Below are 113,732 nucleotides of genomic sequence, written 5' to 3'. Positions count from 1 at the left end.
TGATGCGGCTCGCCGTCCTGCCGCCCCTCGCGGTCGCGCTCGGCGCCGGTGCCGCGGTGCTGTTCAGCGTCCGCTCCGCCGGACACACCGGCCCCCTGCTGTGGGCCATGGTCGCCGGGGCGGCGGGCGTGACCGTCGCCGGCATCCTGATCGCCGCCGTGGCCGCCGACCGCGCCGCCCGCACGATCGCCGACCGCGTCGACGCGCTCCGGCGCACCGCCGCGCGCGTCGAGGCCGACCTGCACGCCCTGGTCGACGCGCTCCGGCAGGGCGAGGCCCCGCCCCAGCGCGGCCGGCGCCGCGGGCCCCCCGCGGACGCCGACGACTTCGAACTGCTCGCCGCCGACCTGGCCCGCGCGTACGACGGCGCCGTCACCGCCGTCGTCCGGGCCGCCCAGCTCTCCAGTCAGACGGGCAGCGAACAGAAGCTGGAGGTATTCGTCAACCTCGCGCGCCGGCTTCAGTCCCTCGTGCACCGGGAGATCTCGATCCTCGACGACCTGGAGAACGACATCGAGGATCCCGGGCTGCTCAAGGGCCTCTTCCACGTCGATCACCTGGCCACCCGGATCCGGCGGCACGCCGAGAACCTCGCCGTGCTCGGCGGCGCCGTCTCGCGTCGCCAGTGGAGCAACCCGGTCAGCATGACCGAGGTGCTGCGCTCCGCCATCGCCGAGGTCGAGCAGTACTCCCGGGTCAGGCTGGTGCCGCCCGTCGACGGCGAGCTGCGCGGCCACGCCGTCGCCGATGTCATCCACCTGCTCGCCGAACTCATCGAGAACGCCACGGTGTTCTCCGCCCCGCACACCCAAGTGCTGCTCCGCGCCGGCCTCGTCACCTCCGGGCTCGCCGTGGAGGTCGAGGACCGCGGCCTGGGCATGCCCGTCACCGAGCAGAACCGGATGAACGCCCTGCTCGCCGACCCGGACCAGGTCAACGTCGCCAGCCTGCTGGCCGACGGCCGCATCGGCCTCTACGTCGTCTCCCAGCTCGCCCGCCGGCACGGCATCCAGGTGCGGCTCCAGAGCAACATCTACGGCGGCGTCCAGGCCGTCCTCGTCGTCCCCCAGGCGCTGCTGGGCCAGGCCGGGGTGGCGCCGGGGGCGGACACGGATGCCGGTGCGGGGCCGGACCAGCCGGGCCGCGGGGCGGTCTCGGGCGAGGGGGCGCAACCGGTGCCGGTGTCTGTGCCGGTGCCGGGATCGGCGTCGGATGAGCACACGGGCGCGGATATGGGCGTGGACGCGGATCCGGGCACGGACGGGCAGGGTGCCGGAAGCGGTTCGGGAAACGGTTCCGCGCCGGTCACCGGTACGGGGACCAACGGCGGAGGGACCGGAACCGGGCGCGCCGGGGCCGGCGGCACCGCGGCCGAGGGCGGGGCCGGTGCCGGTGCCGGACGGGCGCCGGGTGCCGGGCGGCGGCGGCACGCGCAGCGCGGCTCCGGGCGGCACGACGCCGAGAACGGTACGCGCGGACGCCAGGGAGCGGGCACTCCGCCCCCGCTGCCGGTCCGCGGCGCCCACGGGACACGGCCCAACCCCGCCGACGCCCTGCCCGGTGTCAGCGCCGAGGACCGGCCGGTGGTGGAGTCACACATGGGTGTGCTGCCCACCCCGCGCGTGCCCACCCCGCGCGTCGACATGGTGCGCGACACCCGCGACACCATGGACAAGCCCGAACTGCCCCGCAGGCGCGCCCAGGAGCACATCGCGCCCCAACTGCGCGGCGGCCCGGCACCCCGCCAGGACACCGGCACCGTCGCCGGCCACGACCCCGGCCTGATGGCGGCCTTCCAGCGCGGGTTCGGACTCGCCGAGGCCGCCCAGCAGGACCTGGGGCCCGGGTACGGGGAGCCGGGGCGGGAAGAGACGGAGTACGGGGGGACGACGGGGGAGGGGAGGACGTACAGGGCCCACGGCGAAGAGACGTACGCAAATACCGCCTACGGGCACATGGGTCCGCCCCACATGGGCGCCCCGCACATGGACGCCACCCACATGGGGCCTCCTCCCCACACAGCATCGGCCCACATGGCTCCCGAGCACACGCCCTCCGCCCACACGGGCTCCGAACACATGGCTCCCGAGCACATGGCCTCGCCCCACACACCCTCCGCCCCCACATCCTCCGCCCGCATGGGCTCAGAGCACATGGACCCGGACCACACCACCCCCGGGCAACCACCGGCTCCGGCCGCCATACCCCAGGCGCACACCCACACGCCCGTACCGGACGGCGCCCGCGGTACCGGCCGAGCCGACGGGAGTGCCCCGGCCGGATGACCGTACCCGCCGCACGTACCCCCGCCCCCGCACGTCGTACCCCCACCCCCAGCGCTCCCCCAGATCTTCGTACCCCAAGGAGTCGATCCACCATGGCGAGCGATGCGCCGACCATCCCCGCATCCGACCTCGACTGGCTGCTGAGCGGCCTCGTGCAGCGCGTACCGCACACCACCAGCGCGGTGCTCCTCTCCTCCGACGGGCTGGTGAAGTCCGTACACGGCCTGGACGCCGACAGCGCCGACCACATGGCGGCCCTGGCCTGCGGCCTGTACTCCCTCGGCCGCAGCGCGGGCGTCCGGTTCGGCGACGGCGGGGACGTGCGCCAGGTCGTGGTCGAACTCGACGCCACCCTGCTCTTCGTCACCACCGCCGGCTCCGGCACCTGTCTCGCCGTGCTGGCCGGCCGCGAGGCCGACGCCGCCGTGCTCGGCTACGAGATGGCGATGCTGGTCAAGAGCGTCCGCCCCTACCTGGTGACCGCCCCTCGGCAGCAGACCGCGGACCCCGCGGCGACGAGGCCTTGAGCGTGGCCGCAGCCGGCGACGGGCCCTGGCTGGACGAGGCGGCCGGGCGGCTGGTGCGGCCGTTCACGGTCAGCGACGGCCGCACCGAGCCCAGCATCGCCCTCGACCTGATGTCGCAGGTGATGGCCACCGGCGTCACCCCGCTCGGCTACCTCGGTCCCGAACACGCGCAGGCCCTCGACCTGTGCCGCGCGCCCGTCCCGGTCGCCGAGGTCGCCGCCCAGCTGAAGCTGCCCGCGGTGGTCACCAAGGTGCTGCTGTCGGACCTGGTCGACTGCGGCGCGCTGACCACCAAGCCGCCCGCCTACCACCACACTCCCACTGACCGGTCTCTGCTGGAGGCAGTGCTCGATGGACTACGACGACAGCTCTGACCCGTTCCCCACCGCGCTCAAGATCCTGGTCGCGGGCGGTTTCGGGGTCGGCAAGACGACCTTCGTGGGAGCGGTCAGCGAGATCGCGCCGCTCAGCACGGAGGAGCTGCTCACCACGGTCGGCGTCGGCACGGACAGTCTCGACGGCGTCGAGAACAAGATGGAGACCACCGTCGCCATGGACTTCGGCCGGATCACCCTCGATCCGGAACACGTGCTGTACCTGTTCGGCACGCCGGGGCAGGAGCGGTTCTGGTTCATGTGGGACGAGCTGTCCGAGGGCGCGCTCGGCGCGGTGATCCTCGCCGACACCCGGCGCCTCCAGGACTGCTTCGCCGCCGTCGACTTCTTCGAGGAGCGCGGCCTCGCCTTCATCGTCGCCGTCAACGAGTTCGACGGCGCCCACCGCTACGCACCCGACGAGGTGCGGGCCGCCATCGACCTCGGCCCGGAGATCCCGGTCGTGCGCTGCGACGCGCGGATCTCCAGCTCCGGCGTCCAGACCCTGCTCACCCTCGTACGCCATCTGCTGGCCCTCGCCCCGGCGGCCACGCCCAGCCAGGGCGCCCACAGGTGATCCCGACCCACCGTCCACGGAGTTCCCCCATGCGGTACACCCACAGCGCCGGAGTCCGGCGATGAGCTACGAGCCGCCCCGGCCGGTCCGGGGTCTGCTGCTCACCCCCGAGGACAAGGAGGCCCCCGCCCGCGTCCGGCGGCTGCGCCGGCTGGGTCTGGCGGACCGGCCCGACCCCGCGCTCGACGCCTTCGCCGGCCACCTCGCCCGGCTCACCGGCGCGAGCTACGCCATGGTCAACTTCATCGGCGAGGACCACCAGTTCTTTGCGGGTCTGAGCGCCCCCGCCGCCCCGGTCGTCCGCGAGGACGGCAGCAGGGCCGAGATGGGCCGGGTGCTGCCGCGCGACCATGGGTTCTGCCCCCATGTGGTGGTACGACACAAGGCGCTGGTCCTGGACGACGTCCGCGACTTTCCGCGGTTCGCGGGCAACCCGGTCGTCGACGAGTTCGGCGTCCGCTCCTATCTCGGCGCCCCGCTCATCGACGGCACCGGCATGGCGCTCGGCACTGTGTGTGCCGCCGACACATCCCCGCGCGCCTGGGGCAGGACGGGTCTGGACACCATCAAGGCGCTGGCCGCCGATCTCGTCGTACGCCTCGAACGGAGCGCGCGGGACGGCCTGCCCCTCTGAAGGCGCCGTCCCGCCGCGACCGGGCTCAAGTGCGGCTCCGCGCGAGGGAGATGAGGGTCACCCGCGGGGCCTGAAGGAAAGCTGAGGCGCCGGTTAAGAAAAGCTCGATGGACCCCGGCGCGCGCATACGGCAGATTGCGGGGTGATTCCACCCCTCTGACCCGGTGCGGGCTCCTTCGGCATGCCCGCGGGGCCGGGCCTCACCCACAGGAGCCGTAGCGTTGAAGGCGCTCGTCAAGGAGAAGGCGGAGCCGGGTCTCTGGCTGACGGACGTACCGGAGCCCGCCATCGGCCCCGGTGACGTCCTCATCAAGGTCATGCGGACCGGTATCTGCGGCACCGACCTGCACATCCGGGCCTGGGACGGCTGGGCCCGGCAGACCATCCGCACCCCGCTCGTGGTCGGCCACGAGTTCGTCGGTCAGGTCGTGGAGACCGGCCGGGACGTGACCGACGTCCGCGTCGGCGACCGGGTCAGCGGCGAGGGCCACCTGGTGTGCGGCAAGTGCCGCAACTGCCTGGCCGGCCGCCGCCACCTGTGCCGGGCCACTGTCGGCCTCGGTGTCGGCCGCGACGGCGCGTTCGCCGAGTACGTGGCCCTGCCCGCGTCCAACGTCTGGGTGCACCGGGTCCCCGTCGACCTCGACGTGGCCGCGATCTTCGACCCGTTCGGCAACGCGGTGCACACCGCGCTCTCCTTCCCGCTGGTCGGCGAGGACGTCCTGATCACCGGTGCCGGGCCGATCGGCCTGATGGCCGCCGCCGTGGCCCGGCACGCGGGCGCCCGCAACGTCGTCATCACCGACGTCAGCGAGGAGCGCCTCGACCTGGCCCGCAAGATCGGGGTGAGCCTCGCCCTGAACGTCGCCGGGACCACCATCGCCGACGGCCAGCGCACCCTGGGCCTGCGCGAGGGCTTCGACATCGGCCTGGAGATGTCCGGCCGCCCCGAGGCCATGCGCGACATGATCGCCAACATGACCCACGGCGGCCGGATCGCCATGCTCGGCCTGCCCGCCGAGGAGTTCCCCGTCGACTGGGCCCGGATCGTCACCTCGATGATCACCGTCAAGGGCATCTACGGCCGCGAGATGTTCGAGACCTGGTACGCGATGTCGGTGCTGCTGGAGGGCGGCCTCGACCTCGCCCCCGTGATCACCGGCCGGTACGGCTACCGCGACTTCGAGGCCGCCTTCGCCGACGCCGCCAGCGGCAAGGGCGGCAAGGTCATCCTCGACTGGACCGCCTGACCCCCCGCAACCGCGAGCACCTTCAGGAGCCCCCCATGTTCGACACCGTCCGCGACGACCTGCGCGCCACCCTCGACGAGATCCGCGCCGCCGGCCTGCACAAGCCCGAGCGGGTCATCGGCACCCCGCAGTCCGCGACCGTCAACGTCACCGCCGGCGGCCGCCCCGGCGAGGTCCTCAACTTCTGCGCCAACAACTACCTCGGCCTCGCCGACCACCCCGAGGTGATCGCCGCCGCCCACGAGGCCCTGGACCGCTGGGGCTACGGCATGGCCTCCGTCCGCTTCATCTGCGGCACCCAGGAGGTGCACAAGGAGCTGGAGGCCAGGCTGTCGGCGTTCCTCGGCCAGGAGGACACCATCCTGTACTCCTCCTGCTTCGACGCCAACGGCGGTGTCTTCGAGACCCTGCTCGGCGAAGAGGACGCGGTGATCTCCGACGCCCTCAACCACGCCTCCATCATCGACGGCATCCGGCTGTCCAAGGCCCGCCGGTTCCGCTACGCCAACCGCGACCTCGCGGACCTGGAGGCCAGGCTGAAGGAGGCGTCCGACGCCCGCCGCCGGCTGATCGTCACCGACGGCGTCTTCTCCATGGACGGCTACGTGGCACCCCTGCGCGAGATCTGCGACCTCGCCGACCGCTACGACGCGATGGTCATGGTCGACGACTCGCACGCCGTCGGCTTCGTCGGCCCGACCGGCCGGGGCACCCCCGAACTGCACGGCGTCATGGACCGCGTCGACATCATCACCGGCACCCTCGGCAAGGCCCTCGGCGGCGCGTCCGGCGGCTACGTCGCCGCCCGCGCCGAGATCGTCGCCCTGCTGCGCCAGCGCTCCCGCCCCTACCTGTTCTCCAACAGCCTCGCCCCGGTGATCGCCGCCGCCTCCCTGAAGGTCCTCGACCTGCTGGAGTCCGCCGACGACCTGCGCGTCCGGCTGGCCGAGAACACGGCGCTGTTCCGCCGCCGGATGACCGAGGAGGGCTTCGACATCCTCCCCGGGGACCACGCCATCGCCCCCGTCATGATCGGTGACGCGGCGGAGGCGGCCCGCATGGCCGAACTCCTGCTGGAGCGCGGGGTGTACGTGATCGGCTTCTCCTACCCGGTCGTCCCCCAGGGCCAGGCCCGCATCCGGGTCCAGCTGTCCGCCGCGCACTCCACGGAGGACGTCCACCGCGCGGTCGGCGCGTTCGTCGCGGCGCGCGCCGAACTGGCCGCCTGACCAGGCCGGACGAGCTGGGATAATCAGGGACATGATCGAGGCGCGGCGGCTCCACATCCTCCGTGCGGTGGCCGACCACCGCACGGTCACCGCGGCGGCCGCCGCGCTCTATCTCACCCCCTCCGCCGTCTCCCAGCAGCTGACGGCCCTGGAGCAGGAGACCGGTCACCGCCTGGTGGAGCGCGGTGCCAAGGGCGTACGGCTCACCCCGGCCGGCGAGATCCTGCTCGGCCACACCAACGCGGTCCTTGCCCAGCTGGAGCGGGCCGAGGCCGAGCTGGCCGCCTACGGCTCGGGCGAGGCGGGCACGGTCACCGTGGCGGCCTTCGCGACCGGTATCGCCCAGGTCGTGGCCCCGGCCGTGGCCCGCCTCGCCGCCAAGGCACCCGGCATCCGGATCCGGGTGCGGGACGCGGAGGGGGACGCCAGCCTGCCCATGGTCCTGGACCGGCAGGTGGACGTGGCGGTCGCCGTCGAGTACCGGGGCGCCCCGCCGGCCGACGACCCCCGTCTGACCCATGTCCCGCTCTACGCCGAGCCGTTCGACGCGGTCGTCCCCCTCGGGCACCGGCTGGCGGACACCCGCGAGGTGCCGCTCGCCGAACTGGCCAAGGACCCCTGGATCGGGCCCTACCCGGGCAACCCCTGCCACGACGTCGTCGTCCTCGCCTGCGAGAGTGCCGGCTTCCAGCCCCGCCTGGAACACTCCTCCGACGACTTCCGGGCCGTCGTCGCGCTCGCCGCCGCCGACGCGGGCGTCGCCCTCGTACCGCGCTCCGCGCTGTGCGGCATGGACCTCGCCGGCGTGGTCGTACGCCCCGTCGACGGCGTCGCCCCGACCCGCCGCGTCTTCGCCGCCGTCCGCCGGGGAGCCGAGGGGCATCCGCTGATCCGCCCGGTGCTGGAGGCGCTCGGCGAGGCGGCCCGGACGTGAGCCGTCCGTAACACGGTCGTCTCATATCAGGGATAGCGTCCCGGATATGAGAAGCGAAGATCCTGTCGATCTCCTCATCGGCAACCGGCTGGCCGAGCTGCGCGCCGAGCACGGCTGGTCCCTGGACGAGCTGGCGGAGCGCAGCGGAGTCAGCCGGTCCACCCTGTCCCGCGCCGAACGCGCCGAGACCAGCCCCACTGCCGCCGTCCTGAACCGGCTCTGCCATGTCTACGGCCGCACCATGTCCCAGCTGCTCGGCGAGGTCGAGGCGGCCCCGGCCCCGCTGGTCCGCGCCGCCGAGCAGCGGGTGTGGGAGGACCGTGCCGCCGGCTTCGTACGCCGGTCCGTCTCCCCGCCGCACACCGGACTGCGTGGCGAACTCGTCGAGGGCCGGCTCGCCCCGGGCGCGGACCTCGCCTACGACCGCCCGCCCGTGCCCGGCCTGGAACAGCACCTGTGGCTGCTCGCGGGGGCCCTGGAGGTCACCGTCGGCGAACGGGCCCACCGGCTCGACGCGGGGGACTGCCTGCGGATGCGGGTGACCGGCGCGACCCGGTTCCGCTGCCCCGGCCCGGACCCGGCGCGCTACGTCCTGGCGGTGGTACGGCCGTGAGGATCGAGCGCTGGGACGGCGACCGGATACGCGCGCGGGCCGACGGCCTGGCGGCGCTGCTCACCGACACCGTGGCCGCGGGCGCCTCCGTCGGCTTCCTCGCACCGCTCGGCCACACCGAGGCGGTCGCCTGGTGGCGGGAGCGGGCCGACGGCGTGGCGGCCGGCCGACTCGCCGTCTGGGCGGCCCTGGACGCCACGGACCGGGTGACCGGCACCGTCGGCCTGGACTTCCCGGGCAAGCCGAACAGCCGGCACCGGGCCGAGCTGGTCAAGCTGATGGTGCACCGGTGCGCGCGCGGGCAGGGGCTCGGCCGCCGGCTGCTGACCACCGCCGAGCGGGCCGCCGCGGCCGACGGGCGCACCCTGCTCCACCTCGACACCGAGACCGGCAGCCCCGCCGAGCGGCTGTACCGCGCGGCGGGCTGGACCGAGGCCGGCACCATCCCCGGCTACGCGGCGAGCCCGGCGGGAGAGCTGCGGCCGACGACCCTGTACTACAAGCGGCTCGATGGCGGCCCTGGGAGCTGATTGTCAGTGGCAGGGGCTACCTTGCGTGTCATGCCGGACGCAGAAGACGTACGCCGAATCGCCCTGTCCCTGCCGGACACCACGGAGAAGGTGGCCTGGAGCATGCCCACGTTCCGGGTGGCCGGGAAGATGTTCGCGACCCTGCCCGAGGACGAGACGTCCATCGCCGTGCGCTGCCCCAAGGAGGAGCGCGAGGAACTGGTGCTGGCCGAGCCGGACAAGTTCTGGGTCGCCGGCCACGAGGCCCAGTTCGCCTGGGTGAGAGCGAGACTGGCCGCCCTGGAGGACGAGGAGGAGCTGCGGGACATCCTGGCCGACTCCTGGCGCCAGGCCGCCCCGCCCCGACTCCTGGACGCCCACCCCGAGTTGGGGCTCCCGGCCGCGGGCTGAAAAACCCGGTGGGGGCGGTCGGCGGGGTGGCATCATCCCGCGACGGGGGCGGTACGGGGAGGCGCGGGCGTGCGGGTGACGGGAGCGGCGAGGACAGCGTGGCCGCCCGAGCCGCCGGACGCCCCGGTGACAGGGAGGGGAGCACTCGGATGACCGGAAGAACGGACGCGCGGCACGCCTTCGGCACGCGGCGGGCGGGGCGGGCGCGGGAGGCCGCGGCCGGGGCCCCGGCCGTGTGGTCACGGGACTTCGCGCTGTTCTTCGTGGCCCGGGCCGTCGCCCGGCTCGGTGACACCATGCTGCCCGTCGCCCTCGCCGCCGGCCTGCTGGAACACGGGTACGGCGCGGGCGCCGTCGGTCTCGCCATGGCCGCCACCGCCGCCGCGTTCGCGGGGCTGGTCGTCTTCGGCGGGGTCGTCGCCGACCGGTTCAGCACCCGCAGGCTGATGATCGGCGCGGACCTGGTCCGGCTGGTCACCCAGGCACTCGCCGCCGGCCTGTTCCTCGCCGGGCACGTGGTGCTGTGGCAGATCTGTGCCATCGGCATCGTCAACGGCGTGGCCGGCGCGGTCTTCCAGCCGGGCGTGGCCAGCACCGTGCCCCGCCTCGCCGCGGACGTCCAGGGCGCCAACGGCGCGATACGGATCGCGGAGTCCGCCGCCCAGCTCGCCGGCCCCGCCGTGGCCGGCGTCCTGGTCGGCCTCGCCTCGGCCGGAGGCGTCTTCGCCGCGCACGCCGCCACCTACGCGCTCAGCGCCCTGTGCCTGCTGCTGCTCCGGCTGCCCCCGCTCCCCGCGGGGCCCCGGACCGCCGCCGGCTCCGCTTTGCGCGCCTTCCGCGCCGATCTCGCCGACGGCTGGCGGGAGTTCCGCTCCCGCGCCTGGCTGTGGAGCGTGATCGCCGTCTGGTGCCTCTACATGATCGCCGTATGGGGCCCGACCGTGCCACTGGTGGCGACCGAGGTCGTCCAGCGGCACGGGCCGGGCGCCTACGGCCTGGTCAACTCGGCCCTCGGCGCGGGCACGGTGATCGGCGGCCTGCTCGCCCTGCGGCTGCGCCCGCGCCGCATGCTCCGCGCCGGGGCGCTGTCCCTCTTCGTCTTCTTCGGCTTCCCGGCGGCCGTCGGCGCGGGCCTCGGGGTGCCGGCCATGGCGGCGGGGGCCGCGCTCGCCGGTGCCGGCATGTCGTTCTGGGGCGTGATGTGGGCGACCACCGTGCAGACGCAGGTCCCGCCCGACGTCCTGAACCGCATCCACGCCTACGACGTGGCCGGCTCGCTCGCCATGCTGCCCGTCGGCCAGGCCCTGGCCGGACCGGCGGCCGGTGCGCTGGGCGCCGGCCGCGTCCTGCTGACCGCCGCCGCCGTGAGCCTGCTCGTGGCGGTGATCCTGCTGGCGACACCGGCGATACGCGACCTGGTCCGGGCCGAGGCCGCGCCCGCCCACGGTGGCCGGACCGCACCGGCCCGCTGAGGGCCCGGCGCCCCGCCTGCCCCGTCCGCCCGGTGGGGCCGGTGGCTCACCCGCCCACGGAGACCGGGCCGCGTCCGCCCGCCGGCACCCGTACGGCTCCGACGAAACCGCCGATCCGCTCCCGCAGGCTCGCCGCGTCCAGGCCGTGCGCGGCCACGTGCTCGTCGATCGTGCCGTAGCGGCGCAGCTCACGCCGGGCGACGCCGAGGCCGAGCACGCGGTGCGGCACGTCGGACAGCGCCTCGCTGACCGCGGCCGTGGAGGTCCCCGCCAGATACGGCTCGACCAGCACGACGTCCGTACCGGCGGCCTCCGTGGCCCGACGCAGCCCGGCCGCGTCGAACGGCCGTACCGTCGTCGCGTACAGCACGGTCACGTCCAGGCCCTCCGTGGCGGCCAGGACCGTGTCCAGCAGGGGGCCGACGGCGACCACGACACCCGAGCGGCCCTCGCGGACGGTGACGAAGCGCTGCCCGTCGACCGGCCGCCCCTGCCGGTTGGACTGCACGGACAGCCGTACGTACACCTTGTCGTCGCCCGCGGCGACCGCGTGCCGCAGCAGGGTCTCGGCCTCGTCCGGATGCCCGGGCACATGTACGGTCCAGCCGTCCAGCGTGTCCAGGAGGGCCACGTCGCCCGGAGCCATGTGGGTGAAGCCGCCGGCCGGCCAGTCGAAGGATGCGGCTGCGCTCACCAGCACCGCGCCCGTGTCCTGGTGCCCCAGGTCCAGCTTGACCTGCTCGAACGGCCGCTCCACGAGAAAGCTGGCGAAGGTGTGCACGACGGGCCGCAGCCCGGTGAGCGCCAGCCCCGCCGCCGCCCCGACCAGGAGCTGTTCGCGGATGCCGACGTTGATCACCCGGTCGGGGTGGCGGCGCATGGCGTCCTGGAAGCCGTCCAGGCCGATCTCGGCGAGGACGACGGCGACCCGGGGGTCCTCGTCCAGCAGCCGGGAGACGACGGGTGCGAAGCGGTCACGCATGGTGTCCATGGAGGTGTGCCCTTTCGGGAAGCGGGGGAGGGTCAGGCGTTCTTCGGCTCGACACGGGCGACGACGACATGCGGCCGGCCCGGGTGCGGCGCGGTGAACGCCGCGTACAGCGCCGCGTGGTCGCGGCCGTCCACGGTGACGGCGGACCAGCCGGCGGCCTCGAACCGGGCCGCGATCCCGCCGGGCAGCGCGTGGCTGGCGGAGGAGTTGTCGATCACGACGGTGTGCAGCCGGTCCAGTCCGGCGGGGCCGGCGAAGGCGATCGCCTCGTGGTTGCTGCCCTCGTCCAGTTCGGCGTCCCCGATCAGCACCCAGACCGCCGGGTCTGTCCGGCCCTGGGCACGCAGGCCCAGCGCGGTGCCCACGGCGATCGGCAGCCCGTGCCCGAGCGACCCGCTGCCGATCTCGGCGCCCGGCACCAGCACCCGGTCCGGGTGGTGCCCGAGCGGGGAGTCGTACGTGCCGAACCCCGGCAGCCACTCCGCGGGAAGGAAGCCCTTCGCGGCGAGCACGGCGTAGTAGGCCATGGGTCCGTGCCCCTTGCTGAGCAGGAAGCGGTCCCGGTCGGGGTCGGTGCGCCGTTCGGGGGTCACGCGGAGCACCCGGTCGTAGAGCACCCACAGGACGTCGAGGGTGGAGGTGGCGGCGGGGCCGTGCTTCTCGTCGCCGGTCATCAGCCCCATCAGCCGGGGCAGGTCGTCGTAGCCGTACGTACGGCCCTGGTCCGTTGCGGTCGTCATACGGTTGATCGTGCAACCTCAACCAAACTTGAGGTCAATGGTGAAAGGAGCGCGCGACCACCCACCCGAGTGCGGTATTGTTTCCCTGCGCGTTCACCCGGGGAAACCCCAGGTCAGACCGCGCACCGGGACGTGGCGCAGCTTGGTAGCGCACTTGACTGGGGGTCAAGGGGTCGCAGGTTCAAATCCTGTCGTCCCGACTGGAGACAGTCGCAGGTCAGGGCCGGTTTCGGAGCAATCCGAAACCGGCCCTCGGCCGTTTCTGGGGACCGGTTGGGGACCAGTGCTCCCTTGACCGGTGTCAGCGGGTCATGACGATCGGGCCCGGGAGCGAGCGGGGGGGGGCGCGGACCGCGCTGAGGTGGGGCGGAGAGTGCTGCGCCGGCGGCCGTGATCTTGTGGACGTCGGGGTGGTCTTGAGGGAGCCGTGCCCGGCGATGCGCCGCAGGACGTGGACCGGGACTCCCGCGTCGGCGAACCAGGTCAGGCTGGTGTGCCGGAGGTCGTGGCGGCGCAGGTGTTCGTAGCCGAGCCTGATGACCACGTTGTCCCAGTGGGTGGCGTCGCGCAGGACGGCGGTGGAGACGCGTCCTCCGCGCGGGCCGGTGAACAGGCGGGCGTCGGGGTCGGGGCCGGCGGACAGGATGCGCTGGGCGAAGACGAAGCCCCTCGTCGCTGCGTACACAAAGGGACATCGAGCGCGCACAGTACCTGTTCCGGGCCGGCCACGCGGCGGCGTGAGCGGCTTCTGTCCCTGGCCTTCTGCGGGAAATGGTGGTTTTCAGTGAGCCTGTCGACGCAGGGATGGAAGGGTGGCGGTGGACTAGGCATCCGGGTTCCGGCGCTCTCGTCGGAAACGAGGTGTTCGACGTGCCTGTAGTGCTGTTCAGGGCCGGAAGAGACCCGTGGGCAGCGGGAGCCCCCTAGGACCTTCAGGGGAGGGGTGCGGATCTTTGAGTCGGCGGAGGAAGGCCAATGTTCCGGCGGTGCCGTAGCCGTAGCTTGCTTCGCGGTCGGACAGTTCCGCCTCGCCGGTGGTGAGGCATCGGTCGGTGACGAGAGCCGCGACTCGGTGGGCGTGGTGGGTGAAGTCGGTGTTACCGGTCACTGTGGCGAGGTCGATGAGGAATTGTCCGAGGCCGGACAGTCCGCAACATTGACTGGTCACGGTGGTGCGGGGGGCGAGCAGGGCGGCGGTGTGTCCGGCCCGGGTGGCGAGGTCGACCCATTCGGGGCGGTGCAGGATGCCGCCTGCGTGAAGGAGGGTGGTGCCGATGCCGGGCAGGCCCTGGCACCACGACAGTGCCAGCGGGCGGCAGCCGGGGCTGCGTGTGGCGGCGAGGTACTCCTCGATGCGTTCGGCCAGAGTGGTGCACCAGCGGTGTGCGGTTTCCTCGGCCGCCGGGTGCCGTGGTCCGGTGGCCTGATGAGCGAGCAGAAAGGCCAGGAGGCCGGCGGTGCCGTGCGCGTGGCCGTGGCGGACGCTGTGGCCGGTGCCTGGTTCGTCAGGGTCTTTGATGTCCGCGGTGATGGTGCAGTTGCCGGCCAGGAGGCGGTCGAGACAGGCGTCGGCGACATCGCGATGGCGGTCGTCGCCCAGAAGGTCGGCAAGTTGGAGATGGGCGATGCCGATCCCGGCCAAGCCGTGAGTGCAGTCGTCGCGCACCTCCGCTGCCGGGGGCAGGAGGGCGGGGTCGGGCAGAGCCAGCCTGTACGCCGCTTGCGTCAGTTCGGCCTGCGTGATGGCCGCCCGCGTGGGGGGTGTGGTGCGTGCGGCGATGGCGAGCAGGACGGCTGTGCCGGTGGCCCCGAACAGCCAGCCCGCCGGGGCCTGGAGCTGTTCGCTGTGGCGGGCGGTGTGGGCTGCCAGGGCGTACGCGGCGTGGCGGGAGGTGTCATCGGGGTGGTTGAGCAGTTCCCAGGCCACCCCGGCCGTTCCGGTGAACAGGCTTGTCCCCGGTGGCGCTGTCCGCTCGGTGAGCTGTTCGGTGTAGCGGTGCAGGGTGTCCAGTAGCTGGTCGGTGACCTTGTCGACGCCGGACGTGACTGCCGACGTGCGGGGCATGCGGCGGGTGTTGGCTGGGCGGCTGCCGGTACGCAGGTGGTGGGCTGCCCTGGTGCGGCGCTCGGGCTCTTCGGCGAGCAGGTCCGGGATAAGGGCGAGGGTGGCTCGGGCGCTGCCGTCGGCGAGTGCGGGGTGGGCCTCGGCCAGCCAGGCCAGCGTGCGTTCAGCGTCCGGGGCGAGGCCGTTGTCGCGGACGGCCGGAGCGACGCCGGTGGCGGCGAAGCACAAAGTGGCGCCCAGCGCGTAGTAGTCGTCCTCGACGCAGGCGGGTGGGTTGCTGCGCTGACGGGGCGGCGCGTAGCCGGGAGTGTGGCCGGGGCGCTGGATGTCGTGAAGGGCGGCAATGCCCAGATCCACCAGGTACAGGCGCCCGCCGTCCTCGGACAGGACGATGTTCTTCGGCGCCAGGTCGCGGACGATCACCCCGTGCTGATGCACGGTGTCCAAAGCGGCCAGCAGCCGGCGCCCCAGGCCGGCCAGAGTTGCCCCGTCGGCACGGCCGACAGCAGGCGGGCGCCGATCGACCGGGTCCGTATACGCGCCGTTGGTGTGGACGTCCTCCCCCAGGGTCGTCTTGCCCACGTCTGCTGTGACCAGGTATTCGTCCGCGCCGTGGCGGAAGTGGTCCACCAGGCAGGGGGTGTTGCCTGCTCCGCGCAGGTGGGCGAGAACACGGCGTTCGTTGCGCAGCAGGATGCGTGCATCGAAGCCGTCGGCGGTCTCCCCGGCCCAGGCGAAGCCCTGTTTCACGATCACGTCGCGGCCGGTGGTGGTGTCTCTCGCCCGGTAGACGGCGCCGCGAACGGACTGCTGCACCCCCTCCTCCAACTGGTAACGGCCGCCCAGCAAGCTCCCTTCGGCCGGTACCCCCACCTCGTGGGCCGACGGGGACGGGGCGAACGGATCACGGGCCCATGGCGGGCAGCGGTAGACCGCCCCCGCCTGTCCGGGAAACTCCTCCCCGCCCGGACCCCGCATGATCAACACGGGGGCGCCGTCGCCGTCCGCGCGCCAGCACGGCGCGAACGGACCGTACCGGTAGTACACCGGCGCGCCGGGAGCAAGGCGGCGGTCGCTGCGGATCGTGGGCCCTTCCAAGCCCGACAGCGCGTCGGCCAGCCGGGCCGCCACTTCCACCAGGATGTCGGGCTGCTGGTCGGGATAGACGGTCAAAGCCTTGCCGACCAGCCCCCAGTTGCCGTGGTCACCGGAGTTCATCCGGGCCAAGTCGGCGGAGCCGGGGACCGCTTTGAAGTCGCACGGCACGGCCAGCAGCACGTCAAGCGCCCGCTGGAGAACCCGGCCGAGCGTACTGGGGCGGGCGGAGATGTGCAGCTTCCACCCATGCCCGTCCCGGACGGTCCCCGGCCGCTCGACATACAGCCACTGCCGTGTCACCCGCAGCACGCGCCCGGTCGCCCGCGCACCGGCACCCAGCCGTTCGCACAGCGCGTCACGCGACACGGACTCATCGGCTACAAAGGCGGCGGTCATCAACACCCCAAGCAAGCACGAGGAACATGCGGAAGGCGAGCACACAAGGCGCGGGCTCCGGCCCCCCTGCGGGTGGGCCGGAGTCAACGGACGCCACGTCAGAACGTGACGCCCTCACACACGATGGTCATCGGGCCGCTCATGCACGTGGACCCGCAGTTCGCCGCCGCGCTGTGGGCGTCAGCGCCGTCGAACGTACAGGAGGCCAGAACGTTGTGCAGGTCCTGCTCGCCCGCATCCCGGGGAGTGAATTCGTCCAAGGTCATGCTCATGAGGAAGTCCCTTTCTCTCGGCCCCTGACAAGAGGCACAACTGAGGCCGCCACAGTCCCGATGCATGCCGCGGCCCGCTCATGGATCTTTCTCCACCGATCCCCGCCTCGCGGCACCCAGCACGGCAGTACCGGCCATTCGAGTGAATTCGTGACCCGGCGTGTTTACTGGCATTCCGGCCGTGCCCGGGCTGTGGTGCGAAAGGAGCTTCGGGCGCTGGACGTTCCGGGAGCCCGCACCTGCCACAAGCGGCTTGATGACGGCAGTTCTGGCCGGCGTGCGGAGGCTCGTGAGGCTGCCGCGCCTCGCGGAGCGATGTCTCTCTCAGCCGGTCAACGTCGCAGCAGGGCTGGTGGCTGCTGCGGCGGCCTGGAGAGCAGAGCGGGAGTACAGCTGTGCGCCTTTTTCGCCTGGGGTGGACGGGACTGACGTATTCCGATTCCCTCGGCGAGTTCTCCGGTGAGGTGGGAGAGCAGGGTGGCGGTGGTGTATGTGGGGCGAGCCCGTCTCGCAGAAGTACACCACCGGCGCCGCGTGCGTCTTCAGCGTCCAGGTGCTGGAGGCGATGCGGAACCTCGGCATCACGGTGTCCAAGCAGGACGCGCACGGCTTCATGTGCGCCTGGCACTACGTCAACCACTACCTCGGCACCCCCGACAAGTGGCTGCTGCCCAAGGACGTCGACCTGGTCGACCGCCTGTGGCGCATCGAGCGGGAAAAGGAATGGCGCAGGAGCGAGGACTGCCTGTTCATGACCGATCAGGCGGTCAAGTTCTACCGCGGCCTGCTGCCCCCGGCCGTCAGCGACGCCTTCATCGCCGTCACCCGCGTCGGGCTCGGCGACCATTACGCCGACATGGCAGGAGTTCCGAGGAGTCCGATCGACTTCGCCGCCAAGGGCCTCTCCGCCGGCCACAAGCTCGCCAGCGGGCTCGGCTCTGGCCTCCTGGGCGGCGGCGCGAAGAAGGTCACCGGCGTCAACCCCTACGAAGAGGCCGTCGGCATCGCCGCCAAGGGCTACAACGAAGTCGTCCGGTTCGCCATCACCCACGACCAGGACGACCAGCCCCAGATGCACCAGGAACTCGGCGACAACCGCTGACACCGCACCCGGCGCCCGGCGGGGGTGCGACCTGGCAGAGGTTGCCCTCCCGCCCCGTCGGCAGGCGCACGCTTCGGCCTGCTGCCGCCCCGGGCAGCCCACCATCGCCGAGAGGACGACACGCCGGCGACCCCGGTCCGCAGATCAGCTCGGCGCATACGACAGGCCGGGGCGGCGTTGCGTCCCGGCCTTCCCGGGGGCTGTCTACCGGGGGCCGTCGTCCCGCGGGCGAAGGTAGACGGTTTTGCCGTAGCTGTTGTCCAGCCAGATCCGGTGCCTTTCGTTGACCGTGTGCAGACTCGGGTGCTCGTAGCTGCGTTCGCCGCGCTGCCCTTCGTTGACCGTCACCAAGACCCACTCCAGGCACCAGGCGGCGCCGCTCTGCGAGCTCTCGAAGCGCAGGTAGACCGGGAAGTACTGCAGATCGTCCGTGTCCAGCGGGGGTGTGCGCGGATCGTTGTACTGGGCATTCTCCACGTTGGCACCGTCACCGAAGACGTAGGTGTCGTCGGCGCCTTGCACGAAGTCGGTCTTGCCGACGAGATCGAGGACGAATTCACGACCACCGACGCCGAGATAGATCCATGCGCCCGTGGCTGCATGCTCGATGTCGGCGGTCATCACATGCGCCTTGATCTGCGTGATCTCACTCATCGATCAGCTCCTTTCCTTAGAGGGTGCTGCCTCTGCCTCAGCCGGTGTTGCTGGCAAGCAGCGGCACGAGAGGCTCCGTCGGCGTCCTGCCCGCCTGCACACTCAGGACAGTCACACGCGATAAGTCACCCATCCGTGCGACGGATTGGGGCGACAGTGAGGGACCCCGCAAACGTGTACGGGCCCGACTGACCCTCTTCAGTTCCACAGGGCCTGCGACCAGACACGATGGTGAACACGGCCGGTGAACTACGACGCTGCGGGATCGGCTCGTCCCTCCCCGGAACCGGCAAGGGTCTGCACCACCCGCGCCCGCGGCCTGCCGGCACGAGGCCCTGGAAGTCCTGGTCGCCACCGACACCCCGCTCCCTTCCGAGCGGGCCGCCCCCCGGCTCGGGAGGTGCAGGAGCGAGTTCGACTGGATGGTACGGCTCGGGACGGGTCCGCTCCCCGCAGGCGGTCGAGGTCCGCTTCACAACCAGCCGGGCCGGGACCGTCGACGTCACCCGCTACGGTCCGCCGACGTCGACGCGGTCGTCCCCGCCCACCCCGAGGTCGACTGGGAGCAACTGCCCGCCGGGAGAAGGGCCGGCGCTCCCCGCTGGCGTCGCTGCGCCCGGAACCGGCGGCGGCATCCGCGCATCGCCTGCCGGAACAAAGGCGGCCCTCGCACCCTGAACGCCGGGTACGAGGGCCGCCTCCTGTTCCCGTGGTCAGGGCGTGTCGCCGGAGTGGAAGAAGCGGCAGCTCACCCCGGGGCCGGCAGAGCGCCGTTCGCCGGGGCCCGGGTCGTACAGGGCGCGGCCACCGGGCCAGCGCACGAGCCCGGTGGACAGGGCAACGCCGCCGTCGACTTCCCCGGCGCGCCAGCCGGTGATGTCCAGCAGCAGGGGCGTCCAGCGGGCCGCGACCGGTTCGGCGTAGACCGGGTGCGGGAGCGGGCCGGGAGCGGGATCGTCGCGGTCGGCGCCGTAGACACGGCGGCGGAGCAGCTGTTCGCCTTCACGGTTCACCCCGTCAAGCCTGGCAGCCACCGCTGACAACCCGGGGTGCGGTCGTGTCACCAGCGGAAGCGGGAGAGCCAGCCGCCTTCCGCTTGGGCACGGCCTGGTCCTGCTCCTGGTGCCGGCACGTGCCCAGCCAGGGTTCACCGAAGTCGGACACACACAGGATATCTCTCGCCGGGCTCCGGCGGGGCACCCGGTCTCGGCTGCCCCGCCGATCGCTGGGGGTGACTCAGTCGATGCGGACGCTGTTCGTCCGGTCGGCGATGGTCTCCTGGCCGGGCTCGACGGTTTCCGCCACGTCGCCCTTGCAGTCGATGTCCTCGTACAGCTTGGCGGTCCGGTTCGTGTTGTTGGTGATACCGGCGTCCTGGTCGTTGTTGTAGCAGCCGTGGGGGTTGTGGATGGTCCTGTCGTCGATGACCAGCGTGCCGTTGGCCGCGTGCGCGGAGACCGGCACAGTCACGGCCAGCAGCGCGGCCGCGGCCAGGGAGCCCAGGAGAGTGGAGGGACGTCGCATCGGATTCTCCTTCGTCGTACGGGTGCCACCCGGCACGTTGACGATCGGCGGTAACGGGGACAGGGCCTCGCCCCTCGCGTTCTGGCTGCCGTCTCGATCCGCACCGTCCCGGGCTGTCCACCGTCGCACGCACCCGCCGGCCAGGTATCGGCATGATGGACCAAATGGGTGATACGCGTACGGCCAGCAGCGGCCGGGAGCCGCCCGGGCAGGAGCTTTCCTGGGTGTCGTCCGGTGGCGGTCAGTCCTGGCGGACTGGGAATTGGTGACCGTCCGGGTCGGTGGCCGTGATGAAGGTGCCCCAGGTCTGCTCGTCGATGTCGCTCACCGGGACATCCTCGCGTCCCGGAGCCCGGTCTGTGTCCACAGGGCCGGGCGCGCACCCGTAGGGCGATCGGCCGGGCGCACCAGGCACTCGGCCAGCGAACAGCAAGGAGCCGTCCTGGCGACGACGTCCCAAGGTGCCCCAGCTCGCCCCGGAGCAAATCCTGCGGGCCGCCGACTACGCGGAATTGGCCTGACAGGAGCAGGGCAGTAAGGAGGAGAATGCCGCGCTGGCACAGCTCCACGCCGACGGCCCGGTGCTGGCGCGGCTGATCGGTGAGTTCGGTGCGCTGTTGCCGGCCGACTACCTCACCGTCGTGCCCGATGGGTACGCCGACTGCGAGTCCGCGTACTTCCTCGTGCAGTCGGTGACGGTGGCGAGCCGGTACCTCAAGCGGTGGTGCCTGGCGGGCGGCGGCGTGGACACCGCGTGGATCGCGGCCGGGTTCCTGATCGAGTGCATGCGGGAGGTCGGCCGGGATCCGCCAGTTCCTCGTCGTCATCACTGCGGGGCAAGTGGCGTGCGGGTGCCGGCCGGCGCGCCGCACGGTGGTGACGTCCGGCAGCCAAGTCAGTCCCCACCCCCTTTTTTTTCCGGTTACCAGGTTGCGAGGAGGTGGTCGGGGCTGCGGACGGCCGTGTTGAGGGGCCAGTGGTCGGGGTGGGCCGCGTGGGCGTCGGTCAGGGTGAGGTCGGGGCAGGACCGGGCGAGTGCGGTCAGGCCCTGGTGTGCGAGGTGGCGGGCGTAGGGGGCCCCGGGGCAGTAGTGGATGCCGGCGCCGAAGGCGAGGAGGGGTGGGCTGTCGGTGCGGTCGGGGTTGAAGCTGTCGGGGTCGGTGGTGGGGTGCTGTTCGTCGCGTGCGGCGGAGGCGAGCAGGAGTAGCAGACGGGCTCCTGCGGGGATGCGTACGCCGGAGAGCTCGACGGCGCGGGTGGTGTTGCGCAGCCAGCCGGCCAAAGGCGGGTCGTGGCGCAGTGTCTCCTTGATCGCGGCCGGCAGCCTCTGTGCTGGGTGGTGGTCGTTCCAGGTGCCGGTGGTCAGCAGGCGGTGGAGGGTGTTGGCGAGGAGGCGGGGGGTGATCTCGGCGTTGGTGATGAGGACTTCCATCAGGGTGGAGGCGACCTCGCGGGTGGTGAAGGGCTGCCCGGTGGTGTCCTGGTGGGTGAGCCAGCCGGAGACGAGGTCGTCGCCCGGGGAGTGGGTGCGCTGTTCGGCGAGAGTGTGGCAGTAGGTGAACAGGTCGTTCAGTGCGTGGGCGGCGGCGATCTGTCCGGTGTCGTCCAGGCTTCCCCAGACGAGGTGGGTCAGGGCGGCCGCTTGGTCCTGGACGGCTTGCTGGTCGGCCGGTGGGATGCCGGTCATACGGCCGAGTGCGGCGGTGGCCAGGGGGCGGGCCCAGTGGTCGACGAGGTCGCCGGTGCGGCCGAGGCGGCCGGCGAAGCGCTGGGCCGCGTGGCGGGCTTCCTCCTGCAGAAGGCTCTGAAGGTGGTTGACGCGGCTGTCGGTGCTGGGGAAGACGGCGGTCATCTGGCGGCGGAAGCGGGTGTGGTGCGGTGGGTCGAGGGAGGACAGGACGGGGACGGCGGCGCTGCGGCCGAGTACGGCCTGCGCTTGGGGGCACAGCGGTCGCAGGGGCAGGTAGCCCAGGGCGGTGGAGAAGGTTCCGCCGGCGTCGCGCAGGACGGTGTCGATGTCGTTGTGCCGGGAGATGACCCAGACGTCCAGTTCGGGGTCGTGGAAGACGGGGTGGTAGCGGCGAAGGTGTGTGTACAGGGGGCCGGGTTCCCCGGCGCCGTGGGCGGTGATGGAGCCGGCCACGGCGGCCGGACAACCGGCGAGGGCCGGGCAGGCGCGGGTGGTCGCCTCGGTCGTAGCCATCACGTCGGTCCTTTCCTGTGGCCCGGGGTCAGTGGGTGGGGCGGGTGCGGGCGACGAGAAGGACGGCATCGTCGGTGAACCGGTCGGTACCGGTGGCGAAGTGGGCACGCAGTTCGGGAAGCAGTGCCTCGCGCAGGCCGGCGAGGTTGGGGTGGCCGGTGTTCCAGAAGGCGGCCAGCACGTCTGACGCGGCCTGGGCCTTGGCCTCGCAGCCGGACTCGGGAAAGAGCACGTCGACGCGGGCCCGGGTGAAGGCCAGGTCGGTGAAGCCACGGCGGGCCAGGACGCCGGCGGCCTGGCTGAGCAGGTAGCCCTGGTGGTCGGGCGCTTCGCCGGTCAAGGGGGCGCAGATACGGTTCCACAGGCCGATCAGCTCGTTGTCCGGTGCGCCCTGGACGAGGACGACCTTCGCTTCGGGGTGGGACATGTCGACCGCACGGGCCATTTCCGCCACCGCGGCTTCGGGGTCGTCGGTGTAGTGCAGGACCCAGGTGGCCACCGCCGCGTCGAACGCGCCGGTTTCTACGGGCAGTTGTTCGGCGCACCCGGACAGGATCCGCACGCCTCGGTCGGTGAGGTGGCGCATGCTCTCCTCGCGTGCGGCGTGCGGCTCCACCGTGGTGAGCGCATCCAGCCGGCCGGCGAGAGCGGATACGACGGCGCCGCTGCCGCCGCCGACATCCAGAACCCGGCTGTTGCGGGACAACGCGGCCAGGACGGGGTCGATGTCGTGGCGTTCGAAGCGGGCCTCCATGTCCAGCCAGCCCTGCTGGGCCAGTTCGTGGGGACCTCGGTAGGCGGCGGGGAGCGGGTAGGGGCCGGCCAGCGTGTGTGCCGGGAACACGGGGCCGCCGGGTTTGACGGCGTAGATGAACAGATGTTCTTCCGCTCCCATACCGGGGAAAGCGGGATGGAAGACGCTGATGCGCTCGTGGACGACCCGCAGACCTGCCCGGCGCAGCAGCCGGGGGAAGACCTCGGCCGGGTAGCTGGTCGCGCGGATGGTCTGGCCCATCCACTGGATCGGCTCGTCCTCGGCGTCGAAGGGCACGGTCGCGAAGACGAACAGTCCGCCAGGGGCGAGCCAGTCGGCGATCCGCGCGAGCGTGGCATCCAGGTCCGCCCTTGGCATCTGCAGCAGCGGGAAGAACGCGGTGATCGCATCCCACGCACCCGCAGCGGCGGGCAGGGCGCGTACATCGGCGCGTTCGAAGCGTGCCGCCGGCACCTGCGCGCGGGCCAGCTCCACCATCGTCTGTGAGACGTCGTAGCCCGTCACCACGTGCCCCGCGGCGGCGAGCCGTTCGGCGGTCGGCCGCCCGGTCCCCGAACCGATGTCCATCACGCGCGCCCGCTCGGGCAGCCGGGCCAACAGCCACTCAAGTGCCGCCAGTTGCTCCGGTAGCCGCGCGTACGTGTCCTCGTAGGTCTTGCCGAGCACGTCGAAGGGGCGAGCGGCCGCCTCGGCCGATCCGTGCGGTTCGGCAGGCGTGGGAGAGGTGTCAACGCTCATGCGGGTGGGGCTCCTTGACGGATTTGCCGAATCGATCCGACAGGACATTACACTCGGCGAAAGGTCAGTTGCTCCCTGTGTTCATATGATCGAATTACAGAGAGCGGTTCCCTCGTCTCTGGAGACCCTTCCTCATGCCTGCGCCCGACCACTCGGCGTACTTCGCCTTCCGTGACCAGCTTCTCGGTCCGCTCCGCACCACCATCCTCACCGGTGAACAGCTGTGCGAGGCCGGCCGTCTGATCTACGGCGACCCCAGCGGCCTGTCCCTGTACGGCATCCCCGCCCCCGACATGACCGCCAAGGGCATCACCCTGCTGGGACGCACCGCCATCGAGTGCTCCGTCGACGCCTACACCGCCCCGGTCGCCGACACCCTCGCCATGCTGCAGGCCGCCACCCCACCCCACGGCCCGGACACCGCCAAACCCCTGATCGTGGACCTGTTCTGCGGATCGGGAAACTTCGGCCACCACCTCGGCCAGCGGCTGTCTCGCCCGGTGCACGCCAGCGAACTCGACCCGGCCGTCTACACCACCACCCGAAAGAACCTCGACCGTGTCGGCTCCGCCATCGAGCTGCACCTGCTCGACTACCGCGACCTGCTCGGCAAACTCCCCGCCCGCAGCACCCACGACACCTACGTCGTCGAACCCCCCTGGGGCCCGGCCTTCACCGCGGCCGGCCTCGACCTCACCCGCACCGCGCCACCCGTCCCCGAAATCCTCAACGACATCCGCCGCAGCCGCGACGGCCTGCCCTGCCACATCGCCATCAAGACCAACGACCACATCGCCCACGACTCCCTGACCCGCTCCTTCACCGGCGCTCGCCACCTGGCCACCATCACCCCGCAACCCTCCCTCCCTCACGGCGCCAACATGGACTTCCACCTCTACGAACTCACCGACTGACACCAAACAGGCCGACAGGCGGCAAAAGCCCTGTCCAGAGCCCCGCCACGGAATCCCGGCGCAGTCACTTCACCACCCGCTGCCGTGCCCCCACGCCGGGGACCAGCCGGCTGATCGCCGCGTACAGCTCCAGGCTCTCGGCCAGCTGAGCAGCTGGCCCTCCATCGAAAGGCGATGGAGCGGCTCCTCGCGGACCGGCCCGAGCGCACCGACGGACGCAGAAGAGCGCCGTAAGCTCCAGCACCAGGTCGACGCCGCGGCCACCGTGATCGCGACATTGCTGACCGAGAACGCCGTCCTACGCGAGCGGATCGCCGCACGGTCCTCCGTCATCGACTCCATCCGGGAAGGGGCAACGCAGCGCTGAGACGGGCGCTGCCGGAGCCGATGCTGACACTCTCAGTAGCGTGCCGACGTGCCGACGGGGCGTGCGGCCGAACGGGACTCGCCCGTCCTGGCGTGCCGCCGCTCCAAGGCGCCCGCAGCGTTGCGCGAGGTTGAGCCCGTGTTGATCCCACCGATGAGCCGATGCTGGCCCAGGCCCAAATTCGGCACCGGAACTCGGTGCGGCGCCGGGTCTTCGCGTCGTCCCTGGGCGGCGCGTCATGAGGAGCCTGTCGTGTCGCGCAGGAGTTGCCGTGTGAGGCTGTCGAGTCGTGCCGCGGCGCCCTTGTCGAAGGCCGGGTGGAGGAGGCTGAGAGGGGTGCCCTCCGCGAAGGCGCTCAGCGGGTCCCGGGGCGGAGCGTCGATGATCTCCAGGATCGGCGGGACGGTGAACTCGACCGGCCGCGCGGCCCGTTTCATCCGGTCGATGTGCACCGCGGTGGCGGCGTCGAATTCGCCCGCGAAGCCGGTGCGGGTCCCACCCGGGAACAGCAGCACGTACCGGGCGCGACGGGTGGCTGCCCCCTCGGCGAACGAGACTCCGAGAAGGTCGTTGAGCCGGCCACCCTGGAACATGGCCGTCCAGCCGTCGTAGCCGCGTTCGAGGCCGAGGTCGTCCCACTGGATGCCCGGCGCCCCCACGCCGGGGCCGGCGATGTTCATCACGACCGGTGTTCCGGCCTTGTTCATCACGTCGGCCAGGCCGTATCCGAGCAGGTACCGACTGAGGTAGTACAGCGCGAGATTGTGCTCGATCCCTTCGGAGGTCACCAGCCGGTGGCTGCGGAAGTACCGGGCGCACAGCACGAGTACGTCCACCACCGGGAACCGGTCCACGATCTCCGCGATGACGCGCCGGTTCTCGCTGACGAGGCTGAGGTCGGCCTCGATGAAGACAGCGTGGTCGGCGGCGCCCATGTTGTGTGCGGTGTCGAGGAATTCCCTCCCCTTCAGCGGGTCCGGAGCGATGACGACCACTTGGTCGCCCCGGCCGAGACAGGCGTTGGCGAGCGCCTGCCCGATACCGGAAGTGCCTCCCGTGACAACGATGGTCTTCACCGTGATCCCCCCCTTCGGGTGACTTACCGCCACCAAAGTGGTTACAGTCAGGGTAAAAGGGCGGCGGAGGGCATCGCCTCCGCCGTCTGTTCAGCCGGTGACGCGCTGTGCCGCCTCGCGCTCACTGTCCCGCACCTGCCGGACGAGGCGGGCGATCGTCGTCCGCCCGAGCCGTTCCTTCATGGCCCGCTCCGCGTCCTGGAACTCCACCTCCAGCAGTTTCTGCATGTTCCGCCCCACCTCGCACGCGGCGCTCGGTGGATGCGGGTGCCGCGAGAGGACCGGCCCCGTCTCGACCGCGGCGTACGCGTCGTGGAGCGTGATCTCGCGGGCGGGGCGAGCGAGCGTCCAGCCGCCGTTGCGCCCCTCGGTGGACCGGACCAGGCCGGCGTCACGCAGACTGCCGAGGATCCGCCGCACCAGCACCGCGTTGCCGGCCAGGCTCTCCGCGATCTCCGCGGAGGTCAGCGAGCGGTCCCAGCGCCCCAGCATGGTGAGCGCGTGAATCGCGACCGCACTCCTGCTGCTGATGCTCACCGTGACTCCTTCTCGCCGGTCACCTCGACATAGAAACTGTATCCACGCTAGTAGCGGTTTTGTTCACGTGTCAATCCGGTACGCCGGCCGCGAAGTCCACCGCGGCGTGAGTCCGACGCATGCCGCACACAGCGCCCGCACACCGGTCTCCGGTCCCCGCGCGGGACCGTCGCCTGCGCCCGGCGTCGGCTTCGCGCGGGTCCGCTCCCGGTGGCGTCGCGCCGTCTCCCGAGGCGGGGTCGAGTGGTGCTCTAGACCGTCGCCACAGCCTTTCACAACGTAACTGCCGCTGTTTCAGAGGCGAAAGGACTTACAGCGATGTTGTCTACGAACGCGGGCCGGACATGACCCGGCGTGTCGTGATCACCGGTGTCGGTGTACGCGCTCCCGGCGGCAACGGAACGAAGGCGTTCTGGGACCTGTTGTCGGCGGGCCGCACCGCCACCCGGAGCATCTCCTTCTTCGACGCGTCGCCGTTCCGTTCGCGGATCGCCGGCGAGGTCGACTTCGACGCGGCGGCCGAGGGCTTCGGCCCGCGCGAGATCCGCCGCATGGACCGGGCCACGCAGTTCGCGGTGGCCTGCACCCGCGAGGCGGTCGCGGACAGCGGGCTGGACCTGTCCGCGCTCGACCCGCACCGCATCGGCGTCAGCCTGGGCAGCGCGGTCGCCTCGGCGACCAGCCTGGAGAACGAGTACCTCGTGATGTCGGACGCGGGCAAGCAGTGGGAGGTCGACCCGGCCTACCTGTCCCCGCACATGTTCGACTATCTCTCCCCGGGCGTCATGCCCGCCGAGGTGGCCTGGGAAGTGGGTGCGGAAGGCCCGGTGACCATGGTCTCCGACGGCTGCACCTCGGGGCTCGACTCGGTCGGTTACGCCGTCCAGCTGATCCGCGAGGGCACGGTCGACACCGTCGTCTCCGGCGCCGCGGACACCCCGATCTCACCGATCGTGGTCGCCTGCTTCGACGCCATCAAGGCGACGACGACCCGCAACGACGACCCGGCGCACGCCTCGCGGCCCTTCGACGGCACCCGCAACGGGTTCGTGCTCGCCGAGGGCGCCGCCATGTTCGTGCTGGAGGAGTACGAGGCGGCCAAGAAGCGCGGCGCGCACATCTACGCGGAGGTCGGCGGGTACGCCACCCGCTGCAACGCCCACCACATGACGGGCCTGCGCAAGGACGGCCGGGAGATGGCCGAGGCCATCCGTGTCTCGCTGGACGAGGCCCGCCTGGACGGCACCAAGATCGACTACATCAACGCGCACGGCTCGGGCACCAAGCAGAACGACCGCCACGAAACCGCCGCGTTCAAGCGCTCCCTGGGCCAGCACGCCTACGACGTGCCCGTCTCCTCCATCAAGTCGATGGTCGGCCACTCCCTGGGGGCCATCGGCTCCGTCGAGATCGCCGCGTCGCTGCTGGCGATCGAGCACAACGTCGTGCCGCCGACGGCGAACCTGCACACCCCCGACCCCGAGTGCGACCTCGACTACGTACCCCTGACCGCCCGCGAGCAGCGCGTCGACACGGTGCTCACGGTCGGCTCCGGCTTCGGCGGCTTCCAGAGCGCGATGATCCTGCACCGTCCGGAGGTGGCCGCGGCATGACCACCGTGATCACGGGCATCGGCGCGGCCACGCCCAACGGCCTGGGCACCGAGGCGTTCTGGAAGGCGACGCTGACGGGCACCAACGGTGTCCGGGAACTGACCGGCTTCGACACCTCCGCGTACCCCTCGCGGCTGGCCGGGCAGATCGCCGACTACGACGCCAAGGCCCATCTGCCCAGCAGGCTGCTGCCGCAGACCGACGTGTCGACCCGCTACGCGCTCACCGCCGCCGCCTGGGCCCTCGCGGACGCGGGGATCGACGAGAACACCCTGCCCGACTACGACATGGGCACGGTCACCTCCAACGCCCTCGGCGGATTCGCGTTCACCCACCAGGAGTTCAACAAACTCTGGTCCAAGGGCTCGGAGTTCGTCTCCGTCTACGAGTCGTTCGCCTGGTTCTACGCGGTCAACACCGGCCAGATCTCCATCCGGCACAAGCTGCGCGGGCCCAGCGCCGCCCTGGTCGGCGAGCAGGCCGGCGGCCTGGACGCCGTCGGGCACGCCCGGCGCACCGTCGAGCGCGGCACCAAGCTCGTGGTGTCCGGCGGCGTGGACTCCGCGTTCGACCCCTGGGGCTGGGCCTCCCAGCTGGCGGGCGGTCGGGTCACCACCGCCACCGACCCGGAGGCGGCCTACCTCCCGTTCGACGAGCGGGCGGCCGGCTATGTGCCCGGCGAGGGCGGCGCGATCCTCGTCGCCGAGGACGCCGCGAGCGCCCGGGAGCGCGGCGCGCCCCGGATCTACGGCGAGATCGCCGGCTACGCCTCCACGTTCGACCCCAAGCCGGGATCCGGCCGCGAGCCCGGGCTGCGCCGGGCCGCCGAACTGGCCCTGGCCGACGCCGGGTTGGCACCCGCCGACATCGACGTGGTGTTCGCCGACGCGGCCGGCCTGCCCGAACTCGACCGGATCGAGGCGGACGCGCTGCGCGCCGTCTTCGGCCCGCGGGGTGTGCCGGTGACCGCGCCCAAGGCGCTGACCGGCCGCATGTACGCGGGAGGCGGTCCCGCCGACCTGGCGAGCGCGCTGCTCTCCATCCGGGACGGCGTCATCCCGGCCAGCGGCTTCACCGCCCATGTCCCCGACGCCTACGGCATCGACCTGGTGACCGGCGAGCCCCGTACCCGGGAGGTGTCGGCGGCGCTCGTCCTCGCCCGCGGGCGCTGGGGCTTCAACTCGGCCGTCGTCGTCACCCGCCACACCGACCACTGAGCTGCCGCACACCGGCAGTTCCCCCCCTGACAGGAGAAGGACCATGGCTCAGCTCGCCATCGAAGATCTGCGACGCATCCTCATCGCCTGCGCCGGCGAGGACGACAGCCTCGACCTGACCGGCGACATCCTCGACAGCTCGTTCGAGGACCTCGGTTACGACTCGCTCGCCCTGATGGAGTCCGCCGCGCGCATCAAGCAGGAGTACGGCATCGACCTGTCGGACGACGACATCGCGGAGGTGGAGACACCCCGCGCGCTCCTCGCCCTGGTCAACACCGGCGCGGCGACGGCCGCCGTCTGACGTCCGGGCCCGACCGTACGCCTCCGGGGCCCGTATCCGCCGTCGCCGGGATACGGGCCCCGGCCCCTTCCGCGCCACCGTCCCCAGCCGAGGAGAACCCGCCATGGAACGAACCGTGATCCACCGCACCGAGCACACCCGCGTCGTGTCCGCTCCGGCCCAGGTCGTCTACGACCTGGTGGCCGATGTCACCCTGTGGCCCGCGGTGTTCGGGCCCAGCGTGTACGTGCGCCACCTGGAGCGCGACGAGCGCAGCGAGGTCTTCGAGATCTGGGCGCAGGTCAACGGCAAGGTCACCAGCTGGACGTCGCGGCGGGTCCTCGACCCCGCGCGCCGCTACGTGAGCTTCCGCCAGCAGCGCAGCTTCGCACCGGTCACCTCCATGGCCGGCAGCTGGCTGCTGCGCGAACTGCCCGACGGCAGCACCGAAGTGGTGCTCCGCCACCGCTTCAGCGTCGAGGACGACGCCCCCGCCGCCGTGGAGGCGCTGCTCACCGCGCTGGACCGCAACAGCGGCGAGGAACTGGCGGCACTGGCCCGGGTCGCCGAGCTGGGCCACCCGGTGGCCGACGTGGTGTTCTCCTTCACCGACGTCGTCCCGATCACCGGCGGCGCCGCGGCGGCGTACGACTTCGTCAACCGGGCCGACCTGTGGGCCGAGCGGCTGCCGCACGTCAGCCGGGTGCGGCTGACCGAGGAGGAGCCGGGCGTGCAGGACCTGGAGATGGACACCGTCACGGCGGACGGCTCGGCGCACACCACCCGCTCGGTGCGCGTCTGCCACGAGCCGTCGTGGATCGCCTACAAGCAGCACGTGCTGCCGAAGCTGCTCACCGGGCACAGCGGTCTGTGGACGTTCACGGACGGCCCGGACGGACCCGTGGCCACCGCCCGGCACACCGTCGCGCTGAACCCGGCGACGGTCCGCGAGGTGCTCGGCGAGCAGGCCACCCTCGCCGACGCCCGTGCCTTCGTGCGCGAGGCGCTCGGCCGCAACAGCCTGACGACGATGACGCACGCCGCCGCGCACACGGGCGAAGGCAGCCAGGTCTCCGCGGCCTGAACGCGGACACGTACACGGGCACTTACACACACGGCCGCCCCTCCCCGGGGAACGGGGAAGGGCGGCCGTGTCATGACCGTACCGGCGCGGCTCAGTAGTTGCCCAGACCGCCGCACACGTTGAGGGCCTGCGCGGTCACCGCCGCCGCGTCGTCGCTCACCAGGTACTCGACCATGGCGGCCACTTCGCGGGTCTCCACGTAACGGCCCAGCGGCACCCGCGTGGTGATGCGGTCGTGGGTCTCCTGCTCGCTCACGCCCCAGATGCCGGCGTAGTGCTCGCGCACCCGCTCCGCCATCGGCGTCTCGACGAAGCCGGGGCACACCGCGTTGACCGTGATGCCGGTACGGGCCAGCTCCAGACCGAGGGCCTTGGAGAAGCCGACCACGCCGTGCTTGGACGCCGAGTAGGGCGCGGCGTGCACGACGCCCTGCTTGCCGCCGGTGGAGGCGATCGAGATGATGCGGCCGGACTTCTTCGCCAGCATGCCACCGGTGTTGAGGACTTCCTTGGTCATCAGGAAGACACTGTTGAGGTTCGTGTTGATGACGTCGAACCACAGGTCGTCCGCGATCTCGTTGGTGGCTCCGCCGCCGCTGCGCCCGGCGTTGTTGACGAGGATGTCGACCGGCCCGAAGCGGTCCACGGCCGCGCGGACGAAGGCCCTGATCTGCTCGGGGTCGGACACGTCACACGTGGTGCCGTCCACCTCGTGTCCCGCGTCCGTCAACTCCTTGATGGTGTCGGCCAGTTGGTCCTCATGGCGCGCACACAGGTAGACGCGGGCCCCGAGCCCGGCGAGACGCCGGGCGATCTCGAGACCGATCCCGCTGGTGGCTCCCGTGACCAGGGCGACCGGCTTGACTGCCTGTGACATGTGTACTCCCGAATCGCTGTGTCGGCTGGTGCCCACCGAGCGTGCTGGGCGCGCCTCGTGCCCTGCTGGAAGGTCCCTTGAAGCGCACCGGCCGCGCTCATGCGCCGCCCCGACCGTGCTCCAGAGCGATTCGAGCGCCGGTGGCGATCCTGGCCCGGCCACCACCCGCCCGACGACCACGTGAGGAACGCTCATGCCCACGCCCGTCAGCAGTGATCTCTACACCCAGGTCCAGCACTTCTACGCCCGCCAGATGCAGGCCCTCGACGACGGCCGGCTGGAGGAGTACACGCAGACGTTCACGAAGGACGGCAGCTTCCAGCACTCGCCCGACATCGCGCCGGCCGTCGGCCGCGACGCGATCCTCGAAGAGCTGCGGTCGTTCCTGAAGAAGTACCAGGACAACCCCACTCAGCGCCGCCACTTCTTCAACCAGATGGTCCTGGAGCCGCAGCAGGACGGCAGCATCCGGTCCACCGTGTACGCGCTGATCGTGCGGGTCCGGCCGAACGAGCGGCCGGAGGTGTGGCCCAGCACGGTCGTGCACGACGTCATCGAGGTGACCGACGGCGAGATCCTGCTGCGCTCCCGCTCGGTGAGCTACGACCAGCTCGTCTGACGTCGTGCGGACCATCGCCGCCCCGCCCCCGGCCCAGCTCATGGTCCACGCCGACCTGGCGCTGCGCAGCGCCCTGGCGGCCGTGGCCGGCACCGAGCCCTCGCGGCTCGGGCGGGCCGCGGCCGGAGCCGCCTACCTGGACCTGTGGGCGGGCGACCGGCTGCTGCGCGCCGACGGCGGCAACCACTCGGCCGTGGCCAGGTTCCTGCTGCCGCGGCTGCTCATGGAGAGCGTCGACACCCTGTCCGTACTGCTGGGCGCGCAGGCGCAGCGCAGCACCGGGCCGGGCGCCGCCTACCGGGAGCACGCCCGGCGGCTGCGCCAGGCCATGTGGCACCCCGACCACCACGCGCGGCTCGACGCCGTGACGGCACGGCTGGCCGGGCCGCCCACCGGGGAGGACCGGCTGGCCCGGCCCCTCACCTCGGTACGCCCCGCCGCGCTGCCGCTGGACCTGCACGCCCTGCTCGACGAACTGGAGCGGGAACGCCGCGCCGTGGTCGGCGCCTGCGCCCTAGCGCCGGCCGACGCCTCGGCCGGCAGCTGGGCCCTGGCCGACCGCTACGCGCTGCTGACCGCGGCGGCCGCCTGCCTGGACGGCTGGCGGGGTACCGGCCGGGGACGGCGGATCACCACCGACCGGGACCGCCTGGTGGCCGCGCTCTCCCGGCTCGCGATCCGCCTGGACCTCGAACCGGTCGGCCGCGACACCGAGTTGAGCGCCGCCCTCTTCGACGAAGCCGTCGCACACTGCCGCCGGACCCCCGCACCGGCCCGCACGGCACCCGTCGGCGCGCGCCGGCTGGTGGGCGCGTGACCGTGCCCCCGGTGGCGCACCTGCGCGCCGACGGACCCGGCGGAGCCTGGACCCGGGCCGCCGGGGCGGCGCTGCACGCCGGAACCGCCGTGGTGCTGCACGCGTCGGCCGGCTCCTGGAGCGTCCCCGACGGGCCCGGACTGCGCGTCCTGCTCGGGCGGGAGTACGAGCGGTACCGGGCCGCCGGTCACCGGCCGGCGGCCCGCGCCCGCTTCGCCGCCTCGCGGCGGCTCGTCAAGCACGCCGCGGCAGCCGTCCTGGACGTGCCGGCGGACGAGTTGGACATCGCCCGGGGGCCGGCCGGGCGGCCGTATCTGCGTGGCTGCGACCGGCTCGGTCTCAGCCTGAGCCACACCGGCGACCTGCTGGTGCTGGCCCTGAGCCTGCACGGTGCGATCGGCGCGGACGCGGAGCCGCTCGGCCGGTCCGGATGCCGCGCACTGCTCGCCCAACGTGCCTGCACTAGGCAGGAGTTGGCCGACCTGCGCGCCCTTCCCGCGCACGAGCGGGGCGATGCCATGGTGCGCCTGTGGACACTGAAAGAGGCATACACCAAGGCCCTCGGCGTCGGCACGGCGCTGCCGTTCCGCACGTTCGGTTTCCGGGTGGAGGGCGCCGCCGCCGTGCTGCACGACGACAACGGCGAGCCGGTGCGACCCGGGGAGTGGACGTTCACCACCCACCGGCTCGGCACCGGCCACGTCGTCAGCACGGCCCGCGCACTACCGCCCGGCGCGTGAGCCGCGCCGCCCGGTTCAGGCGCTGAGCAACCGCTGGGCCGGGGTGAACCGGTCCAGCCGGTCGTCGTTGGCGAGCACCGCGCGGTGCAGCCGTTGCAGCCGGGGCGAGGGCTCCACACCGAGCTCGTCGACCAGGGACTGGCGCAGGGACTGGAAGACCTCGAGGGCCCGCCAGGGGTGACCGGCGCGGTACAGGGCGGTCATCAACTGGGCACACAGATTCTCGTGCAGGGGTTGCTGGGCGACCAGCATGCGGAGCTCGCCGATGAGTTCCGCGTGCCGGCCCAATTGCAGGTCCGCCTCGATCCGCAGTTCGAGGGCGCGGGTGCGCGCCTCCTGCATCCCGATGACCTCCATGCGCAGCACCTCGCCCAGCGGCACGTCGACCAGGGCGTTGCCGCGCCACAGGCCGAGCCCCTCGCGCAGTTTCTCGCTCGCGGTGCGCGGGGCGTTCTCGGCCATGGCACGGGTGCCGTGAGCCGTCAGCCGCTGGAACTCCACGAGGTCGCAGCGGATCGGCTCCACCGGGGCGAGCTGGTATCCCCCGTAGGACGTGGCGAGGATGTCCTTCGCCGTCAGTTCGCTGTCCACGGGCAGGGCATCGGTGATCTTTTTGCGCAGTTGCAGGATGTACGTCTGCAATGTGGGGGCGGCACTGCGCGGGACAGCGTCTCCCCACACCTCTTCGATCAGTGTCTCCACGGAGACGACGCGGCCCGCGCGAATGGCCAGCAGCGCCAGAATCTGCCGGGGTTTTCCGGCAGTAGGTACGATCGAAACGCCGTTTACTCGTGCTCCAAGTGGTCCCAGAACATCGATTTCCATGGCCATGAGCATCGCAGGATCGTTGTATGATGAACCAGTGTGCCCGGCATGAGCGGGCATGAATTATTCACACCCGCTCACCTGACACACTCATCCCACGGCCGTCAATCGATCCCCCGGACGATGTGCGGGTCCGGATCGTCCTCCTCCCCGGCGAGACGCAGCGCGGGCGCGTTCAGCGGGCCGTCGGCTTCTCCGGGGACGCCGGCGTCGGGTTCACCGTGCTCGTGGTTCATCGGTTCCTCCTGCTGGGGCAGAGGTCAGTCCTTGATCTCGCAGATGACGGCGCCGGAGGTCAGCGAGCTGCCGACCTCGGCCGACAGTCCCTTGACGGTGCCGGACCGGTGGGCATTGAGCGGCTGTTCCATCTTCATGGCCTCCAGGACGACGACCAGGTCGCCCTCCTTGACCTGCTGTCCCTCTTCGACGGCGATCTTGACCACGGTGCCTTGCATCGGGGAGGTGAGGGTGTCGCCGGAGGCGACGGGGCCGGACTTCTTGGCCGCGCGCCGCTTGGGCTTGGCCCCCGCCGCGAGGCCGGTGCGCGCGAGGGACATGCCCAGGGACGCCGGGAGTGAGACTTCCAGGCGTTTGCCGCCGACCTCGACCACGACCGTTTCGCGGGCCGTCTCGTCCTCCTCCGCGTCCGCGGGGGCGGTGAAGGGCTTGATGTCGTTGGTGAACTCGGTCTCGATCCACCGGGTGTGGACGGTGAACGGCTCGTTGGAGCCGGTGAGTTCGGGGGCGAAGGCGGGGTCGGTGACGACCTTGCGGTGGAAGGGGATGGCGGTGGCCATGCCCTCGACGCGGAACTCCTCCAGGGCGCGGGCGGCCCGCTGGAGGGCTTCCTTGCGGGTGCGGCCGGTGACGATGAGCTTGGCCAGCAGGGAGTCCCAGGCCGGTCCGATCACACTGCCGGCCTCCACGCCCGCGTCCAGGCGTACGCCGGGGCCGGTGGGGGCGTCGAAGACGGTGACGGTGCCGGGGGCGGGCAGGAAGTTGCGGCCCGGGTCCTCGCCGTTGATACGGAACTCGAAGGAGTGACCGCGCAGGACGGGGTCGTCGTAGCCCAGTTCCTCGCCGTCGGCGATGCGGAACATCTCGCGGACGAGGTCGATGCCGGCGACCTCCTCGGTGACCGGGTGCTCGACCTGGAGGCGGGTGTTGACCTCCAGGAAGGAGATCGTGCCGTCCTGCCCGACCAGGAACTCACACGTCCCCGCACCCTCGTAACCGGCCTCCTTCAGGATGGCCTTCGACGCCCGGTACAGCTCGGCCATCTGCTCCTCGGACAGGAACGGGGCGGGGGCTTCCTCGACCAGTTTCTGGTGGCGGCGCTGGAGCGAGCAGTCACGGGTGGAGACCACGACGACGTTGCCGTGCTTGTCGGCCAGGCACTGCGTCTCCACGTGCCGGGGCCGGTCCAGGTACCGCTCGACGAAGCACTCACCGCGTCCGAAGGCGGCGACGGCCTCGCGGACGGCCGAGTCGTACAGCTCGGGGACCTCTTCCAGGGTGCGGGCGACCTTCAGGCCGCGTCCGCCGCCGCCGAAGGCGGCCTTGATCGCGATGGGCAGGCCGTGCTCCTCGGCGAACGCCACGACCTCGTCCGCACCGCTCACCGGGTCCGGGGTGCCGGCGACCAGCGGGGCGCCGGCGCGCTGGGCGATGTGGCGGGCGGCGACCTTGTCGCCGAGGTCGCGGATGGCCTGCGGGGGCGGGCCGATCCAGATCAGCCCGGCGTCCAGGACGGCCTGGGCGAACTCGGCGTTCTCGGACAGGAAGCCGTAGCCGGGGTGGATCGCGTCCGCGCCGGACTGCTTGGCGGCCAGCAGCACCTTTTCGATGTCCAGGTAACTGGTGGCCGGGGTGTCACCCCCCAGGGCGAACGCCTCGTCGGCGACACGGACATGCAGGGCCGCCCGGTCGGGGTCGGCGTATACGGCGACACTCGCGATCCCGGCGTCCCGGCAGGCCCGGGCCACGCGGACAGCGATTTCGCCACGGTTGGCGATGAGCACCTTGCGCAGACTCACGTGTGTCCTCTCACGACGAAGACGTCCAGGCGGGCCGCGCAGCGGCCGCCCAGGCGACGGTGGATCCATGGGCGGGGTTGGCCCGGCACGAGGCGAGCGCGGGGCGCGGCGGCACCGACCTGCCCCCGGAGCCTCGGGAGACGGTCAGCAACACCGCCGTCAGCGCGGCCAGTTCATCGGCGCCGGGACTGCCGTGTGCCACCACGACGAGTGGCCGGCCGGCGCTCACTGGGGCTGGTTCCCGTGCTTGCGGGTGGGCAGCGGGGCGTGCTTGTGGCGCAGCATGGACAGCGCCTCGATCAGCCGGGACCGTGTCTCGGCCGGGTCGATCACGTCATCCACCAGGCCGCGCTCGGCGGCGTAGTAGGGGTGCATGAGCTGGGTGCGGTACTCCTCGATCCGCTCCCGGCGCGTCGTCTCGGGGTCGTCGGACGCCGCGATCTCCTTGCGGAAGACGACGCCCGCCGCACCCTCCGCCCCCATCACCGCGATCTCGTTGGTGGGCCAGGCCAGGGCGAGGTCGGTGCCGATGGAACGGGAGTCCATGACGATGTACGCCCCGCCGTACGCCTTGCGCAGGGTCAGCGAGATCCTCGGCACGGTCGCGTTGCAGTACGCGTACAGCAGCTTCGCGCCGTGCCGGATGATCCCGCCGTGCTCCTGGTCGACACCCGGCAGGAAGCCGGGCACGTCGACCAGGGTGACCAGCGGGATGTTGAACGCGTCGCAGGTCTGCACGAACCGGGCGGCCTTCTCCGACGCCTCGATGTCCAGGACCCCCGCGAGGGCGGCGGGCTGGTTGGCGACGATGCCGACGACTTCGCCGTCCAGGCGCGCGAACGCGCAGATGATGTTGGTGGCCCAGGTCTCGTGGACCTCGAAGTACTCGCCGTGGTCGACGATCTCGCCGATGACCCGCTTCATGTCGTACGCCCGGCCGGGCTCGGCGGGCACCAGGTCGTACAGCGCCTCGTTGGTGCGGTCGGCGGGGTCGTCGGCCGGTTCGGCGGGCGGGCGTTCCCGGTTGTTGGCGGGCAGCATCGCGAGCAGGTGCCGGACGTCCTCCAGGCAGGTCCGCTCGTCGTCGTACGCGAAGTGCGCGACGCCGGAGAGCGTGGAGTGCGCGTCTGCTCCGCCGAGCGCGTCCTGGGTGATCTGCTCGCCGGTGACGGCCTGGACGACGTCGGGTCCGGTGATGAACATCTGCGAGGTGCCGCGCACCATGAACACGAAGTCGGTGAGTGCCGGGGAGTACGCGGCGCCGCCCGCGCACGGCCCCAGGATCACCGAGATCTGTGGGATGACGCCGGAGTTGCGGACGTTGCGCTGGAAGATGCCGCCGTAGCCGGCCAGCGCGGTCACGCCCTCCTGGATGCGGGCACCCGCGCCGTCGCAGAGGCCGACGATGGGCGCACCGGCCTTCTCGGCCAGGTCCATGATCTTGTGGATCTTCTCGGCGTGGGCCTCACCGAGCGCGCCGCCGAAGATGCGGAAGTCGTGGGCGTAGGCGAAGACGGTGCGGCCGTGCACCGTGCCCCAGCCGGTGACGACGCCGTCGGTGTACGGCCGCTTCGCCTCCAGCCCGAACCCGGTGGCCCGGTGCCGGCGCATCCCCTCGACCTCGGTGTACACCCCCTCGTCGAAGAGGAGTGCCAGTCGCTCGCGCGCGGTCAGTTTGCCCTTGGCGTGCTGCGCCGCGGTGGCCGCCTCGCCCGGCCCGAAGCGCACGGCTTCGCGGACCTGGGCGAGTTCGGCCGTGCGGGCGCTCAGGGATGAGAGGTGAGCCGTCGTCAACGGCCGCTCTTCTATGGTGCTCATGTGCCGCCCCCTTCTGGAAGGTCGTACAAGCGGTCATGCCGGACGAGGCTGTGCCTGGTGGCTAGAGCCGTCCTGGAAACCGTCTGGAAGCCGGGGTCAGGCGTGGCAGGCGGGCAGGCCGCCGTTGAACTCCACCATCTCCGCGAACAGCGCCGGCATGTCCACCGGGCAGCCGCGCTCGGCCCCGCGCTCCTCGAGATAGGCGCGGTGCAGGTTGGGGACGATCCGCTCGGCGTCCAACAGCTTGCCGTAGGCGCCGAGTTCGGCCTCGCGGGCCACATCCAGGACGGTGGCCCCGCTCGCCACGCCCTCCTTCGCCAGGCGCTGAAGCAGCAGAAGATACCCCTCGGTGGTGTCCAGGAGCTCCTCGCCGGCCACCGGCCCGTGCCCGGCCACCACCACGCGGGGCCGCAGGTCGCGCAGCGCCCGCACGGCGTCGAGCGAGCCGGCCACCGAGCCCATCGGGCAGAACGGGGTCGCCCCGGACATCACGATGTCCCCGGTGAACAGGACGCGTTGGCCGGGCAGCCACACCACGACGTCGCTGGCGGTGTGGGCGGGGCCCAGGTGCAGCACCTGGGCTTCTGTGCCGCCGACGTGAACGGTGAGCCGGTCCTCGAACGTCACCTGGGGCGGGCGCAGTTCGAGATCGCCCCAGCACACGTCCGGCCACAGCGTCGTCAGATGCATGCCGATCTGGGTCACTTCGGTGCGGGTGCCGCGGTGCCCGACGACGGCGGCCTCGGGGAAGAGGTAGTTGCCGAAGGTGTGGTCGCCGTGCGAGTGGGTGTTGACCAGCAGCCGGGGCAGGGCGGGGCTGACGCTCTCGACGGCCTCGCGCAGCGCCCGGGCCCGGCGCTCGGTGGCCGCGGTGTCGATCAGCAGGGACTCTCCACGCGCCACGACCAGACCGGCGTTGTTCAGGCACCAGCCGCCGTCCGGCTGGACGTAGGCGTAGACGTCGTCGGCGATTTCCGTCAGGTACGGCGGCATGCTCTCTCCTCGATGGGTCGTTCCGCTCTCGCCACGACCTTGACGCCCCCGGCTCGAGGCCCACCGGCAGTCCCGCTCAAGCGCCTGCCCACCCCGGCCGTCCGCACCCCCTGCGCACAGCCGCCACGAGCGCGCCTCGAGCACGTCTCGGGCACCCGTCGAGCACCCCTGGAGCCGACGGCGGGTACCCGGCGCGCCGAGCGCCCCGAATCCTCACATACCGTCAGAAACCGTTTACTTGTCCGGAACAAGCGCTGTGTATGATCAAGTTACTCAGGGGCCGACTGCCCTGAGGTGGGGGGCGGAACGTGATACGCGTCATGTTGGCCGAGGACATGGAGATGATCCGTGGTGCCCTCGTGGCCCTGCTGGCAGGCGAGCGCGGCATCGAGGTCGTGGCCGAAGTGGGCCGGGGGGACGCCGTCGTGCCGACGGCGCTGGAGCACCGCCCCGATGTCCTCGTGGTGGACATCGACCTGCCGGGACTGGACGGACTGAGCGCCGCCGCGGCCCTGCACGAGCAGTTACCGCAGTGTCGCACACTGGTCCTGACGGCGCTGGGCCGGCCCGGGGCCCTGCAACGGGCGATGGCCGCTGGTGTGAGCGGTTACCTGCTCAAGGAAGCGCCCCCGAAAGAACTGGCCACGGCCATCCGACGGATCGCGGCCGGCGGCCGCGTCATCGATCCCGAACTCGCCCTGGCCTCCTGGGAGAGCGACGTCAGCCCGCTGACCCCGCGGGAGACGGAGGTGCTGCGTCAGGCGGCCACCGGCGCCGACCCCGCCGAGATAGCCCGCCGTATGCACCTGTCGACCGGGACCGTCCGCAACTACCTCGCGTCCTCGGTCACCAAACTGCACGCGCGCAACCGGCTGGACGCCGTGCGCATCGCCGAACAGGCGGGCTGGCTGTAGCCCACCGCGGCCGAACCGACTCGCCGCGGCGAGAACGCTGTAACCCGCCGCGACCCGTCCGGCTCACCACGCCAAGAACGTCGTAGCCCGCCACGGCCGAAGCCCTGCCGGGGCCCGGTGTTCCGGGCGCCTCGGCATGACTTCGGGTGACGCGCGGGCGCGGACGGCACCGCTCAGGTCGCCGCGTACGTTCCGTACGACGCGACGGACTGCGGGGCGGTGGCGGTCAGATGGAACCAGCCCCTCTCGTGCGTCCAGGTCAGCGTGCCGTCGAACGCGGTGAGCCGGGAGGAGAGGCTCGCCAGGCCGGTGCCCAGGGGCTCACCGCCCTCGATCTCGCCCATGTGGCCGTCGTTGGAGAGCCGTAGCACGACGGTGTCGTCATCGCTGCTCAGGGTGATCCGGCAGAGGCCGGCATGGCTGTGGCGCAGGATGTTGGTCGCGCCCTCGCGCAGCACGAGCGAGAGCGCCGCACCCAGCGCCGGGTCGTGCACCTCCGAGGCGTCGCCGTAGACCACGGTCTCCACGCCGGCCGCCGCCAGAACCCGGCGCACGGAGGCGAGTTCGACGCCGAGGGACAGCCGCCGCGCGGCCGAGGAGAAGGAGCGCATCTCGGCGAGCGTCCTGCGGGACAGGGCCAGCAGTTCGGCCACCTCGTCCCTGACCCGCGCGTCGTTCTCCACCAGGTACCGGTCGACGAGTTCCGCCTTGACCGTGATGGCCGACAGGCTGTAGCCGAGCACGTCGTGCACGTCGCGTCTCAGCTGACGGCTCTCGCGCAGGGTCCGTTTCCGTTCCTCGACCATTCTGCGCTGCTGGGCCCAGAGCATCCCCCGGATGCGGCGCCGGCAGTCGAGTGCCACCACCGATACGACCACGGCCAGGACGGGATAGCTCAGCGCGCCCGGCATGAGCACCAGGAACGGAGTCACCGCGAGCGCGGGCAGCAGAGCCAGGGAACCGCACAGGCGGCGGCGCGGTCTGCAGGACGAGGCATCCATGACCAACAGGCCGGGCAGGCCCGCGTACATCATTACGGTCAGCAGGGCGACCAGGCCCCGCAAGACTCCGTGGCCGCCCCACAGGGCGGCGTCGGCCACCATGGCCGCCCCCGTGGCCGGCACCGCGACGATCACCGCCGGGACCAGTTGTCTCGCACATTTCCTGCGCGCGATGTGAGAGATCACCTGGTCCTGCCTAATACGGCTCGGACGGGGTGGCCGATACACATCGCGGCGCTGGGGGACAGCCCCCGGCTACAGGTGGTCAAACCGTAGAGATCGTGCATAACCATCCGGACCTCCTGTATTTTTTGTAGAGGCAGGTCACGAAATTACAAACCGGTCTCACGGTTCGTCAACGGTCACCTGACCTCACCCCGCCGCCCACCACACCACCTTTCGAGGACGTCAGGGCGAACGTCGGCGCAATTGCCGGAGGAACAGGCCACCGGATCGCCGGTCGTGGGGACGGGAGGCGCGTCCCCTTACCAAACCGACTCGCCGGTATTGTCCGGTCCGGATGTGCTGTCTCCGTCCGGGCGTGGACACGAGGAACCGGGGCGGCGGCGAACCGCGGCGGTGAGCGGGGGATTCCCCACCGCCGCGGCAGGCCGCCGCCCCGGTGACCGCCGGTACGGCGACGACCGCCGCACCGGTCACGTCGTACCGGCGGTGCCCGGATCACGCCTTGGGCGCGGCCTCCCGGACGAAGTCCTCCAGCGAACGAGGCTTCACCTGCGGGTACTTGGCGTTGTCAAGGGTGTCGAACTTGCCCTTGCCCGTCACCATGCACCACTGGTACTGCAGACCCACGTACTCGAACGGGTTCTGGGTGGCGGCGGCCCGCCGGTTGATCTCGGCGCGCAGTTCGTCGGCGGTGCCGAGGTTCTTCAGGGTCAGGGTGCGGCCGGTGGCCTGCTCCAGGGTCTGGTGGAACTGGCGCATCGACAGCACCTCACCGGCGAACCGCTGGGTGCCCTTGGCCTCCGGGTCGAGGGCGACCGCGGCGGTGAAGGCGGCGGTGTCCGGGACCGAGGTCATGTCGAGCGGCTGGTCGGGGTCGCCGAAGTGGGAGACGGTACCCGCCTCCCAGTCGACCAGGCCCATGAAGCCGATCATGACCTCGTAGAACGCGCCGTTGAGGACGGAGATCACGTCGAGGCTGGTGTCGCCGTACGCGGCGGCGGCCTGCCGGCGCCAGCCGATCATGACGTTGTCCTCGTCGTCCAGCTTGGTGATGTCGATCGCGAAGTCGGACGGGATGAAGCGGCGGGCACCGGCCTGCTCGGCGGCGCGCACCAGGTTCACCTGCCCGTCGATGATCAGGTCCGGGCCGCCCTGGATCGCCGAGACCACGGTGGTGGCGTCGCCGATCGCGGCGGCCAGCTTCTCCACCGGGTCGGTGATGTCACCCTCGACGAGCTCCAGGCCGCGGGCCTGGAGCGCGGTGAGGGCGGCCTTCTTGTCACCGTCGGTGCCCGGCCGGACCAGCGCGCGCACGGAGGCACCCTTGTCCAGCAGGTTGCTGACGATCTGGCCGCCCAGCAGGCCGGTGGCGCCGGCCACGAAGATCTTGGATGCGGTGGTCATGGTGTTGTCGTTCTCCTCGGTAAGTCCCGGGCCTCGGCCGGCCCGGACGATTGTGCGCAAGGTGCGTGCTGCGGAAGGTGGTTCAGGGGATGAGCAGGGTCTTGCCGATGGTGCTGCGCGCCTCCACGGCGGCATGCGCCTCGGCCGCCCGCTCCAGCGGGTAGCTCTGGCCGATGACCGGCTTGATCTCGCCGGCGACCGCCAGGCCGAGCACGTCGGTGACCAGCTCGCGGGCGAACGCGGGCCGGTTCCAGATGAGACCCGCGCTGAAGCCGGTCAGGGTCAGGCCGCGGCCGAACAGCTCCATGGGCTTCACGTCGAGCGGCTGCCCGCTGGAGAAGCCGAACACGATCTGGCGGCCGGCGCCGGGGGCGAGCAACGAGAAGGACTCGCGCCCGAGTTCGCCGCCGACGTGGTCGTAGACGACCTCGACGGCGCCCCCGGCGGCCTGGCGCACCTGCTCGGTCCAGCCAGGCAGCGAGTAGTCGATGACGTGGTCGGCGCCCAGCTCCTTGACGAGGCCGAGCTTGGCGGCGCCGCGGGCCGTGCCGATCACCGTCGCGCCGGCCCGCTTGAGCAGCTGGACGAGGATCGTACCGACGGCGCCGGCGGCGGCCTGCACCAGGACCCGGTCGCCCGAGCCGACGCGTGCGGCGTCGATCAGGCCGCGGGCGGTGGCACCGTAGCGGTAGAGCGCGACGGCGTCGCGGAAGTCCAGCCCGTCGGGCACCGGGACGAGCTCGTCGGCGGGCGCGGTGGCGAGTTCGGCGTAGCCGCCGACGCCGCCGGTCGTGGCGAGCACCCGGCTGCCGACGAGCGCCGGGTCGACCCCCGCCCCGGCCTCGATGACCTCGCCCGCGATCTCCTTGCCGAGGATCACGGGCAGGGGCGCGCCGCCCAGGGCCCCGCGCATCATGCCGGAGCGGACCTGGGTCTCCAGGAACTGGATGCCGACGGCGGCCACCCGGATCGTCACCTCGCCCCGGGCGGGGCGCGGGTCGGGCACCTCGGCCACGGTCAGCCGGTCCGGAGGACCGAAATCTTTCAGCAGGACGGCACGCACCTGTCCTCACTCCTTCTTGGTGGATCGTGTACGGATTACTCGTCCGCGACGACGGGGACGAGCAGATGGCTGTCGAACCGGCCGCCGGTGCGGATGACGTGGTCGCCGGCGTTGCGGGTGACGCGGTGCCCGGGCAGTACGCCGGTGACCACATCGCCCGCCTGGACGACGACCTCGAGGCTTTCGCCCGGTTCGAAGAGCGTCGACGAGGGCCAGATCTCGATGTCGAGGGCGACCGGGACGCCCGGTTCGAGGAGTTCCTCGCGGTCGTGCCGGTGCCAGGGCTGCCACGGCGTGGAGCGCTGTTCGTCCAGGGCCCGGTGGCTGGCCCGCAGCCAGCCGAGGGCGACGGGGCCGTTGTCGTACAGCGCGAAGAACGGGAACGGCACCTCCTGGCCCGTGGCGTCCTTCTTGCGCAGCGCGACGAAGACGTCGGCGTCGTCGGAGCCCCTCGCCTCCAGCCACAGCCGCAGCTTGGCGTGGCCGGTGAGCCTGGTCCGCTCGGTGAACCGGTAGCTGAAGCGGGTCCCGCCGACCCCGTCGCCGTCCTGGACCGGGTAGCTCACCTCGGCCTCGGCCAGCGGCGGCTTGTCGGCCAGGGTGCCCGTGGCCGCGTCCAGGTGCAGCGGCACGTACTCGGTGCGGGCGATGGGCCACTCCCGCTCCCGCGCCACGTAGCCGGCGTTGGCCCGTTCGCGCACCTCGGTGAGCACCTTCGGCCGGTCGGTCCAGCCGTTGTCCTCGCCCTTGAGCGCCCAGTCGAAGAACTTCAGCTGGCTGGCGACGTTCTCGGGCCGGTAGTAGTACTCCCAGGTCTTGCGGCCGTGCACCTCCAGCCACTTGTCGGCCGAGGAGATGCGCTTGAAGCCCTCCAGGGTGCCGCGGCCGTGCAGGCCCTGGTTGGACCAGCTGGCGACCACGTACGCGGGCACCTCGACGTTCTCCAGGACCGCTCGCTTGGCGTCCCAGTACGCGTCGTCGAAGGGGTGCTCGGGGGCGAGGCGCTCCAGGTCCTCGACGCGGGTGGAGGAGTAGCCGAGGCTGTGCCGGGCGAACACCTCCATGAAGCCGGTCTCCGGGATGCCGCCGTGGTAGGCGATGTCCCGGTAGAAGTCGGTCAGGCCCTCCCACGGGTTGATGGCGGCCAGGTGCGGCGGCCGGGTGGCGGCCACCCGCCACTGGGCGATGCTCAGGTACGAGACACCGGACAGGCCGACCTTGCCGTTGGACCAGTCACGGGTGCCGGCCCACTCGATCGCGTCGTGGAAGTCCTGCGCCTCCTGCTCCGAGGCGAGGGTGTAGTCGCCGGGGGTGCTCCAGGTGCCGCGCGGGTCGATGTAGATCACCGCGTAGCCGTGGCGGCACCAGAACAGCGGGTCCGGGGCCTCGATCGCCGCGTACGGGGAGACCCAGGACGGGTCGACGCCGCTGGCGGCGCTGCGGCTGGGGGCGGTGCTGCGGCCGCCGTGCTTGCCGTAGGGGCCCCAGGAGATCAGCACGGGCAGCGCTGCCGCGCCGGGGTCGGCGGGCCGGTGCACGTCGGCGTACAGGACGCTGCCGTCACGGACCGGGATCTCGACGTCACGGTCGATGCGCATCCCGTCGGCGACGCGCGACCCCGGCGCGAATCCCGGGTAGTTCCCGTCGGCGAGCGGGTTGGGCTCGCGGAAGTACAGGTGAGGGTAGGTCAGTTGGGGCTTGTCGCTGCTCAACGAGGTCTCCTTGTAGGAAGGTCGGCCGTCAGGAGCGGTTCTTGGCGACGCGTGGCAGGACGAGTGCCGACGCCGCGCCGAGGACCACGAAGGCCGCGGCCACCAGGAAGGCCAGGCCGTAGCCGGAGACCAGGTTGTCCGGGGTGGGCTGAGTGTCACCGGAGAGCGACTGGATACGGCTCGTCGCGATGGTGGTGAGGATGGCGAGGCCGAGGGCGCCGCCGATCTGGCGTGAGGTGTTGAGCAGTCCGGAGACCACTCCGGCGTCGGCGGGCGCGACCCCGGAGGTGGCCGCCGCGGCGACGGGGGTGAAGACCAGTCCGACACCGAGCGCCATCAGCATGCCGGGCAGCACGACCATCAGGACGAAGTCGCTGTGCGGACCGAGCTGGGACTGCCACACGAAGCCGGCGAGCGCGCTGAGGGCACCGGCCAGGATGAGCGGACGGGTGCCCGCCCGGGAGATGAGCCGGGAGCTGAGCCGCGCCCCGGTCATCACCATCAGGGTGTGCGGCAGGAAGGCCAGTCCGGCCTGGATGGGGCTGTAGCCGCGCACGTTCTGCAGGTACAGCGAGACGAAGTACCACATCGACAGGAACGCGGCGTTCATCATCAGCCCCACCAGATTGCCGCCGGCCACCGAGCGGGCGCGCAGCAGGCCGAGCCGTATCAGCGGAACCTTGGCGACGCGCTCCTCGACGAAGCAGAACAGCGCGAGCAGCACCAGGCCGATGATCAGCGGTGGCAGTACTTCGAGTGAAGTCCACCCGTACGAGGCGGTGTTGACGATGCCGTAGACGAGGGCGAGGAGGGCGAGGGTGACGGTGGCGGCGCCCAGGATGTCGAGCCGGCGCGGTCCCTCGCTTCGCCGGTGGTCGAGGTAGCGCATGCAGCCCGCGATGAGCGCGATGCCGATCGGGATGTTGACCAGGAGGATCCAGCGCCAGGACAGATAGCCGGTGAGCAGCCCGCCGGCGATGGAGCCGACCGCGCCGGCGCCGCCCGCCACGGCGCTCCACAGGCCCAGCGCGGAGGCCCGTTTGGGGCCTTCGGGGAAGGTGGTGGTGAGCAGGGCGAGGGTGATCGGCGACAGGAAGGCGGCGCCGACGCCCTGTACGACACGGGCGACGATCAGGACGCCGGGGCTGTCCGCGAGGCCGCCGACCAGGCTCGCCGCGGTGAACACGGCGATGCCGGCGATGTAGACGCGCTTGCGGCCGAGGAGGTCACCGGCCCGGCCGCCGAGCATGAGGAAGCCGGCGAAGGCGAGCGTATAGGCGTTGACGACCCATTGCAGGCCGGTGTCGCTGAAGCCGAGGCCGCTCTGGATGGACGGTAACGCGACGTTCACGATGGACACGTCGAGCAGGACCATGAACTGGCCGAGGCAGGCGAGGGTGACGATCACCCAGGGCGGTGCGGTGCGGCCCGGGGACGGCGGGGTGCCGGGGGCGGCGGTGGCCGCACCGCCGCCGGCGCCGTCCTGGGTCCCTAAGTGGGTCACGGTCCCTACCCCTTCTTCTCGATCGCTTCGGCGAAGGCCGCCAGTTGGGTGGCCAGGCTCTTGATGTCGGCGGTGCTCCAGTCCTCCATCAGCTCCGCCACGATGGCGGCCCGGGCCTGCCACAGCTTGCGGACGGCCTGCTTGCCGGCCCGGCTGACGCTCACCAACTGGGCGCGGGCGTCCGCCGGGTCGGGCTCGCGGACGATGAAGCCGCGGGCCTCCAGCCGCTTGGCGGGCGGGGTGAGCGTGGACTTGTCGACCTCCATCAGGTCCGCGAGGACCGACAGCCGCACGGGTGCGTGCTGGGAGATCTGGGCGAGCAGCGTGTAGTCCCCGATGGACAGTTCGAGACCGGAGGCCGCCATGATGCGGCGCCTCGCCGCCGTGGAGAACATCCAGTTCCCCACCACGGCAAGGGCCGACGCCACCTCACCGGAGGCCTCGCGCTGCTCGTCCGGTCCGTCTGGTGAATTGGCTGACGTGCGTCCCATGTCCGGCACCGATCCCGCTCGGTTGGTTGTGACAAACCAACTATTACTCGGTGGTCCGGTCCCTGGCAAGTGCGTTCTTGCTCGATCCGGCCTCCAGCCGACTGCGAGCCGGCCTTGCGAGCGTCGCCGTACCGCAGTCGACATCAGCCCGCGAGGTGCACAGTGGAATTCGGAGTGACCTTCTTCCCGACCGTGGGTCCCGCCGACAAGGACGGCGCGACCTACTACGACGAGGCACTGTCCGTGGCCGAGGACGCCGACGCGCTCGGTTACCAGCACGTGAAGATCGTCGAGCACTACTTCTTCCGGTACGGCGGTTACAGCCCCGACCCGGTCACCTTCCTGGCCGCCGCGGCCGCCCGCACCCGCCGCATCCGGCTGATCACCGGCACCGTGCTGCCCGCGTTCACCCACCCCGTCAAGCTCGCGGGCAAGCTCGCCATGCTGGACAACCTCTCGCACGGCCGGCTGGAGGTGGGCTTCGGACGGGCCTTCCTGCCCGACGAGTTCGCGGCCTTCGGCGTGTCCATCGACGACAGCCGCGCCCTGTTCGAGGAGAACGTGGAGGCGATCCGCCGCCTGTGGACCGAGGAGGACGTGGTCTGGGAGGGACGCTTCCACAAGTTCGGCCCGGTCACCCTTCAGCCGCGCCCGCTGCAGCGGCCGCACCCGCCGACCCACGTCGCCACCGCCATGAGCCTCGAGTCCTGCGAGTCCGCCGGGCGCGCCGGCCACCACCTGCTGCTCGTGCCCGCGACCTCGTCCGTGGAGAAGGCCCAGGAGATGCTCGGCGCCTACCGGGCGGCGCGCGCCGCGGCGGGCCACGAGGGGCCGGGCCGCGTGCAGTTCAGCTACCCCACCTACGTCGCCGAGGACGGCGACGAGGCACGCCGCCTGGCCCGCGAGGACGACGGGGCGTACAACCAGCGCATGGCCGAGGCCGTCTCCGCGTGGGGGCGCGTCTCCAGCAGCGCCTACCCGGGCTACGAGAGGATCCTCGAGGCCACCCGCACCTACGACTTCGACAAGAAGCTGGAGGCGGACAAGCTGCTGGCCGGGTCGCCGGCCGAGATCCGCGCCCAGATCGAGCGCATCCAGGGCTGGTTCGGCCCGGACATCACCCTCAGCCTGACCATCCACTCCGGGCTGCTGCCCGTGGAGGTCGCCAAGCGCTCGACGGAGCTGTTCGCGCGGCAGGTGGCACCGCACTTCGCCACGCCGGCCCGATGACCGGGCCCGTACGCACCGTCACCGTGGTCGGTGCGGGCACCATCGGTCTGGCCTGGACCACGCTGTTCCTCGCCCACGGCCTCGACGTACGGCTCAGCACCCGCAGGACCGACGCCGAGCGGGCGGCGCGCGAGGCAGTGGAGCTGTTCGCCCCGTCGCTGCCCTCGCCGCCCGCCGATCCGGCCCGGCTGCTGGACCGGCTCACGATCGAGCCGGACGTGGCCAAGGCGGTCGCCGGCACCGACCTGGTGCAGGAGAACGTCCGCGAGCAACTCGCGCTGAAACAGAAGCTGTTCGCCGAGGCCGAGCGATCCGCTCCGGACCACGTGCTGCTGCTGTCGTCGTCCTCGTCGCTGTCCGCGGACGAACTGGGCGCCACCATGGACGACCCTTCGGGGCTGCTGGTCGGCCACCCGTTCAACCCGGCCCATCTGATGCCGCTGGTGGAGCTGGTCCCGGGCACCCGCACCCGGCCCGACGCCGTCGAGCGGGCCGCCGCGTTCTACCGGTCCCTGGGCAAGGTGCCCGTCGCGCTGCGCCGCCCCATGGCCGGCACCCCCGCGAACCGGCTGCAGTCGGCCCTGTTCCGGGAGGCCGTGCACCTGGTGGCCGAGGGATACCTCACGGCCGAGGAGGTCGACGCCGTGGTGACCGGCTCGATCGGACTGCGCTGGGGGGCGGTCGGGCCGTTCCAGGCGTTCCACCTGGGCGGCGGCCCCGGGGGCCTCAGGCGCATGCTGGGCGCCGTCGGGGGCCGGATGGCCGCCGAGTGGGAGCACCTGGGCACGCCCGCGCTCACCGACGACATCGTGGGGACGCTCGCCGCGCAGACCGAGCGGGCGTACGGACAGGGCGACGACGCCTACCGGCGGCTGGCCGCCGCGCGGGACGCGCGCCAAGGGGCCGTGCTCGCCGCGCTGCGGGCCGGCGAGGACAGCGGGAGGGCCGATCCGTGACCGGCGGCATCACCGAAACGGTGCGGGGCGTCGACGCCGACAGCTTCCGGGCGGCCCTGGCCCGGTTCGCCAGCGGGGTGGTCGTGGTCACCGCGCGCGACGCGCTCGGGGCGCCGCACGGCTTCACCGCGAGCTCCTTCTGCTCGGTGTCGCTGCGGCCGCCGCTCGTACTCGTCTGCCTGGCCGAAACCGCCACGTCGTACGACACGTTCACCCGGGCCGCCGACTGCGGGATCAGCATCCTCGCGCACGACCAGACGGCCGTCGCGCGACGGTTCGCCACCCGGGGCGCCGACAAGTTCACGGACGGCGCCTTCGAGACGCTGCCCAACGGCACACCCGCGGTACGCGGCGCCCTGGCCACGCTCGCCTGCCGGATCCGCCAGCGGCACACCGCGGGCGACCACATGATCCTCGTCGCGGAGGTCACCCACACCGGGGAGGGCGAGGGGCACCCGATGCTCTACTTCGGCGGGGACTTCCGGGAACTGGCGCCCTGACGCCACAGCGGCCTCGCGAGCGGCTCTCGATCGCCGCTCTAGGAGGCCGAAACAGACTCCTTCTCGCACCACGCACCACGCACCACCTGAGCAGTCTCACGCATCACCTCACCACCGACACCACATCTGGAAGAGGGCACCTCATGCGCAGCATCGCCACCCGCGCCGGCGTCGTCGCCGCCACCGCCGTACTCGCGCTGACCGGCCTGGGCGCCGCCACCGCGTCGGCGGCCACCACCACCGACGCCCCGGTCGCCGCCGACGCGGCGTACGCCAGCCTGGCGGGCGAGTGGCTGGGCTCCGGCACCGCCGGTTCCAACCCGGTCCAGCCGCACTTCTTCTTCTACGGCAACGGCACCCTGAAGATGATCCCGGAGAACAACGCGTACCTCGCCACCGGCACCTGGAAGCAGAACGGCTCCTCGTTCACCTTCCACCTGGAGCACCCGATCTACGACTCCACCGGCGCCGTCGTCTCCTACATCAAGGCCGACCAGACCGGCACCATCGACGGCAACACCTGGTCCTCGACCGGCACTTCGGGCCGCTACGACACCCAGGGCAACCTCCTCGAGACGTTCACCGTCACCCTGACGGCCAACCGCGTCTGACCCTCGCCCGGCGAAGACCCCCATGCCACTCCGGCACGGGGGTCTTCGCTGCGTTCCGGACCTCACCGCCGACCCACCCCCTTTTCAGGCCCGTCCGGCTCACGTGGCGTGCGCTGGACGTCATCGCCACAGGGGGCCGACCGTGGCAGCCAATGGCCGGATTCCGTCACTCGTCGGTGGGATCGCCTGTGCGCCGGGCCCGGTGATCTCTACGGTGGGCGGGGAACGACCGGAACGTGGGGAGTGCTGTGGAAGCGGAGATCCTGGCCCTGGCAGGTATGGGCGCGAGCAGTCTGGTGACGCTGGCGCTCCAGGATCTGTGGGGATGGGGCAGGAGACGCTTCGCCACGCTGCTCGGGCGGGGCGCGCCCGCGGACGAGGCGGCGGCCGAGGAGGAACTGGAGCGGACCCGGCGGGAGTTGCTGGACGCCCGGCGCGCCGGCGACGAGGACACGGCCGTCGCCGTCGAGGAAGCGTGGGCCGAGCGCCTGCGCGACCTCCTGGCCTCCCACCCCGAGTCCGGGAACCGGCTGCGGGAAGTGGTCGCGGCGACGATCGAGCGCAGCCCCGCCCCGGTCGCGCTCGGCCACATCCTGCACTACGTCAACCACGTCCCCGTCTTCCAGGCGATGAACGACCACTGGGCCCGCTGCACCGAGGCACGCGCGACCACCGCGATGTTCCTGTGCGGACTGCCCGGCGTCGGCAAGCGGACCACCCTGCGCCGCTGGCTCCAGTCCCACCGGGACGACCTGCCCGGCGAACTGCTCCAGGCCGACCTCGCCCGGGACGAGCGCGGACGCCCCGCCGACCCGGCGGCCGTCCTGGAACGCTGGCTGGCCCAGCTCGGCGTCGCCCGCGAGGACCGCCCGGCCGACACCGACGCGAAGGCGGCCCTGGTACGGCGGCAACTGCGCGACCGGCCGGCCGTGCTGGTCCTGGAGAACGTGGGCAGGCCCGCCGAGGTCAAGCCCCTGCTCCCCGACTCCGCAGGGCACGTCGTCCTGATGACCGGCCAGCGGGTGCCGCTCGGGCTCGACGCCCTGCTGGACTTCGAACCCGTGGAGATCGCCCCGCTGAAGGACGAACACGCCCTGGAACTCCTGCTGAAGGTCAGCCGCAGCACCGAACACCCCGACCGGCTGCGGCCCGTCGTCCGGCACCTGGGCGGGCTGCCGCTGGCCCTGCGCCTGGTCGCCGGGCAGCTCAGGACACCGGTGCCGGGCACCCTGGAGGACATCACCGCCCGGCTCGCCGAACGGACCACCCGATGGGAACTGCTCGCCGTGGACGACACCCACGACCTGCCCGGCGCCCTCGACCTCGCCTACGAACGCCTCGGCGCCGACGCCGCCCTCCTCTACCGGCGCCTCGGCACCCTGCCCCGGACCGACGTCCACCTGGACACCGTGCACGCGCTCACCCCGGACCGGGAACCGGCCACCGCCCGGCGCGGCCTGCACGAACTGCTCTCCGCACGGCTGCTGGAGCGCGACGGCGTGGACGCCTACCGCCTGCACCCCCTCGTCCACGACCACGCGGCGGCCCGCGCGGAGCGGGAGGACACCGACGCCGAACGCGACGCCGTGACGGGCTGGTTCGTCCGCCATCTGCGGCAGACGGCCGAGGCCGCCGAAGCCGCGCTGTCCTCCCGCTGGCGCCACGACCCCGGACACGCCTACCCGGACGTACCGCGCACCCCCGGGCAGGGGGCCCGCGCCGAACGCGAACTCGCCCGCCGCCGCGACGGATTGCTCGCCGCCGTCCGCCTCGCCCACGCCACCGGACGGTACGAGGAGGCGTGGCGGCTGTGCCAGGCGCTGTGGACCTTCTGCCTGCGCACCGGCAGCCACGCCGAGTGGATCGAGTCCCACGAGACCGGCCTCGCCGCGGCCCGCGCCGACGGCGACCGGCTGGCGGTGGCGCGCATGCACTTCCAGCTGGGCTTCGCCCGTCTGGACCGGTGGAGCCTCGCCGAGGACGACCCGCGCCGCGCCCGTGAACACCTCGACGCCGCACGGGAGTCGGTGCGCGGCGACGGCACCGGCCGGGGCGAGGGCGAGGCCCGTACGGAGTCCAGCGCGCTGGAGGCACTCGGGCTGCTGGAACTGAAACTGGACCGCCCGCGGCAGGCCCTCGACCTCCTCGCCGACGCCGAGACGGCGCTCGGCGACCTCGCCCACCCGCGCGGACGCGCCCTGCTCGCCTACCACAAGGGCGCCGCGTACACCGCGCTGGGCCGCCACGACGACGCCGAACGGACACTGCGGGAGGCCCGCGAGCGGTTCCGGCGGCTGGGGGACGGACCGGACATCGCGCTCAACGTCGGCAAGTCCTGGCTGCGGTACGCGCAGGACCGGCTGGCCTGCGCCCGGCCCGAGGAGGCGCTGCGGGCGCTGGACGAGGCGGCCGCCGCCATCGAGCAGGGCGGCTCCGGGTACTTCCTCGCGGTGGCGCGCCTGCTGCGGGGCGACGTCCTCCGGCGGCTGGGGGACGAGCGGCGGGCGGCCGCCGACTGGGCCGCCGCCGGCACGCTGTTCGATCAGGCCCGCAGCCCGCGCGCGGAGGAGGCCCGGCGCCGCCTCGGCAACAGCCCCGTGCGCTCAGCGGACGGTGAACTCGACTAGCCCGGCCTCAGGATGGTCACCGGCCCGCACGGTCACCCGCGCCCGGGCGCCGGGCCGGAGCGGGACCGGGCCGGACCGCACCCAGGCGTACGCGGCCGAGGCCGCGACGGCGAACGACGCCCAGGCCGGGCGCTCGGCCCAGCGGGCCCGGAGCCGGATGCCGTCGTCGAACAGCGCCGTACAGCCGTGACCGGACTCCTCGACGGCCACGGCACCGCATCCCGGGAAGCGCCGGGTGAGGGAGGACCCGCTCACCTCGTCCGGGAGCAGCCCGCGCTCGGCGGGCACCAGCAGCACGTCGGCGGAGCGCGGCCAGCGGGGATCGGGGTCGTCGGGGTCGGCGGCGAGGTGCGCGCCGGCGAGGTGACGGCTCTGGGCGCGCTGCGCCGAGGCGGGGAAGCGCTGGACCCGGATCGTGCCGCCGTCGCCGGACTCGGCATCCTCACCGGCGGCTTCGCCGACGGTGGTGGTGGCGGTGACGAGGGCGGCCGACAGATGGGGGAGCCGGGGCGCGGCGGGGCCGGGGGAGGGGACGGGTATCGCGCGGGTGGCCGCCGGGTGCGCGGGCTCCGGCAGCTTCAGCCAGGTGTAGAACAGCCGGCGCAGTCGCCGGGCCGACTCGCCGGGCGCCGATGACACGCCCTGCCGGAGCGCGGCCAGTTCCGGGTCGTCCGGCTGGGTGCGCGCCGCGCGCAGCAGCTGGGGCAGCAGGGGTACGGCGCGGGAGAGGCGGGGGAGGAGCCGGCCGAGGCGGTCCATGGGGGAGCCGGGGGCCACGGCGGCATCGTTGAAGGCACCCAGAACGCCCGGAATTCCCAGGGCGGTGCCGTACAGGGTGAGCGATCCGTGGTCGCCGACGAGGAAATCGGCAGCGCACAGAGCGGCTTTCCAGGTCTCGGTCTCCGGTGCCGGGAGCAGCATTCCGGATTCGGTCAGCGGGGCGAGCCAATGGCGTATCTGCCAGGCCCCGTGGCCGTACCACGCATTGGGGTGGACGGCGGCGAGAACGCGGAATTCGTCGGCCGGGAGTTCGGCGAGCGCCCGGCGCAGCACCTCCGCCCCGGGCGCGCCGAGCACCGAGTCACGGCCCCAGGTCGAGGAGACGACCACCAGCCGCTGGCCGGGCAGCAGTCCGAGGGCGCGCCGGTACGCCGCCCGGAAGGACATTCCGGCGCGGAGCTGGTCGAGACACGGATCACCGGCGACGACGGCGCGGGGAACCGCCTCGGGGCAGCCGTCCGCGAGCCGCCGCAGCTGCTCTTCATGGGACAGCACGATCGCGGCCGGCACGACCCGCCCCTCATGGACCAGCCACTCCGACGTCAGCCCGAAGGCTCCCGGCTCCCGGCTCCCGGCTCCCGGCTCCCGGCTCCCGGCTCCCGGCTCAAAACCTTATTGTATCCAGCCCCGTGCGGCGCTCCTATGAGCGGAAAAGGAAGCCTGTGCAATTCCCCGCCGCGACTCGTGGCCACGGCGAGATCGAACGGCTGGGACAGCGCCTCCCGCCAGGGAATCCGCGCCATTCCGCGCGAGGCGAGGAATTCCTCCGTCCCGCCGTCGAGTGCGGAGGAACCGGTGCGCGTGAAGAACACCTGGATCCGCTCGTCGCCCTCGAAGACGGCCAGCAGATCCAGCAGCCGCGTGGCGGACGTGATGTTGTGCACGACGCCGAGCACACTGCGCTCGGCGGCCACCGTGCTCCACCGCGACCCGTCCTCCCGCAACGGCAGCGGCAGCCGGCCCGTCTCCCGCACGCGCACTCCCGGCCACGATCGGCTCACCCTGTCGGAGCACACGATAGTCATGCCGGGTACACGCCCCCGTCATGCGCCGGCCACGACTCCGTGTGCTCAGGTCACCAGCCCGACGTGCGCCAGTGCCTGCTTCAGCAGCACCCCGTGCCCGCCCGGCATCTCGCTCTGCACGGCCCGGGAGGCGGCCTCCTGCGGGCTGAACCAGACGAGGTCCAGCGCGTCCTGCCGGGGCCGGCAGTCGCCGGTGACCGGCACGATGTAGGCCAGGGACACCGCGTGCTGGCGCGGGTCGTGGTACGGAGTGATGCCCGCCGTCGGGAAGTACTCCGCGACCGTGAACGGCTGGAGGGAGGCGGGGACGCGGGGCAGCGCGACCGGCCCGAGGTCCTTCTCCAGGTGGCGCAGCAGCGCGTCGCGGACCCGCTCGTGGTGCAGGACCCGGCCGGAGACCAGGGTCCGGCTGACCGTGCCGTCCGGGCCGATGCGCAGCAGCAGCCCGATGCTGGTGACCTCACCGCTGTCGTCCACGCGCACCGGCACGGCCTCGACGTACAGGATCGGCATCCGGGCCCTGGCCATCTCCAGCTCGTCCGTGGTCAGCCAGCCGGGCGTGGTCTCGGTCATGTCAGACATTGCTTGATCATACTTTCCGGGTGGGGTGCCCGCCGGGATCGCGGGCCGGTTCGGACAGAGGCGGTCCGTACAGAGGCGGTCCGTACAGCCGTCGGGCGTTGTCGCGGCCCGTCCAGTGCGCGATCCGCAGGGCGTCGGCCGGGCTCAGCTCGTCGGCGTCCACCCGGTCCTGGAGCAGAGCGGCGAGGCCCCGGCGGAAGCAGAGGGCGCCCAGGTGGTGGAACTCGGCCACACCATAGGCGTCGGAGCTGTACAGCAGTTTGCGGAACGGGGTCACCTCCAGTGCCTCCTCCAGCACCGCCCGGCAGCGGGCCGGGCCGGTGTGGTGCAGTGCGAGGCCGACGTCCAGGTACACGTGCTCGAACACCGCCGACAGGTACGCCGCCTGCCGGTGGTACGGCCAGCAGTGCAGCAGCAGGACCGGGATCGTGCCGGCCGTCCGGCGCAGCCAGTCGGTGAGCAGGGCGGGGTCGGCGCGGTGCAGCCGCAGGTCCGCGTCGCCGAACCCGGTGTGCAGTTGCAGCGGCAGCCCCAGCTCGACGGCGGTCCACAGCAGGTGCCGTACCAGCACCGGGTCGGCCAGGCGTCCGCCGCGCGCCGGCCGGTGCCGGGCCGCCCGGGTCACCTCGGCGTCCGTGGGGGGCTCGGGGTCCAGGGCGAAGCCCGTGCGGTAGGCCGCGACCGACTTCACCGCCACCACGCCCGGCCGCCGTACGGCCTCCTCGGCGGCGGCGCGGAACTCGGCCGCGTACTCGCCCGGCTCCACGCCCCGGGCCAGCACCGCCTCGGCGACCCGCTCCAGCCGTACCACCTCGCGGGCGGTGGCGCCGGCCGCCGCCGCCAGTTCGGCTGGCGTGGTGAGCGGGTGCGGGGCGAAGCCGGTGTCCACGCAGAACACCTCGGCCCCGGCCGCCCTGAGGAACCGCCGGTTCACCTCCCGCCAGCCCAACTCCGCGCGCCGGGCGGCGTATTCGGCGGGCGGGGCGTGCCGGGGCAGGTCCAGCAGGGGCGCGCAGTGGCGGCGCACGGCCACGCCGGCGGGGGTGTCGAAGGGGGAGACGCCAGGCCAGGCCGCGCCCTCGGTGAGCAGGGACGCGAACTGGCCGGCGGACAGGTCGGCGGTCACCGCGCCGTGGCAGTGGTGGTCCACCAGCGGCAGCGCGGCGAGGGCCTCGTGCACCGGTCCCACGGCGGCCACGGTCAGTACGCCCAGCGGTAGAACGCCGTCAGCGCGGCGGGGGAGAGCCCCTCGACGGCCGCCGCCTCACCGAGCCGTACGGCGCTCACCGCGTCGGCGAGGACCGGGCCCAGCGCGGCCCGCAGCACCGGGTCGGCGCGGAACTCCGCCACGGCCCCGGGCAGCGATCGCGGCAACCGTCGTACGCCCAGCGCCGCCGCCTCGTCGGGGCCGTACCGTACCGGGTCGCCGGTGATCTCCCCGGGCAGCGGGCGGCCCGCCGTGATGCCGTCGATCCCGGCGGCGAGCACGCAGCCGAGGGCCAGATACGGGTTGGCGGCCAGGTCGACGGGCTTGACCTCCAGGTTGGCGTCCTGGTCCTGGCGGCCCGCGGTGCCGGTGACGACCCGTACGGCGGCCTCGCGGGTCTCCCGGCCCCAGGCGGTGAACACCCCCGCCCACTGGGAGGGCTGGAGCCGCAGATAGCTGGCCGGGCTCGGCGCGGTCACCGCGGTCAGGCCGGGCAGATGGGCGAGGATCCCGGCGAGGAACGCCTCGGCCGTGGCCGTCATGCCGTACCGGCCCTCGCCGCCGGAGTGCAGGTTCACCCCGTCCCGCCAGCAGGACAGGTGCAGATGGCCGCCGTTGCCGACCCCCTCGGGGAGGTAGGCCGGCGCGAAGGAGACCCGCAGCCCGTGCCGCTGGGCCACCGCCCGGATCGTCTGCCGCACCAGCACGCTGCGGTCGGCCGCCGCGACCGGGTCCAGCGCGCCCACCGAGACCTCGAACTGCGCGGGCGCGTACTCGGGGTGGATCTGGTCGACGTCCACGCCCTGGGCGGCGAGCGCGGCCAGCAGTTCGGCGGTGTAGTCGCTCAGCTCCACCTGCCGGACGGCGCCGTAGGCCGGCCCGGTGGCCGCCGGGACGAACTCGTCGGTGGGCGCCGAACCGGCGCCCACGGCCCACTCGATCTCGATCGCCGCCTTGAAGGCGAGGCCGTGCCGGTCGGCGGCGTCCGTGACGGTCCGGCGCAGGAAGGTCCGGGCGCAGCCGGGGTGCCGCTCACCCTCCTGGGTGATCCGGTCCACCGGCGCCCACGCCCAGCCGGGCTGCCCGGCCAGCGGCACGAGCTGGTCCAGGTCGGGGTACAGCCTGAGGTCGCCGTCGGGGGAGCCGAGGACGTCGGTGGTGACGATGGAGTCGTCGGCGAGGAACGTGTCGAACACCGGCGACATGCCGACCCCCCACGCCACGGCCGCCTCCAGCCGTGCCGTCGGGACCGTCTTGACCCGGCAGACGCCCGCCGTGTCCACATACGCCAGCACGATGCCGTGCACGCCCCGGGCCGCCAGGTCCGCGGCGAGGGCGGGCACCCGGTCCAGGTCGCCGGGGCGGCCGCCGGGGCGGGGGTCGGCGAGCGTGGTCATGCGTCCTCCTCGGCGGGCCCGGACGGCGGGGGACGGCCGGGCCCCGGGGTCAGGGTTTCACGGCGACCGCGCCGTACTGCGGCACCACGGCGGCCTCCGTCCCGGCGCGCCACCGGGAGCACGGCACCAGGCCGGGCTCGACCGGCTCCAGGCCGTCGAGGAAGCCGGCGATCTCGGCGTGGCCGCGGGCGGTGATCGGCGGGGTGGCGTGGGCGTTCCAGAACTCCATCGCGGCGACGTTGCCCGCGCCGCCCGCCTCGGCGTCGTAGGTCGGGTGGGTGAGCACCAGGTGGCTGCCGGAGGGGACGGCCGCCATGATCCGCCGCACGATGTCCCGGGCCTCGCCGGTGTCCGGTACGAAGTTGAGGATGCCCAGCATCATCACCGCCACCGGCCGGTCCAGGTCGAGGGTCCGGGCGGCGTCCCGCACGATGAGGTCCGGGTCGCGCACGTCGGCGTCGAGGTAGTCGGTGACGCCCTCGGGGGAACTGGTCAGCAGCGAGCGGGCGTGCACCAGCACGATCGGGTCGTTGTCGACGTACACGATCCGCGACTCGGGCGCGACCCGCTGCGCTATCTCGTGGGTGTTGTCGGCCGTGGGCAGACCGGTGCCGATGTCGAGGAACTGCCGTGTCCCGCGCTCTTCGGCCAGGAACCGCACCGCCCGGCCCAGGAAGTCCCGGTCCGCGCGGGCCACCGCCCGGATCACCGGGAACATCCCGGCGATGTGGTCGCCCACCCGCTGGTCGACCTCGTAGTTGTCCTTGCCGCCCAGCCAGTGGTTCCAGACCCGTGCGTTGTGCGCCACGCTGGTGTCCAGCCGTGCCGTCCCGGTCGCCGGGGAGTGCCCCTCGCTCACCTGTCCGCCCTTCTCACATGCGGTTCGTCCGCCGTCATTGTCCCTCCCGGTGATCGTTCTGTCCCGGGAAACGGATCACCGGGGAGACGGATGCCCCGGGAGCGGCCCGCCCCGGGCGGTTCGGGGCCCGCCGGGCGGATGAGGAACACTGGACCGGTATCCCCGCACCCGACCGGAAGCAGCACATGTCCGCCATACCCGCCCCCCTCCTCGACACCGCCGCGCTGCCCGCGGGCCCCGCCGACATCCGGCTGATCGTCACCGACATGGACGGCACGCTGCTGGACGACGCCAAGCGGATCCCCGACGGGCTGTGGCCGATGCTCGCCGAGCTGCGCAGCCGGGAGGTGCTGTTCAGCCCGGCCAGCGGACGGCAGTACGCGACGCTGCACCGGCAGTTCGAGCGGGTGGCCGAGGGCATGGTGTTCATCGCGGAGAACGGCACCTATGTGGTCCGCGACGGCGTGGAACTCAGCTCCGACCCGCTGGACGGGCCCGTCGCGGCGGGGATCGCGCGGACGGTACGACGGCTCGCCGCGGGCGGTGCGGACGTCGGCGCCGTCGTCTGCGGCAAGCGGGCGGCGTACGTCGAGCGGACCGACGAGGCGTTCCTCGCCGAGGTGCGCCAGTACTACGCCGAGCACCGGATCGTGGAGGACGTCACGGCCGTCGAGGACGACATGATCAAGGTGGCGGTGTTCGACTTCGCGTCCGCCGAACACACCGTCGCCCCGGCCCTCGCCCCCTTCGCCGGCACCCACCAGGTCGTCGTCTCCGGCGAGCACTGGGTGGACGTGATGAACCGCACCGCGAACAAGGGCACCGCCCTGCGCCGTCTGCAGCGGGCGCTCGGCGTGACGCCCGCCCAGACCATGGTGTTCGGCGACTACCTGAACGACCTGGAGATGCTCGACGCCGCCGAGTGGTCCTTCGCCATGGCCGGCGCCCACCCCGAGGTGATCCGCCGGGCCCGGCACCTGGCCCCGTCCAACAACGACGCCGGCGTGCTGCGGACGATCGCCCACGTGCTGGGCCTCTGACCGGGTCCGGAGTTCGCGCGCGAGACCCCGCCGCACGGCAGGGCGATGAGGGAGAGAGCCACCGGGCCGCTCCCCGCCCCTCCGGAGCGTGGTCGGTCCGGGACGGGCGGGGAGCGGCTCGGCGCGGTCAGCCGGCGCGGCGCAGGCAGTCCTCGGCCACGTGTTCGTCGAGCGCCGCCCGGACCAGCGCGGCGGCCAGCACGGCCGGCTGGGTGTCCCCGGCCAGTCCGGTCAGCCGCCGCGGATCCTCGGGCAGGCCGAGCCGCCCGGCGCCGGACAGCGCCTTGCCGTCCAGGTACGGCGCCACGTCCGGCCACACCCGCTGCGCCTCGCGCAGGAAGATGTCGGCGCCGGCCGGCCCGATGCCCGGCTCCTCCTGGAGGAGTTCCCGCAGGGTGCCGACGTCGCCCTCCGCCTCGCGGTGCAGGCGGCGCAGATCGCCGCCCCAGCGGCGGTCGAGCAGTTCGGCGCCGTCCCCGAGCTGGGTGGCCGTCCGCTCGTCGTACCGGCGGTAGCCGCCCCGGCCCAGCGCGTCCACCCGCCGCTGCCAGTCGGCTCCGGCCATCCGGCGCGGGCTGTCCAGGTGCTCCTCGTGCAGGGCGCGGGCGGCGGCCACCGCGACGGAGGCCCGGATCCGGGCGCTGAGCAGCAGGGACAGCACCAGCAGCCGGTACAGCGGCTGCGGGGTGTCCTTCAGCCGGATGCCCGCCTCCTCGGCGAACGTCCGCCCGTACCCGGACACCAGTTCCCGCAGCACGCGCTCGTCACGGTTCACGGCCCTACGGCTTGAGCGGGTCGTGGCCCAGCGTCATCAACTGGTGTCGGCGGCCGGTGTCCCGGGCGGTCTCCGGCTCGGGCTCGTTCTCCGCGTCCACCAGGTCGCCGACCGTGTCGACGACCTGCCGCATGACCCGCACGTCGTCGTCGGTCAGGTCGGTGCGGCGCTTCTGCAGGATCGCCAGGACGTGCTGCCCGGTCTCGTCGCCCGCCCGATCCGGCAGCGGTTCGGTCTCTTCACCGGCGTCCCGGACCTTCAGCCAGGCCGCGAGCTCCGCCGAGCTCATGTTCACCACGCGGTGGAAGTCGTCCCACAGCGCTTCGAATTCCAGCGAGTCGGCCATGGGTTTTCCCCTTCCGTGTGTCACCCCGCCCCCGGCGGGGCGGTGTGCGGGGCCTCGGGTCAGCCGGCGGACGTGTCGCGCGGGTGGTTCTCCGCCTCGAACATCCAGCGCTGCTTCTCCAGGTCGGCGGTGATGCTGATCAGCAGGTCCTGGGTGACCGGGTCGGCCTTCTCGGTCGCCTCGATCCGCTCCCGCAGCCGGCCGATCGCCGCCTCCAGCGAGGCCACCATCAGCTCCACGACCTCCGTGTCACGCTGCCAGCCGTCCTTGGTGCCCGGCAGCGCGAAGGTCGCCGCGATGGTCTCCGGTCGGCCGTCCGGCGGCACGCCCAGCGCGGCGGACCGCTCGGCCACCGTGTCGGAGTGGGCGCGGGCCGTGGCGACCACCTCGTCCAACTGGAGGTGGATCGAGCGGAATCGCGGGCCGACGATGTTCCAGTGCGCCTGCTTGCCGACCAGCGACAGCCCGAGCAGGTCGACCAGGGTGTCCTGGAGGGCGGTGGCGGTGACACCGAGCGCCTCTTCGGGAAGTGTGCTCTTGACCACGGTCATGGTGCGCGGATCCCCTTTCCTCGAACTTTCCTCAGTGATGTCCGAAAGGGCGGGTGCCCCCGCTCCGCCACGGCAAACCGGCTGATCAGCGGGGGCGGCGACGGGGACGGGGGCACCGGTCGGGTGTTGGTACACCAGGTCAGCCGGGCAGTACCCCGGCCCGGTCGGGCAGTGCCCGGTCCAGGAAGCGGAGCAACTCCGCGTGGGCCGTCGCGCGGTCCGTCTCGTGGAAGACCTCGTGCCGCGCTCCGGGGAAGATCCGTTCGGTCAGCCGGCCGCCGCTCAGCCGCTCCACCCCCGGCCGGCTCCCGGGCAGCGGCACCAGGCGGTCGTCGTCGCCGTGCAGCCACAACAGCGGCAGCCGGCCCACGTCACCACCTTGCGCGACCGTCTCCAGGGTGCGGGCGAACGCCTGGAGCGTCGGCCGCTTCATGGGCCCGTGCCACACCAGCGGATCGGCCGCGTAGGCCGCGCCCACGGCCGGGTCACGGGAGAGCGCGGACGGGCTGACGGGGGTGTCCGGGATGTCGTCCAGGGCCAGCAGCCGCCCCGGCAGCTCCCAGGCGCCGATCACCGGCGCGGACAGCACCAGCGCGCTCAGCCCGTCGCCGTACCGCTGGGCGTAGCGGGCCGCGATCAGCCCGCCCATCGAGTGCCCGACCAGGACCAGCGGCAGCCCGGGACGCGCGGCCCGGGCCAGGTCCGCGACCGCGTGCACATCGGTGACCACGTCCTCGAAGTCCTCGATCAGCACCCGCTCCCCGGCCGACCGGCCGTGGCCGGCGTGGTCGGGCGCGTACACGGCGGCCCCGTACCCGGTCAGCACGCCGGCCAGTTCGTCGTACCGCCCGGCGTGCTCGCCGTACCCGTGCACCAGGAGCACCAGCAGGCGGGGGTCCGGACGCGGCCACTCGCGTACGGCGAGGGCCCCGTGCCTGCCGTCGAGGACGTGCTCGCGGACGTGGTGCATGTCTCCTCCCCTCGCCCCGGCATCGGCCCCGGGGGGAGCTTCCCAGCGGGGCGGCCGAGGTCTATAGTCCAAAACTAGCAGTGCTAATTAATGGGTGCTGCGCAGTTCCGTGATCCACAATGTCGTAGGTCAGGAGTCCCGCCGTGCGTCCCGTCCACTTCGCGACCGCCCGCCGCACCCCCATCGGCAAGGTACGCGGTGCCCTCTCCTCGGTCCGCCCCGACGATCTGGCCGCGACCGTGATCCGCCACCTGGTGGCCGACGTGCCCGCGCTCGACCCGGCCCGCATCGACGACGTCTACTGGGGTGCCGCGAACCAGGCGGGCGAGGACAACCGGAACGTCGCCCGCATGGCCGCCCTGCTCGCCGGACTGCCCGACTCCGTGCCCGGCGCCACCGTCAACCGGCTGTGCGCCTCCGGACTCGAAGCGGTCACCGCCGCCGCCCGCGCCATCGCCGCGGGCGAGGCCGACATCGTCATCGCGGGCGGCTCCGAGTCCATGAGCCGCGCCCCCTTCGTGCTGCCCCGGCCCGACGAGGCCCTGCCGCACCGCATGGAGACCTACGACACCCGGCTCGGCTGGCGGCTGGTCAACCCCGCCATGAAGGAGCTGCACGGCCTGCTCTCCATGGGCGAGACCGCCGAGGAGGTCGCCGCCCGCCTCGGCATCTCCCGCGCCCGGCAGGACGAGTTCGCCCTGCGCAGCCACCAACTCGCCGCCGCCGCCCGCAAGAACGGTTACTTCGACGACGAACTCCTGCCCGTGGAGCGCCCGGACGGGGTCACCGTCGAGCACGACGAGTGCGTCCGCGAGGACACCTCGCTGGAGAAGCTGGCCCGCCTCAAGCCGGCCTTCCGCGCGGACGGCACCGTCACCGCCGGGAACGCCTCGCCGATGAACGACGGCGCCGCCGGGCTGCTGCTGGTCAGCGAAGAGGCCCTGAACGAACTGGGCCTGGAGTCCCTCGGCCGGTACGTCGCGGGCGCCTCCGCCGGCGTCCACCCCGATGTGATGGGCCTCGGCCCGGTGCCCGCCACCCAGAAGGTGCTCGGCCGGGCCGGCTGGGGGATCGGCGACCTCCAGGAGGCCGAGCTGAACGAGGCGTTCGCTGCCCAGGCCCTCGCCTGCGTCGACCAACTGGGTCTCGATCCCGACCTGGTGAACCCCACCGGCGGCGCCATCGCCCTCGGTCACCCCCTCGGCTGCTCCGGCGCCCGCATCCTGACCACCCTGCTGCACCGCATGCGGCGCACCGGCGCCCAGCGCGGCCTCGCGACCATGTGCGTGGGCGTGGGGCAGGGCACCGCGGTACTGGTCGAGCGACACTGAGGAAACCTCAAAAGGGAGCTCTCCGCGAGGATTTGGCCGGAGCTTCCCACACGGGTCCGACGGGGGCTCACCGCAAGGGTCCAGCAAGCGGGGCCTCACCGCATGGGCCCAGCGGGCCCCCGCCCGGGGATCCGGTAGTACGAGCCGCAGCAAGGAAACGGAGCAGCACTCCATGGCAACCCTGTCCGTCGCCGCCATCCTCGCCGAGAACGCCCGGCGCCGCCCCGGCAAGACCGCCCTGGTCGAGGGGGAACTGCGGCTCACCTTCGCCGAGGTGTGGCAGCGGGCGCTGGCCCGGGCGGGCGCGCTCACCGGCCTCGGCGTACGGCCCGGCGACCACGTCGCCCTGATGGCCCCCAACACCGCCGAGTTCCCGGTCGCCTACTACGCGATCGCCGCGGCGGGCGGTGTCGTCGTCCCCGTCCACCTGCTGCTGTCGGCCGAGGAGGTCGAGCACGTCCTCAAGGACAGCGGCGCCACCGTGCTGCTCGTCCACCCGGCCCAGGCCGACACCGGCCGGGCCGCGGCCGAGGCGGCCGGCGTCCGAGTGGTCACCCTGGGCGAGGAGCTGGACAAACTGGCGGTCGACGCCGAGCCGTTGCCCTCGTACGTCACCCGGGCCGCCGACGACCCGGCGGTGATCTTCTACACCAGCGGTACGACCGGTGTCCCCAAGGGCGCCGTCCTCAGCCACTTCAACCTGGTGATGAACGCGACCGTCAACGCCTTCGACGCGCACGACATCCGCGCCGACGACATCGCCCTCGGCGCGCTGCCGCTGTTCCACGCCTTCGGCCAGACCGTCTCGCTGAACTCCACCTGGCGGGCGGGTGCCACGCTCGTGCTGCTGCCCCGCTTCGACGCGGCCCGGGCCATCGAGCTGATGGTCGAGGAGGACGTGAACACCTTCCACGGCGTGCCCACCATGTTCGTCGCCCTCGCGGCGGCCGCCGCCGACGCCGAGCGGCTCCCCGGGCTGCGGGTGTGCATCTCCGGCGGGGCCTCGCTGCCGGTCGCGGTACTGGAGCGGTTCGAGGCCGCGTTCGGGGCGCGGATCTACGAGGGATACGGGCTGTCGGAGACCTCTCCGGCCGCCACCGTCAACCAGCCGGTGTTCGGCGCCAAGGCCGGCACCATCGGGCACCCGCTGTGGGGCGTCGACGCGGAGATCGCCCGCGCCGAGGCGGAGGACCGGATCGAGCTGCTGCCGCCCGGCGAGCTGGGCGAGGTCGTCATCCGCGGCCACAACGTCTTCTCCGGCTACCTCGGCCGCCCCGAGGCCACCGCCGAGGCCCTGGTGGACGGCTGGTTCCGCACCGGCGACCTCGGCACCAAGGACGACGAGGGCTTCCTGCGGATCGTCGACCGCAAGAAGGACATCATCATCCGAGGCGGCTACAACGTCTATCCGCGGGAGGTCGAGGAGGTCCTGATGCGGCACCCGGAGATCGCCCAGGTCGCCGTCATCGGCCTGCCCGACGAACTGCACGGCGAGGAGGTGTGCGCCGTCGTCGTCCCGGCCCCCGGCACCTTCCCGGACGCCGCCGCCCTCACCGAGTGGTCCAGGGAACACCTGGGCCGGCACAAGTACCCGCGTCGCGTGGAGTTCACGGACACCCTGCCGCTCGGCCCCAGCATGAAGGTACTCAAGCGGGAGCTGCGGGCGCGGTACACGGGGCGCTGACACCGCGCGGCTGTCGCGGCGGCACGGGGCCGGCGGGGCGACGGCACGGGGTTGTGACGGGGGCACAGGGCGGGGCGGGGGGGCGTCCCTGTCCGGCGGCGAGCCCCACGGGCCCGTGCCGTCGGCCGGGCGGAGGCGGCCCGGCGTTGTCAGGGGCCGGCCCGGCCTGCGAGACGGTCCTTACGCGCGGGTTGATCATGCGCATAGCATCGGCCCCCGAATGAACACGATGACGCTCTGGCACATATCAGGCTGGGAGTTCGCCGCGCTCGCCTTCGCGGCCGTACTCGTCGGCTTCTCCAAGACCGCGGTCAGCGGGGCCAACACGGTCAGCCTCGCGATCTTCGCGGCGGTCCTGCCCGCCCGCGCCTCCACCGGCGTACTGCTGCCCCTGCTGATCGCCGGCGACGTACTGGCCGTCTTCACCTACCGGCGGCACGCGCACTGGCCCACGCTGTGGCGGCTGTTCCCGGCCGTGGCGGCGGGCGTGGTGGCCGGCACCCTGTTCCTGGTGTGGGCCGGCGACGGCATGGTGCGGGTCTCGATCGGCGCGATCCTGCTGCTCATGGCCGGGGTGACGATCTGGCGCCGGCGGACGGCCGAGACCCCGTCCGCCCCCGAGGCGGTGACGAACCGGGGGGGCCGCATGAAGGCCCACTCCTACGGCGTGCTCGGCGGGTTCACCACGATGGTCGCCAACGCGGCCGGGCCGGTGATGTCGCTGTACCTGCTGTCCGCCGGCTTCCGGAAGCTCGGTTTCCTCGGCACTTCGGCCTTCTTCTTCCTCATCGTGAACGTCTCGAAGGTGCCGTTCAGCGTGGGCCTGGGACTGATCGACGGACGCGCCCTGCTCCTTGACGCCGCGCTCGTGCTGTTCGTCGTGCCCGGTGCGCTGTTCGGCAAATGGGCTGTGAACCGAATCAACCAGCGACTCTTCGAACAACTCGTCATCGCGGCGACGATCGTGGGCGGCGTGCAACTCCTGCTGCGCTAGCCCATGGAACGGCGGCGGTGACGGCGCGGCGGCCATCACGTCCCACGCTGCCACTGGAACCGGGCCGACGGCTTCCAAGCCAGGACACGGCGAACACCTGCGGACGCCGCTCAGGACGCCACGCACGGCCGCCACGGCCGCCACGGACGCCGTACCCCGGCCGTCCCGACCCGGCCGCCCCCACCCGACCCGGCCGTCGGGTCCCCGCCCGGCACCTCGTACGCTCACCCCTATGCCCGCGCACGTGCTGATCCTCGGCGGTACCACCGAGGCCCGCCGCCTCGCCGCCGACCTCGCCGACCGGCCCGGAGTACGGGTCACCACCTCGCTCGCCGGCCGGGTCGCGCGGCCCGGGGCGCTGCCCGGCGAGGTGCGCGTCGGCGGGTTCGGCGGGCCGGAGGGCCTGGCCGACTGGCTGCGCGAGCACCGGGTGGACGCCCTGGTGGACGCCACCCACCCCTTCGCCGCGACGATCACCGCCCACGCGGCCCGCGCGGCACGGGCCACCGGAGTCCCCGCCGTGGTACTGCGCCGCCCCGGCTGGCGGCCGGGCCCGGGAGACCGCTGGCACGACGTGCCGTCTCTGACCGGAGCCGCCGAGGCCCTGCCCGGACTGGGCGGCCGGGTCTTCCTCAGCACCGGACGCCTGGGCCTCGCGGCCTTCGCCTCCCTGACCGGCCTGCACTTCGTCGTCCGCTCGGTGGAACCGCCCGAGCCGCCCCTGCCGCCGGACACCCGGGTGATCCTGGCCCGCGGCCCGTTCACGGTCCCGGACGAGACGCGGCTGCTGCGCGCCCACCGGATCGACGTCCTGGTCACCAAGGACAGCGGAGGCCAGGCCACGGCGGCGAAACTCACGGCCGCGCGCGACCTGGGGCTGCCCGTCATCGTCGTCCGCCGCCCCCCGCTGCCGGACGGGGTCGAAGCCGTACCGGACGTGGCGAGCGCCCTGGAACGCCTGGGCCTCGCGACACCCGGGGGACCGGGCGCCTGACCCGGCCGGGCCGCCCGGACCCGTTCCTGGCGGTGACGCGATCGCGTTCCCGCGCTGTCAGTCCCGCGTGGGCCGGTCCTCCGCCGGGTTCCTGCGCAGCAGGTACGTGTCCATGATCCAGCCCTTGCGCTCGCGCGCCTCGGCTCGCAGGCGCTCGATGCGCGGAGCGGCCTCGGCGATCGGGCCGGAGACGAGGATCTCGTCCGGCGTGCCTATGTAGGCGCCCCAGTAGATGTCCATGTCCTCCTCGGCGTACCGCCGGAAGGCCTGGTGCGCGTCCAGCATCACGACCACGTCGTCCACCCCCTCCGGGAAGCCCTCGGCCAGCCGCCGCCCCGTGGTGATCTGCACCGGCCGGGCGACCCGGTTCAGACCCGTGCGATGCCGGGCGACCAGGGCGGAGACGCTGCTGATGCCGGGCACCACGTCGTACGTGAACTCCACCGTGCCCCGCGCCAGCACCTCCTCCAGGATGCCCAGCGTGCTGTCGTACAGCGCCGGGTCCCCCCATACGAGGAACGCGCCGGTGCCGTCCTCGTCCAGTTCCCCGGCGATCAGCCGCTCGTAGATCCCGGCGCGGGCGCTGCGCCAGTCGCCGACGGCCGGGGAGTAGGCCGACCCGCCCGCGGAGCGGTCCCGCTCCGGGTCGCGGGCCTCCACCACCCGGTAGGACCCGGTCGGCAGGTGCGCGTCCAGCATGTCCCGGCGGAGCTGGGTCAGATCGCTCTTCACCTCGCCCTTGTCGAGAAGGAAGAACACGTCCGTGCTCCGCAGCGCCTTGACCGCCTGCAAGGTCAGCTGGTCGGGGTCGCCCGCGCCGATACCGATGACATGAATCTTTCGCACGCCCCGAGTCTGCCGCATGCCACTGACAGTGCGTCCACCGCCTCCGTACGCGCAGCGACGACCGCGCGACCGGGTCCGGGAAGGCCTGGGTCAGGAGCCCGGCCGGGGTGCCTTCGCGGGGCCCGGCCGGGAGGCTTCGGAAAGGCTCAGCGGGGAGGCGTGGGCGGGCTCAGCCGGGAGGCTTCGGCGGGGCCCAGCCGGGGGGCCTCGGCGCGTGGGTCGACCGGTGCCGAGCCGCGCTCGACCCGCCCCGCCAGCTCCCGCGCCCACCGGGCCAGCCCGGGCAGATCCAGCCCGTAGGGCCGGTCCTCGCCCTGCCCGGCCGCCCATTCCTCGACCGCGCCGGCGCCCCGCCGCAGCAGCCGGGCCCCGCCGACGGAGTTGCCCCGGGCCGCGTGGGTGAGCCCGACGGCCAGCTGGGCCAGCCCCCGCCAGAGCGGGCGTTCCTCCTCCGGCCCGGACTTCCAGGCGTCCTCGAACACCTCGTGCGCGTGGAACGGCCGCCCGGCGGCCAGCAGCGCCTGAGCCTCGCCGACGGTCTCCCGCGGTGCCCGCAGGATCCCCTCCGGCTGCCGGGGAACGCCCTCGGCGCCGTAGGGCAGGGGACGCCCCAGCCCGTCCCGGGGCCGCGCGTTCCGGGCCCGCCCGGCCGTGTCCCGGTCCCTGGCATCCGATGACCCCGAGTTCGTCATACCGCCGATTGTGCCCCGCCGTGTCCCCTGCCGCGCCCCGGCCCCCACCCGGCGAATAACCCCACTTCGCCCCGGTTTGTACGGCTCCCTGCCCGGCCCCCTTCGATGCACCCGCCGACGTGGGGTAAAGTACTGCCCGCACGATCACGCGGGCCACCGCGAGGCAGTGCGGCGGGACGTGGCGCAGCTTGGTAGCGCACTTGACTGGGGGTCAAGGGGTCGCAGGTTCAAATCCTGTCGTCCCGACTCGTGAGAGTCGCAGGTCAGGGCCGGTTTCGGAGACATCCGAAACCGGCCCTCGATCATTTTCGGGGACCCGTTGGGGACCAGCGCTCCCTGGAGCGGTGGACTTCGGGTCTGGCATGCCCGGGGGCCGGACCCGGAGGCTGAGGGGCGACGTGGGGACGGGTGTCCCGCGGCCGGAATGAGGGATCTCGTACATCGCGCACGTGTTCTGTCGCGGCCTGTCCGAATAACCTAGAGAGTATTCGGTTTTTTTATCGAGGGGAGTGCCCATGCCGCGTCCTCAGCAGGAGCGTGCGGTCAGGACCAGGAAGGCCATCATCAGGGCGGCCGCGGAGGAGTTCGACCTGCATGGCTACGCCGGCACCAGCACCACGAAGATCATCAAGAAGGCCGGGTGCACCATGGGCGCCCTCTACTTCCATTTCGCCTCCAAGCACGACCTGGCCAGGGCGCTGATGGCCGAACAGGCGGCGGACCTCCCGGTGGTGACCGGGCGCGGCGGACTTCAGGGGCTGGTCGACCTCACCTTCGTCCTGGCCAGGGAGCTGCAGAGCAATGTCGTCTTCCGCGCCGGTGTACGGCTCGCGGTGGAGCAGGGCGCCTTCGGTCTGCGGGACGACTCCGCCTACCAGTTGTGGATCACCACGTTCAAGGAGCGGCTCATCGCGGCCCAGGCCCTTGGTGAGTTGAGCGAGAACACCGACCCGGCCGGCTTCGCCCGGGTCCTGGTCGGCGCCTACAGCGGCACCCAGCTCCTCTCCGAGATCCGTACGGGGCGCGAGGATCTCACCGAGCGGATCGCGGAGTTGTGGTCCTACTTCCTGCCGGCCGTCGCCGCGCCGGACGTCATCGGCCGCCTGGACATCACGGGGGACGAGGCGGAGGTGACAGCGTGAAGCCGTGGACCGTTGTCCTGACCGGTGCCACCGGATTCATCGGCTCCGCCGTGCTGCGTCGCCTGAGCGCCGGGAGAACCGCCGACGGCAGGCCCTGCTCGGTGCGCGCGCTCACCCGCCGGGCCGAAGCGGCGCGGGCGGGCGGTGACGCGGTGGAGTGGATCAGGGCGGATGTGTCCGACCCGACGGCGCTGGCACGCGTCCTGGAGGGAGCCGACGCCCTCGTGCACGCCGTCTCCTACGTGGGCCGGGACCCGCGCCGGTGCGAGACGGTGAACCTGCACATCACCACCAGGGTGATGGAGGCCGCGCGCGCGGCCGGGATATCGCGGATCGTCCACTTCTCCACGGCCGCGGTGTACGGCACCGGACCGCACCGCGGCATAGACGTCGACGAGGTCGAGCCGGCCCCGGTCTCCGTGGCCAGCAGCACCCGTCTGGCCGCGGAAGCGCCCGCGCTGGCCGCCGGCGCGCTCGTGCTGCGGCCCAATCTCGTACTGGGGACGGGGGACCGGTGGGTCGTCCCGGCGTTCGCCGAGCTCGCCGAGCGGGTTCCCCCGCGGTGGCTGGGGGGTTCGGGCCTGCTGTCCCTCGTGGACGTGGACGACCTGGCCCGGCTGGCCGTCGCTGCGGCCGTCGCCGAGATCCCGGTACGGGGCGTGCACCACGCGGCACATCCCGTACCCGTGTCCAGCGGCGGGCTCCGGGAGGCCCTCAGCGGATACGGTCTGGTGGCCCCGGCCCAGGGGGACGCCGGCTGGGCGGAGTGTGTGGCACTCCTCGCGCGCGACCGACGGCGGTTCGGGGAACGGCAGTTGGAGCTGTTCGCCGTGGACCACCACTACGCGAGTGAGCGGATCTGGGCGTGCCTCGACACGGATCCGGGGCCGGGACCGCTGGCCAGGCTGGCCGGGGCGGCCTCCTGGTACCGCGCCGTGGTGCCCGCGTCCGCTCACGCGGCACCGGTGGCCCGGCGTTGATCCGGGCCGGATCCCCGGCGACCGCCACGACGCCGGCGAGACTCCTCTGAGCCCCGTACCCGGTGAAGGCAGAGGTGTCCCAGGGCGCCGCGCGGGCCCCTCGCCCGGGCGACTTGCCAAAGTGTTCGGACGTGCGCGGCCGCTGTACCGAAGAAACAGAGCATTCTCTATGTTTGGTTGGCGGTGATCGAGTCGACAAGATTCAGGGGGACGACTGTGAAGGATTCTGCCGACATAGACTGTTACGGGCGCCTTGCGGGCGGTGGCGACGAGCTTCTCTCGGAGTTCGTCGACCGACTGTTCGGTGGGTTGCCGAGGGCGGACCAGCGCAACCGGTCCCGTGAGTATGTGACGGGCCTGTTGATGACTCCGGGCAAGAAGACGCTGCGCCGCATGGCGGCGGTGGTCTCCGATTCGCCGCACGCCTCGCAGGCTCTTCAGCAGTTTCTCAACGTGAGCCCTTGGGACTGGCGTCCTGTACGGCGCGCGCTCGTCGAATGGGCCGCGGAACGGCGCCCGACCCTCACGTGGGCCTTGGGTCTCGCCGTGTTCCCCAAGAGGGGCGATCGCTCGGCGGGCGTCCACCGGCGGTTCGTCCCGGGAGCCGACCGCACCCTCAACTGCCAGCTCGGTATCGGGCTCTTCCTGGGATCCGGGGACACCTTCGTACCCGTCGACTGGAGACTTGTCCTGCCCGGCCGGTGGCAGTGCGACGAGGCGCTGCGCGCGAGCGTTCGCATTCCCAGTGATGAGCACACCCCTTCCGAGGGAGCCTGCGCGCTCGACCTCGTACGGGTCCAGAGGGCGGTGACCGGCCGTTCGGACATCCCGCTCGTCGTGGATCTCACCCAGGTCCCGCACGATGCGTCGTTCCTGGCCGGACTCGCCGGTCTGGGCACGGGGTTCGTGGCGCGGATCCCCGGCAACACCCTGTTCCACCTGCCGACCGGACAGGGACGGCCGTACACGGCGATCCAGCTCATGAGCCGCGGCGTCGACCCGGCGGGTTCGAGCGTCGTGCCGGCGATGGACCGGCGAGGCCATTCCCGGGTATGTGTCCGCGCCGTCCGTCTCGACCTCGGGGAACGCCCGGTTCCGCAGCGGACGTACGGGTTGCTCGTGGAGCATCCGACGGGGGAGAGCGGTGCGGCGCGCTACTACGTCACCGATCTCACCCAGTACTGGCCCACCGACCTGCTCAGGCTCGCCGACAACGCGCGGCGGGCCGAGGAAGCCGTACGCGACATGCGGGACCACTACGGACTGCTGGACTTCGAAGGCCGGTCCTACCCCGGATGGCACCACCACATGACGCTCGTGTCGGCGGCGTACGCCTTCCGGCGTCTGGCCGGCGGCGGACCGCAGGCCGGGACGCCGTCGGTGGCGGCCGTGGCGCAGGCCGCCTGACGTCCTCCTCACCGGACGGCGGGTCACGACGAGTCGGGGTGAGCACGGAACTCCGTGCTCACCCCGACTCGTTCAGGGATCACTCGCCCTTGGCCTTCGCGATGATCTCCTCGGCGACGTTCCGCGGAACCTCGGCGTAGGAGTCGAACTGCATCGAGTAGCTTGCGCGACCCGACGTCTTGCTGCGGAGGTCGCCGACGTAGCCGAACATCTCCGACAGGGGCACGAGGCCCTTCACGACACGGGCACCGGCCCGCTCCTCCATGGCCTGGATCTGGCCACGGCGGGAGTTGATGTCGCCGATGACCTCGCCCATGTAGTCCTCGGGCGTGGTGACCTCGACGGCCATCATCGGCTCGAGCAGCACGGGGCTGGCCTTGCGCGCGGCCTCCTTGAAGGCCTGCGAACCGGCGATCTTGAAGGCGAGCTCGGAGGAGTCGACCTCGTGGTAGGCGCCGTCGTGGAGGATGACACGGACACCGGTCATCTCGTAGCCGGCGAGGATGCCGAACTGCATGGCCTCCTGCGCACCGGCGTCCACCGAAGGGATGTACTCCTTCGGGATACGGCCACCGGTCACCTTGTTCACGAACTCGTACGAGGTGTCGCCGGCCTCGAGCGGCTCGATGCCGATCTGCACCTTCGCGAACTGACCGGTACCACCGGTCTGCTTCTTGTGGGTGTAGTCGACGCGCTCGACGGCCTTGCGGATCGTCTCGCGGTAGGCCACCTGCGGCTTGCCGACGTTGGCCTCGACCTTGAACTCGCGCTTCATGCGGTCGACGAGGACCTCGAGGTGAAGCTCGCCCATACCGCCGATGATCGTCTGGCCGGTCTCCTCGTTGGTGTGCACGTGGAAGGAGGGGTCCTCCTCCGCGAGACGCTGGATGGCGACACCCAGCTTCTCCTGGTCACCCTTGGACTTGGGCTCGATCGCGACCTGGATCACCGGCGCCGGGAAGTCCATGGACTCAAGGATCACCGGGTTCTTCTCGTCGCAGAGCGTCTCACCGGTGGTGGTCTGCTTCAGGCCCATGACGGCGACGATGTCACCGGCACCGGCGGAGTCGATCTCGGTCCGCTTGTTGGCGTGCATGCGGTAGACCTTGCCGATGCGTTCCCTCCTGCCCTTGACGGAGTTCAGCACGGCGGTGCCGGACTCCAGGCGGCCCGAGTAGACCCGGACGAAGGTGAGCTTGCCGAGGTGCGGGTCGCTCATGATCTTGAACGCGAGGGCGGCCAGCGGCTCGTCGTCCGACGGCTTGCGCTTGACGACGATCTCGGGATCCTTGACGTCCTGGCCCTCGATGGCCTCGACGTCGAGCGGGGTCGGCAGGTAGCGCACGACCGCGTCGAGCAGGGGCTGGACACCCTTGTTCTTGAACGCGGTACCGCAGAACACCGGGGTCACCGTGGTGCCGTCACCCTTGCCGGAGGCGATGGTGACACGACGGATCGCGGCGTACAGCTGCTCCACGGAAGGCTCCTCGCCCTCCAGATACAGCTCCATGATCTCTTCGTCGTTCTCCGCGACCGCCTCCAGCAGCCTGCCGCGCCACTCCTCGGCGGCCTCCGTGTGCGTCGCCGGGATCTCGACGGTGTCGTACATCTCGCCCTTGGTGGCCTCGGCGGACCAGACGAACGCCTTCATCGTCACCAGGTCGACGACGCCCTTGAAGTCCGCCTCGGCACCGATCGGCAGCTGCATGACCAGCGGCTGCGCGCCCAGGCGGTCGGAGATCATGTCGACACAGCGGTGGAACTCGGCACCGGTGCGGTCGAGCTTGTTGACGAAGCAGATACGCGGCACGCCGTAGCGGTCCGCCTGACGCCACACGGTCTCGGACTGCGGCTCGACGCCGGCCACACCGTCGAACACCGTCACCGCACCGTCGAGCACCCGCAGATTGCGCTCCACCTCGACGGTGAAGTCGACGTGCCCGGGGGTGTCGATGAGGTTGATCGTGTAGTCGTCGCCGTCGAGCGGCCAGTGGCAGGTGGTGGCAGCGGACGTGATCGTGATGCCACGCTCCTGCTCCTGCTCCATCCAGTCCATGGTGGCGGCGCCGTCGTGGACCTCACCGATCTTGTACGAGACACCGGTGTAGAACAGGATCCGCTCGGTGGTGGTCGTCTTGCCCGCGTCGATGTGGGCCATGATGCCGATGTTGCGCACCTTGGCCAGGTCGAGCGAAGTGGTAGCCATGACTGAGTACTTCCTGGACGCAGGGGTGGGGGGATGGTGAGCGGTCAGTCCTGCTGAGGTGTGCCCGCCGGGAGGAACAGGGCCGGGACCGCGGTGAGGGCGACGAAGGCCAGCGCCCACCAGAACACGGAGGCGAAGCCCGCGCTCGTGCCTCCGGCCGCGTAGTGCTGCAGGAGCAGGGCCGTGACCGCGGTGCCCACGGCGCCGCCGAGCTGCTGGGACACCGCGTTGGCGGTGGTCGCGGCGGGGACGCTGGTCGCCGGCAGCGAGTGGTACAGCGTCACCATGATCGGAGCCGCGGCCAGGGCGAGCCCGATGCCCTGGGCGAGCAGGGCGACCAGCAGCAGGACGCTCACGTCGGCGGAGTCGGCCGAGGCGAAGGCCGTGATGCCGCCTGCCACGAGCAGCAGGCCGATCAGCACCAGCGCCCGGGGGTTGCTCTTGGTGTCGATGACGCGGCCGACGAGCAGCACCGCGATCGTCGTGCCCACACCCTGCGCCACCATGATCGCGCCGGCGCCCAACGGGCCCTTGCCCCCTGCCTCCTGGAAGAAGAGCGGCACCAGGACCACCACACCGTACAGACCGAAGTTGTTCAGCAGGGTGATGGAGGTGGACGCCGAGAAATGCCGGTTGCGGAAGAGCGAGAAGTCCACGATGCCGGGGGCCTCGGACTTGGCGGCGCGGACCGCGTGGCTGATGAGCAGCAGCAGGCCGGCCACCATCGGAAGGGCCACCGGCCACTGGGTCACGGCCGTCCCCTTGGCGAGGTCGCTGAGGCCGAGGATGAGCAGGGTCAGTCCGCCGCCCAGCGTGACGAGCCCAGGGACGTCGAGGCGTCCGGGCGCCTCGCCCTTGGTGTTCGGGATGTGACGCAGGGAAAGGACGATCGCGGCGAGGGTGATCGGCACGTTCAGGAAGAACGCCCATCGCCAGGAGGCCTCCTGGACCAGCGTGCCGCCGAGCACCGGGCCCAGCACGGGCGCGACCAGCAGGGGGACGGCCATCATCGACATCATCCGGCCCATCTGGGCGCGGCCCGCCACCTGCACGACGATGATGCGCATCAGCGGGAAGAGCATGCTGGCGCCGAATCCCTGCAGGGTCCGGAAGACGATGAGGCTGCCCATCGACCAGGCGAACCCGCACAGCAGCGAACCCACCATGAAGACGGCGAGCGAGGCGATCCAGGTGGTGGACGCGCCGAACCGCTGAGCGGCCCATCCCGTCGCGGGGATGACCGACGACATCGCGAGGAGATACGCGGTGGACGCCCACTGGGCGTCCGCGAGGCTGACGTCGAAGTACTCGGTGAACGAGTGCATGGCCACGCCGACGATCGTGGTGTCCAGCAGGGCGACGAACGCCCCCATGGCCAGGACGAGCGCCACGACGACGGGGGAGCGCGAGGACGACGGTTCCGTGGCCGGACCGGGCTCCGCCTCCTTGCTCGGGGTGCTGGTCTCCTCGGGCATGAGGCTTCCTTTCCTACGTAGGGCTCAGCCCAGTCTTCCAAGACGCGGGCCTAATTGCAATTGGACGTTGCCTAATATACATAGGCGCTGCTATGGTCCGTCACCATGAAGGAACTGACCGGTTCAGCGATCCGCGCCTCGTTCGTCAACTGCAGCAAGGGCGAGGCCGGCAGGCTCTCCGTCCCGCGGGACCTCGCCGATCTCCCCTGGGACGACCTGGACTTCCTGGGATGGCGGGATCCGGCCGCGCCGCAGCGCAGTTACCTCGTGACCGAGCACGAAGGCGAGCTGGTCGGTTTCTCGCTGCGGGTGGCGCCCCGCGGATTCGGTACGCAGCACCGCGCCATGTGCTCCATCTGCCTGACCACGCACTCCTCGGACGGGGTGGCCCTGATGGTGGGCCGCAAGGCCCGCACGGCCGGCGACACGGACAACACCGTGGGCGAGTACATCTGCACCGACCTCTCCTGCTCCCTGTACGTCAGGGGCAAGAAGCGGGTGCAGGCCGGCGGCCGTATGCAGGAGTCCCTGACGGAGGAGGAGAAGATCGAACGTCTGCGGCGGAAGCTCTCCGCGTTCGTGGACAAGCTCTTCCAGTGAGCGGTGCGGCGGCTGCCCGGCGGGCGGCCGCCGTGATGCGGACCGGCGGGCGGGGCGCGCGGCCCCGCCCGCTTTCGGCTGCCCGCAGCCGCTATCCCTTGCCCGGCAGGGCGTCCAGCCGCAGGCTCTCGGCGTAGTCGGGCAGGATGCCCATCCTCCGCGCCTCGGCGAGCGTCGGGGCGGCCCGGTCCCGGTCCGAGAGGATCAGCTCCATGTCCTCGGGGAAGGGCAGCGCCAGTTCGGGGTCCAGGGGATGGATGGCGTGTTCGCGCTCGGGCACATAGCCGGTGGAGAGCAGGTAGGAGATGGTGGTGTCGTCCTCGACGGCGACGAAGAGATGCCCGACACCGATCGGAATGTGGACCGACCGCGCGCTGTGCGGGTCGAGTTCGACGGAGTCCCACATGCCGAAGGTCGGCGAACCCTCACGTGTGTCGATGATGTAGTCGATGGCCTTGCCCCGCAGGCAGAAGGCGTACTTCCCCATGCCCGGCGGCACGGACGTGAAGTGGATGCCGCGGACGACACCGCGCCGGGAGACGCTGTAACTCGACTGGACCACCGGATACAACGCGTGACCGACGGTCTGCGTGAAGACGTCCTCCTGGTACGGGGACACGAAAACGCCCCGGGTGTCTGCGAACACCTGCGGTGTGAACTCGTAGGCACCGGCGATCTTCAGTGGGCGGGCTTGCATGGAATTCCCTTCGTGACGTGCGGACTTCCGGATCAGAACGGTCCCTGGAACCCCGCGGCGACATCCGCCAGACGCGGCAGCGCCGGACGTGCCTCACCGCACACCTCCAGACAGGCCGCCGCGATGTTGCTCGCACCGGGATGGAAGACCTCCTCCAGCGGCCGGGAGACGGGGGCGGGGCTGTCCGGGAGGGTCACCCGCCGCACCGGCGCGCGCAGCGTGTGCGGCACGTGTTCGGCCACGACCGCGGCCACCTCGGCGGCGAATCCGTACCGGGCCCAGCTGGTGTCGGCGACGACCAGCCGGCCCGTCTTCGCGACGGACTCGCAGATGATGCCCTCGTCCAGCGGCCGCAGACTGCGCACGTCCACCACCTCGACGCTGATGCCCTGCTGGGCGAGCTGCTCGGCGGCGCGTTCCGCCTCGTGCACCATCAAGGAGGCCGCGACCACGGTCACGTCGCTGCCCGCGCGCGCGATCCGCCCGACACCGAACGGCACCGGCAGGGGTTCCTCCGGCACTTCCCCGGTGAGCTGGTACAGATTGCGGTTCTCGATCAGCACGACCGGCGTGTCCCCGGTGAGGGCCTGGACCAGCATCCCCTTGGCGTCGGCCGGGGTGGCCGGGGTCGCCACGTGCAGCCCGGAGTAGTGGGCGAAGGTCGCGTGCGGGCTCTGCGAGTGGGTCGAGCCCTGCCCCCAGCCCCGCCCGACGACGCCCCGGACCACGACCGGCACCCCGCCCTTGTCACCGCCGTAGGTGTAGCGCCATTTCGCGGCCATGTTCACCAGGGGGTCCATGGCGAGGAACATGAAGTCGGCACGGACGTGCACCACGAGAGGGCGTCGTCCCGCCGCGGCGGCGCCGATCGCGAAGCCCGCCGTGGCGTTCTCCGCGTTCGGCATGTCGATCACGCGGCGCGGGCCGAAGCGGGCGAAGGCCTCCTTGGTGGTGCCGAAGCTGCCGCTCACGTCGTCCACGCCTTCACCGGCGACGAAGATCCGCTCGTCCTGTTCCATGCACTGCACCGTGGCCTCACTGATGGCCTGCCAGTACGTCAGCGTGCGCATTACGGTCTCCTCAAGTCTTGGTGCCGCGGCGGTCAGTGGGCCACGGGCAGATACGCGCCGTCGAGCAGCCGGCCGGTGTCCGGGAAGGGCAGCGTCTTGGCCCGGTCGACCGCGCGGTGGGTCTCCCCGCGGAACTCGGTGCGCCACTCCCGCACCGCCGAGTCGATGTCCGGCTCCTCGTCGCGGAGGACCTGAGCGGCCCGCACGAGGGGGCAGCCGGCCTTCCAGGTCTCGATCTCCTCCAGGGAGCGGTAACCGTGGTCGTGGTCGTCGCCGGGGCCGACGTGGGCCCGCCACCGGTAGGTCGCCAGCTCCAGCAGCACCGGTCCGCCCCCTTCACGGGCCTGGCGGACCGCCCGCCGGGCGGCGTCGTGCACCGCGAACACGTCGTTGCCGTCCACGTGCACCGACGGCACGCCGCACGCCTCCGCCCGCCCGTGGATCGAGGTTCCGGCCGCGTGCCGGGCCGCGAGCGGGGAGGAGATCGAGTACAGGTTGTTCTCGCAGACGAAGACCACGGGGAGCCGGTGCACGGCCGCGAAGTTCAGCGATTCGAAGAAGACCCCCTCGTCGGCCGCGCCGTCACCGAAGAAGGTGACCGCGACCCGTGCCTCGCCGGCCTGGGCGAACGCCCAGGCGCTGCCGACCGCGACGGAGATCATCTCGCCGAGGATGGCGGCCGAGCCGGCGAAGCCCACCGACTGGTCGATCACGTGCATCGAGCCGCCCCGGCCGTGGGCGCAGCCGTCCTGCTTGCCGTACAGCTCGGCCACCAGCGCCCGGAGGTCCCCGCCCTTGGCCAGGTAGGGGGCGTGCGAGCGGTGTCCGGAGTAGACGAGGTCCTGCACGGTGAGCGCCGAGCACACGCCCACCGCGGTCGCCTCCTGCCCGATGGAGAAGTGAGTGGGCGTGCGCATCTCCTGCTCGTCGCGGTAGTAGTCGGCGAGGACTTCCTCCACGGTGCGGATGCGGACCATGTCCCGGAGCATGCGGGCACGGGCGGACACCATCATGAGGTTCCTTTCGGTGCGGTGGTCAACAGGCTCCGCATGCAGGTGACGAGGGTGCGGGCCTCGACGTTCAGGTAATAGCTGTGGCGCAGCAGCCGCGTGAGCTGACGCATCGTCATCCAGCGGAAGCCGGGATGCTCCAGCGGGCCGTCGCTCTCGTCCGTCTCGATCACCATGTAGCGGTTGCGCGTGTGGTGGAAGCGACCGCCCTCTTCGGAGAGGACGGTGTCGAACCGCACGTCCCGGCGGGCCGCGCCGAGCACGTGGTCCAGGAAGGGAGGGCGGGCCCCGGGCGGCAGCGCGTCGTAGTTCGGCGGAGCGCACTGGACCGTCGGCGCCAGCTCGATCGTGTCCACGTGCCCCGGCTCGGCCTTGGCCCGCACCAGGACGTGCAGAACTCCGTCGATCCTGCGGGCCAGGAAGGCGACCAGGCCCACGTGGGACGCGGCGATCAGCGGCTGGGCCCACTGGTCGACCTCCCGGCCCCGTGCGCGGACCCGCACGCCCATCACGTCGAAGAACTGACCGCTCTCATGGCTGATTCGGCCGTCCTTCAGGCGCCAGTCGGCCAGCTCGCGCAGGGGCACCCGGCGGGTGCGCAGATCGGTGGTGCTCCGGGCCTCGGTGATCCAGCTCAGCACCGCCGCGGTGGGGGTGCGGGCGTCCGCCTCCGTCGTGCAGGAGCGGAGGAGCGCCGCCTCGAACGTGCCCGTCTCCGGGGTCCGCCCGAGACCGGGGCCGGGGTCGGTCAGGGGCAGGCAGGACAGCACGGCACGGGAGTCCATGTTCACCATGTCGGGCACGGCGAGCAGTTCGTGGATCTGACCCAGGGTCAGCCACCGGTAGCCGTCGCGTGCCTCGACCGGCTCGCGCACCTCGACGATCATGTTGCGGTTGCGCTTGCGGTGGAACCAGGCGCCCTGTTCGGAGTGGCGCACGTCGGCGAGGACGGTGTGCCGGGAGGCGTCCCGGAAGTACTCGACGTACGGGACCGGGCGGCCCTGGTGCGCGCCGGTGTAGTTGCTGCGGGTGGCCTGTACGGTCGGTGAGAGCTGGATTCCGCCGATGTTGCCCGGCTCCATCTTGGCCTGCATCAGGAAGTGCGGGACCCCGCCGATGTCGCTGACCAGGAGGCCCAGGATGCCGGTCTCCGGCTGGTTGATGATCGGCTGGCCCCACCGGGGCACCGCGGCGCCCGGCCAGTCGACCTCGATGCCCTCGACGGAGAAGAAGCGGCCGCTGGCGTGCACGAGGTTGCCGGTGTCCGGCTCGATGCGCCAGCCGGCCAGTTCGTCGAGCGGCGTGGGTTCCACCTCGGTGTCCGACCGCTCCGCGCAGGCGGTGAACCACCGGTGGAAGTCGGCGCGTTGCTCAGGACCACGGAAGCCGGTGGCCAGGGAGCGGCCCAGCCGCTCGTCCAGCGAGGCGATCGGGTCCGCGACTGCGGTTCCGGCGCGCATCAGGCCCGCTCCTTCCATTCGTCGACCAGAGCGGCGAGGACCGGGACGACCTCGGCGGGGGAGGGCTCGGCCAGCAGCTCGTCGCGCATGGCCAGGGCCCCGGCGGCGAACCGCGGCTCGCTCAGCAGCCGCAGCACGTGGTCCCGTACCGAGGCGGCGGTGGCGTGATTGGCCGGGAGGGCGAGGCCCGCCCCCGCCTCCTCCTGGCGCCGCGCGATCATCAGGGTGTCGAAGCCGTGGCCGAGCACCAGTTGGGGCACGCCGTGGTGAACGGCGGTCAGCCGGGAGCCGATCCCGCCGTGGTGCACGACCGCCGCGCAGGTCGGCAGCAGATCGTGCAGCGGTACGAAGTCCACGAGCCGCACGTTGTCGGGCAGCGGGCCGATCCCGGCCGCGTCCTCGGCACCGAGGGTGGCCACGATCTCGACGTCGAGGCCGGCCAGACCCGCCAGGATCTCACCGACGGTCGTCGTGGTGTCCTCGATCTCGTTGGACAGGCCGAGGGTCAGGCACACCCGCGTGCGCGCCGCCGGCTCCCGCAGCCAGTCGGGCACGACGGAGCGGCCGTTGTAGGGGACGTACCGCATGCCGATCACGCGGTGCTCGGTGTCGAGCCGGGTGCTGGGCACCGACGTGTCGATCGTGACCGCACCCGTGCGCAACCGCTCGGTCCACGTGCCGCCGTGGCGGCTCATGGTCTCCTCCAGCCACTCGCGCGTGGGGTCCTCCCGGTGGACGGCGGGCTGTTCGTCGTACCGGCGCAGGAACTCCGTACGAGCCCGGCCGATGAAGTCCAGGCCGTACACGAACCGGGCGTGCGGCACGCCGAGGAGCTCGGCGGCGACGGCGCCGGCGACGGTGAGCTGCTCCCAGATGACGAGGTCGGGCTGCCAGTGGCGGGCGTAGGCGACCAACTCGTCGACCATGACGTCGTTGTTGATGCCGGCGAGCAGGGCGGAGACGAGGATCTTCTCCAGGCCGAGCAGTCCCTCCCAGCTCCAGGCCGCGGGATCCTCCTGGGCCCAGTCGAAGGTGCCGAGGAAGTCGGAGGCGCCGCTGCCCATCAACCGCGCGTACAGCTCGGGCTCGTGGACGTCCTCGCGGTACCAGCCGGCTCTGCCGACGGGCACGGCGGTCATGCCGCTTCCCGTGCTGGTCTCCGTGAGGTCGGGGTGGCCGGCGACGCGCACCTCGTGGCCGGCCGCCCGCAGGGCCCAGGCCAGCGGCAGCATCGGGTGGAAGTGCGTCGGGTGCGGCATGCTGGCAAACAGAATCTTCACGTTCAGTGCTTCCTGGCTCAGGCCACGGTCACCCGGTAGGCGACCAGGGATCGGGACACCGGGGCGGCGGCGCGGCGGAACGGAACGTGGCCCGGCACGGGGGAGGGGCGGCGCGCGGCGAGGCGGAGCAGCCCCTGACGGGCGACGGTGACGGCGAAGGCGAGGGCCGAGTGCCGTCCGCTGCCGGGCAGCAGGACGCCGGCCAGCTCGCCCGCGGGACGGTCGGGATCGAAGCGGTCGGGGTCCGCGAACACGCGCGGGTCCCGGTTCGCGGCGCCGAGCACCGTCACCACCCGTTCGCCCGCCTCGATCCGCTGCCCGGCCACGGTGCACGCGATACGGGCGACGGCGGCGTGCAACTGGACGGGCGGGGCCAACCGCAGCGTCTCGCGCACCACGCGCTCCGCCCGCTCCGGCCGGGCGGCCAGGGACTTCCACCGCGTGGCGGCCTCGGCATCGTCCGGGCCGGTGCCGGCGGCGACCGCGTTGACCAGCAGGTCCGTCGCCATCGGGATCCCGGCCGCCGCGACGAGCAAGCCGGCCGGCGCCCTGGCGGGCACGGCATCGCGCACGTCGATCAGGCCCTGGGCGATCCGCCGGGTGCCGGCGGGGTTCTGCGGATAGAAGGGAGCGTCCAGCGCGCCCCGGCTGCGGTCCACGGCCGACCGCAGCCGCCGCTCCGCGAGCGCGTCGAGCGCCCACGCCCGGGCCAGGGTGCCCACGGCGGCCTCGTGCGCGACGGCCACCAGGTCGACTTCACCGGCATGCCGGTCCAGCACCCGGTCCCAGGACCGCTCCGCATGGAGTGCGGTGTCCGCGTCCCGCCACGGCACGTCGTCGGCCCCGTCGCCCGCGTCCAGCAGCGGACAGGCGCGCAGCGCGGACGCGCGCCGCACCTCCTCCGCGACGGAGTGCGTCGCGGTGACCCAGTCACCGGTGGCGCTGCGGAACAGCGGCCGGCGGGTCAGGGCCTGCCAGTGGTCGCGGGGATCGGTGTCGAGCCCCCGCAGCAGGGCGGCGTAGGGGTCGCCCTGTGCGGCCGCCAGCCACACCAGGCCCTGCCGCAACTGCAGCCGCCTCGGCAGGCCCGGGTCCATGTCCAACACGCGCGGGAATCCTCTCTGATCAGGGGTACTTGGGAGCCGGGTGCTACGGGTGGACCGGCACCGGCAGGTCGCCGGCGTCGTGGGCGTGCAGCCACTCCACCGCGTCCATCAGGCCGTCGGCCGAGAGCGACGCCAGCATCGCGTCGCGGGCGTCGGCCTCGGCGCCGGACGGGTGGTACAGCGCGTGGCCCATCCACTGGGACACCTGCTGCGCGAGGGCGGTGCGCTCCTGGCGCAGGGCGACGAACCGTTCGAGGCGCCGCTCCACGTCGTCGGGCGGGCAGCCGTCGAGCAGCCGCCCGAGGACCACCGCGTCCTCCAGCGCCATGCAGGCGCCCTGGGCCGCGTACTGGAGCATGGGATGCGCCGCGTCGCCGATGAGCGACACCCGCCGCTCGGCCCACTTCCGGGTCGGGGCCCGGTCGCACAGCACCCACGTCCGCCAGTTCCGGCCGAGTTCGAGCAGTCGCCGGGCGCGGGAGTGCGCGTCGGGGAAACCGGACAGCACCGTGTCCCGGTCGGTGGGTACCCCGGCGACCGCCCGCCGGGCGCCGTCGTCGCGGGTGACCGCGAGATTGAGCTGTTCACCACGGGCGATGGGGTAGTGCACGAGATGCCAGCCGGCGCCCGCCCACAGGTTCACGGAGTTCCACCGCAGCTCGGGCGGGACGTCGGACATGGGGACGACGGCACGGTGGATGGTGTGGCCCGAGACGCGCGGGCCGCCGTCGCCCACCAACTGGGCGCGCACCTTGGAGCGGATGCCGTCCGCGCCGATCAGGGCGTCCGCCTCGAAGGCCCGCCCGCGGGCCGTCAGGACGCGCACGGACCCGCCGGTGTTCTCGTAGCCGGTCACCTCGGTGCCCGCGAGGAGGGTGATGCGGCCGTGGGCCCGGCAGGCGCTCAGCAGCGCCGCGTGCAGATCGCCACGGTGCACCACGGCGTACGGGTTGCCGAACCGCTTCCGGTAGCCGGGCCCGAGCGGCAGTTCGGCCAGGGTCGCCGCGGAGCGGGCGTCGAGCAGGCGCAGGCTGTCCACCGGAACGGCGCTGGCCCGGACCTGTTCCGCGACACCCAGCAGGTCCAGCGCGCGGAAGGCGTTGGGGGCCAGTTGGATGCCCGCCCCCAGCTCGGTGAAGTCGGGGTTGCGTTCGAGGACTTGGACGGTCAGGCCGGACCGGGCGCAGGCGAGGGCGGCCGCCAGGCCGCCGATGCCGCCGCCGGCTATCGCGATGTTCAGCACGTTGCGACCTCGTGTCGGTGAAGAGCGGTCATGACGCGGTGACCGGACCGGCGTGCCGGGCCGCGGGTGCGAGCAGTTCGGCGACCGCTTCCTCCAGCACGGCCAGTCCGTCCTGGCTGAGCAGCGACTCCGGGTGGAACTGCAGCGAACGGAAGCCGGGGCCCCGTAGCCCGTGCACCTGTCCGGTGGCGGGGTCACGGCTCACTTCGACGGTCCGGGTGCCGTCGGTGATCACGTCGGTGGCGCTGTGCAGCGCGAAGGTGTTGTAGAACCCGACGACGACCGGCCGCCCGAAGAGGTCGATCTTCTTCTGCACACCCTGGTTGGGGCGCTCGCGCCGGACGATGTCCAGGCCCAGCAGGGTGCCGAGCACCTGGTGGCTCAGGCACACGGCGAGCAGCGGCGTCGAGCCGGCGAGCAGCGAACGCGCCGTCGCGCGCAGGCTGTTGATCCGGGGGTCGGTGAGATCCCTCGGATCACCCGGGCCGGGGCCCATGACCACCATGTCGTACGCCGTGGTGGCGGGGACCTCGTCGAAGCGGCGGATGTCGGTCTGCAGTCCGAGGGCGTCGAGCTGATGGCCGATCATGGCGGTGAAGGTGTCCTCCGCGTCGATCACCAGCACACGCCGGGTGCCGGTGAACGCACGGCGACGGACGTCGGGCTCGGCCGGTGGCCCGCTCAGCCAGAAGCGGGCGAGGTTCTCGTTGCGTGCGTCGAGGGCCTGGCGCACCAGTTCGTGTCCGGCCAGCTCCCGCGCGTGCCCGCGGTGGCCGCCGGCCGGCTCCGCCGTCCCCAGCGCGCGCAGCACACCGCGGGCCTTGGCATGGGTCTCGGCGACCTCGGAGGACGGGTCGGAATCGCGTACCAGCGTGGCGCCCACGCCCAGTTCGAGGCGCCCGTCCCTGATGTCCGCCGTGCGCAGCAGGATCGCGGAGTCGAGCGAGGTACCGCCGTTGATGTCACGGCTGATCAGAGCGGCGACCCCGCTGTAGTAGCCGCGGCCGCGCGGCTCGTACTCCTGGACCACACGGCACGCGCTCTCCAGCGGGCTGCCGATGACCGTGGGCGCGAACATCGTCTCGCGGAGAATCTCGCGCACATCGCGGGTGGTCCGCCCCTCGATGAGGTACTCGGTGTGGGCGAGCGTGGCCATCTCCTTGAGGAACGGGCCGGTGACACGGCCGCCCTCCGCGCAGATCCGGGCCATCATCTTCAGCTCTTCGTCCACCACCATGTACAGCTCGCCCGCTTCTTTGGCGTCGGCGAGGAAGCCCAGCACATCGGCCACGGACGGGCCTTCGGGCGGATAGCGCAACGTGCCGCTGATGGGGTTCATCACGGCGGTTCCGTCGAAGAGGCTGACGTGCCGCTCGGGCGTGGCACCGACGAAGGTCCGCTCCCCGGTGTGCACGACGAACGTCCAGTACGCGCCGCGCTCGCCTTCGAGCAGCCGGCGGAACAGACTCAGGGCGACCCGCGGCGACCAGTTGGCGATCTCGGCGGTGAAGGACCGCTTGATCACGAAATTGGCGCCCGCGCCGTTGCCGATCTCCCGTTCGAGCACGCGCCGCACGATCGTGGCGTACTCCTCGTCGTCGATGTCGAAGCGGGTGTCCGAGAGGTCGACCGGTACGTCGGGCAGGAGCGGCAGCGCGCGGTCCAGGGGACACACCGCCTGCCGGGAGACGGTCAGTGTCAGCAGCGGCTCCCCGTCGTCGTGGCAGGCGAAACCCCGTTCGGAGAGCTGCCGGTACGGTACGAGGACCAGTGATTCGTGCCGCGGGCCGGGCTCGGCCCCGGCCGCCTCGGCCAGCGGGACGTCGGCCAGGCGGTCCACTTCGCTGACGTCTCCCACCAGCAGCTCCACCCGCTCTCCCACCGCCTCCGGGCGGTACAGCAGGGCGAAGGGGAGGGCCGGGGAACCGGTGACGAGCTCCAGGAGCTCGCGGAAGCGGGTCTCTGGGGATGCCATGCCGTCAGGCCTGCCCGACGAGATCGGTGGAGTTCAGCCGGGCGAGGACCTCGTCGGCGGACACGACGACGGAGCACCGGGACGCGGCGTACTCCAGCGCCATGCGGTGGTGGTCCGCGGAGAAGTCGGCGACGGCGTCGGCCACCAGGAACGTCTCGATGTCATGGGTGAACGCGTCGACCGCGGTCATGAGACAGCCGACGTGGGCGTAGACGCCGCAGATGATCAACTGGTCGCGTCCCAGGCCGCGCAGGTGCTCCAGCAGGCCGTTGTTGTGGAACGCGCTGTAACGCCACTTGGTGAAGACCCGCTCACCGGCCGCGGGGGCGACGTCGTCGACGATCTCGCGGTGCTCGGGCGACGTACGCATGCCCGGTCCCCAGAAGTCCACGAGGAGGCCCCGCTGCCGCGCCGTCATGTCCCCCGGCTGCGCGGTGTAGGCGACCGGGACGCCTGCCGACCGGCACTGCCGCACGAGCCGCCGGGCATTGCCGACGAGGCTTCGCGCGGGTTCCTGTTCCGGGGCGAAGGGAGCGAGGAAGTACCGCTGCATGTCGTGCACGAGGAGTGCGGCGCGGGCCGGATCGGGCCGCCACGAGGCCGTGTTGCCCGGCCAGGTGCCGCGGGCGGGCGGGGTGTACGAGGGGATGCCGGATATGGCCATGGGACGTGTTCTCCTGATCTCCTGAGTGCGAGGCGTCCTGGGACGGATCGGTCAGCGGCCCAGAGCGGCGCCGCCGTCGACGTGGAGGTCGTGCATCGTGATGTGCGAGGCACGATCGGAGAGCAGGAACGCGACCGCGTCGGCGATGTCGTCGGGGGCGGCGAACCTGCCGAGGGGGATGCCGACCCGGTACTCCGCCGCCACGCCGTTGAGGGAGCCGTCGGAGTCGGACTCCTGGTTCCACAGGGAGCGGAGCATCGGGGTGTCGGTCGAACCGGGGCACACCGCGTTGCAGCGGATGCCGTGCCCCGCCAGTTCCAGGCCGAGGTTCTTGGTGAAGGCGACGGCGGCGGCCTTCGACGCGGCGTACGCCGCCATGTGGAAGCGGGGCACGACGGCGGAGTTGGACGCCACGGTGACGACGGAACCCGGCCGGCCCCGCTCCACCATGCGGCGGGTGACGGCGGTGGACATCCGGAAGACACCGGCCGTGTTGACGGCGAAGGTGTGCTCCCAGTCCTCCTCGCCGAGTTCCAGGACCGGCCCGCCCCGCAGCACGCCGGCGACGTTGACGAGGTGGTCGACCGGGCCGAGCCGTTCCTCGGCCGCCGCGACCGCCGCCTCCACCTGGGCCGGGGAGGTGATGTCCGCGGGGAACGCGGCCACGGACCAGCCCTTGTCCGCGCAGTCCCGCTCCAGTGCGGCCAGGGCCGCGGCGTCCAGGTCCACGGCGGCCACCGAGGCCCCGGCCGAGGCCAGCGCGTGGACGACCGCACGGCCGATGCCTCCGGCGGCCCCGGTCACCAGGGCGACCTTGTCCGCGTACTCCATGTCCGTCAACGTTGCTCCTTCATGAGTCGGGTTGCCTGGGGCGGACCTCGGGTCAGGCGTGCCAGCCGCGGACCGTGTGACGGGCCTGCCGCAGATCGAGCCGGGGGTCGCACAACGTGGTGTAGGCGGTGCCCGCCTCGTCGCCCGCGGCCCAGACGCATTCGGTGACGGGCTGCGCGGTGGCCTCCAGGTGCAGCCCGCCGGCGACACCGCCTTCGGCGAGCACGACGTCCTGGAAGCCCTCGATCTCCTCGACGAGCCGGGACACGACCCGTGTCTTGCGTCCGTCCGGCAGGCGCACGGTGTTGCCGTGCATGGGGTCGCACAGCCAGATCACGGGGTGCCCGGCCGCGCGGACCGCGCGGACCAGCGGGGGCAGGACGTCGTGGACCCGGGAGGCGCCCATGCGGCTGATGAGCGTCAGCCGTCCCGGGGTGCGCAGCGGATCCAGCGCGGCGCACAGGCCGAGCAACTCGCCGGGTGTCGTGCCGGGACCGACCTTGCAGGCCACGGGGTTGACGATCCGGGAGAGCAGGTGGACGTGGGCGCCGTCCGCCTGCCGCGTGCGTTCCCCGATCCACGGGAGGTGCGTGGAGGCGAGCAGCAGTCCGCCGTCGTCCAGACGGCGCAGCATCGGCTGTTCGTAGTCGAGCAGGAGGGCCTCGTGGCTGGTCCACACCGCCGTCCCGGCGTCGTCCGCCGGGCGGCGGCCGTGTGCCCTCAGCGCCTGGTGGACGGCGTGGGACAGGTCGTATCCGGTGAGCAACCGGCGGGGGTCGGGTTCGCGGGCGGCCGGATCGGCCTCGGGTGCGTTGACCATGGGGCCGCGGTAGACCGGAAGCTCGACCCCGCCGACGTGCTCGACCGGATGGGAGCGGGGCTTGGCGAACTGGCCGGCCCGCCGCCCGATCCGCAGCACCGGACGCCCGCTGCCGTCCTCCATCAGCCGGGCGAGTTCGTCCAGCAGACGCACGGTGCGGCCGACACCGGCGACCGTGCACTCCGCGGGGTCCTCCGCGCAGTCGCCGGCCTGTACGATCCGCCGCTCGCCCAGGGCCACTTGGGCGAGCAGGCCCGTCAGCAGGGCCGTGTCGCGCGCCGTGACCAGGCCGGGGCGGCCGCGCAGCTCCTCGCGCACGAGGGCGAGGAGCCGCCGATCGGGCCAGTCGGGCTGCTGTCGCGCGGCGGGGTGCGGGCGAGCCCGTTCCACTTCGGTGACGTGGGCCGTGGCCATGTCTCGCCCCACCTGGGTCCCCTTCTCTACATATCGCGGAAATGCAACTGCGCCGGTCTGAATGCCGTTGAATGGGGTGGCGCTGAATCACTGCCGAAATAGTCCGGCGGTTCGCTGCGCAATGGAGCTGCAACATATGCAGGTGCCAGCGATCTCGTCAAGCATTGATCCCCGGACTCCGCCGGCGGCCCTGTATCAAGCCTCTGTAGACATGCAACCGCACGCACTGATCAGCGAGTTGTGAAGAGGTGCGTGCAACCGCATGCATTTCTTTACAGGGTCTTCCGGGGTGGGTTAAATGGGAGTCGCCTAGGGCTATTAGGCAAGCTTTTTCATTCAGGATCAGGGGGTCGCGTGCACATTCTCGTCACCGGCGGCGCGGGCTTCATCGGCTCGCATTACGTGCGTATGCTGCTGCGCGCCCGCGACGCGGGCACAGAAGCCGTCACCGTGCTGGACAAGCTCACCTACGCCGGCAACCGGGCCAACCTGGCCGACGTCGCCGGGGACGAGCGCCTTCGGTTCGTGCGGGGCGACATCTGCGACCGTGCCCTGCTCGACGCCCTGCTGCCCGGCGTCGACGCCGTGGTGCACCTGGCCGCCGAGTCCCACGTGGACCGCTCGATCGAGGACAGCGCCGTCTTCCTGCGCACCAACGTCATCGGCACCCAGACCCTCCTGGACGCCTCGCTCCGGCACGGGGTGCGCAAGTTCGTGCACGTCTCGACGGACGAGGTCTACGGGTCCATCGAGCACGGTGCCTGGGACGAGACGTGCCCCGTGCTGCCGAACTCCCCCTACTCCGCCTCCAAGGCGTCCTCCGACCTGCTGGCCCTGGCCTGCCACCGCACCCACGGCCTCGATGTGAGCGTCACCCGCTGCTCGAACAACTACGGACCGATGCAGCACCCGGAGAAGGTCATCCCGCTCTTCGCCACCCGCCTCCTCGACGGGCTGCCGGTGCCGCTGTACGGCGACGGGCGCAACGTCCGCGACTGGCTGCACGTGGAGGACCACTGCCGGGCCATCGACCTGGTCCGCAGGGCGGGGCGCGCCGGTGAGGTCTACAACATCGCGGGCGGTACCGAGCTGACCAACGCGGAGCTGACCGAGCGGCTGCTCGCGGCCACCGGCGCCGACTGGTCGTCGGTCGAGCCGGTGCCCGACCGCAAGGGACACGACCTGCGCTACTCGGTCGACTGGAGCAAGATCCGCGACGAGCTCGGCTACCGGCCGCTGCACACGATGGACGCCGGCCTGGACGAGACCGTGCGCTGGTACCGGGAGCACCCCGAGTGGTGGCGCCCGCTGGTGTCCCGGACGCGGCCGGGCACCACCGTGACCGCATCCGCGGGGCACACCGTCAGCTGACCGTCCCGAGCCGAGGAAGTTCCATTCAGATGCGCGGAATACTGCTGGCCGGGGGCTCCGGAACCCGGCTGCTGCCCCTGACCGCCACCCACTCCAAACAACTGCTGCCCGTCTACGACAAGCCGCTGGTCTACTACCCGCTGTCGGTCCTGATGCTCGCGGGCATGCGCGAGATCCTCGTCATCACCAACACGCACCACCTGGAGTCGTTCCGCCGACTGCTGGGAGACGGCAGCCAGTTGGGCCTCGACCTGCAGTACGCCGTCCAGGACGAACCGCGCGGCATCGCCGAAGCCCTGATCATCGGCCGAGACTTCGCCGGGGACGAGGACCTGTGCCTGATCCTGGGCGACAACATCTTCTACGGCCAGGGCCTGCCCGCCACACTGAGCGGAGCGGCGGCGACGGTCGACGGGTGCACGGTCTTCGGCTACCCGGTCTCCGACCCCGAGCGCTACGGGGTGGCGGTGCTCGGCGCGGACGGCGAACTGCTCGACATCGTGGAGAAACCGTCCGTTCCCCCCTCCAACACCGCGATCACCGGCCTGTACATGTACAGCAACGACGCGCTGTCCTACGCCGAGAAGATCTCCCCGTCCCCCCGGGGCGAACTGGAGATCTCCGACGTCAACCGGCTGCTCGTCGCCGAGGGCCGGGGCCGGATCATCCAGCTCGGCCGGGGCAACGCGTGGATCGACGCCGGCACCCACGACAGCCTCCTGGAAGCCAGCCAGTACGTCCAGGTGCTGCAGAAGCGGCAGGGCATGCAGATCGCCTGCCTGGAGGAGACGGCGTTCCGCATGGGCTACATCGGCATGGGCCAGCTCGTCGAACTCGCCGGACGGCTGTCGCCCGGCTCGATGTACGGCCGTCACGTCCAGTCGCTGATCAGGACCTGACGGCACCGATCGATTCCTCGCCTTCCCCGCCGTACGGAAGGCGAGTCCCGGCACGGCGACCGCGCCGCGTCGGACCGCGGCGCGCACGGCCCGCCGCGGCGTCACCCGGCCCCCCGACACTGGAGAGACACATGGAGAGCGCCGCGGGCACTGCGCGCCGTCCTCGTCTGGATTCACTCACCGGCGCCCGCTTCATCGCCGCAGGACTCGTGTTCGTCTGCCACCTCGCGACCGGTGGCTTCTTCACGGCGGGGACAGCCGCCGCGGACGGACTCATGTCGGCGACCAAGTCCGCCGGAACCATCGGCGTCTCGTTCTTCTTCGTCCTGAGCGGCTTCGTGCTGACCTGGTCGGTCCGGCCGGGGGACACCTACCGCGGCGTGCTGCGGCGCCGGCTGGTGAAGATCTTCCCCAACCACGTGGTCACCTTCGCCCTGGCGCTGCTCGTGTACGCCGCGGCCTCGACCCCGCTGGGCACCGGACTGCTCAACCTGCTGCTCCTTCAGGCCTGGTCGACCGATCCCACCGTGTTCCTGAGCGTCAACGGGGCCAGCTGGTCGCTCTCGTGCGAACTGCTCTTCTACGCGCTGTTCCCGCTCCTCCTCGTCGTGATCAACCGCATCGGTGCCGCACGGCTGTGGTGGTGGGCGGCCGGCGTCGTCGCGGCCGTCATGGTGCTGCCGGTCGTGGCCGGGCTCCTGCCGGCCGACCCCGCCTTCCCCGCCACCGGTTCGTGGCTGGACGGCGTCTCCATCGACCGCCTGTGGTTCGTCTACATCTTCCCGCTGACGCGCCTGCTCGAATTCGCCCTCGGCATGCTGATGGCGCGCATCGTTCTCAGCGGGCGCTGGATCAGGCTCGCCTGGCCGTGGGCCGGACTGCTGGCCGTGGCCGCGTACGTCCTCGGGCTCTGCACACCGATGCTCTACACCGTGGCCGCGGTGACGGTCGTCCCGCTGGCCCTCCTCATCGCCGCGCTGGCGGTGTCCGACGCCGCCGGGCGGGGCACGGCGCTGTCCGGCGGGCTGATGCGCCGCCTGGGGGAGGCGTCGTTCGCCTTCTACCTCGTCCACGGCATCGTGATCGCCTACCTCGGGGAACACCTCGTGGCCGCCCACGGGCCCCTGACGACCACGGAGAGCGTGCTCGTCTCGCTGCTGGCCCTCGCCGTGAGCCTCGCGCTCGCCTTCGCCCTGTACCACGCGGTCGAGATGCCGGCGGTACGGCGCTTCAGCCGCGGCCGGCCCGCGACGGCCACGTCCGCCGCCGGTACGGCGCCCACGGCCGTGCCGGCGCGCGGCGAGACGGACTCGACCCCCGTGTGAGAGGTGCCCCCTTCCCGTCACCGCGCTCTGCACCCAGTTCCTGCGACACCGAGTGAGGTTCTCCCCTTGCGTATTCTCTTCGTCACGGGCGGCAGCCCGGCCACCGTCTACGCGCTGACCCCCCTGGCCACGGCGGCCCGCAACGCGGGCCACGAGGTGCTGGTCGCCTCCAACCGGGAGACGATGGAGGCGATCGCCGGGGCCGGACTTCCCGGAGTGTGCGTGTCCGAAGTCCCGATCCGGCACCACATCACCACCGACCGCGAGGGCCGGCCCGTCCCGGACTTCGACGACCCCGACCGGCAGATGCGGAAGATCGGCCACGCCTTCGGCCGGATGGCCGCCGTCTACCAGGAACCCCTGTACGACCTGGCCGAGGCATGGCGCCCCGACGTGGTGGTGGGCGGAACCCTCACCTACTCGGCCGCGGTCCTGGCGGCCCGTATCGGTGTGCCCTTCGTGCGCCAGGCATGGGACTCCGGTGAGCCCCAGGTGGTTGACGTGGCCGCCGAGATCGAGATGCGCCCCGAACTGGAGGCGCTGGGCTTCGACGGCATTCCCGGCTCGGCGCTGTGGATCGACGTGTGCCCGCCCAGCGTGCGCGACCCCGAAGCCCCGCAGGGCGTCTCGATGCGGTGGGTGCCCTGCAACCTCCAGCCGCCGCTGGAACCCTGGATGTACCGGAAGGAGACCGCCGCACCACGGATCGCCATCACGGCGGGCACCAAGACCGCGCCGGGCTACTTCTTCGACTACCTGGTCCAACTGGTCGCCAAACTCAAGCACTTGGAGGCCGAACTCCTGGTCAGCGCCCCGGACGGGGTGGCCGAGGCGCTGTCCGAGGCCACCGGCACACGAGTGCGCTGGCTGCCCTTCGACACCGTCGCCCCCACCTGCGACCTGCTCGTCCACCACGCGGGGGGCGGCACCGCGCTGACCGGCATGGTCCACGGCATCCCGCAGCTGCTGGTGCCCAACATGCCCAAGCTGGTGGCCCCCTCCCAGCGGCTGGCCGCGTACGGCGCGGCACGCATCCTCCTGGAGGGCGAGGACACGCCGCAGGCGATGGCGAGCGCGGCCGAGGACCTGCTGTTCACGGAGTCGTACCGGACGCGCGCGCGGGAGCTCCAGCAGGAGGCCACCGCCATGCCCGCGCCCGCCGAGATCGTGAGCCTGCTCGAGAAGTTGGGATGACGCCGTGTTCTACCACGTGTGCTTCGTCGTACCGGACATCGAGCGCGCGATGTCCGACCTCACCCGGAGCACCGGGGCCCGGTGGTCGGTGATCCTGGAGGACTCGCTCGGCGAATGGGACTACCGCCTGGCGTTCACGAAGGGCGGCCCGCCCTACATCGAACTCGTCCAGGGACCGCCCGGCAGCCCCTGGGACTCCTCCCTCGGGGCGCGCTTCCACCACCTGGGGTGCTGGACCGACGACGTGACGAAGAGCTCGGCCCGGCTGTCGGAGGCGGGCTTCCCACAGGAGTTCAGCGCCTGCCCGCTGGGACGCCCGTACACGTACCACAAGGTGGACAGCATCGGCGGCCATGTGGAGCTGATGGACATCTCCCGGCAGGAGAGGTTCCTCAGGTCCTGGGACCCCGGGGCGGAACCCACCACGGCAACCATCGAAGGGACCGCTCTTTCATGACGAGCGACAACCCCGACGTCCTGATCGTCGGAGGCAGCACCGTAGGCCTGATGACCGCCCTGTTCCTCGCCCGGAGCGGGGTGAGCGCGCGGATCGTCGAGCGTCGTCCGGCTCCGCCGACACACCCCCGGGCCATGGGCGTCGGTCCGCGTACCGTCGAGATCCTGCGCACCGCCGGACTCGCCGACGCCGTGGACGCCGTGTGCATGGACATGTCCGCCGGCAACCTGCGGATGATCTCCGCCCCGACCCTGGCGGAGGCGGACCTCGAGAACCTCGCGCGCGACGCGCGGCCGAGCACCGACGCCTTCGGCCGGCTGACGCCCCAGTCGCTGCGCGGCACCTGCCCCCAGGGACGCCTCGACACGGTGGTCGCCGAGGCCGCGCGGGGCGCGGGCGCGCACATCGAGTTCGGATCCGAACTGCTCTCGTTCGAGCAGGACCACGAGGGCGTCACGGCCCGGGTCCGCGACGCCGACGGCGAGCGGGAGATCCGGGCCCGTTACCTGGTGGCCGCCGACGGAGCCCGCAGCGCGGTACGACAAGCCCTCGGGATCGGTACGAGCGGACCGGGCACCCTCGGAGATCCGCTGATCAGCGTGCTGTTCCAGGCCGACCTGGACGACCTCACCCGGGGACACACCTTCATCACGTGTGACATCACCAACCCCCAGGCGCCGGGCGGGCTGCTGCCGGTCGACGGGGAGGGGGAGTGGATCTATCACTTCCGCTACTCGCCGGAAGCCGGCGAACGCGCGGAGGACTTCACCCGGGAGCGGTGCGCCGAGCGGATCCGCAGGGCCGTGGCGCCCGCCGCCGACCTTGCGCTGGACGTCGTCAGCATCCTGCCCTGGCGGGTGAGCGGCCTGGTCGCCGACCGGCTGCGCGCCGGGCGGGTCTTCCTCGCGGGCGACGCGGCCCACGTCATCCCGCCGGTCGGCGCCTTCGGCATGAACACCGGCGTCGCCGACGCGCACAACCTCGCCTGGAAGCTCGCACACGTACTGGCGGGCACGGCCGGTGAGGCACTGCTGGACACGTACGAGGCCGAACGGCTTCCCGTGGCGCGGACGGCCCTGACGCAGTCGATGCTGCGCCTGAACGACCCCACCCTGCACTGGGCGTCCGGACCGGAAGGCCGCCGCCACCGGGCCCGGCACGGCGCGCTCAACGCCCCCGTGGTGCACCTGGGGTACCGCTACGACTCCACCGCCGTGATCGGCGCGCAACCCGAACTCCCCTCCACGGAGGACGTCGAGGCCGGCCTGGACGGCACACCGGGCTCCCGCCTGCCGCACCGCTGGCTGCTCCGGGACGGCGCCGACGTCTCGACGCTGGACCTCGTCGACTACCGGTTCACCCTGCTCACCGGCCCCGGCGGCCGGGCCTGGCACGACGCCCTCGGCAAGGCGACCGCCCAGCTCGGGACGGCCGTCGACGCGCACACCGTCGAGGACGACCGCGCGGCCGGCGACCCGTCGGCCACCTGGACCGCACAGGTCGGCATCGAGGAGTCCGGAGCGGTGCTGGTGCGACCGGACGGCTTCGTCGGCTGGCGCGCCACCGCCCTGGAGCCCGAGCCCGACCGCGTACTGACCCAGGTGCTGGGCTCGCTCCTGGGGCGGCCCGAGCCCGGGCCGTCCCCGGATTCCCATGAGTGACGACCGGCAGCGAGGGAGGGAAACGGTGGAAACGACCAGCGCGGCGCGCACCGCCGTGGTCACCGGGGGCAGCAAGGGCATCGGCCGTGAGATCGTCCTGCGTCTCGCCCGCGCCGGCGTCCTCGTGGCCGTCCACTACGGACGGGACGACGCGGCGGCGCGGGAGACGGTCGACGCGGTACGGGCGGAGGGCGGAAGCGCCTTCGCCGTCCGGGCGGACCTGAGCGAGAACGGCTCGGCCGACGCGCTGGCCACCGCCGTGGCGGACGGCCTGGCCGCTCGCACGGGCTCCAGCGGACTCGACATCCTGGTCAACAACGCGGGCATCGGCTGTCGTGCGGACATCACCGACATCACGCCCGAGGATCTCGACCGGGTCTTCGCGGTCAACGTGAAGGCCCCCGTCTTCGTCACCCAGTGGCTGCTGCCGCTGCTGCGTGACGGCGGGCGGATCGTCAACATCTCCTCCGTCGCCAACCGGATCGCCCATCCGCACGTGCTCGGCTACGCCATGAGCAAGGGCGCGCTGGAGGCCTTCAGCCGGTCGCTGGCGGCCCAGTTGGGGGCCAGGGGCATCACGGTGAACACCGTCGCGCCCGGCCTGATCGAAACGGACTTCCACCGCGCCCGGCTGCGCGCGCATCCGGAAGACGCCGTCGAGGCCGCCGCGATGACCGTGTTCGGACGACTGGGACAGCCCGGGGACGTGGCCGACGCGGTGGCGTTCCTCGCTTCGGAACAGGCGCGATGGATCACCGGTGAACGCCTGGAGACCACGGGCGGCGCCTACCTGTGAAGCCCTTTTCCGTCCGCGAAGGAAGGTTTGGACATGCTCCTCAATGACATCTACGTGGAATCCCTCGGCGTCCGCCTGGGCGACCGGCTCGACCTCGAGGAGGCGGTCGCCGACGGGCGCTACATCGCCTCCGAACACGTCGCCAACGCCCTTCTCGGGGTGACGGTCTCGGACGACGTGTTCGCCCCCGACCTCGCGGTGGCGGCGGCGCGCCAGGCGCTGGAGCGGGCGGACGCCTCCCCCGACGACGTCCGGCTCCTGCTGCACGCCAGCGCGTACTTCCAGGGGCAGGACATGTGGACTCCGTCCTCCTACATCCAGCAGCAGACCATCGGCGGCACCGCCCCCGCCGTCGAGGTGGACCAGAAGTCCAACGGCGGCATGGCCGCGCTGTCGCTGGCGGCCGGATTCCTCGGCGGCTGCGACGACGAGGCCGCCGTGCTGATCACCACCGGCGAGCGGTTCTGCCTGCCCGGCTTCGACCGGTTCCGCACCGAGAGCGGCACCGTCATGGCGGACGGCGGTACGGCCCTGCTGCTCACGCGGCGCCCCGGCTTCGCCCGAGTGATCTCCTGCGTGCTGACGTCGGACTCCTCCCTGGAGAGCATGTACCGGGGCCGGAGTCTCAAGGACGCCCCCAGCTCCGGGGACAGGCCGCTGAACATGCGGGCCCGCAAGACGGACTACATGCGCAAGCGCCTCAGCGACCTCGACGCGATCTCGCTGCGGATCGCCGGAGGCATCGGCGACTGCATCGGCAAAGCCCTCGACGAGGCCAAGACCGAGGTGGCCGAGGTACGGCGCTTCGTCGTCCCGCACAACGGCCGGACCGTGCGCTGGTGGAGCATGCTCGCCGACATGGGCGTCGGCCCGGAGCGCACCACGTGGGACTTCGGCCGGCAGGTCAGCCACCTGGGCTCCGGTGACCAGACCGCGGGTCTGGAGCACCTGCTGACGACGGGTCAGCTGGCGGCCGGGGACCGGGTGGTGCTCGCAGGCACCGGCTACGGCTTCAACTGGGGCGCGGCGGTGCTGGAGATCCAGCACATCCCTTCCTGGGCCACCCGGTGACAGCCGGCCGGGCGAAGTTCCCTCAGCCACCTCCGGTCCTCCGGGCCGCTTGACAACGTACGGAGTCCTCCATGGCCTTCCCCCCACTGGTCGAACCGGTGTCCCAACTCCCGGACGCCGAAGTACGGCGCAACGCGCACCAGCTGATCCTGGCCGGGCACGGCCTGCCGGGCCAGTCCAGGCTGGCCGCCGGCCGGGTGCTGGTCGTCGGCGCCGACGAGATCGGGGCGCCCCTGATCGGACAACTCGCCGACCTGGGCGTCGGGTTCATCGGCATCGCCGACGGCTCGCCGCTCAACGCCTGGGACCGCCACCTGGGCCTGCCGGACGACGAGCCGTCCGACCGGGCGTCGGCCTGGGCCCGCGCGCTGCGGCGGACCCACCCGTCCCTGGTCACCGCTGTCGAGCAGCGGTTCGACGTGAGCTCCGCACGGGACATGGTCGCTCGCTACGACCTGGTGGTGTGCGCCGGAGAGGACCAGGCCCGGTGCCTGCTCGTCGACGACGCCTGCGCCCAGGCGGGTGTGCCCTATGTGTGGGGCTCCATGGACGCCACGGCCGGCCGGGTCTCCGTCTTCTGGGACCGGCACGGCCCCGGCTTCCGCGACCTGTACCCCGAGGCACCCGCCCCGTACTTCCGTGGCATGGCGGGGACGCTGCGGGTGGTGGGCAGCTGGCTGGCCGCGGCGATCGCGGCCGAGTGCGTCAAGCTCCTGACCGGCACCGGGCAGCCGCTCGTCGGCCGGGTGATGAAGTACGACGCGATGGCGGCCACCTGCGTGACGGTGCCCCTGCGCCGCGATCCCGCGACCCGGCGCCCGGCCGAACTCACCGCCGCCGAACCCTTCTTCGGCCTGCTGTCGCCGCGAGCGGCCGAGGCGGCACGGGAGTCCACCATCTCGGTGGAGGAACTCAAGGCACTCCTCGACAAGGGCGAACCGGTCCACCTGGTCGACGTCCGGGAGCCGGACGAGTACGCCTTCGCCCACCTGCCCGGCTCGGTGCTCGTCCCCAAGGGGGAGTTCCTCGACGGCGACGCGGCCGGCCGGCTGCCGCGGGACCGCCGGATCGTGCTGCTGTGCCGGGCGGGGATCCGGTCGGCCGAGGTGCTGGCGGTCGTCAAGGACGGCGGACATCCGGACGCGGTGCATCTGGGCGGCGGGATCGTCGCCTGGGCGCAGCGGATCGACCCGTCCCTGCCCCTGTACTGACCACTCACCGTAACCACGGGCGGCCTTGAATTCCGCGCCGTTCCTTCGCTGAATTCAGTGGGGTCTTCGCTTTTCCCGGAATTCCAAAGGTGTTGCCCGAAATCCTCGGTGGTGGCCGCAAGCGGCCACCACCGAGGATTTCTCAACGCACCGGAACGCAGCGTCCTTCCTCGGTGCGATAGGTCCACCGCGCTCCGTGGACGGCCAGCTCGGCAACCGCCGACACGAGCCGGTCGAGGTGCTCCGGCGGCGTGCCGGCGCCGAAGCTCGCGCGGACGGCGTTCACGGGCCGCTCGCCCGGCCCCAGCGGCTGGGGCGCACCGCAGCCGTCCGGATGGTCGGGAGCGTTGCCCAGCAGCCTGCGCACCAACGGATGCGCGCAGAACAGCCCGTCCCGTACGCCGATGCCGTACTCGGCGGAGAGGGCCGCGGCCAGGTGCGAGCTGTTCCAGCCGTCCACCACGAAGCTGATGACACCGACCCGCTCGCTGCCCGCGCCCCACAGCGACAACACCTCGACCTGCTCGATGGCGCCGAGTCCGGCTACCGCGCGGCGCAGGAGCGCTTCCTCGCGCGCGACGAGCGAGTCGAAGCCGGCCGTGCGCAACGCACGGCACGCGGAGGCCACCGCGTAGGCGCCGATCACGTTCGGTGAACCCGCCTCGTGACGTGCCGCGCTCTGCTGCCACTCGACGTCGATGCCCCGCGCGGTGCGCACGACTCGCTTGCTGGCGCCGCCCCCGGCCAGATAGGGATCGGCCCGGCACAGCCAGTCCGGGCGCCCGGCCAGCACACCCGCCCCGAACGGCGCGTACATCTTGTGGCCGGAGAAGGCGATGTAGTCCACGCCCAGTTCCCGCAGGTCGACCGGGCGGTGGGGCACGAGCTGCGCGGCGTCGAGGACTACCCGCGCCCCCGCCGCGTGGGCCACCTCGGTGATCTCCGCGACGGGCCACAGCTCGCCCGTGACGTTGGACGCCCCGGTGACACAGACCAGGCCGGGCAGTTCGGGGGAGCGGCCGGCCAGGGCCTCGGCCACGATCTCCACCGCGTCGTGTCGCGACACCGGCGCGCGCAGCACGGTGACGTCCCGCTCACGCCACGGGAGCAGGGCGGCGTGGTGCTCCGTCTCGAAGACGTACACCTGGGTCCCGGCCGGGATCACCGCGGCCATCATGTTGAGCGAATCCGTGGTGGAGCGGGTGAACACGACATGGTCGTCGGCACGGCACCCGAGGAACTCCCGGACGGTCTCCCGGCTCTGCTCGAACAGATCGGTGGACAGCTGGGACAGATAGCCCGCCCCCCGGTGCACGCTCCCGTAGTACGGCAGGTAGTTGGCGACATCGTCCCAGACGCTGCGCAGCACCGGGGCGCTGGCCGCGTAGTCCAGGGCGGCGTACGGCACTTCGCCACCGGTGACCAGCGGCGCCGCGACGTCCAGCCCCAGGACGGGCAGGGCGGCCGCGAGCTCCGGCTCGGCGAGGGGCAGGGAGGATCGGAGGGACACGTGGAACTCCTGGTGGGTGAGGCGGGCGGATGGGATGAGGGGTGCCGGGTCAACGGTGTGCCGGAGTGTGGGCGGCGTCCGTCAGGAGGTTCGCCCGGGTGGCCACGACACCGGCCTCGAAGCGGCTGTTGACGCCGAGCCGCCGCAGCAGCGAGGAGACCGTGCGGCGTAGGGTGCGCGGGGAGACCTGCAGCTCACGGGCGATGTCGGTGTCCTGCCGGCCCTTGGCCCACAGCCGCAGGACGACCAGCTGCTGGTCGCTCAGCGAGATGTCGCCCGTGCGCGGGCCGGCCTGCGGGGACGGCGCGGCGGACGGCGTCCGGTGCAGATCGCTCGCCCCGTCCCAGCAGAACTCGAAGACGCGGGCCAGCAGCCGCAGCAGCGCCGGCTGGCGTATCAGGAGGGTCGTCTGCGGCGGACAGACCAGGGCGAACGCCTCGTCCACCAGGATCAGCCGGAACGGCACCAGCGACGCGAGGCGCACGTGCACCCCCCGGCGGGCGAGCCGCTCCAGATAGGCGGTCCCCCGCTCGCTCTGCAGCAGGGTGCTCTGATGGATGGTGCGTACGTCGATGTCCTCGTCGTGCGCGGAGCGGCTGTTCGTCAGCCAGTCGGCGATCACATGGCGGGCGACCACCGACGGCTGGATGATCCGGATCTGGTTCCTGGCCATCGCCGGCACGGAGTTCAGAAGGTCCCGCACCCGTCCCGGATCCGCGATCTCCTCGACGCCGGACTCGGCGGACAGCTCGGCCGGAGTGCTGTGCAGGGCGAGGGCGGCCAGCTGGAACCGCAGCGCGTCGGCGTGCTCGGCGGCCAGCTCCAACGCCTGCCGCTGTTTCCCCGCCAGTTCCGAGAGCGAATTGAGATGAGAATTCTCTGCCCCGGAATATGCGTGCAGAAGCACGTTGATCGGTCCTTCCCCTCGTCTGTCCTCAAGTGGCCACGACCGTTAGTGGTCGACAATTGATCTACACGTCCGTGTACTTGTCTGGCAACATCGAAGTCGCTGTGGGCGGAAAGGCGGGCCTACTTTTCGATATTCACTGTGCGTGGTCGACGAGTCGGGACGACTCCCTTCGGCGCCAGTGCACGTGCTGACGTCGGCCCGCCCCGGAGGAGAGGAGGAGTGAAACCGGTGAAGGACCAAGGCTCCGTCATGTACGACCGATCCGTCGTCCCCGTCGAAGGGGGCGCCGTCGACACGGTCGCCGGACCTGATGTCCCCGTCTCGGACGTGGATCAGCGGGCCCTGCGCTTCTGGCAGCAGATGTCGCTCGCCGCCGCACCCGTCGGTGCTCCGCAGCCGGCACCCATGCCGGTGCCCGGCGAACTACGAGGTGTGCTGGGCCTGTTCGAGGCGTCCGCCGAGGGCTCCCTGCACGGAGGGCCGTCGGCGCCGTCGGCCGGAGCGCTGTACCCCTACGAGCACTACGCGGTGGTGGGAGACCCCCTCGCACCGGCGGTGTACGCCGTGGACGCCACCCGGCGCACCTGCCGCCTGCTGCACCGCGGCGCGTCCGTGGCCCGGGCGCTGGCCGACGGCGGACTCGAACTCCCCGAGCGAAGCGGCGCGTTGGTGCTCATCGCGATCCGCCCGTGGCTGTCCATGCGGAAGTACGACGACCGCGGCTATCTCTACGCCCAGCTGGACACCGCGCACCTGGGGACACATCTGCTGTGTCTCGCGGCACGCGGCCACCGCCGGGCCGAGTGGCTGACACGCGCGGCGACCGGACCGCTGGCCGGCCTGCTACGGCTGGGGGAGCGCCATGCCTTCGCCCACAGCGTCCTGCTGCTCGGCGACCCCGTCGACGAAGAGCCGACCCTGGCCAGGCCCTGGAGCTGCGCGGACTGGCGCGGCATGCCGTTCGGCACCCGGCCGGCCGGCAGCTCGGAGGAGCGATGTTGGCGCGCGCTGGCGCCCTACCTCCCGTCGCCGCCGACCCGCCCCGCCGCCGCCCGCCACCGCGCCCTGCTGTCCGGCCCGGAGGCCGGCGACGGCCCCCGCACCACGCACCACCAGGAAGAACTGACGGCCCTGGCCGCACGCCGGCGCTCCGCCAAGGACTTCGCCGCCGGCGAGCTGCCGGTGGCCCGGCTGCGCCAGGCGCTCGCCCGGCTCGGCACTCCGCTGACCACCGACCTCGCCGACGCGGACGGTTTCGGCGTCACCCTCGTCGCCCGCGACATCGCGGGCCTCGACCAGGGCGCCTACTCCGTACAGGCCGGCGCCCTCGTACCCCGGCCGACGGCCGCCCCCGCGCTGAGCGGCGACGACATCGTCCGCATCTGCATGGGCCAGGAACAGCTCCGGCACAGCAGCGCCGCCGTCGTCCTGCACACCCGCCACGCCGACATCTTCCGGCGCGGCATGCGAGGGGTCGACGAGGCACTCCTGCGCGCCGGCTCGCTCGCCCAGCTCCTCTACCTCGGCGCCACCGACGCGGGCATGGCGGTCACCACCATCGGGGGGTTCGACGCCGGGCGCTGGCACACGCTCGCGGGTCTCCCCGACGAGGACGAGGTCCTCTACGTCGCGATGCTCGGCCTCCCCGGGACGTCGACCGTCAAGAGCGATCGCCTCCAGCCGGCCCACGCCCACGGACAGAGGTGACCGACGTGCTCTTCGACGTCATGGAACGGGCGCTGCGCGCCCACGCCGACGCCGTCGCCGTGTCCGACCGCGACACCGTCCTCGGCTACGGAGAGCTGGCCGAGGCGGGACGTCGCCGCGCCGCCGCGCTCCGCGAACTGCTGCCCGCGTGCGACCGCCCGCGCGTCGGCATCCGCGCCGCCAACTCCGTGGACTACGTGGTCACCTACCTGGCCCTCCTGGAAGCCGGGTGCGTGCCCTTCCTCATCGACCGGGCCACCGGGCCGCAGGACACGCGGTACATCCAGGAGGACTGCGGTCTCGACCTGCTCGTCCACGAGGAGGACGCGCCGGTGCCGGAGTCCGGTGTGCCGGCCGGCGTGCTGGGATCCCTGCGCGTGACCCGCTTCCCCGCCGCACCGGACCGCCCCGCCCTGCACGACGAGACCGAGGTGTGCCGGTTCACCTCCGGATCGACGGGGCGCCCCCAGTGCATCGAGTTCCGGGGCCACGCGGTGCACAGGGCCGCGGTCAACTGGGCCGAGGGCACGGGCCTCGACGGCGACGACAGCATCGTGTGCCTGGCCTCCTTGTCCAACGGCCTGGCCTTCAACACGTCGTTGCTCTCCGCCTTCCTGGTCGGCGCCCAGCTCCACCTCGGCCGTGGGCTGCCCACCGGCGGCTCGGTGACCCGGCTGCTGTCCCGCACCGCGGCGACACGGCTGGTCGCCTTCCCCGCCCTGTACGAAGCGCTGGTCAAGCGAGACCTGTCCAAGGAGGCGCTGCCGCGGCTGCGGATGGCGGTGTCCTCCGCCGCTCCCCTGGAGCAGCGGACCAAGGAGCGGTTCGAGGCGGCCACCGGGGTGCCGTTGCAGAACTACTTCGGGATCGCGGAGGCCGGACCGCTCACCTTCGCCGCCGACCCGCTGACCGACCCCGGTCTCGGACAGCCGCTGCCCGGCGTGCGCCTGCGCGCCGGCACGGCCGAGCGACCGGACGTCGTGGAGGTCCTCAGCGAATCCATGGGCACCCGCTATCTCAACGCCCCCGGAGTGCTCGAGGCGCGCGTCGGCGAGGACGGCTTCTACCGCAGCGGCGACCGCGGCTATCTGAGCGGCGGCAGCCTCGTCCTGACCGGGCGCACCAGCCAGCTCGTCAACGTGGGCGGGCGCAAGGTGGACGTCAAGGAAGTCACGGACGTCCTGCTGGGCGCCCCGCACGTGACGGACGTCGTCGTCCTGGAGGCCGTGGACCGGCACGGGGCCACCGCCCTCGCCGCGGTGCTCGCCGGGACACCGGGACTCGATCCGGCCGGGGCGCGCCGCCACGTGGCGCGGCACCTCGCCCCGTACAAGGTTCCCAGCCTCGTGCGCGTCGTCGCGGAGATCCCCCGTGGCTCCAGTGGCAAGCCCAACGCCGCGGTACTGCGCCGCATGTTCGAGGACGGCGAGAACACCCCGTGACCACGTTCAAGGAGAACACAACCATGTCGACCACTTCGGACGACCTTCGCGCCCGGATCCTCCGCATCGTGCTCGGCGCCGCCGAGGGCGACCTGACCGAGCAGGACCTGGCGGCCGCGAACTGGTCGCTGCCCGCGGTGAGTTACTCGTCGCTCGCCTACATCCGCATGATCGACACGGTGGAGAACGAACTCGGGGTCTACCTCGACCCCGAGGAGGAGAGCGAGCGCTTCGAGACCATCGACAACCTGGTCGAGCTGGTCGGCCACCACCTGAGGGACGCGGCCGATGCCTGAGCCGACGCTCGGGATCGTGGGCACGGGCCGACTCGGCCGCGCCGTCCGGGACCTCGCCGTCTCGGAGGGCCACCCGGTCACCCTCCTCGACCCGCGGCAGCCCGGAAGCTGGGACGCGCGGACCGCGGTGGACGCCGTCGTCGACTGCTCGGCACCCGCGGCCGTGGGCGCGGCCGCGCGGCTGTGCCGGCGCCTCGGGGTGCCCCTGGTCGAATGCGTCTCCGGCCTCGGAACCGAGGAGAGGCGGCTGCTCGACGGCCTTTCGGCCGAGGTCCCGGTCGTCCTCGCCCCCAACCTGTCCCTCGGCAACTACCTCCAGACGCGGGCCCTGCGCCTCGTCGCGGAGGTGGTCACCACCATGGAACGGGCCGGCATCACCGGCGCCGTCCCGCAGACCGCCGTCCTGGAGCGCCACCCGGCCACCAAGGCGCACCGGCCGAGCACCACCGCCGAGCGGCTGGCACACGAGTGGCGGCGGCACACGGGCCGGCCCGCCGCCGACATCGGCTCGCTGCGCTGCGGCCCCGCCGTCAGCGACCACGAGGTCCGCCTCATGTGGCCGGAGCAGTCCCTGACGATCAGCCACTCGGTGACCTCGCTGGACGCCGCCGCGGCCGGGGCCATCGGGGCGGCCGGCTGGGCCGTCGGCCAGGCCCCGGGCACGTACACGATCCACGCCGTCTTCGACGACCTGCTGGCGACGATGGCCCGCGCCGCGGGCGACGGCACGAACGGAAAGGAGGACGACCGGTGACGACCACGACGACGCGGGCGCGCGGCACCCGGACCGGCATCCCGGCCCGGATCGCGCAGCAGATCGCCGTCGGGGCGCGCATGCTGTCCCTGGACGGGCACGACGACTTCAACCAGGGCCAGATATCGGCCCGGCTGCCGGGCTCCGACACCTTCTTCATCAAGAACGCCCTGTGCGGGTTCGACGAGGCGACCCCGGACCAGGTGGTGGCCGCCTCCATCGACCCGGACGCGCCCGTCGACCCCCTCGCGCCCCCGGAGCTCCCCCTTCACCAGGCGATCTACCGGGCGCGGCCCGATGTCAACGGCATCGTCCACAGCCATGCCCCGCACACCCTCGTCTTCGGCGCGACGGACCTGGAGCTGCGTCCCGTCTCGCACGAGGGCGCGCACTTCACCGGCGCACTCGGCCTGTTCACCCGGACCAGCAACACCGTGCTCGACCAGGAGACCGGCGACGCCATCGCCGAGGCGCTCGGGGACGGCGAAGGGGTGCTGCTGCGCAATCACGGCGGCGTGATCGTCGGCAAGAGCGTGCGGCACGCCGCGGTCTTCGCCCAGGTCCTGGAGCGGGCCTGCCGGCTGCAACTGCTCGCGCAGCGGAGCGGGGTCCCCTACCACTGGTCCTCCGACGCCGACGTCGCGCTCAAGCGGGACTTCATCTACGCGGACCTGTCCGTACGGTCCTACTGGGACTACGCCGTGCGACGCGTGCAGCGCGCGTGGCCGGACTGCGCCGCGTGGTGACGGGGCGGCACCGCCACGACGTGCTCGTGGTGTGTGCCACGTTCGCCGAGGTGATGCCGCTCCAGCACCTGCTCACCGCCGAGGAATCGGCGTACGCGCAGGGCCTGGCGGCGCGCCGGGCCCGGGACTTCACCGCGGGCCGGACCCTGTTGCGCTGGGTACTGCGGCGCGAGCTGGGGGAGGAGGGACGGCAGGCCCGCATCGGCCGGACCGGCCGGGGCAAGCCCGTACTGGAGGGCAGGGAGAGCACCGGCATCAGCATCTCCCACAGCGGCGAGACGGTGGCCGTCGCCCTCGCCCACGGGCGCGCCGTGGGAGTCGACGTCCAAGTGCCGATCCCGCCCACCGACGGACTGGTGGCCGCCCTGTGCTGCTCACGGACGCAGGCGCGGGAACTGGCCGCACTGCGCGCCGAGCGCCAGGCGGCCGCCCTGGCCAGACGCTGGGCGGTGCACGAGGCGTGCGCCAAGGCCACCGGCCGGGGCCTGGTGCGCCGGCCGGAGACCTACGCCGGTCCCCTGTGGGCGGACCGGGGGCACGGGCGGGGCCTGGGCTGGCACGTCCTGCCGCCCTTCGGCGACTGCGCCCTGGCCGTCGCCTTCGACCGGCCCGATCCCTTCCCCGCGGTCGGCCTCGTGGCCCTGTCCCACGAGCTCGGCACCGGCGGCGCCCCCGGCGACCGAACGACACAGAAGGAGGCCCTGAGCCACCATGGCGGATAGCACGTACGAACAAGCGGACGAAGTGCGCGACCTGCTGGCGCTGGCCGAGGAACTGGCGGAGAAGGAACTCGCGCCGAGCGCCGACGACTTCGAGGCCCGCTCGGTCTTCCCGCGCGACATCCTGCGCACCCTCGGCCGGTCCGGGCTGCTGGGCCTGCCCTACCCCGTGGCGTACGGCGGCGGCGGTCAGAGCTACGAGGTGTACCTCTCGGTCCTGGAGATCCTGGCCAAGCGCTGGCTCGGGGTCGCGCAGTCCGTGAACATCCATGTGCTGTCCTGCTATCCACTGGCCCACTACGGCACCGAACGGCAGCGTGAGCAGTGGCTGCCCGGCATGCTCGGGGGCGAGCGGCTCGGCGCCAACTGCATCTCCGAGGCGGAGGCCGGGTCCGACATCGCCGCCATCGCCTGCACGGCCCGGCAGGACCCCGACGCGGGGCATTACACCGTCAACGGGGCCAAGGCATGGACCAGCCACGCCGGAGCGGCCGACCACTACAACGTCTTCTGCCGCACGGGCGGACCCGGTGTCCGGGGCCTGTCCGTCCTGCTGGCCGACGCCGGCACACCGGGTCTGCACGTCCTCGGCCTGGAGAAGAAGATGGGAGTGCGTTCCTCGCCGACCGCCACGGTCGCCCTGGACGGCGCGCGGATCGCGGCCGAGCGCCTGATCGGCCGGCCGGGCAAGGGATTCCTGATCGCCACCGGTCTGTTCGACCGCGGCCGCCTGGGCATCGCCGCCTGCGCCGTGGGACTGGCCTCCGCCGCACTCGACCACGCCGTCGCCTACACCAGGACGCGCCGCCAGTTCGGCCGTCCCGTCGCGGACTTCCAGGGGCTCGCCTTCCTGCTCGCGGACATGTCCACCCAGATCGCCGCGGCCCGCGCCCTGGTGCGCGACGCCGCGCGCGCCCTGGACTCCGGCGCGAGCGCGTCCGCCGTCACCGCGGCCGCGGCCCGCGCCAAGCTCTTCGCCACCGACACGGCCATGCGCGTCACGACGGACGCGGTCCAGGCGCTCGGGGCCTACGGATACGTCCAGGACCACCCCGTCGAACGCTGGATGAGGGAAGCCAAGCTCCTCCAGATCATCGAGGGCACCAATCAGATCCAGCGCGTCGTCATCGCCCGTTCGTTGTAGAGAGGAGCCGGCGTGTCCGTGCCGAACTTCACCGAGGAAGCCGACATCGTCATCGTCGGCAGCGGTCCCACGGGGACGGCCTACGCACGACTGGTGCACGAGGGATGCCCCGAGGCCGACATACTGCTCGTCGAAGCGGGACCCGTCCTGACCGAGGGCCGTCCGGGCCTGCACATGGTCAACATCGCCGACGGCGACGAACGCGACCGCGCCCGGGTGGCCTCACAGGGGCCCCGCCAGGAGCCCTACTCCATCGCGACGGCGTCCGCCATCGCCCACAACGCGGCTCGCGACGAGCGCGGCCGCGCCCTGACCACCCGGCCGGGCATGTTCCCGGTCGGCTCGGGGGACCTCGACGGCGACGGCCTCCCCGCCGCGCAGCAGTCCTGCAACGTGGGCGGAATGGGTGTCCACTGGCTCGGGGCCTGCCCGCGCCCGGCCGGGACCGAGCGCATCGGCTTCCTCGACCAGGAGGTGCTCGACGACGCTCTCTCGGTCGCCGAGCGACTGCTCGCGGTGTCCACGACCCAGTTCGCCGACTCCCCCTTCGCGGCCCATCTCGAAAGAGTCCTGGGCGCGGCGCTCGACGACGGACGGCCCGCCGGGCGCCGTGTGCAGGCCATGCCGATGGCCGCCCGGCGCGTGGGCGACGAGGTACGGCGCAGCGGTACGGACGTCATCCTGTCCGCGTTCGCGTCCGCCCCCGGTCCGGGCGTGCACCTGCGGGCGAACACGCTGTGCGAGCGGGTGCTGATCGAGGACGGCACGGCCGTCGGCGTCCGGCTCCGCGACCGCGGGACCGGGACGATCCACACGGTGCGCGCCCGCTGTGTCGTCGTGGCCGGCGACGCGCTGCGCACGCCCCAGCTGCTCTTCGCCTCGGGGCTGCGCCTCCCGGCCCTGGGCCGCTACCTCAACGAGCACGGGCAGGTGTCGCTCATCGCGGTGGCCGACGGCCACACCGGTGCCGGCGACGCGGACGCGGTCCCCAGCGGCATCACATGGATCCCCCACCTGGGGGAGCGCTATCCGTTCCACGGGATGCTGGCCCGCATCGACCCCGCCACGCTCGCGTGGCCCGACGACGCGCCCCGGACGGACCGGCCGCTGGTCTCCGTGCACCTGTTCACCGCGCAGGAACCGCGCCCCGACAACCGCCTGGAGTTCAGCGACGCCGAGCGGGACTGGCTCGGCATGCCCGCGATGACGATCCACCACGCGCCGAGTGAGCGGGACACCGCGGAGCTGGCCGCCGCCGAGGCCGAGGCACTGCGCCTGAGCAAGGTGCTGGGACACCCCCTCGAGGGGGAGACACCGTGGACCCTGCCCTCCGGCAGCTCCCTGCACTACCAGGGGACCGTGCGGATGGGCGAGGCCGACGACGGTACGAGCGTGTGCGACCCGGCCGGCCGGGTGTGGGGGGTCGACAACCTCTACGTGGCGGGCAACGGCGTGATCCCGACGGCGACCCTCTGCAACCCCACTCTCACCAGCGTCGCGCTCGCCGTCATCGGGGCGCGTGACATCGTCCGACGCATCGGAGACAAGTGATGCACACCCAGTTGGGCCGCACCGGTCTGCGCGTGAGCAGGCTGGCCCTCGGCACCGTCAACTTCGGCGGCCGGGTGGAGGAGCCCGAGGCACACCGGCTCATGACCTACGCCCTGGAGCGGGGCATCAACCTGTTCGACACCGCCAACACCTACGGCTGGCGTGTCTACAAGGGGTACACCGAGGAGGTCATCGGCAGGTGGCTCGCCGGCAGCCCCTCCCGCCGCGACCAGGTCGTGCTCTGCACGAAGGTGGGCGACCCGATGGGCGACGGGGTCAACGACCGCGGACTGTCGGCCCGCAACATCATCAGTGCCTGCGAGGCGTCGCTGCGCCGCCTGGGCACGGACCACATCGACCTGTACCAGATGCACCACGTCGACCGGACCGTGCCCTGGGACGAGATCTGGCAGGCCATGGACCAGCTGGTGGCCCAGGGCAAGGTCCGCTACGTCGGCTCCTCCAACTTCGCCGGCTGGGACCTGGCCGCGGCCCAGGAGGCCGCGCGGCGCCGCAACAGCCTGGGCCTGGTCTCCGAGCAGTGCGCGTACAACCTCGTCACGCGCCATCCCGAACTGGAGATCATCCCGGCGGCCCAGGCGTACGGCCTCGGCGTGCTGGTCTGGTCCCCCCTGCACGGCGGTCTGCTCGGCGGTGTGCTGGACAAGCTGCGCACGGACTCCGCGGTCAAGTCGGCGCAGGGGCGCGCGGTCACGGCCCTGGCCGAGCGGCGCGACGCCGTGGAGGCGTACGAGAAGCTCTGCGCCGACCACGGCCTCGATCCGGCGGTCGTCGGCATGGCCTGGACGCTGTCGCGCCCGGGGGTGACGGCCGCGGTGACCGGACCGCGTACCCCGGACCACATCGACGGCGCGCTCAGCGCGCTCGACCTGTCCCTGCCCGAGTCCTTCACCGCCCGACTCGACGAACTCTTCCCGCCGGTCGCCCGGGGCGGTTCCGCCCCCGACTGCTGGCTCTCCTGAGACGAAAGGAAAAGACATCATGGCCGAGAACAAGTTCACCGACCCGAGGATCGTCCCGCACGAGTCCGACCGGGACCGCGACGCGCGTGAGCGGCTCACCAAGCTGCTCGTCGACACTCCCATACCGCCGCAGTACCTGATCGACAACCTGCCGGTCTACATGCGCCGGCACCAGCTGGCCGACCTGCTGTCCATGGACGCGCTGTACCGCATGCTCCCCGAAGTGCCCGGCACCATCATGGAGTTCGGGGTGCTGCACGGCCGTCACCTGGCCACCCTGACCGCGCTGCGCAGCATCTACGAGCCGTACAACTCGCTGCGCCGCATCGTCGGCTTCGACACCTTCACCGGGTTCCCGGACGACATCAGCGATGTCGACAAGGTCAGCACCAGCGCCGTCGCCGGCCGCTTCCGGGTGCCGGACGAGGAGGTCGACCACCTGCGCGAGGTGCTCGCGGCCCACGAGGCCACCGAGCCGTTCGGGCACACGCAGCGCTCCTTCGTCGTCCAGGGAGACGTGCGCGAGACGGTCCCGCGGTACCTGGAGGAGAACCCCGAGACGATCATCGCCCTCGCCTACTTCGACCTCGACCTGTACCAGCCGACGAAGGAACTCCTCGAGGCGATCAAGCCGCACCTGACCAAGGGCAGCATCCTCGCCTTCGACGAGCTGGCGCACCCCAAGTGGCCGGGGGAGACCACCGCCCTGCGCGAGGTCTTCGGCCTCGACCACGCGCCGCTGAGGCAGCTCCCGGGCCGCGAGCCGCCGGTCATCTACATGAAGTGGGGCGAGTGACCGGACACGTACCCGGAAGGCCCGTGCTGCCGGGCCGCTCGACCGTGTGCGGGCCGGCAGCTCCCGCGCCCGCTCCCGTCCACGAGAGGTCGCCGACGCGACTGGTGGGCGTGCTGCCGCCGCGACGCGGGACCGGCCTGCCGACGGCGCGGCTCGCCCACCGGGCCCGCCGGTGCCCGGAGCGGGGCGTGGCGGACCGACGGTTTCGCCCGGAGGGGCGCGCCTGGCACGGCCGGTCACACCGCCGTGGTGCGCGGCCACTCCTTGAGGACCCGGTGCACGCCCGTGACGATCTTCTTCCAGGACGTGGAGAGATCACGCGGGTGCCCGAACCCGCCTGCCGTCTCGATGGTGATGAAGCCGTGGAACGTGCTCCTCATGAAGCGCACCGCGTCGGTCAGGTCGGGCTCGGACAGGTCGTAGGCGCGGAGCACCGCGTAGGTCAGTTCGACACTGCGCTTGAACGCCTCGGTGTGCACCACCTTCTCGAGGTCGATCTGCATCTGCGTCGCGGCGTACCGCCCGGGATGACGCAGGGCGAAGTCGCGGTACGCGTCCGCGAAGGCGGCCAGGGCCTCTTCGGACGACCGGCCGGCGATCGCGGTGGCCAGGCAGGCGTTCAGCTCTTCGGACGCCAGCAGGGCGATGCGCGTGCGCACGTCCTGGAGGTTCTTGACATGGGAGTAGATGCTGGCGTCCTTGACGCCGAAACCGCGTGCCAGCGCGGAGATGGTGACGTTCTCCAGCCCGACTTCGTCGGCGAGCGCGGCTGCGGCTTCGGTGACCTTCTCGGTGTTGAGTCCTGGCCGTCGGACCATCCGTCCCTCCTAATATCCCTAGGTTAGCAGCTTGGATCATAAGCGAAAGTCGGCCGGGTCGGCGCCGCACCGCCGGTCGTGACGGGGACGGGGGCCCGCCCGGCCGAACGCGGGCACCCTCCGGCGCGGGCGCGGAGGTCCTGGAACCGACTCGTCGGCGAGCGTGTCCGGCTGGTACCGAGTGTCTCGATTCGTCATGGCCGGCTCCGTCCCGCGAGGGGCGGCGAAAAATGACGCACACCCGTCTTTACGGTGTGATCACGGGAGGCCGATTAACTTACAGTTATGGCAAGTCCGTCTAGGCGCAAGGCCGTTGGGCTCTCCATGCTGGGGTGTGGCGGGGGGCCGCATGACGAGAGAGAAGAGCATGACACAGCAGGACAGGGCGCGACGCACGCGCGTGGCTCTCATCCGGGCTGCGGCCTTGGAGTTCGACCGGGACGGCTATGTGGGCGCGTCGATGGGGCGCATAGCCCAGACCGCGGGCCTCTCGATGGGCGCCCTCACCTTTCACTTCAGCTCGAAGAGCG

109 protein-coding genes and 2 tRNA genes (2 of these 111 cut by a window edge) are annotated in these 113,732 nt (G+C 72.2%); 58 read left to right on the top strand and 53 right to left on the bottom strand.

Translation table 11 applies throughout. The features are described from left to right. The 12 genes from ACSURM_RS06455 to ACSURM_RS06400 all read left to right on the top strand — a co-directional run. Window positions 1-2,285, top strand: partial view of a sensor histidine kinase gene (locus ACSURM_RS06455; RefSeq protein ID WP_436953983.1) — the 3' portion only. It extends 115 nt beyond the left edge of the window; only the last 2,285 of its 2,400 coding nucleotides appear in the window; its start codon lies beyond the left edge, outside the window; the stop codon is at window positions 2,283-2,285. Between the two features lie 92 nt (window positions 2,286-2,377). Continuing rightward, window positions 2,378-2,812, top strand: a complete 435-nt coding sequence (locus ACSURM_RS06450) for a roadblock/LC7 domain-containing protein (RefSeq protein ID WP_189756987.1) — start codon at window positions 2,378-2,380, stop codon at window positions 2,810-2,812. 2 nt (window positions 2,813-2,814) lie between these two features. Beyond that, window positions 2,815-3,186, top strand: a complete 372-nt coding sequence (locus ACSURM_RS06445) for a DUF742 domain-containing protein (RefSeq protein WP_030620868.1) — start codon at window positions 2,815-2,817, stop codon at window positions 3,184-3,186. Further along, entirely contained in the window at window positions 3,164-3,763 is a 600-nt protein-coding gene (locus ACSURM_RS06440) for a GTP-binding protein (protein ID WP_436953982.1), read from the top strand. Before ACSURM_RS06445 ends, ACSURM_RS06440 begins: the two co-directional genes overlap by 23 nt. 61 nt (window positions 3,764-3,824) lie before the next feature. Beyond that, window positions 3,825-4,397: a GAF domain-containing protein gene (locus ACSURM_RS06435; RefSeq protein WP_436953981.1), complete on the top strand. Its 573-nt coding sequence runs from the start codon at window positions 3,825-3,827 to the stop codon at window positions 4,395-4,397. Between the two features lie 221 nt (window positions 4,398-4,618). Then, complete coding sequence (gene tdh, locus ACSURM_RS06430; RefSeq protein WP_436953980.1) at window positions 4,619-5,647, top strand: L-threonine 3-dehydrogenase; 1,029 nt, start codon at window positions 4,619-4,621, stop codon at window positions 5,645-5,647. 35 nt (window positions 5,648-5,682) lie between these two features. Further along, on the top strand, window positions 5,683-6,876 hold the full coding sequence (locus tag ACSURM_RS06425; protein ID WP_436953979.1) for a glycine C-acetyltransferase: 1,194 nt from the start codon (window positions 5,683-5,685) through the stop codon (window positions 6,874-6,876). A gap of 31 nt (window positions 6,877-6,907) precedes the next feature. Further along, window positions 6,908-7,810 (top strand): LysR family transcriptional regulator, encoded by a 903-nt coding sequence (locus tag ACSURM_RS06420; RefSeq protein ID WP_436953978.1) that lies wholly within the window; start codon window positions 6,908-6,910, stop codon window positions 7,808-7,810. A 46-nt stretch (window positions 7,811-7,856) separates the two neighbouring features. Then, on the top strand, window positions 7,857-8,423 hold the full coding sequence (locus ACSURM_RS06415) for a helix-turn-helix domain-containing protein (protein WP_436953977.1): 567 nt from the start codon (window positions 7,857-7,859) through the stop codon (window positions 8,421-8,423). Window positions 8,424-8,425: 2 nt separating this feature from the next. After that, window positions 8,426-8,953 carry an N-acetyltransferase family protein gene (locus ACSURM_RS06410; RefSeq protein WP_436960956.1) on the top strand — a complete coding sequence of 176 codons (528 nt, stop codon included), beginning with the start codon at window positions 8,426-8,428 and terminating at the stop codon, window positions 8,951-8,953. 30 nt (window positions 8,954-8,983) lie between these two features. Further along, a complete protein-coding gene (locus ACSURM_RS06405) occupies window positions 8,984-9,343 on the top strand; it encodes an MmcQ/YjbR family DNA-binding protein (RefSeq protein WP_436953976.1) in 360 nt (119 codons plus the stop codon). Window positions 9,344-9,492: 149 nt separating this feature from the next. Beyond that, window positions 9,493-10,815 (top strand): MFS transporter, encoded by a 1,323-nt coding sequence (locus ACSURM_RS06400; protein WP_436953975.1) that lies wholly within the window; start codon window positions 9,493-9,495, stop codon window positions 10,813-10,815. Window positions 10,816-10,861: 46 nt separating this feature from the next. On the opposite strand, the gene ACSURM_RS06395 is transcribed toward ACSURM_RS06400, so the two are convergent. Together ACSURM_RS06395 and ACSURM_RS06390 are read right to left on the bottom strand one after the other, a co-directional pair. Next, window positions 10,862-11,806, bottom strand: a complete 945-nt coding sequence (locus tag ACSURM_RS06395; RefSeq protein WP_436953974.1) for a transketolase family protein — start codon at window positions 11,804-11,806, stop codon at window positions 10,862-10,864. 32 nt (window positions 11,807-11,838) lie between these two features. Then, window positions 11,839-12,546, bottom strand: a complete 708-nt coding sequence (locus tag ACSURM_RS06390; RefSeq protein WP_436953973.1) for a transketolase — start codon at window positions 12,544-12,546, stop codon at window positions 11,839-11,841. Between the two features lie 126 nt (window positions 12,547-12,672). On the opposite strand from ACSURM_RS06390, the gene ACSURM_RS06385 reads away from it, so the two are divergent. Next, window positions 12,673-12,746, top strand: a tRNA-Pro gene (locus tag ACSURM_RS06385). A gap of 101 nt (window positions 12,747-12,847) precedes the next feature. Here the strand turns inward: ACSURM_RS06385 and ACSURM_RS06380 are convergent. The 3 genes from ACSURM_RS06380 to ACSURM_RS06370 all read right to left on the bottom strand — a co-directional run bounded on the left by ACSURM_RS06380 (window position 12,848) and on the right by ACSURM_RS06370 (window position 16,377). After that, window positions 12,848-13,231: a tyrosine-type recombinase/integrase gene (locus ACSURM_RS06380; RefSeq protein WP_436953972.1), complete on the bottom strand. Its 384-nt coding sequence runs from the start codon at window positions 13,229-13,231 to the stop codon at window positions 12,848-12,850. Between the two features lie 201 nt (window positions 13,232-13,432). Further along, complete coding sequence (gene lanL, locus ACSURM_RS06375; protein WP_436960954.1) at window positions 13,433-16,105, bottom strand: class IV lanthionine synthetase LanL; 2,673 nt, start codon at window positions 16,103-16,105, stop codon at window positions 13,433-13,435. A gap of 98 nt (window positions 16,106-16,203) precedes the next feature. After that, window positions 16,204-16,377 (bottom strand): hypothetical protein, encoded by a 174-nt coding sequence (locus ACSURM_RS06370; RefSeq protein WP_436953971.1) that lies wholly within the window; start codon window positions 16,375-16,377, stop codon window positions 16,204-16,206. Between the two features lie 490 nt (window positions 16,378-16,867). On the opposite strand from ACSURM_RS06370, the gene ACSURM_RS06365 reads away from it, so the two are divergent. Next, a complete protein-coding gene (locus ACSURM_RS06365) occupies window positions 16,868-17,479 on the top strand; it encodes an oxygenase MpaB family protein (protein ID WP_436953970.1) in 612 nt (203 codons plus the stop codon). Between the two features lie 204 nt (window positions 17,480-17,683). On the opposite strand, the gene ACSURM_RS06360 is transcribed toward ACSURM_RS06365, so the two are convergent. The 5 genes from ACSURM_RS06360 to ACSURM_RS06340 form a co-directional block, all read right to left on the bottom strand. Then, window positions 17,684-18,133 (bottom strand): hypothetical protein, encoded by a 450-nt coding sequence (locus ACSURM_RS06360; protein WP_436953969.1) that lies wholly within the window; start codon window positions 18,131-18,133, stop codon window positions 17,684-17,686. A 713-nt stretch (window positions 18,134-18,846) separates the two neighbouring features. Next, window positions 18,847-19,146, bottom strand: coding sequence for a hypothetical protein (locus ACSURM_RS06355; RefSeq protein ID WP_436953968.1), 300 nt, complete (start codon window positions 19,144-19,146; stop codon window positions 18,847-18,849). A gap of 223 nt (window positions 19,147-19,369) precedes the next feature. Continuing rightward, a complete protein-coding gene (locus tag ACSURM_RS06350) occupies window positions 19,370-19,657 on the bottom strand; it encodes a hypothetical protein (protein ID WP_436953967.1) in 288 nt (95 codons plus the stop codon). Window positions 19,658-20,579: 922 nt separating this feature from the next. Next, window positions 20,580-21,860, bottom strand: a complete 1,281-nt coding sequence (locus tag ACSURM_RS06345) for a cytochrome P450 (RefSeq protein ID WP_436953966.1) — start codon at window positions 21,858-21,860, stop codon at window positions 20,580-20,582. Between the two features lie 28 nt (window positions 21,861-21,888). After that, entirely contained in the window at window positions 21,889-23,373 is a 1,485-nt protein-coding gene (locus ACSURM_RS06340) for a methyltransferase domain-containing protein (RefSeq protein WP_436953965.1), read from the bottom strand. Window positions 23,374-23,507: 134 nt separating this feature from the next. On the opposite strand from ACSURM_RS06340, the gene ACSURM_RS06335 reads away from it, so the two are divergent. Next, window positions 23,508-24,287 (top strand): hypothetical protein, encoded by a 780-nt coding sequence (locus tag ACSURM_RS06335; protein WP_436953964.1) that lies wholly within the window; start codon window positions 23,508-23,510, stop codon window positions 24,285-24,287. A gap of 603 nt (window positions 24,288-24,890) precedes the next feature. On the opposite strand, the gene ACSURM_RS06330 is transcribed toward ACSURM_RS06335, so the two are convergent. Continuing rightward, window positions 24,891-25,730: an SDR family NAD(P)-dependent oxidoreductase gene (locus ACSURM_RS06330; protein ID WP_436953963.1), complete on the bottom strand. Its 840-nt coding sequence runs from the start codon at window positions 25,728-25,730 to the stop codon at window positions 24,891-24,893. Between the two features lie 90 nt (window positions 25,731-25,820). Then, the gene (locus tag ACSURM_RS06325) at window positions 25,821-26,267 is read right to left on the bottom strand and encodes an Rrf2 family transcriptional regulator (protein ID WP_436953962.1); all 447 of its coding nucleotides are present in this window, start codon (window positions 26,265-26,267) and stop codon (window positions 25,821-25,823) included. 344 nt (window positions 26,268-26,611) lie between these two features. Here ACSURM_RS06325 and ACSURM_RS06320 point away from each other — a divergent pair, with 344 nt between their 5' ends. The 4 genes from ACSURM_RS06320 to ACSURM_RS06305 all read left to right on the top strand — a co-directional run bounded on the left by ACSURM_RS06320 (window position 26,612) and on the right by ACSURM_RS06305 (window position 30,464). Continuing rightward, on the top strand, window positions 26,612-27,880 hold the full coding sequence (locus ACSURM_RS06320; protein WP_436953961.1) for a beta-ketoacyl-[acyl-carrier-protein] synthase family protein: 1,269 nt from the start codon (window positions 26,612-26,614) through the stop codon (window positions 27,878-27,880). Then, window positions 27,877-29,097 (top strand): ketosynthase chain-length factor, encoded by a 1,221-nt coding sequence (locus ACSURM_RS06315; RefSeq protein ID WP_359051935.1) that lies wholly within the window; start codon window positions 27,877-27,879, stop codon window positions 29,095-29,097. Before ACSURM_RS06320 ends, ACSURM_RS06315 begins: the two co-directional genes overlap by 4 nt. Before the next feature lie 43 nt (window positions 29,098-29,140). After that, a complete protein-coding gene (locus tag ACSURM_RS06310; RefSeq protein ID WP_436953960.1) occupies window positions 29,141-29,401 on the top strand; it encodes an acyl carrier protein in 261 nt (86 codons plus the stop codon). Window positions 29,402-29,504: 103 nt separating this feature from the next. Beyond that, the gene (locus ACSURM_RS06305) at window positions 29,505-30,464 is read left to right on the top strand and encodes an aromatase/cyclase (RefSeq protein WP_381557706.1); all 960 of its coding nucleotides are present in this window, start codon (window positions 29,505-29,507) and stop codon (window positions 30,462-30,464) included. 91 nt (window positions 30,465-30,555) lie between these two features. Here ACSURM_RS06305 and ACSURM_RS06300 read toward each other — a convergent pair whose 3' ends face one another. Further along, entirely contained in the window at window positions 30,556-31,341 is a 786-nt protein-coding gene (locus ACSURM_RS06300; RefSeq protein WP_436953959.1) for a 3-oxoacyl-ACP reductase, read from the bottom strand. Between the two features lie 193 nt (window positions 31,342-31,534). Between ACSURM_RS06300 and ACSURM_RS06295 the strand changes: the two genes are divergently transcribed. From ACSURM_RS06295 to ACSURM_RS06285, 3 genes are read left to right on the top strand one after another with little or no spacing between them, the layout of a single operon-like run. After that, window positions 31,535-31,960 (top strand): nuclear transport factor 2 family protein, encoded by a 426-nt coding sequence (locus ACSURM_RS06295; protein WP_359051943.1) that lies wholly within the window; start codon window positions 31,535-31,537, stop codon window positions 31,958-31,960. A gap of 4 nt (window positions 31,961-31,964) precedes the next feature. Beyond that, window positions 31,965-32,777, top strand: coding sequence for a hypothetical protein (locus ACSURM_RS06290; RefSeq protein ID WP_436953958.1), 813 nt, complete (start codon window positions 31,965-31,967; stop codon window positions 32,775-32,777). Next, a complete protein-coding gene (locus tag ACSURM_RS06285; protein WP_436953957.1) occupies window positions 32,774-33,517 on the top strand; it encodes a 4'-phosphopantetheinyl transferase family protein in 744 nt (247 codons plus the stop codon). Before ACSURM_RS06290 ends, ACSURM_RS06285 begins: the two co-directional genes overlap by 4 nt. Window positions 33,518-33,532: 15 nt before the next feature. Here ACSURM_RS06285 and ACSURM_RS06280 read toward each other — a convergent pair whose 3' ends face one another. From ACSURM_RS06280 to ACSURM_RS06255, 6 genes are all read right to left on the bottom strand, one after another. After that, window positions 33,533-34,342: an AfsR/SARP family transcriptional regulator gene (locus ACSURM_RS06280; RefSeq protein WP_359051949.1), complete on the bottom strand. Its 810-nt coding sequence runs from the start codon at window positions 34,340-34,342 to the stop codon at window positions 33,533-33,535. A gap of 104 nt (window positions 34,343-34,446) precedes the next feature. Continuing rightward, on the bottom strand, window positions 34,447-34,578 hold the full coding sequence (locus ACSURM_RS06275) for a hypothetical protein (RefSeq protein WP_359051951.1): 132 nt from the start codon (window positions 34,576-34,578) through the stop codon (window positions 34,447-34,449). Window positions 34,579-34,602: 24 nt separating this feature from the next. Continuing rightward, complete coding sequence (locus tag ACSURM_RS06270) at window positions 34,603-36,372, bottom strand: acetyl/propionyl/methylcrotonyl-CoA carboxylase subunit alpha (protein WP_436960952.1); 1,770 nt, start codon at window positions 36,370-36,372, stop codon at window positions 34,603-34,605. Window positions 36,373-36,388: 16 nt separating this feature from the next. Then, the gene (locus ACSURM_RS06265; RefSeq protein WP_436953956.1) at window positions 36,389-36,580 is read right to left on the bottom strand and encodes a hypothetical protein; all 192 of its coding nucleotides are present in this window, start codon (window positions 36,578-36,580) and stop codon (window positions 36,389-36,391) included. A 23-nt stretch (window positions 36,581-36,603) separates the two neighbouring features. Continuing rightward, window positions 36,604-38,196 (bottom strand): acyl-CoA carboxylase subunit beta, encoded by a 1,593-nt coding sequence (locus ACSURM_RS06260; protein ID WP_436953955.1) that lies wholly within the window; start codon window positions 38,194-38,196, stop codon window positions 36,604-36,606. 96 nt (window positions 38,197-38,292) lie between these two features. Further along, the gene (locus ACSURM_RS06255; protein WP_436953954.1) at window positions 38,293-39,189 is read right to left on the bottom strand and encodes an MBL fold metallo-hydrolase; all 897 of its coding nucleotides are present in this window, start codon (window positions 39,187-39,189) and stop codon (window positions 38,293-38,295) included. Window positions 39,190-39,497: 308 nt separating this feature from the next. On the opposite strand from ACSURM_RS06255, the gene ACSURM_RS06250 reads away from it, so the two are divergent. Next, complete coding sequence (locus ACSURM_RS06250; RefSeq protein ID WP_388043016.1) at window positions 39,498-40,103, top strand: response regulator transcription factor; 606 nt, start codon at window positions 39,498-39,500, stop codon at window positions 40,101-40,103. A 173-nt stretch (window positions 40,104-40,276) separates the two neighbouring features. On the opposite strand, the gene ACSURM_RS06245 is transcribed toward ACSURM_RS06250, so the two are convergent. From ACSURM_RS06245 to ACSURM_RS06220, 6 genes are all read right to left on the bottom strand, one after another. After that, the gene (locus tag ACSURM_RS06245) at window positions 40,277-41,290 is read right to left on the bottom strand and encodes a sensor histidine kinase (protein ID WP_436953953.1); all 1,014 of its coding nucleotides are present in this window, start codon (window positions 41,288-41,290) and stop codon (window positions 40,277-40,279) included. Window positions 41,291-41,785: 495 nt separating this feature from the next. After that, on the bottom strand, window positions 41,786-42,694 hold the full coding sequence (locus ACSURM_RS06240; RefSeq protein WP_436953952.1) for an NmrA family NAD(P)-binding protein: 909 nt from the start codon (window positions 42,692-42,694) through the stop codon (window positions 41,786-41,788). A gap of 82 nt (window positions 42,695-42,776) precedes the next feature. Continuing rightward, complete coding sequence (locus tag ACSURM_RS06235; RefSeq protein ID WP_436953951.1) at window positions 42,777-43,757, bottom strand: quinone oxidoreductase family protein; 981 nt, start codon at window positions 43,755-43,757, stop codon at window positions 42,777-42,779. 35 nt (window positions 43,758-43,792) lie between these two features. Then, on the bottom strand, window positions 43,793-45,469 hold the full coding sequence (locus ACSURM_RS06230; protein ID WP_436953950.1) for a CocE/NonD family hydrolase: 1,677 nt from the start codon (window positions 45,467-45,469) through the stop codon (window positions 43,793-43,795). A gap of 28 nt (window positions 45,470-45,497) precedes the next feature. Then, window positions 45,498-46,973 (bottom strand): MFS transporter, encoded by a 1,476-nt coding sequence (locus ACSURM_RS06225; RefSeq protein WP_436953949.1) that lies wholly within the window; start codon window positions 46,971-46,973, stop codon window positions 45,498-45,500. 5 nt (window positions 46,974-46,978) lie between these two features. Beyond that, window positions 46,979-47,464 carry a MarR family winged helix-turn-helix transcriptional regulator gene (locus ACSURM_RS06220; protein ID WP_359051880.1) on the bottom strand — a complete coding sequence of 162 codons (486 nt, stop codon included), beginning with the start codon at window positions 47,462-47,464 and terminating at the stop codon, window positions 46,979-46,981. A 162-nt stretch (window positions 47,465-47,626) separates the two neighbouring features. Here ACSURM_RS06220 and ACSURM_RS06215 point away from each other — a divergent pair, with 162 nt between their 5' ends. The 5 genes from ACSURM_RS06215 to ACSURM_RS06195 all read left to right on the top strand — a co-directional run bounded on the left by ACSURM_RS06215 (window position 47,627) and on the right by ACSURM_RS06195 (window position 53,388). Continuing rightward, on the top strand, window positions 47,627-48,694 hold the full coding sequence (locus tag ACSURM_RS06215; RefSeq protein ID WP_436953948.1) for an LLM class flavin-dependent oxidoreductase: 1,068 nt from the start codon (window positions 47,627-47,629) through the stop codon (window positions 48,692-48,694). Next, the gene (locus ACSURM_RS06210; protein ID WP_436953946.1) at window positions 48,691-49,650 is read left to right on the top strand and encodes a 3-hydroxyacyl-CoA dehydrogenase family protein; all 960 of its coding nucleotides are present in this window, start codon (window positions 48,691-48,693) and stop codon (window positions 49,648-49,650) included. Before ACSURM_RS06215 ends, ACSURM_RS06210 begins: the two co-directional genes overlap by 4 nt. Next, the gene (locus ACSURM_RS06205) at window positions 49,647-50,150 is read left to right on the top strand and encodes a flavin reductase family protein (RefSeq protein ID WP_436953945.1); all 504 of its coding nucleotides are present in this window, start codon (window positions 49,647-49,649) and stop codon (window positions 50,148-50,150) included. The genes ACSURM_RS06210 and ACSURM_RS06205 overlap by 4 nt, the downstream gene beginning before the upstream one ends. Window positions 50,151-50,293: 143 nt before the next feature. Beyond that, entirely contained in the window at window positions 50,294-50,761 is a 468-nt protein-coding gene (locus ACSURM_RS06200; protein WP_436953944.1) for a hypothetical protein, read from the top strand. A gap of 248 nt (window positions 50,762-51,009) precedes the next feature. Continuing rightward, window positions 51,010-53,388 (top strand): hypothetical protein, encoded by a 2,379-nt coding sequence (locus tag ACSURM_RS06195; RefSeq protein WP_436953943.1) that lies wholly within the window; start codon window positions 51,010-51,012, stop codon window positions 53,386-53,388. Here ACSURM_RS06195 and ACSURM_RS06190 read toward each other — a convergent pair. The 6 genes from ACSURM_RS06190 to ACSURM_RS06165 all read right to left on the bottom strand — a co-directional run bounded on the left by ACSURM_RS06190 (window position 53,365) and on the right by ACSURM_RS06165 (window position 59,238). Continuing rightward, a complete protein-coding gene (locus ACSURM_RS06190; protein WP_436953942.1) occupies window positions 53,365-54,678 on the bottom strand; it encodes a hypothetical protein in 1,314 nt (437 codons plus the stop codon). The genes ACSURM_RS06195 and ACSURM_RS06190 overlap by 24 nt on opposite strands. A gap of 32 nt (window positions 54,679-54,710) precedes the next feature. Continuing rightward, the gene (locus ACSURM_RS06185) at window positions 54,711-55,142 is read right to left on the bottom strand and encodes a hypothetical protein (protein ID WP_436953941.1); all 432 of its coding nucleotides are present in this window, start codon (window positions 55,140-55,142) and stop codon (window positions 54,711-54,713) included. A gap of 96 nt (window positions 55,143-55,238) precedes the next feature. Continuing rightward, window positions 55,239-55,766, bottom strand: coding sequence for an NUDIX hydrolase family protein (locus ACSURM_RS06180; RefSeq protein ID WP_436960950.1), 528 nt, complete (start codon window positions 55,764-55,766; stop codon window positions 55,239-55,241). A 16-nt stretch (window positions 55,767-55,782) separates the two neighbouring features. Continuing rightward, on the bottom strand, window positions 55,783-56,964 hold the full coding sequence (locus ACSURM_RS06175; RefSeq protein WP_436953940.1) for an amidohydrolase family protein: 1,182 nt from the start codon (window positions 56,962-56,964) through the stop codon (window positions 55,783-55,785). A gap of 11 nt (window positions 56,965-56,975) precedes the next feature. Continuing rightward, window positions 56,976-58,379 (bottom strand): glutamine synthetase, encoded by a 1,404-nt coding sequence (locus ACSURM_RS06170; RefSeq protein ID WP_436953939.1) that lies wholly within the window; start codon window positions 58,377-58,379, stop codon window positions 56,976-56,978. 49 nt (window positions 58,380-58,428) lie between these two features. Next, the gene (locus tag ACSURM_RS06165) at window positions 58,429-59,238 is read right to left on the bottom strand and encodes an SAM-dependent methyltransferase (protein ID WP_436953938.1); all 810 of its coding nucleotides are present in this window, start codon (window positions 59,236-59,238) and stop codon (window positions 58,429-58,431) included. A gap of 185 nt (window positions 59,239-59,423) precedes the next feature. On the opposite strand from ACSURM_RS06165, the gene ACSURM_RS06160 reads away from it, so the two are divergent. Continuing rightward, window positions 59,424-60,278 (top strand): Cof-type HAD-IIB family hydrolase, encoded by an 855-nt coding sequence (locus ACSURM_RS06160; protein ID WP_436953937.1) that lies wholly within the window; start codon window positions 59,424-59,426, stop codon window positions 60,276-60,278. A gap of 127 nt (window positions 60,279-60,405) precedes the next feature. Here the strand turns inward: ACSURM_RS06160 and ACSURM_RS06155 are convergent, their stop codons facing one another. The 4 genes from ACSURM_RS06155 to ACSURM_RS06140 form a co-directional block, all read right to left on the bottom strand. Then, window positions 60,406-61,053 carry an endonuclease gene (locus tag ACSURM_RS06155; RefSeq protein ID WP_436953936.1) on the bottom strand — a complete coding sequence of 216 codons (648 nt, stop codon included), beginning with the start codon at window positions 61,051-61,053 and terminating at the stop codon, window positions 60,406-60,408. A gap of 4 nt (window positions 61,054-61,057) precedes the next feature. Next, window positions 61,058-61,399: a DUF3140 domain-containing protein gene (locus tag ACSURM_RS06150; RefSeq protein ID WP_436953935.1), complete on the bottom strand. Its 342-nt coding sequence runs from the start codon at window positions 61,397-61,399 to the stop codon at window positions 61,058-61,060. 59 nt (window positions 61,400-61,458) lie between these two features. After that, window positions 61,459-61,950: a Dps family protein gene (locus tag ACSURM_RS06145; RefSeq protein WP_436953933.1), complete on the bottom strand. Its 492-nt coding sequence runs from the start codon at window positions 61,948-61,950 to the stop codon at window positions 61,459-61,461. A gap of 139 nt (window positions 61,951-62,089) precedes the next feature. Continuing rightward, complete coding sequence (locus ACSURM_RS06140) at window positions 62,090-62,920, bottom strand: lysophospholipase (protein ID WP_436953932.1); 831 nt, start codon at window positions 62,918-62,920, stop codon at window positions 62,090-62,092. A gap of 143 nt (window positions 62,921-63,063) precedes the next feature. Between ACSURM_RS06140 and ACSURM_RS06135 the strand changes: the two genes are divergently transcribed. The 4 genes from ACSURM_RS06135 (at window position 63,064) to ACSURM_RS06120 (ending at window position 67,923) form a co-directional block, all read left to right on the top strand. Further along, window positions 63,064-64,251, top strand: coding sequence for a thiolase family protein (locus tag ACSURM_RS06135; RefSeq protein WP_436953931.1), 1,188 nt, complete (start codon window positions 63,064-63,066; stop codon window positions 64,249-64,251). Window positions 64,252-64,423: 172 nt separating this feature from the next. Then, the gene (locus ACSURM_RS06130) at window positions 64,424-65,935 is read left to right on the top strand and encodes a long-chain-fatty-acid--CoA ligase (protein WP_436953930.1); all 1,512 of its coding nucleotides are present in this window, start codon (window positions 64,424-64,426) and stop codon (window positions 65,933-65,935) included. Window positions 65,936-66,155: 220 nt separating this feature from the next. Continuing rightward, complete coding sequence (locus ACSURM_RS06125) at window positions 66,156-66,929, top strand: sulfite exporter TauE/SafE family protein (RefSeq protein WP_436953929.1); 774 nt, start codon at window positions 66,156-66,158, stop codon at window positions 66,927-66,929. Window positions 66,930-67,161: 232 nt separating this feature from the next. Then, window positions 67,162-67,923 carry a cobalt-precorrin-6A reductase gene (locus ACSURM_RS06120; RefSeq protein ID WP_436953928.1) on the top strand — a complete coding sequence of 254 codons (762 nt, stop codon included), beginning with the start codon at window positions 67,162-67,164 and terminating at the stop codon, window positions 67,921-67,923. Between the two features lie 57 nt (window positions 67,924-67,980). Here the strand turns inward: ACSURM_RS06120 and cobF are convergent, their stop codons facing one another. Beyond that, entirely contained in the window at window positions 67,981-68,769 is a 789-nt protein-coding gene (gene cobF, locus ACSURM_RS06115; RefSeq protein ID WP_436953927.1) for a precorrin-6A synthase (deacetylating), read from the bottom strand. 146 nt (window positions 68,770-68,915) lie between these two features. Continuing rightward, window positions 68,916-69,461 carry a DUF309 domain-containing protein gene (locus ACSURM_RS06110; protein WP_436953926.1) on the bottom strand — a complete coding sequence of 182 codons (546 nt, stop codon included), beginning with the start codon at window positions 69,459-69,461 and terminating at the stop codon, window positions 68,916-68,918. A gap of 172 nt (window positions 69,462-69,633) precedes the next feature. Here ACSURM_RS06110 and ACSURM_RS06105 point away from each other — a divergent pair. From ACSURM_RS06105 to ACSURM_RS06090, 4 genes are all read left to right on the top strand, one after another. Continuing rightward, window positions 69,634-69,707: transfer RNA gene (locus ACSURM_RS06105), tRNA-Pro, on the top strand. A 269-nt stretch (window positions 69,708-69,976) separates the two neighbouring features. Continuing rightward, complete coding sequence (locus ACSURM_RS06100) at window positions 69,977-70,603, top strand: ScbR family autoregulator-binding transcription factor (RefSeq protein ID WP_436953925.1); 627 nt, start codon at window positions 69,977-69,979, stop codon at window positions 70,601-70,603. Further along, entirely contained in the window at window positions 70,600-71,583 is a 984-nt protein-coding gene (locus ACSURM_RS06095) for an NAD-dependent epimerase/dehydratase family protein (protein WP_436953924.1), read from the top strand. The genes ACSURM_RS06100 and ACSURM_RS06095 overlap by 4 nt, the downstream gene beginning before the upstream one ends. 183 nt (window positions 71,584-71,766) lie before the next feature. Beyond that, complete coding sequence (locus ACSURM_RS06090) at window positions 71,767-72,990, top strand: IS701 family transposase (RefSeq protein WP_436960948.1); 1,224 nt, start codon at window positions 71,767-71,769, stop codon at window positions 72,988-72,990. 79 nt (window positions 72,991-73,069) lie between these two features. Here the strand turns inward: ACSURM_RS06090 and fusA are convergent, their stop codons facing one another. Both fusA and ACSURM_RS06080 read right to left on the bottom strand, forming a co-directional pair. Beyond that, window positions 73,070-75,196, bottom strand: coding sequence for an elongation factor G (gene fusA / locus ACSURM_RS06085; RefSeq protein WP_436953923.1), 2,127 nt, complete (start codon window positions 75,194-75,196; stop codon window positions 73,070-73,072). A 44-nt stretch (window positions 75,197-75,240) separates the two neighbouring features. Next, on the bottom strand, window positions 75,241-76,671 hold the full coding sequence (locus ACSURM_RS06080) for a DHA2 family efflux MFS transporter permease subunit (RefSeq protein WP_436953922.1): 1,431 nt from the start codon (window positions 76,669-76,671) through the stop codon (window positions 75,241-75,243). Window positions 76,672-76,776: 105 nt separating this feature from the next. Here ACSURM_RS06080 and ACSURM_RS06075 point away from each other — a divergent pair, with 105 nt between their 5' ends. Beyond that, the gene (locus ACSURM_RS06075; protein ID WP_436953920.1) at window positions 76,777-77,271 is read left to right on the top strand and encodes an FBP domain-containing protein; all 495 of its coding nucleotides are present in this window, start codon (window positions 76,777-76,779) and stop codon (window positions 77,269-77,271) included. Window positions 77,272-77,362: 91 nt separating this feature from the next. Here the strand turns inward: ACSURM_RS06075 and ACSURM_RS06070 are convergent, their stop codons facing one another. From ACSURM_RS06070 to ACSURM_RS06020, 11 genes are read right to left on the bottom strand one after another with little or no spacing between them, the layout of a single operon-like run. Further along, window positions 77,363-77,968, bottom strand: coding sequence for a dTDP-4-dehydrorhamnose 3,5-epimerase family protein (locus ACSURM_RS06070; RefSeq protein WP_436953919.1), 606 nt, complete (start codon window positions 77,966-77,968; stop codon window positions 77,363-77,365). A 32-nt stretch (window positions 77,969-78,000) separates the two neighbouring features. Beyond that, window positions 78,001-79,038 (bottom strand): alpha-ketoacid dehydrogenase subunit beta, encoded by a 1,038-nt coding sequence (locus ACSURM_RS06065; RefSeq protein WP_436953918.1) that lies wholly within the window; start codon window positions 79,036-79,038, stop codon window positions 78,001-78,003. Window positions 79,039-79,070: 32 nt separating this feature from the next. Continuing rightward, window positions 79,071-80,048, bottom strand: coding sequence for a thiamine pyrophosphate-dependent dehydrogenase E1 component subunit alpha (locus tag ACSURM_RS06060; protein ID WP_436953917.1), 978 nt, complete (start codon window positions 80,046-80,048; stop codon window positions 79,071-79,073). Beyond that, window positions 80,048-81,508, bottom strand: coding sequence for an NDP-hexose 2,3-dehydratase family protein (locus tag ACSURM_RS06055; RefSeq protein ID WP_436953916.1), 1,461 nt, complete (start codon window positions 81,506-81,508; stop codon window positions 80,048-80,050). The genes ACSURM_RS06060 and ACSURM_RS06055 overlap by 1 nt, the downstream gene beginning before the upstream one ends. Continuing rightward, a complete protein-coding gene (locus tag ACSURM_RS06050) occupies window positions 81,508-82,788 on the bottom strand; it encodes an activator-dependent family glycosyltransferase (RefSeq protein WP_436953915.1) in 1,281 nt (426 codons plus the stop codon). The genes ACSURM_RS06055 and ACSURM_RS06050 overlap by 1 nt, the downstream gene beginning before the upstream one ends. A gap of 17 nt (window positions 82,789-82,805) precedes the next feature. Further along, window positions 82,806-83,885, bottom strand: a complete 1,080-nt coding sequence (locus ACSURM_RS06045) for a cytochrome P450 (RefSeq protein WP_436960946.1) — start codon at window positions 83,883-83,885, stop codon at window positions 82,806-82,808. Between the two features lie 52 nt (window positions 83,886-83,937). After that, window positions 83,938-85,137 (bottom strand): FAD-dependent monooxygenase, encoded by a 1,200-nt coding sequence (locus tag ACSURM_RS06040; RefSeq protein WP_436953914.1) that lies wholly within the window; start codon window positions 85,135-85,137, stop codon window positions 83,938-83,940. Window positions 85,138-85,165: 28 nt separating this feature from the next. After that, a complete protein-coding gene (locus tag ACSURM_RS06035) occupies window positions 85,166-87,112 on the bottom strand; it encodes an anthranilate synthase family protein (RefSeq protein ID WP_436953913.1) in 1,947 nt (648 codons plus the stop codon). Between the two features lie 4 nt (window positions 87,113-87,116). Further along, window positions 87,117-87,776: an isochorismatase family protein gene (locus ACSURM_RS06030; protein ID WP_436953912.1), complete on the bottom strand. Its 660-nt coding sequence runs from the start codon at window positions 87,774-87,776 to the stop codon at window positions 87,117-87,119. A 51-nt stretch (window positions 87,777-87,827) separates the two neighbouring features. Beyond that, window positions 87,828-88,607 carry a 2,3-dihydro-2,3-dihydroxybenzoate dehydrogenase gene (locus ACSURM_RS06025; RefSeq protein WP_436960944.1) on the bottom strand — a complete coding sequence of 260 codons (780 nt, stop codon included), beginning with the start codon at window positions 88,605-88,607 and terminating at the stop codon, window positions 87,828-87,830. A gap of 52 nt (window positions 88,608-88,659) precedes the next feature. After that, on the bottom strand, window positions 88,660-89,841 hold the full coding sequence (locus ACSURM_RS06020; protein WP_436953911.1) for a 3-deoxy-7-phosphoheptulonate synthase: 1,182 nt from the start codon (window positions 89,839-89,841) through the stop codon (window positions 88,660-88,662). 354 nt (window positions 89,842-90,195) lie between these two features. Here ACSURM_RS06020 and rfbB point away from each other — a divergent pair, with 354 nt between their 5' ends. From rfbB to ACSURM_RS05975, 9 genes are all read left to right on the top strand, one after another. Beyond that, a complete protein-coding gene (gene rfbB / locus ACSURM_RS06015; protein WP_436953910.1) occupies window positions 90,196-91,212 on the top strand; it encodes a dTDP-glucose 4,6-dehydratase in 1,017 nt (338 codons plus the stop codon). A 29-nt stretch (window positions 91,213-91,241) separates the two neighbouring features. After that, window positions 91,242-92,111 (top strand): glucose-1-phosphate thymidylyltransferase RfbA, encoded by an 870-nt coding sequence (gene rfbA, locus ACSURM_RS06010; RefSeq protein WP_436953909.1) that lies wholly within the window; start codon window positions 91,242-91,244, stop codon window positions 92,109-92,111. Window positions 92,112-92,242: 131 nt separating this feature from the next. Continuing rightward, entirely contained in the window at window positions 92,243-93,436 is a 1,194-nt protein-coding gene (locus ACSURM_RS06005) for an acyltransferase family protein (RefSeq protein WP_436953908.1), read from the top strand. Window positions 93,437-93,502: 66 nt separating this feature from the next. Further along, the gene (locus ACSURM_RS06000; protein WP_436953907.1) at window positions 93,503-94,630 is read left to right on the top strand and encodes a nucleotide disphospho-sugar-binding domain-containing protein; all 1,128 of its coding nucleotides are present in this window, start codon (window positions 93,503-93,505) and stop codon (window positions 94,628-94,630) included. A 4-nt stretch (window positions 94,631-94,634) separates the two neighbouring features. Next, complete coding sequence (locus ACSURM_RS05995; protein WP_436953906.1) at window positions 94,635-95,087, top strand: VOC family protein; 453 nt, start codon at window positions 94,635-94,637, stop codon at window positions 95,085-95,087. Beyond that, window positions 95,084-96,748: an FAD-dependent monooxygenase gene (locus ACSURM_RS05990; RefSeq protein WP_436953905.1), complete on the top strand. Its 1,665-nt coding sequence runs from the start codon at window positions 95,084-95,086 to the stop codon at window positions 96,746-96,748. Before ACSURM_RS05995 ends, ACSURM_RS05990 begins: the two co-directional genes overlap by 4 nt. Further along, window positions 96,741-97,544, top strand: a complete 804-nt coding sequence (locus ACSURM_RS05985) for an SDR family NAD(P)-dependent oxidoreductase (RefSeq protein ID WP_436953904.1) — start codon at window positions 96,741-96,743, stop codon at window positions 97,542-97,544. The genes ACSURM_RS05990 and ACSURM_RS05985 overlap by 8 nt, the downstream gene beginning before the upstream one ends. Window positions 97,545-97,577: 33 nt before the next feature. After that, window positions 97,578-98,615 carry a ketoacyl-ACP synthase III family protein gene (locus ACSURM_RS05980; RefSeq protein WP_436953903.1) on the top strand — a complete coding sequence of 346 codons (1,038 nt, stop codon included), beginning with the start codon at window positions 97,578-97,580 and terminating at the stop codon, window positions 98,613-98,615. Window positions 98,616-98,686: 71 nt separating this feature from the next. Then, a complete protein-coding gene (locus ACSURM_RS05975; protein WP_436953902.1) occupies window positions 98,687-99,826 on the top strand; it encodes a ThiF family adenylyltransferase in 1,140 nt (379 codons plus the stop codon). Window positions 99,827-99,968: 142 nt separating this feature from the next. On the opposite strand, the gene ACSURM_RS05970 is transcribed toward ACSURM_RS05975, so the two are convergent. After that, window positions 99,969-101,336 carry an aminotransferase class V-fold PLP-dependent enzyme gene (locus tag ACSURM_RS05970; protein WP_436953901.1) on the bottom strand — a complete coding sequence of 456 codons (1,368 nt, stop codon included), beginning with the start codon at window positions 101,334-101,336 and terminating at the stop codon, window positions 99,969-99,971. Window positions 101,337-101,385: 49 nt separating this feature from the next. Continuing rightward, window positions 101,386-102,162, bottom strand: coding sequence for a LuxR C-terminal-related transcriptional regulator (locus ACSURM_RS05965; protein WP_436953900.1), 777 nt, complete (start codon window positions 102,160-102,162; stop codon window positions 101,386-101,388). A 333-nt stretch (window positions 102,163-102,495) separates the two neighbouring features. Here ACSURM_RS05965 and ACSURM_RS05960 point away from each other — a divergent pair, with 333 nt between their 5' ends. From ACSURM_RS05960 to ACSURM_RS05915, 10 genes are read left to right on the top strand one after another with little or no spacing between them, the layout of a single operon-like run. Next, a complete protein-coding gene (locus ACSURM_RS05960; RefSeq protein ID WP_436953899.1) occupies window positions 102,496-103,953 on the top strand; it encodes a nitroreductase family protein in 1,458 nt (485 codons plus the stop codon). Continuing rightward, window positions 103,950-105,395: a class I adenylate-forming enzyme family protein gene (locus ACSURM_RS05955; RefSeq protein ID WP_436953898.1), complete on the top strand. Its 1,446-nt coding sequence runs from the start codon at window positions 103,950-103,952 to the stop codon at window positions 105,393-105,395. Before ACSURM_RS05960 ends, ACSURM_RS05955 begins: the two co-directional genes overlap by 4 nt. Window positions 105,396-105,418: 23 nt before the next feature. Then, a complete protein-coding gene (locus ACSURM_RS05950; protein ID WP_436953897.1) occupies window positions 105,419-105,691 on the top strand; it encodes a hypothetical protein in 273 nt (90 codons plus the stop codon). Continuing rightward, window positions 105,684-106,445 carry a dihydrodipicolinate reductase C-terminal domain-containing protein gene (locus tag ACSURM_RS05945; RefSeq protein ID WP_436953896.1) on the top strand — a complete coding sequence of 254 codons (762 nt, stop codon included), beginning with the start codon at window positions 105,684-105,686 and terminating at the stop codon, window positions 106,443-106,445. Before ACSURM_RS05950 ends, ACSURM_RS05945 begins: the two co-directional genes overlap by 8 nt. Further along, window positions 106,442-107,191, top strand: coding sequence for a class II aldolase/adducin family protein (locus tag ACSURM_RS05940; protein ID WP_436953895.1), 750 nt, complete (start codon window positions 106,442-106,444; stop codon window positions 107,189-107,191). The genes ACSURM_RS05945 and ACSURM_RS05940 overlap by 4 nt, the downstream gene beginning before the upstream one ends. Next, entirely contained in the window at window positions 107,167-107,913 is a 747-nt protein-coding gene (locus tag ACSURM_RS05935; RefSeq protein ID WP_436953894.1) for a 4'-phosphopantetheinyl transferase family protein, read from the top strand. Before ACSURM_RS05940 ends, ACSURM_RS05935 begins: the two co-directional genes overlap by 25 nt. Next, complete coding sequence (locus ACSURM_RS05930; RefSeq protein ID WP_436953893.1) at window positions 107,903-109,054, top strand: acyl-CoA dehydrogenase family protein; 1,152 nt, start codon at window positions 107,903-107,905, stop codon at window positions 109,052-109,054. The genes ACSURM_RS05935 and ACSURM_RS05930 overlap by 11 nt, the downstream gene beginning before the upstream one ends. Before the next feature lie 12 nt (window positions 109,055-109,066). Next, a complete protein-coding gene (locus tag ACSURM_RS05925) occupies window positions 109,067-110,605 on the top strand; it encodes a GMC oxidoreductase (RefSeq protein WP_436953892.1) in 1,539 nt (512 codons plus the stop codon). Next, a complete protein-coding gene (locus tag ACSURM_RS05920) occupies window positions 110,605-111,588 on the top strand; it encodes an aldo/keto reductase (RefSeq protein WP_436953891.1) in 984 nt (327 codons plus the stop codon). Before ACSURM_RS05925 ends, ACSURM_RS05920 begins: the two co-directional genes overlap by 1 nt. A gap of 19 nt (window positions 111,589-111,607) precedes the next feature. Then, entirely contained in the window at window positions 111,608-112,384 is a 777-nt protein-coding gene (locus tag ACSURM_RS05915) for a class I SAM-dependent methyltransferase (protein WP_359042723.1), read from the top strand. Window positions 112,385-112,620: 236 nt separating this feature from the next. Here the strand turns inward: ACSURM_RS05915 and ACSURM_RS05910 are convergent, their stop codons facing one another. Then, on the bottom strand, window positions 112,621-113,202 hold the full coding sequence (locus tag ACSURM_RS05910; RefSeq protein ID WP_436953890.1) for a TetR/AcrR family transcriptional regulator: 582 nt from the start codon (window positions 113,200-113,202) through the stop codon (window positions 112,621-112,623). Window positions 113,203-113,569: 367 nt separating this feature from the next. On the opposite strand from ACSURM_RS05910, the gene ACSURM_RS05905 reads away from it, so the two are divergent. Further along, on the top strand, window positions 113,570-113,732 hold the beginning of the coding sequence (locus ACSURM_RS05905) for a TetR family transcriptional regulator (protein ID WP_436953889.1). The gene runs 419 nt beyond the window's last position; 163 of the gene's 582 nt are visible here — the first part of the coding sequence; the start codon lies at window positions 113,570-113,572; its stop codon lies beyond the right edge, outside the window.

This window comes from Streptomyces sp. SudanB182_2057, assembly GCF_964272715.1.
Lineage (GTDB): Bacteria > Actinomycetota > Actinomycetes > Streptomycetales > Streptomycetaceae > Streptomyces > Streptomyces rubradiris.
The sequence above is the reverse complement of the archived record's forward strand: the minus strand, read 5'-3'. Positions and strand labels throughout refer to the sequence as shown.

Coding starts and splice junctions, on each gene's coding strand:
- ACSURM_RS06005 (WP_436953908.1), top strand. CDS start 92,243: ATGGAGAGCGCCGCGGGCACTGCGCGCCGTCCTCGTCTGGATTCACTC.
- ACSURM_RS06255 (WP_436953954.1), bottom strand. CDS start 39,189: ATGCCGCCGTACCTGACGGAAATCGCCGACGACGTCTACGCCTACGTC.
- ACSURM_RS06420 (WP_436953978.1), top strand. CDS start 6,908: ATGATCGAGGCGCGGCGGCTCCACATCCTCCGTGCGGTGGCCGACCAC.
- ACSURM_RS06025 (WP_436960944.1), bottom strand. CDS start 88,607: ATGGAGTACGCGGACAAGGTCGCCCTGGTGACCGGGGCCGCCGGAGGC.
- ACSURM_RS05920 (WP_436953891.1), top strand. CDS start 110,605: ATGCACACCCAGTTGGGCCGCACCGGTCTGCGCGTGAGCAGGCTGGCC.
- ACSURM_RS06150 (WP_436953935.1), bottom strand. CDS start 61,399: ATGGCCGACTCGCTGGAATTCGAAGCGCTGTGGGACGACTTCCACCGC.
- ACSURM_RS06315 (WP_359051935.1), top strand. CDS start 27,877: ATGACCACCGTGATCACGGGCATCGGCGCGGCCACGCCCAACGGCCTG.
- ACSURM_RS06405 (WP_436953976.1), top strand. CDS start 8,984: ATGCCGGACGCAGAAGACGTACGCCGAATCGCCCTGTCCCTGCCGGAC.
- ACSURM_RS06415 (WP_436953977.1), top strand. CDS start 7,857: ATGAGAAGCGAAGATCCTGTCGATCTCCTCATCGGCAACCGGCTGGCC.
- ACSURM_RS05930 (WP_436953893.1), top strand. CDS start 107,903: ATGGCGGATAGCACGTACGAACAAGCGGACGAAGTGCGCGACCTGCTG.
- ACSURM_RS06220 (WP_359051880.1), bottom strand. CDS start 47,464: ATGGGACGCACGTCAGCCAATTCACCAGACGGACCGGACGAGCAGCGC.
- ACSURM_RS06200 (WP_436953944.1), top strand. CDS start 50,294: ATGCGCAGCATCGCCACCCGCGCCGGCGTCGTCGCCGCCACCGCCGTA.
- ACSURM_RS06425 (WP_436953979.1), top strand. CDS start 5,683: ATGTTCGACACCGTCCGCGACGACCTGCGCGCCACCCTCGACGAGATC.
- ACSURM_RS06125 (WP_436953929.1), top strand. CDS start 66,156: ATGAACACGATGACGCTCTGGCACATATCAGGCTGGGAGTTCGCCGCG.
- ACSURM_RS06365 (WP_436953970.1), top strand. CDS start 16,868: ATGTGGGGCGAGCCCGTCTCGCAGAAGTACACCACCGGCGCCGCGTGC.
- ACSURM_RS06335 (WP_436953964.1), top strand. CDS start 23,508: ATGCCTGCGCCCGACCACTCGGCGTACTTCGCCTTCCGTGACCAGCTT.
- ACSURM_RS06370 (WP_436953971.1), bottom strand. CDS start 16,377: ATGAGCATGACCTTGGACGAATTCACTCCCCGGGATGCGGGCGAGCAG.
- ACSURM_RS05945 (WP_436953896.1), top strand. CDS start 105,684: ATGCCTGAGCCGACGCTCGGGATCGTGGGCACGGGCCGACTCGGCCGC.
- ACSURM_RS06360 (WP_436953969.1), bottom strand. CDS start 18,133: ATGAGTGAGATCACGCAGATCAAGGCGCATGTGATGACCGCCGACATC.
- ACSURM_RS06110 (WP_436953926.1), bottom strand. CDS start 69,461: ATGACGAACTCGGGGTCATCGGATGCCAGGGACCGGGACACGGCCGGG.
- ACSURM_RS06440 (WP_436953982.1), top strand. CDS start 3,164: ATGGACTACGACGACAGCTCTGACCCGTTCCCCACCGCGCTCAAGATC.
- ACSURM_RS06130 (WP_436953930.1), top strand. CDS start 64,424: ATGGCAACCCTGTCCGTCGCCGCCATCCTCGCCGAGAACGCCCGGCGC.
- ACSURM_RS06340 (WP_436953965.1), bottom strand. CDS start 23,373: ATGAGCGTTGACACCTCTCCCACGCCTGCCGAACCGCACGGATCGGCC.
- ACSURM_RS06310 (WP_436953960.1), top strand. CDS start 29,141: ATGGCTCAGCTCGCCATCGAAGATCTGCGACGCATCCTCATCGCCTGC.
- ACSURM_RS05915 (WP_359042723.1), top strand. CDS start 111,608: ATGGCCGAGAACAAGTTCACCGACCCGAGGATCGTCCCGCACGAGTCC.
- ACSURM_RS05950 (WP_436953897.1), top strand. CDS start 105,419: ATGTCGACCACTTCGGACGACCTTCGCGCCCGGATCCTCCGCATCGTG.
- ACSURM_RS06300 (WP_436953959.1), bottom strand. CDS start 31,341: ATGTCACAGGCAGTCAAGCCGGTCGCCCTGGTCACGGGAGCCACCAGC.
- ACSURM_RS05960 (WP_436953899.1), top strand. CDS start 102,496: ATGTACGACCGATCCGTCGTCCCCGTCGAAGGGGGCGCCGTCGACACG.
- ACSURM_RS06450 (WP_189756987.1), top strand. CDS start 2,378: ATGGCGAGCGATGCGCCGACCATCCCCGCATCCGACCTCGACTGGCTG.
- ACSURM_RS06100 (WP_436953925.1), top strand. CDS start 69,977: ATGCCGCGTCCTCAGCAGGAGCGTGCGGTCAGGACCAGGAAGGCCATC.
- ACSURM_RS06240 (WP_436953952.1), bottom strand. CDS start 42,694: ATGACCACCGCATCCAAGATCTTCGTGGCCGGCGCCACCGGCCTGCTG.
- ACSURM_RS05985 (WP_436953904.1), top strand. CDS start 96,741: ATGAGTGACGACCGGCAGCGAGGGAGGGAAACGGTGGAAACGACCAGC.
- ACSURM_RS06260 (WP_436953955.1), bottom strand. CDS start 38,196: ATGAGCACCATAGAAGAGCGGCCGTTGACGACGGCTCACCTCTCATCC.
- ACSURM_RS06055 (WP_436953916.1), bottom strand. CDS start 81,508: ATGCGCGCCGGAACCGCAGTCGCGGACCCGATCGCCTCGCTGGACGAG.
- ACSURM_RS06390 (WP_436953973.1), bottom strand. CDS start 12,546: ATGACGACCGCAACGGACCAGGGCCGTACGTACGGCTACGACGACCTG.
- ACSURM_RS06120 (WP_436953928.1), top strand. CDS start 67,162: ATGCCCGCGCACGTGCTGATCCTCGGCGGTACCACCGAGGCCCGCCGC.
- ACSURM_RS06030 (WP_436953912.1), bottom strand. CDS start 87,776: ATGGCCATATCCGGCATCCCCTCGTACACCCCGCCCGCCCGCGGCACC.
- ACSURM_RS06080 (WP_436953922.1), bottom strand. CDS start 76,671: ATGCCCGAGGAGACCAGCACCCCGAGCAAGGAGGCGGAGCCCGGTCCG.
- ACSURM_RS06275 (WP_359051951.1), bottom strand. CDS start 34,578: ATGAACCACGAGCACGGTGAACCCGACGCCGGCGTCCCCGGAGAAGCC.
- ACSURM_RS06060 (WP_436953917.1), bottom strand. CDS start 80,048: ATGGTGTCCGCCCGTGCCCGCATGCTCCGGGACATGGTCCGCATCCGC.
- ACSURM_RS06295 (WP_359051943.1), top strand. CDS start 31,535: ATGCCCACGCCCGTCAGCAGTGATCTCTACACCCAGGTCCAGCACTTC.
- ACSURM_RS06350 (WP_436953967.1), bottom strand. CDS start 19,657: ATGCGACGTCCCTCCACTCTCCTGGGCTCCCTGGCCGCGGCCGCGCTG.
- ACSURM_RS05975 (WP_436953902.1), top strand. CDS start 98,687: ATGGCCTTCCCCCCACTGGTCGAACCGGTGTCCCAACTCCCGGACGCC.
- ACSURM_RS06065 (WP_436953918.1), bottom strand. CDS start 79,038: ATGCGCACGCTGACGTACTGGCAGGCCATCAGTGAGGCCACGGTGCAG.
- ACSURM_RS06035 (WP_436953913.1), bottom strand. CDS start 87,112: ATGGCATCCCCAGAGACCCGCTTCCGCGAGCTCCTGGAGCTCGTCACC.
- ACSURM_RS06395 (WP_436953974.1), bottom strand. CDS start 11,806: ATGGACACCATGCGTGACCGCTTCGCACCCGTCGTCTCCCGGCTGCTG.
- ACSURM_RS06045 (WP_436960946.1), bottom strand. CDS start 83,885: ATGGACCCGGGCCTGCCGAGGCGGCTGCAGTTGCGGCAGGGCCTGGTG.
- ACSURM_RS06400 (WP_436953975.1), top strand. CDS start 9,493: ATGACCGGAAGAACGGACGCGCGGCACGCCTTCGGCACGCGGCGGGCG.
- rfbA (WP_436953909.1), top strand. CDS start 91,242: ATGCGCGGAATACTGCTGGCCGGGGGCTCCGGAACCCGGCTGCTGCCC.
- ACSURM_RS06170 (WP_436953939.1), bottom strand. CDS start 58,379: ATGACCACGCTCGCCGACCCCCGCCCCGGCGGCCGCCCCGGCGACCTG.
- ACSURM_RS06020 (WP_436953911.1), bottom strand. CDS start 89,841: ATGGCCACGGCCCACGTCACCGAAGTGGAACGGGCTCGCCCGCACCCC.
- ACSURM_RS06320 (WP_436953961.1), top strand. CDS start 26,612: ATGACCCGGCGTGTCGTGATCACCGGTGTCGGTGTACGCGCTCCCGGC.
- ACSURM_RS06180 (WP_436960950.1), bottom strand. CDS start 55,766: ATGACCGAGACCACGCCCGGCTGGCTGACCACGGACGAGCTGGAGATG.
- lanL (WP_436960954.1), bottom strand. CDS start 16,105: ATGACCGCCGCCTTTGTAGCCGATGAGTCCGTGTCGCGTGACGCGCTG.
- ACSURM_RS06345 (WP_436953966.1), bottom strand. CDS start 21,860: ATGGCTACGACCGAGGCGACCACCCGCGCCTGCCCGGCCCTCGCCGGT.
- ACSURM_RS05980 (WP_436953903.1), top strand. CDS start 97,578: ATGCTCCTCAATGACATCTACGTGGAATCCCTCGGCGTCCGCCTGGGC.
- ACSURM_RS06305 (WP_381557706.1), top strand. CDS start 29,505: ATGGAACGAACCGTGATCCACCGCACCGAGCACACCCGCGTCGTGTCC.
- ACSURM_RS06075 (WP_436953920.1), top strand. CDS start 76,777: ATGAAGGAACTGACCGGTTCAGCGATCCGCGCCTCGTTCGTCAACTGC.
- ACSURM_RS06070 (WP_436953919.1), bottom strand. CDS start 77,968: ATGCAAGCCCGCCCACTGAAGATCGCCGGTGCCTACGAGTTCACACCG.
- ACSURM_RS05990 (WP_436953905.1), top strand. CDS start 95,084: ATGACGAGCGACAACCCCGACGTCCTGATCGTCGGAGGCAGCACCGTA.
- ACSURM_RS06160 (WP_436953937.1), top strand. CDS start 59,424: ATGTCCGCCATACCCGCCCCCCTCCTCGACACCGCCGCGCTGCCCGCG.
- ACSURM_RS06435 (WP_436953981.1), top strand. CDS start 3,825: ATGAGCTACGAGCCGCCCCGGCCGGTCCGGGGTCTGCTGCTCACCCCC.
- fusA (WP_436953923.1), bottom strand. CDS start 75,196: ATGGCTACCACTTCGCTCGACCTGGCCAAGGTGCGCAACATCGGCATC.
- ACSURM_RS05910 (WP_436953890.1), bottom strand. CDS start 113,202: ATGGTCCGACGGCCAGGACTCAACACCGAGAAGGTCACCGAAGCCGCA.
- ACSURM_RS06145 (WP_436953933.1), bottom strand. CDS start 61,950: ATGACCGTGGTCAAGAGCACACTTCCCGAAGAGGCGCTCGGTGTCACC.
- ACSURM_RS06210 (WP_436953946.1), top strand. CDS start 48,691: ATGACCGGGCCCGTACGCACCGTCACCGTGGTCGGTGCGGGCACCATC.
- ACSURM_RS06140 (WP_436953932.1), bottom strand. CDS start 62,920: ATGCACCACGTCCGCGAGCACGTCCTCGACGGCAGGCACGGGGCCCTC.
- ACSURM_RS06280 (WP_359051949.1), bottom strand. CDS start 34,342: ATGGAAATCGATGTTCTGGGACCACTTGGAGCACGAGTAAACGGCGTT.